General features: G+C 31.3%; 106 protein-coding genes, 1 tRNA gene and 2 riboswitches (1 of these 109 running past the window's edge). Of the genes, 88 read left to right on the forward strand and 19 right to left on the reverse strand.

Features of this window, described 5'->3' with window-relative positions; all coding sequences use genetic code 11:
- Nucleotides 1-128: 128 nt before the first annotated feature.
- Nucleotides 129-1,259, reverse strand: a complete 1,131-nt coding sequence (locus M2651_RS01340; protein ID WP_252130529.1) for a glycosyltransferase family 4 protein — start codon at nucleotides 1,257-1,259, stop codon at nucleotides 129-131.
- Nucleotides 1,260-1,460: 201 nt separating this feature from the next.
- Between M2651_RS01340 and M2651_RS01345 the strand changes: the two genes are divergently transcribed.
- Genes M2651_RS01345 through M2651_RS01355 form a run of 3 tightly spaced genes read left to right on the forward strand, consistent with a single transcriptional unit; the run spans nucleotide 1,461 to nucleotide 4,317 of the window.
- Complete coding sequence (locus tag M2651_RS01345; RefSeq protein WP_252130530.1) at nucleotides 1,461-2,471, forward strand: CotS family spore coat protein; 1,011 nt, start codon at nucleotides 1,461-1,463, stop codon at nucleotides 2,469-2,471.
- 43 nt (nucleotides 2,472-2,514) lie between these two features.
- Complete coding sequence (locus tag M2651_RS01350) at nucleotides 2,515-3,279, forward strand: spore coat protein (protein ID WP_252130531.1); 765 nt, start codon at nucleotides 2,515-2,517, stop codon at nucleotides 3,277-3,279.
- A gap of 12 nt (nucleotides 3,280-3,291) precedes the next feature.
- Nucleotides 3,292-4,317: a CotS family spore coat protein gene (locus M2651_RS01355; protein WP_252130532.1), complete on the forward strand. Its 1,026-nt coding sequence runs from the start codon at nucleotides 3,292-3,294 to the stop codon at nucleotides 4,315-4,317.
- A 68-nt stretch (nucleotides 4,318-4,385) separates the two neighbouring features.
- Here the strand turns inward: M2651_RS01355 and M2651_RS01360 are convergent, their stop codons facing one another.
- Nucleotides 4,386-5,066, reverse strand: a complete 681-nt coding sequence (locus M2651_RS01360) for a Crp/Fnr family transcriptional regulator (RefSeq protein ID WP_252130533.1) — start codon at nucleotides 5,064-5,066, stop codon at nucleotides 4,386-4,388.
- 198 nt (nucleotides 5,067-5,264) lie between these two features.
- Between M2651_RS01360 and M2651_RS01365 the strand changes: the two genes are divergently transcribed.
- The 3 genes from M2651_RS01365 (at nucleotide 5,265) to M2651_RS01375 (ending at nucleotide 8,972) form a co-directional block, all read left to right on the forward strand.
- The gene (locus M2651_RS01365; protein ID WP_252130534.1) at nucleotides 5,265-6,029 is read left to right on the forward strand and encodes an ATP-binding protein; all 765 of its coding nucleotides are present in this window, start codon (nucleotides 5,265-5,267) and stop codon (nucleotides 6,027-6,029) included.
- Between the two features lie 265 nt (nucleotides 6,030-6,294).
- On the forward strand, nucleotides 6,295-8,403 hold the full coding sequence (locus M2651_RS01370; protein WP_252130535.1) for a sensor histidine kinase: 2,109 nt from the start codon (nucleotides 6,295-6,297) through the stop codon (nucleotides 8,401-8,403).
- 101 nt (nucleotides 8,404-8,504) lie between these two features.
- A complete protein-coding gene (locus tag M2651_RS01375) occupies nucleotides 8,505-8,972 on the forward strand; it encodes a low molecular weight protein-tyrosine-phosphatase (RefSeq protein ID WP_252130536.1) in 468 nt (155 codons plus the stop codon).
- Nucleotides 8,973-9,039: 67 nt separating this feature from the next.
- Here M2651_RS01375 and M2651_RS01380 read toward each other — a convergent pair whose 3' ends face one another.
- Nucleotides 9,040-10,164 (reverse strand): glycosyltransferase family 4 protein, encoded by a 1,125-nt coding sequence (locus M2651_RS01380; RefSeq protein ID WP_252130537.1) that lies wholly within the window; start codon nucleotides 10,162-10,164, stop codon nucleotides 9,040-9,042.
- Nucleotides 10,165-10,310: 146 nt separating this feature from the next.
- On the opposite strand from M2651_RS01380, the gene M2651_RS01385 reads away from it, so the two are divergent.
- The 8 genes from M2651_RS01385 (at nucleotide 10,311) to pepT (ending at nucleotide 24,232) form a co-directional block, all read left to right on the forward strand.
- Nucleotides 10,311-11,315, forward strand: coding sequence for a CotS family spore coat protein (locus M2651_RS01385; RefSeq protein WP_252130538.1), 1,005 nt, complete (start codon nucleotides 10,311-10,313; stop codon nucleotides 11,313-11,315).
- 111 nt (nucleotides 11,316-11,426) lie between these two features.
- Complete coding sequence (yabG, locus tag M2651_RS01390) at nucleotides 11,427-12,287, forward strand: sporulation peptidase YabG (protein WP_252130539.1); 861 nt, start codon at nucleotides 11,427-11,429, stop codon at nucleotides 12,285-12,287.
- Between the two features lie 229 nt (nucleotides 12,288-12,516).
- Nucleotides 12,517-12,753 carry a Veg family protein gene (locus tag M2651_RS01395; protein ID WP_252130540.1) on the forward strand — a complete coding sequence of 79 codons (237 nt, stop codon included), beginning with the start codon at nucleotides 12,517-12,519 and terminating at the stop codon, nucleotides 12,751-12,753.
- Nucleotides 12,754-13,118: 365 nt separating this feature from the next.
- On the forward strand, nucleotides 13,119-14,684 hold the full coding sequence (locus tag M2651_RS01400) for a DUF3794 and LysM peptidoglycan-binding domain-containing protein (protein WP_252130541.1): 1,566 nt from the start codon (nucleotides 13,119-13,121) through the stop codon (nucleotides 14,682-14,684).
- A 104-nt stretch (nucleotides 14,685-14,788) separates the two neighbouring features.
- Complete coding sequence (gene addB / locus M2651_RS01405; protein WP_252130542.1) at nucleotides 14,789-18,253, forward strand: helicase-exonuclease AddAB subunit AddB; 3,465 nt, start codon at nucleotides 14,789-14,791, stop codon at nucleotides 18,251-18,253.
- On the forward strand, nucleotides 18,253-22,047 hold the full coding sequence (addA, locus tag M2651_RS01410) for a helicase-exonuclease AddAB subunit AddA (protein WP_252130543.1): 3,795 nt from the start codon (nucleotides 18,253-18,255) through the stop codon (nucleotides 22,045-22,047). Before addB ends, addA begins: the two co-directional genes overlap by 1 nt.
- Before the next feature lie 17 nt (nucleotides 22,048-22,064).
- Nucleotides 22,065-23,027: a 3'-5' exoribonuclease YhaM family protein gene (locus M2651_RS01415; RefSeq protein ID WP_252130544.1), complete on the forward strand. Its 963-nt coding sequence runs from the start codon at nucleotides 22,065-22,067 to the stop codon at nucleotides 23,025-23,027.
- On the forward strand, nucleotides 23,015-24,232 hold the full coding sequence (gene pepT / locus M2651_RS01420; protein ID WP_252130545.1) for a peptidase T: 1,218 nt from the start codon (nucleotides 23,015-23,017) through the stop codon (nucleotides 24,230-24,232). The genes M2651_RS01415 and pepT overlap by 13 nt, the downstream gene beginning before the upstream one ends.
- A gap of 36 nt (nucleotides 24,233-24,268) precedes the next feature.
- Here pepT and rbr read toward each other — a convergent pair whose 3' ends face one another.
- Nucleotides 24,269-24,862, reverse strand: coding sequence for a rubrerythrin (gene rbr / locus M2651_RS01425; protein ID WP_252130546.1), 594 nt, complete (start codon nucleotides 24,860-24,862; stop codon nucleotides 24,269-24,271).
- A 143-nt stretch (nucleotides 24,863-25,005) separates the two neighbouring features.
- On the opposite strand from rbr, the gene M2651_RS01430 reads away from it, so the two are divergent.
- The 9 genes from M2651_RS01430 (at nucleotide 25,006) to M2651_RS01470 (ending at nucleotide 35,225) form a co-directional block, all read left to right on the forward strand.
- Complete coding sequence (locus tag M2651_RS01430; RefSeq protein WP_252130547.1) at nucleotides 25,006-25,734, forward strand: polysaccharide deacetylase family protein; 729 nt, start codon at nucleotides 25,006-25,008, stop codon at nucleotides 25,732-25,734.
- A 355-nt stretch (nucleotides 25,735-26,089) separates the two neighbouring features.
- Nucleotides 26,090-27,019 (forward strand): ArsR/SmtB family transcription factor, encoded by a 930-nt coding sequence (locus tag M2651_RS01435; protein ID WP_252130548.1) that lies wholly within the window; start codon nucleotides 26,090-26,092, stop codon nucleotides 27,017-27,019.
- A gap of 175 nt (nucleotides 27,020-27,194) precedes the next feature.
- Nucleotides 27,195-28,220, forward strand: a complete 1,026-nt coding sequence (locus tag M2651_RS01440) for a hypothetical protein (protein WP_252130549.1) — start codon at nucleotides 27,195-27,197, stop codon at nucleotides 28,218-28,220.
- An 86-nt stretch (nucleotides 28,221-28,306) separates the two neighbouring features.
- On the forward strand, nucleotides 28,307-29,584 hold the full coding sequence (locus M2651_RS01445) for an extracellular solute-binding protein (protein ID WP_252130550.1): 1,278 nt from the start codon (nucleotides 28,307-28,309) through the stop codon (nucleotides 29,582-29,584).
- Between the two features lie 92 nt (nucleotides 29,585-29,676).
- A complete protein-coding gene (locus tag M2651_RS01450) occupies nucleotides 29,677-30,546 on the forward strand; it encodes a carbohydrate ABC transporter permease (RefSeq protein WP_252130551.1) in 870 nt (289 codons plus the stop codon).
- Between the two features lie 19 nt (nucleotides 30,547-30,565).
- Nucleotides 30,566-31,408 carry a carbohydrate ABC transporter permease gene (locus M2651_RS01455; RefSeq protein WP_252130552.1) on the forward strand — a complete coding sequence of 281 codons (843 nt, stop codon included), beginning with the start codon at nucleotides 30,566-30,568 and terminating at the stop codon, nucleotides 31,406-31,408.
- A gap of 46 nt (nucleotides 31,409-31,454) precedes the next feature.
- A complete protein-coding gene (locus M2651_RS01460) occupies nucleotides 31,455-33,224 on the forward strand; it encodes a glycoside hydrolase family 2 protein (protein ID WP_252130553.1) in 1,770 nt (589 codons plus the stop codon).
- A gap of 23 nt (nucleotides 33,225-33,247) precedes the next feature.
- Nucleotides 33,248-33,652: a hypothetical protein gene (locus tag M2651_RS01465; protein ID WP_252130554.1), complete on the forward strand. Its 405-nt coding sequence runs from the start codon at nucleotides 33,248-33,250 to the stop codon at nucleotides 33,650-33,652.
- A gap of 70 nt (nucleotides 33,653-33,722) precedes the next feature.
- Complete coding sequence (locus M2651_RS01470) at nucleotides 33,723-35,225, forward strand: glycoside hydrolase family 43 protein (protein WP_252130555.1); 1,503 nt, start codon at nucleotides 33,723-33,725, stop codon at nucleotides 35,223-35,225.
- A 95-nt stretch (nucleotides 35,226-35,320) separates the two neighbouring features.
- Here M2651_RS01470 and araA read toward each other — a convergent pair whose 3' ends face one another.
- The 3 genes from araA to M2651_RS01485 are packed head-to-tail and all read right to left on the reverse strand — an operon-like array spanning nucleotide 35,321 to nucleotide 38,648.
- Nucleotides 35,321-36,808, reverse strand: coding sequence for an L-arabinose isomerase (gene araA / locus M2651_RS01475; RefSeq protein WP_252130556.1), 1,488 nt, complete (start codon nucleotides 36,806-36,808; stop codon nucleotides 35,321-35,323).
- 52 nt (nucleotides 36,809-36,860) lie between these two features.
- Nucleotides 36,861-37,550, reverse strand: coding sequence for an L-ribulose-5-phosphate 4-epimerase (gene araD, locus M2651_RS01480; protein WP_252130557.1), 690 nt, complete (start codon nucleotides 37,548-37,550; stop codon nucleotides 36,861-36,863).
- A 6-nt stretch (nucleotides 37,551-37,556) separates the two neighbouring features.
- On the reverse strand, nucleotides 37,557-38,648 hold the full coding sequence (locus M2651_RS01485) for a GntR family transcriptional regulator (protein WP_252130558.1): 1,092 nt from the start codon (nucleotides 38,646-38,648) through the stop codon (nucleotides 37,557-37,559).
- A gap of 494 nt (nucleotides 38,649-39,142) precedes the next feature.
- Here M2651_RS01485 and fsa point away from each other — a divergent pair, with 494 nt between their 5' ends.
- The 4 genes from fsa to M2651_RS01505 all read left to right on the forward strand — a co-directional run bounded on the left by fsa (nucleotide 39,143) and on the right by M2651_RS01505 (nucleotide 43,618).
- The gene (gene fsa, locus M2651_RS01490; protein ID WP_252130559.1) at nucleotides 39,143-39,790 is read left to right on the forward strand and encodes a fructose-6-phosphate aldolase; all 648 of its coding nucleotides are present in this window, start codon (nucleotides 39,143-39,145) and stop codon (nucleotides 39,788-39,790) included.
- 14 nt (nucleotides 39,791-39,804) lie between these two features.
- The gene (gene tkt, locus M2651_RS01495) at nucleotides 39,805-41,781 is read left to right on the forward strand and encodes a transketolase (protein ID WP_252130560.1); all 1,977 of its coding nucleotides are present in this window, start codon (nucleotides 39,805-39,807) and stop codon (nucleotides 41,779-41,781) included.
- Between the two features lie 73 nt (nucleotides 41,782-41,854).
- The gene (locus M2651_RS01500) at nucleotides 41,855-42,916 is read left to right on the forward strand and encodes an aldose epimerase family protein (protein WP_252130561.1); all 1,062 of its coding nucleotides are present in this window, start codon (nucleotides 41,855-41,857) and stop codon (nucleotides 42,914-42,916) included.
- Between the two features lie 72 nt (nucleotides 42,917-42,988).
- On the forward strand, nucleotides 42,989-43,618 hold the full coding sequence (locus M2651_RS01505; protein ID WP_252130562.1) for a hypothetical protein: 630 nt from the start codon (nucleotides 42,989-42,991) through the stop codon (nucleotides 43,616-43,618).
- Between the two features lie 119 nt (nucleotides 43,619-43,737).
- Here the strand turns inward: M2651_RS01505 and M2651_RS01510 are convergent, their stop codons facing one another.
- Entirely contained in the window at nucleotides 43,738-44,142 is a 405-nt protein-coding gene (locus tag M2651_RS01510; RefSeq protein WP_252130563.1) for a hypothetical protein, read from the reverse strand.
- 103 nt (nucleotides 44,143-44,245) lie between these two features.
- Nucleotides 44,246-45,112: a radical SAM/SPASM domain-containing protein gene (locus tag M2651_RS01515; protein WP_252130564.1), complete on the reverse strand. Its 867-nt coding sequence runs from the start codon at nucleotides 45,110-45,112 to the stop codon at nucleotides 44,246-44,248.
- A 190-nt stretch (nucleotides 45,113-45,302) separates the two neighbouring features.
- On the opposite strand from M2651_RS01515, the gene M2651_RS01520 reads away from it, so the two are divergent.
- From M2651_RS01520 to M2651_RS01530, 3 genes are all read left to right on the forward strand, one after another.
- Nucleotides 45,303-45,509: a heavy-metal-associated domain-containing protein gene (locus M2651_RS01520; protein ID WP_252130565.1), complete on the forward strand. Its 207-nt coding sequence runs from the start codon at nucleotides 45,303-45,305 to the stop codon at nucleotides 45,507-45,509.
- A gap of 170 nt (nucleotides 45,510-45,679) precedes the next feature.
- Complete coding sequence (locus M2651_RS01525) at nucleotides 45,680-46,894, forward strand: exonuclease SbcCD subunit D (RefSeq protein WP_252130566.1); 1,215 nt, start codon at nucleotides 45,680-45,682, stop codon at nucleotides 46,892-46,894.
- On the forward strand, nucleotides 46,884-50,408 hold the full coding sequence (locus M2651_RS01530) for an AAA family ATPase (RefSeq protein WP_252130567.1): 3,525 nt from the start codon (nucleotides 46,884-46,886) through the stop codon (nucleotides 50,406-50,408). The genes M2651_RS01525 and M2651_RS01530 overlap by 11 nt, the downstream gene beginning before the upstream one ends.
- A gap of 42 nt (nucleotides 50,409-50,450) precedes the next feature.
- Here M2651_RS01530 and rocF read toward each other — a convergent pair whose 3' ends face one another.
- Nucleotides 50,451-51,377 (reverse strand): arginase, encoded by a 927-nt coding sequence (gene rocF, locus M2651_RS01535; RefSeq protein ID WP_252130568.1) that lies wholly within the window; start codon nucleotides 51,375-51,377, stop codon nucleotides 50,451-50,453.
- Between the two features lie 503 nt (nucleotides 51,378-51,880).
- On the opposite strand from rocF, the gene M2651_RS01540 reads away from it, so the two are divergent.
- The 13 genes from M2651_RS01540 to pyrG all read left to right on the forward strand — a co-directional run bounded on the left by M2651_RS01540 (nucleotide 51,881) and on the right by pyrG (nucleotide 66,542).
- Nucleotides 51,881-52,699: a cyanophycinase gene (locus M2651_RS01540; protein ID WP_252130569.1), complete on the forward strand. Its 819-nt coding sequence runs from the start codon at nucleotides 51,881-51,883 to the stop codon at nucleotides 52,697-52,699.
- A 1-nt stretch (nucleotide 52,700) separates the two neighbouring features.
- Nucleotides 52,701-55,325, forward strand: coding sequence for a cyanophycin synthetase (gene cphA / locus M2651_RS01545; RefSeq protein WP_252130570.1), 2,625 nt, complete (start codon nucleotides 52,701-52,703; stop codon nucleotides 55,323-55,325).
- Between the two features lie 135 nt (nucleotides 55,326-55,460).
- Complete coding sequence (gene ispE, locus M2651_RS01550) at nucleotides 55,461-56,303, forward strand: 4-(cytidine 5'-diphospho)-2-C-methyl-D-erythritol kinase (RefSeq protein ID WP_252130571.1); 843 nt, start codon at nucleotides 55,461-55,463, stop codon at nucleotides 56,301-56,303.
- Nucleotides 56,304-56,438: 135 nt separating this feature from the next.
- Nucleotides 56,439-56,630 carry a CLC_0170 family protein gene (locus M2651_RS01555; protein ID WP_252130572.1) on the forward strand — a complete coding sequence of 64 codons (192 nt, stop codon included), beginning with the start codon at nucleotides 56,439-56,441 and terminating at the stop codon, nucleotides 56,628-56,630.
- A 34-nt stretch (nucleotides 56,631-56,664) separates the two neighbouring features.
- A complete protein-coding gene (locus tag M2651_RS01560; RefSeq protein WP_252130573.1) occupies nucleotides 56,665-58,125 on the forward strand; it encodes a spore germination protein in 1,461 nt (486 codons plus the stop codon).
- A gap of 46 nt (nucleotides 58,126-58,171) precedes the next feature.
- Nucleotides 58,172-59,269: a GerAB/ArcD/ProY family transporter gene (locus M2651_RS01565; RefSeq protein WP_252130574.1), complete on the forward strand. Its 1,098-nt coding sequence runs from the start codon at nucleotides 58,172-58,174 to the stop codon at nucleotides 59,267-59,269.
- Nucleotides 59,266-60,444: a Ger(x)C family spore germination protein gene (locus tag M2651_RS01570; RefSeq protein WP_252130575.1), complete on the forward strand. Its 1,179-nt coding sequence runs from the start codon at nucleotides 59,266-59,268 to the stop codon at nucleotides 60,442-60,444. Before M2651_RS01565 ends, M2651_RS01570 begins: the two co-directional genes overlap by 4 nt.
- Nucleotides 60,445-60,526: 82 nt before the next feature.
- On the forward strand, nucleotides 60,527-61,204 hold the full coding sequence (gene spoIIR, locus M2651_RS01575; RefSeq protein WP_252130576.1) for a stage II sporulation protein R: 678 nt from the start codon (nucleotides 60,527-60,529) through the stop codon (nucleotides 61,202-61,204).
- Between the two features lie 126 nt (nucleotides 61,205-61,330).
- Complete coding sequence (gene ypeB, locus M2651_RS01580; protein ID WP_252130577.1) at nucleotides 61,331-62,701, forward strand: germination protein YpeB; 1,371 nt, start codon at nucleotides 61,331-61,333, stop codon at nucleotides 62,699-62,701.
- 120 nt (nucleotides 62,702-62,821) lie between these two features.
- Nucleotides 62,822-63,853 carry a D-alanine--D-alanine ligase family protein gene (locus M2651_RS01585; RefSeq protein WP_252130578.1) on the forward strand — a complete coding sequence of 344 codons (1,032 nt, stop codon included), beginning with the start codon at nucleotides 62,822-62,824 and terminating at the stop codon, nucleotides 63,851-63,853.
- Nucleotides 63,854-63,880: 27 nt separating this feature from the next.
- Nucleotides 63,881-64,294, forward strand: coding sequence for a YwiB family protein (locus M2651_RS01590; protein WP_252130579.1), 414 nt, complete (start codon nucleotides 63,881-63,883; stop codon nucleotides 64,292-64,294).
- Between the two features lie 127 nt (nucleotides 64,295-64,421).
- On the forward strand, nucleotides 64,422-64,727 hold the full coding sequence (locus M2651_RS01595; protein WP_252130580.1) for a ribose-5-phosphate isomerase: 306 nt from the start codon (nucleotides 64,422-64,424) through the stop codon (nucleotides 64,725-64,727).
- 204 nt (nucleotides 64,728-64,931) lie between these two features.
- The gene (gene pyrG, locus M2651_RS01600; protein ID WP_252130581.1) at nucleotides 64,932-66,542 is read left to right on the forward strand and encodes a CTP synthase; all 1,611 of its coding nucleotides are present in this window, start codon (nucleotides 64,932-64,934) and stop codon (nucleotides 66,540-66,542) included.
- Nucleotides 66,543-66,594: 52 nt separating this feature from the next.
- On the opposite strand, the gene M2651_RS01605 is transcribed toward pyrG, so the two are convergent.
- Nucleotides 66,595-67,311: a YetF domain-containing protein gene (locus tag M2651_RS01605; RefSeq protein WP_252130582.1), complete on the reverse strand. Its 717-nt coding sequence runs from the start codon at nucleotides 67,309-67,311 to the stop codon at nucleotides 66,595-66,597.
- Nucleotides 67,312-67,619: 308 nt separating this feature from the next.
- Between M2651_RS01605 and M2651_RS01610 the strand changes: the two genes are divergently transcribed.
- The 11 genes from M2651_RS01610 to rho all read left to right on the forward strand — a co-directional run bounded on the left by M2651_RS01610 (nucleotide 67,620) and on the right by rho (nucleotide 76,052).
- Nucleotides 67,620-67,826, forward strand: coding sequence for a DUF1657 domain-containing protein (locus M2651_RS01610; RefSeq protein WP_252130583.1), 207 nt, complete (start codon nucleotides 67,620-67,622; stop codon nucleotides 67,824-67,826).
- Nucleotides 67,827-67,841: 15 nt separating this feature from the next.
- Entirely contained in the window at nucleotides 67,842-68,702 is an 861-nt protein-coding gene (locus M2651_RS01615) for a DUF421 domain-containing protein (protein ID WP_252130584.1), read from the forward strand.
- A 14-nt stretch (nucleotides 68,703-68,716) separates the two neighbouring features.
- Nucleotides 68,717-69,196 (forward strand): stage V sporulation protein AC, encoded by a 480-nt coding sequence (gene spoVAC, locus M2651_RS01620; protein WP_252130585.1) that lies wholly within the window; start codon nucleotides 68,717-68,719, stop codon nucleotides 69,194-69,196.
- Nucleotides 69,197-70,198: a stage V sporulation protein AD gene (spoVAD, locus tag M2651_RS01625; RefSeq protein WP_252130586.1), complete on the forward strand. Its 1,002-nt coding sequence runs from the start codon at nucleotides 69,197-69,199 to the stop codon at nucleotides 70,196-70,198. It begins immediately after the preceding gene.
- Between the two features lie 17 nt (nucleotides 70,199-70,215).
- On the forward strand, nucleotides 70,216-70,569 hold the full coding sequence (gene spoVAE / locus M2651_RS01630; RefSeq protein ID WP_252130587.1) for a stage V sporulation protein AE: 354 nt from the start codon (nucleotides 70,216-70,218) through the stop codon (nucleotides 70,567-70,569).
- Nucleotides 70,570-70,601: 32 nt separating this feature from the next.
- Entirely contained in the window at nucleotides 70,602-70,808 is a 207-nt protein-coding gene (locus tag M2651_RS01635; protein ID WP_252130588.1) for a DUF1657 domain-containing protein, read from the forward strand.
- A 184-nt stretch (nucleotides 70,809-70,992) separates the two neighbouring features.
- The gene (locus M2651_RS01640) at nucleotides 70,993-71,913 is read left to right on the forward strand and encodes an acyl-CoA dehydratase activase-related protein (protein ID WP_252130589.1); all 921 of its coding nucleotides are present in this window, start codon (nucleotides 70,993-70,995) and stop codon (nucleotides 71,911-71,913) included.
- Entirely contained in the window at nucleotides 71,885-72,982 is a 1,098-nt protein-coding gene (locus M2651_RS01645; protein WP_252130590.1) for a 2-hydroxyglutaryl-CoA dehydratase, read from the forward strand. Before M2651_RS01640 ends, M2651_RS01645 begins: the two co-directional genes overlap by 29 nt.
- Nucleotides 72,963-73,919, forward strand: a complete 957-nt coding sequence (locus tag M2651_RS01650; RefSeq protein WP_252130591.1) for an acyl-CoA dehydratase activase — start codon at nucleotides 72,963-72,965, stop codon at nucleotides 73,917-73,919. Before M2651_RS01645 ends, M2651_RS01650 begins: the two co-directional genes overlap by 20 nt.
- 124 nt (nucleotides 73,920-74,043) lie before the next feature.
- The gene (locus M2651_RS01655; RefSeq protein ID WP_252130592.1) at nucleotides 74,044-74,388 is read left to right on the forward strand and encodes a hypothetical protein; all 345 of its coding nucleotides are present in this window, start codon (nucleotides 74,044-74,046) and stop codon (nucleotides 74,386-74,388) included.
- Between the two features lie 179 nt (nucleotides 74,389-74,567).
- Nucleotides 74,568-76,052: a transcription termination factor Rho gene (gene rho / locus M2651_RS01660; protein WP_252130593.1), complete on the forward strand. Its 1,485-nt coding sequence runs from the start codon at nucleotides 74,568-74,570 to the stop codon at nucleotides 76,050-76,052.
- 20 nt (nucleotides 76,053-76,072) lie between these two features.
- On the opposite strand, the gene rpmE is transcribed toward rho, so the two are convergent.
- Nucleotides 76,073-76,282, reverse strand: a complete 210-nt coding sequence (rpmE, locus tag M2651_RS01665; protein WP_252130594.1) for a 50S ribosomal protein L31 — start codon at nucleotides 76,280-76,282, stop codon at nucleotides 76,073-76,075.
- Between the two features lie 185 nt (nucleotides 76,283-76,467).
- Between rpmE and M2651_RS01670 the strand changes: the two genes are divergently transcribed.
- From M2651_RS01670 to M2651_RS01750, 17 genes are all read left to right on the forward strand, one after another.
- The gene (locus M2651_RS01670; protein WP_252130595.1) at nucleotides 76,468-77,073 is read left to right on the forward strand and encodes a thymidine kinase; all 606 of its coding nucleotides are present in this window, start codon (nucleotides 76,468-76,470) and stop codon (nucleotides 77,071-77,073) included.
- 27 nt (nucleotides 77,074-77,100) lie between these two features.
- Nucleotides 77,101-78,057, forward strand: coding sequence for a DUF1385 domain-containing protein (locus tag M2651_RS01675; protein ID WP_252130596.1), 957 nt, complete (start codon nucleotides 77,101-77,103; stop codon nucleotides 78,055-78,057).
- Entirely contained in the window at nucleotides 78,032-78,883 is an 852-nt protein-coding gene (prmC, locus tag M2651_RS01680; protein ID WP_252130597.1) for a peptide chain release factor N(5)-glutamine methyltransferase, read from the forward strand. Before M2651_RS01675 ends, prmC begins: the two co-directional genes overlap by 26 nt.
- 70 nt (nucleotides 78,884-78,953) lie before the next feature.
- A complete protein-coding gene (gene prfA, locus M2651_RS01685; RefSeq protein ID WP_252130728.1) occupies nucleotides 78,954-80,033 on the forward strand; it encodes a peptide chain release factor 1 in 1,080 nt (359 codons plus the stop codon).
- Between the two features lie 27 nt (nucleotides 80,034-80,060).
- Nucleotides 80,061-80,636 carry a hypothetical protein gene (locus M2651_RS01690; RefSeq protein WP_252130598.1) on the forward strand — a complete coding sequence of 192 codons (576 nt, stop codon included), beginning with the start codon at nucleotides 80,061-80,063 and terminating at the stop codon, nucleotides 80,634-80,636.
- A gap of 186 nt (nucleotides 80,637-80,822) precedes the next feature.
- The gene (locus M2651_RS01695) at nucleotides 80,823-81,506 is read left to right on the forward strand and encodes a ZIP family metal transporter (RefSeq protein WP_252130729.1); all 684 of its coding nucleotides are present in this window, start codon (nucleotides 80,823-80,825) and stop codon (nucleotides 81,504-81,506) included.
- 31 nt (nucleotides 81,507-81,537) lie between these two features.
- Nucleotides 81,538-82,587, forward strand: coding sequence for an L-threonylcarbamoyladenylate synthase (locus M2651_RS01700; protein WP_252130599.1), 1,050 nt, complete (start codon nucleotides 81,538-81,540; stop codon nucleotides 82,585-82,587).
- An 18-nt stretch (nucleotides 82,588-82,605) separates the two neighbouring features.
- Nucleotides 82,606-83,061 (forward strand): low molecular weight protein arginine phosphatase, encoded by a 456-nt coding sequence (locus M2651_RS01705; RefSeq protein WP_252130600.1) that lies wholly within the window; start codon nucleotides 82,606-82,608, stop codon nucleotides 83,059-83,061.
- A gap of 93 nt (nucleotides 83,062-83,154) precedes the next feature.
- Nucleotides 83,155-83,604: a ribose 5-phosphate isomerase B gene (gene rpiB / locus M2651_RS01710; protein WP_252130601.1), complete on the forward strand. Its 450-nt coding sequence runs from the start codon at nucleotides 83,155-83,157 to the stop codon at nucleotides 83,602-83,604.
- A 12-nt stretch (nucleotides 83,605-83,616) separates the two neighbouring features.
- A complete protein-coding gene (gene upp, locus M2651_RS01715; protein ID WP_252130602.1) occupies nucleotides 83,617-84,246 on the forward strand; it encodes a uracil phosphoribosyltransferase in 630 nt (209 codons plus the stop codon).
- A gap of 117 nt (nucleotides 84,247-84,363) precedes the next feature.
- The gene (wecB, locus tag M2651_RS01720; RefSeq protein ID WP_252130603.1) at nucleotides 84,364-85,524 is read left to right on the forward strand and encodes a non-hydrolyzing UDP-N-acetylglucosamine 2-epimerase; all 1,161 of its coding nucleotides are present in this window, start codon (nucleotides 84,364-84,366) and stop codon (nucleotides 85,522-85,524) included.
- Nucleotides 85,525-85,789: 265 nt separating this feature from the next.
- The gene (locus M2651_RS01725) at nucleotides 85,790-86,479 is read left to right on the forward strand and encodes a YwmB family TATA-box binding protein (RefSeq protein ID WP_252130604.1); all 690 of its coding nucleotides are present in this window, start codon (nucleotides 85,790-85,792) and stop codon (nucleotides 86,477-86,479) included.
- A 23-nt stretch (nucleotides 86,480-86,502) separates the two neighbouring features.
- Nucleotides 86,503-87,762 (forward strand): UDP-N-acetylglucosamine 1-carboxyvinyltransferase, encoded by a 1,260-nt coding sequence (gene murA / locus M2651_RS01730; RefSeq protein WP_252130605.1) that lies wholly within the window; start codon nucleotides 86,503-86,505, stop codon nucleotides 87,760-87,762.
- Between the two features lie 131 nt (nucleotides 87,763-87,893).
- Nucleotides 87,894-88,940 (forward strand): stage II sporulation protein D, encoded by a 1,047-nt coding sequence (gene spoIID / locus M2651_RS01735; RefSeq protein ID WP_252130606.1) that lies wholly within the window; start codon nucleotides 87,894-87,896, stop codon nucleotides 88,938-88,940.
- Nucleotides 88,941-89,093: 153 nt separating this feature from the next.
- Nucleotides 89,094-89,843, forward strand: coding sequence for a M23 family metallopeptidase (locus M2651_RS01740; RefSeq protein ID WP_252130607.1), 750 nt, complete (start codon nucleotides 89,094-89,096; stop codon nucleotides 89,841-89,843).
- A 178-nt stretch (nucleotides 89,844-90,021) separates the two neighbouring features.
- The gene (spoIIID, locus tag M2651_RS01745) at nucleotides 90,022-90,276 is read left to right on the forward strand and encodes a sporulation transcriptional regulator SpoIIID (RefSeq protein ID WP_252130608.1); all 255 of its coding nucleotides are present in this window, start codon (nucleotides 90,022-90,024) and stop codon (nucleotides 90,274-90,276) included.
- Between the two features lie 107 nt (nucleotides 90,277-90,383).
- Nucleotides 90,384-91,418 carry a rod shape-determining protein gene (locus M2651_RS01750; protein ID WP_252130730.1) on the forward strand — a complete coding sequence of 345 codons (1,035 nt, stop codon included), beginning with the start codon at nucleotides 90,384-90,386 and terminating at the stop codon, nucleotides 91,416-91,418.
- Between the two features lie 48 nt (nucleotides 91,419-91,466).
- On the opposite strand, the gene yyaC is transcribed toward M2651_RS01750, so the two are convergent.
- Entirely contained in the window at nucleotides 91,467-92,006 is a 540-nt protein-coding gene (gene yyaC / locus M2651_RS01755; protein WP_252130609.1) for a spore protease YyaC, read from the reverse strand.
- 160 nt (nucleotides 92,007-92,166) lie between these two features.
- Here yyaC and M2651_RS01760 point away from each other — a divergent pair, with 160 nt between their 5' ends.
- The 10 genes from M2651_RS01760 to M2651_RS14285 all read left to right on the forward strand — a co-directional run bounded on the left by M2651_RS01760 (nucleotide 92,167) and on the right by M2651_RS14285 (nucleotide 103,972).
- Nucleotides 92,167-92,655 carry a hypothetical protein gene (locus tag M2651_RS01760; RefSeq protein ID WP_252130610.1) on the forward strand — a complete coding sequence of 163 codons (489 nt, stop codon included), beginning with the start codon at nucleotides 92,167-92,169 and terminating at the stop codon, nucleotides 92,653-92,655.
- 70 nt (nucleotides 92,656-92,725) lie between these two features.
- A riboswitch (SAM riboswitch) is annotated at nucleotides 92,726-92,824 on the forward strand.
- A 99-nt stretch (nucleotides 92,825-92,923) separates the two neighbouring features.
- A complete protein-coding gene (metK, locus tag M2651_RS01765; protein ID WP_252130611.1) occupies nucleotides 92,924-94,099 on the forward strand; it encodes a methionine adenosyltransferase in 1,176 nt (391 codons plus the stop codon).
- Nucleotides 94,100-94,254: 155 nt separating this feature from the next.
- Complete coding sequence (locus M2651_RS01770; protein ID WP_252130612.1) at nucleotides 94,255-94,524, forward strand: hypothetical protein; 270 nt, start codon at nucleotides 94,255-94,257, stop codon at nucleotides 94,522-94,524.
- A gap of 220 nt (nucleotides 94,525-94,744) precedes the next feature.
- On the forward strand, nucleotides 94,745-96,994 hold the full coding sequence (gene recD2 / locus M2651_RS01775; protein ID WP_252130613.1) for an SF1B family DNA helicase RecD2: 2,250 nt from the start codon (nucleotides 94,745-94,747) through the stop codon (nucleotides 96,992-96,994).
- A gap of 6 nt (nucleotides 96,995-97,000) precedes the next feature.
- On the forward strand, nucleotides 97,001-98,026 hold the full coding sequence (locus tag M2651_RS01780) for a hypothetical protein (RefSeq protein ID WP_252130614.1): 1,026 nt from the start codon (nucleotides 97,001-97,003) through the stop codon (nucleotides 98,024-98,026).
- A complete protein-coding gene (locus M2651_RS01785) occupies nucleotides 97,999-98,670 on the forward strand; it encodes a ComF family protein (RefSeq protein WP_252130615.1) in 672 nt (223 codons plus the stop codon). The genes M2651_RS01780 and M2651_RS01785 overlap by 28 nt, the downstream gene beginning before the upstream one ends.
- A gap of 562 nt (nucleotides 98,671-99,232) precedes the next feature.
- Nucleotides 99,233-99,769, forward strand: coding sequence for a ribosome hibernation-promoting factor, HPF/YfiA family (hpf, locus tag M2651_RS01790; protein ID WP_252130616.1), 537 nt, complete (start codon nucleotides 99,233-99,235; stop codon nucleotides 99,767-99,769).
- Between the two features lie 181 nt (nucleotides 99,770-99,950).
- Nucleotides 99,951-102,455, forward strand: a complete 2,505-nt coding sequence (gene secA, locus M2651_RS01795) for a preprotein translocase subunit SecA (protein WP_252130617.1) — start codon at nucleotides 99,951-99,953, stop codon at nucleotides 102,453-102,455.
- Between the two features lie 68 nt (nucleotides 102,456-102,523).
- Nucleotides 102,524-103,646, forward strand: a protein-coding gene (prfB, locus tag M2651_RS01800) for a peptide chain release factor 2 (RefSeq protein ID WP_252130618.1) whose coding sequence is annotated in 2 segments (ribosomal slippage) — nucleotides 102,524-102,601 and nucleotides 102,603-103,646 — 1,122 coding nt in all. Because the reading frame shifts where the segments join, the coding sequence is not laid out codon by codon here.
- 200 nt (nucleotides 103,647-103,846) lie between these two features.
- The gene (locus tag M2651_RS14285; RefSeq protein ID WP_286207905.1) at nucleotides 103,847-103,972 is read left to right on the forward strand and encodes a hypothetical protein; all 126 of its coding nucleotides are present in this window, start codon (nucleotides 103,847-103,849) and stop codon (nucleotides 103,970-103,972) included.
- 56 nt (nucleotides 103,973-104,028) lie between these two features.
- Here the strand turns inward: M2651_RS14285 and M2651_RS01805 are convergent, their stop codons facing one another.
- Nucleotides 104,029-105,378 (reverse strand): M28 family metallopeptidase, encoded by a 1,350-nt coding sequence (locus M2651_RS01805; protein ID WP_252130619.1) that lies wholly within the window; start codon nucleotides 105,376-105,378, stop codon nucleotides 104,029-104,031.
- 189 nt (nucleotides 105,379-105,567) lie between these two features.
- On the opposite strand from M2651_RS01805, the gene M2651_RS01810 reads away from it, so the two are divergent.
- Both M2651_RS01810 and M2651_RS01815 read left to right on the forward strand, forming a co-directional pair.
- Nucleotides 105,568-107,739 carry a Tex family protein gene (locus M2651_RS01810; RefSeq protein WP_252130620.1) on the forward strand — a complete coding sequence of 724 codons (2,172 nt, stop codon included), beginning with the start codon at nucleotides 105,568-105,570 and terminating at the stop codon, nucleotides 107,737-107,739.
- A gap of 69 nt (nucleotides 107,740-107,808) precedes the next feature.
- Nucleotides 107,809-107,938, forward strand: a riboswitch (FMN riboswitch).
- Between the two features lie 82 nt (nucleotides 107,939-108,020).
- A complete protein-coding gene (locus M2651_RS01815; protein WP_252130621.1) occupies nucleotides 108,021-108,650 on the forward strand; it encodes an ECF transporter S component in 630 nt (209 codons plus the stop codon).
- Nucleotides 108,651-108,680: 30 nt separating this feature from the next.
- Here M2651_RS01815 and rimI read toward each other — a convergent pair whose 3' ends face one another.
- Genes rimI through tsaE form a run of 3 tightly spaced genes read right to left on the reverse strand, consistent with a single transcriptional unit; the run spans nucleotide 108,681 to nucleotide 110,291 of the window.
- Nucleotides 108,681-109,133, reverse strand: coding sequence for a ribosomal protein S18-alanine N-acetyltransferase (rimI, locus tag M2651_RS01820; protein ID WP_252130622.1), 453 nt, complete (start codon nucleotides 109,131-109,133; stop codon nucleotides 108,681-108,683).
- On the reverse strand, nucleotides 109,126-109,836 hold the full coding sequence (gene tsaB, locus M2651_RS01825) for a tRNA (adenosine(37)-N6)-threonylcarbamoyltransferase complex dimerization subunit type 1 TsaB (RefSeq protein ID WP_252130623.1): 711 nt from the start codon (nucleotides 109,834-109,836) through the stop codon (nucleotides 109,126-109,128). Before tsaB ends, rimI begins: the two co-directional genes overlap by 8 nt.
- Nucleotides 109,833-110,291, reverse strand: a complete 459-nt coding sequence (gene tsaE, locus M2651_RS01830; RefSeq protein WP_252130624.1) for a tRNA (adenosine(37)-N6)-threonylcarbamoyltransferase complex ATPase subunit type 1 TsaE — start codon at nucleotides 110,289-110,291, stop codon at nucleotides 109,833-109,835. The genes tsaB and tsaE overlap by 4 nt, the downstream gene beginning before the upstream one ends.
- A 179-nt stretch (nucleotides 110,292-110,470) precedes the next feature.
- On the opposite strand from tsaE, the gene M2651_RS01835 reads away from it, so the two are divergent.
- Entirely contained in the window at nucleotides 110,471-111,400 is a 930-nt protein-coding gene (locus M2651_RS01835; protein ID WP_252130625.1) for a metal ABC transporter substrate-binding protein, read from the forward strand.
- A gap of 257 nt (nucleotides 111,401-111,657) precedes the next feature.
- Nucleotides 111,658-112,410, forward strand: coding sequence for a peptidoglycan recognition protein family protein (locus tag M2651_RS01840; protein ID WP_252130626.1), 753 nt, complete (start codon nucleotides 111,658-111,660; stop codon nucleotides 112,408-112,410).
- 104 nt (nucleotides 112,411-112,514) lie between these two features.
- Here M2651_RS01840 and M2651_RS01845 read toward each other — a convergent pair.
- Nucleotides 112,515-112,590 (reverse strand) — tRNA-Trp (locus M2651_RS01845).
- Between the two features lie 150 nt (nucleotides 112,591-112,740).
- Between M2651_RS01845 and M2651_RS01850 the strand changes: the two genes are divergently transcribed.
- The 3 genes from M2651_RS01850 (at nucleotide 112,741) to M2651_RS01860 (ending at nucleotide 114,862) form a co-directional block, all read left to right on the forward strand.
- Nucleotides 112,741-113,067, forward strand: a complete 327-nt coding sequence (locus M2651_RS01850; RefSeq protein ID WP_252130627.1) for a hypothetical protein — start codon at nucleotides 112,741-112,743, stop codon at nucleotides 113,065-113,067.
- A 73-nt stretch (nucleotides 113,068-113,140) separates the two neighbouring features.
- Nucleotides 113,141-113,467, forward strand: coding sequence for a DUF4870 domain-containing protein (locus tag M2651_RS01855; protein ID WP_252130628.1), 327 nt, complete (start codon nucleotides 113,141-113,143; stop codon nucleotides 113,465-113,467).
- A 132-nt stretch (nucleotides 113,468-113,599) separates the two neighbouring features.
- Nucleotides 113,600-114,862, forward strand: coding sequence for an NAD(P)/FAD-dependent oxidoreductase (locus tag M2651_RS01860; RefSeq protein ID WP_252130629.1), 1,263 nt, complete (start codon nucleotides 113,600-113,602; stop codon nucleotides 114,860-114,862).
- 20 nt (nucleotides 114,863-114,882) lie between these two features.
- Here the strand turns inward: M2651_RS01860 and M2651_RS01865 are convergent, their stop codons facing one another.
- Nucleotides 114,883-115,343, reverse strand: partial view of a RusA family crossover junction endodeoxyribonuclease gene (locus tag M2651_RS01865; protein ID WP_252130630.1) — the 3' portion only. Its footprint extends 160 nt past the window's final position; the window shows 461 of its 621 coding nt (coding positions 161-621); its start codon lies beyond the right edge, outside the window; the stop codon is at nucleotides 114,883-114,885.

Raw genomic sequence — 115,343 nt, forward strand, 5'->3', positions numbered from 1 at the left:
TTGTCTTAAGCTAACGGTTGGTACTATCAACCCCCGTATCGGACTTTCACCGACAAGATTACGCCCATGCCGGGCGCACATTAAAAGGGACATTACCATTAGGTATGTCCTTTTTAACTTAATAGAGATTATATAACTGGATTTAAATTATAAATTTTTTTATACACTTCCAAAGTTTTCTCAGCAGTTTTGTTCCAAGAAAAATCCTGTGCTCGTATAAGTCCTTTTTCCCTATATTCATTTTGAAGCTTTTCGTTATTTAAAAGTTTTTTCAAAGCTTCCATAAGCTCATACTCATTATATGGATTTATAAGTATTCCAGCATCACCAACTACTTCAGGTATAGAGGTTAAGTTAGAGGTTATTACCGGTGTACCGCAGTTCATTGCTTCAAGCGGTGGAAGTCCAAAGCCTTCATACAGTGATGGATATACAAAAGCATCACAGGCATTATAAAGTATTGGAAGATGATTTTCTGGGGCAAAGCCAGTAAAAATAATTTTTGAAGAAAACTCTAAATTGCTTGAAAACTCGCTTAAATATTGTCCTTGATCTCTTGTTGCTCCAACGATTACTAGGTTATAATCTTTGCCTAAGTCTTTGTAAACCTTGGCAAAGGCTGTTATAAGAGATTTCACATTTTTTCTTGGACTAAAACCACCTATATATAATATAAAAGATTTATTAATATTATATTGTTTTGACAGGAAATACTTACATTTTTCTTTGTCCAAGGGTTTATATATATCGTCAGCAGCTAAAGGAGTAACAAAGATTTTATTCTTATCAATAGGAAAGTATTTTAAAATATCCTGTTTAGACCATTCTGAAACAGTAATAAGCGCATCTGATAATTCTATTACTTTTGGTACATCTTTTAAAAATTTAAGAAGGTATCCTCTGCCAACAGTTTCTGGCATTATATAAGGAATTAAATCGTGCATAGTAGCTATTTTTTTACACTCTATATTTTCACACATACCTATTCCGTTTTGGGGTATATGATAAATATCTATATTGTTATCTTTTAAATCAGCAGGAAAGTAGTTTTGTTCAAAAAATCTATGGTGTTTTTTGGAGGCCATAATTATATTAGTATTACTAAACTGAAACTCTTCATAATTTTCACCAGACCAGTAAATATGATAATAGTTTTTACTATCCATCCTTAATAAATATCTCAAAACTTTATCTGTATAAGTACCAATTCCAGTACCTCTATACCAATTGACACCACGTGCATCAATTGCAATTTTCATCCAATCCTCTCCTCTAAATTGCTAGAAAATACCTGATAAATCCGACGAAATTAAGCCTATATATTAATAATATTAACCTGCGTCAAAAAGTGTTCCAGTCGTATATAAACAACTTCTGGCATAGTAAATAATTTATAAATCACACACTTATACGGTTTTTCATATAATACAATTAGAGCAATATTTTTGGAGGGAACTCTTTTGAATATAGATGAACTTAAGAATGTTGTTGAGGAAGGGTATGGGTTAAGTATTCAAAGTCTTGAAAAAGTAAAGAATGTTTATAGGATTAAAACCTTTGATGACGATTACTGCCTAAAGATTATTAAATATAATTTTCCTCACTTCTATTTTATATTAAGTGCTATTAAGCACCTCCAAAACAATGGATTCGATAGAGTACCTGACATAATTAAAAAACTGGATGGAGCTGATTATATAAGTCTTGATAATAGTAATGCTTATTTGACTAAATGGGTAAATGCAAGGGAATGCAATTATGATAATCCACTAGATGTTTCACTGGCTGCTTATGAATTGGGGCAGCTTCATAATAAAAGTGAAGGTTTTAAGGTTACTAAAAAAATGCAGCCCAGAGTTTATTGGTATAAATGGATAGAACATTTTAGAACGAGAAAAGATGAGATTTTAGATTTTAAAAAAAGAATAGATAAAAAAGAAAAAAAGAGTGAATTTGACTGCTTATATCTTAGTTTTTTAGAGGAAGAGTTAAAAAGAGCAGATAAGGCGGTAGAAAATCTAATTAAGAGTGATTATATAAATAAGGTAAAAAATGAAATTATAAAGAGTGGTTTTTGTCATCATGACTATGCTCATCATAATGTTCTTGTAGAAAGTAGTGGGAGAATAAGTATTATTGATTTTGATTACTGCATCTTAGATATTAGTATACATGATTTAGCAAGCCTAATCATAAGAAAAATGAAAAACGGAAAATGGGATATTGATGATGCCTTATTCATAATGGAAAGCTATAGTAAAAGCAGAAGGGTAGAAGAAAGAGATATACCTATTATGGCTGCTTTTATGGAGTTTCCACAGGATTATTGGCAGGTTGGTATTCAATATTACTGGGAAGAACAGCCTTGGGGTGAGGAATTCTTTATTAAAAAACTAAAAAAAATTTATGAGGATTTTGAAGAAAAGCAGGAGTTTATAGAAGAATTTAGACATTTAAAATACAGCAGTTAATTATCTTAAATATTAATAATAAACAGTTATAGAGGTGTATTAAATGATTAAAGATGAGCTATTTGATTCATTTTTAGAATATCTTTCATTAAAGGATATAGTTTTAGTTGAGGATTTTAAGGATAAACAAACTAAATCAGATAATATCGATGAAGAAGCAGTTTTAAAGCAGCTTCTTGTTATAAGTGAATTTGATAAAAGGGTTATGGGCTATAAGGGATATATGGGAAAAAGGCTAGACAATAAAACTGGTAGTGTGGTAGAACAATACAAAGTAAACATAAAAAGATTGAAAAGATATTTAAAAAATATAAGAATGAACTCGGCTGCAAGCAATTTTGAACGAGTTATCCTTAAAAAAGGAAATGACTATCTTAAGAGAGCAGAAAGCTGCATATCTGAAATTTATAATGCAGGATATATGGATATAATACAGAGAAGTATGAAAAACACGGAGATTTGTCTTGGGAATGTGGATTTTTCAAATCTAAGAAAAACAGAAAAGATAGAAATTATAAGTATAGATAAATGCTGTTATAACAATATAGAGATGGATTGCTTTAATCTTTTAAGCAAACATAAAAGAAAAGGTGCAGAATTAGATTGGAAGCTATTAACTGAAAAGTTTTGTGAATATGCAGATCTTTCAGAGAGCAGCAGCAGATTTATATTAGCTCTATTGTCCTATCCTTATGAATTTATGAAATGCTGCAACAGATATAGAGAAAAATCAAAGGATTGGAGTGAGAAAGAATACGAAGAGAGGCTTGAAAGAGCACTTTTAAAAGATGGAGAAATTCTGTTATAAAGGGGTGATGGCATGCTTGATGGAAGGTACAGAGATAAAAAATACTTATCTAAATATGATTTATCCGTAGGACTTTTTGATAATTTTAATTTGAAAGTAAATGATATTATACCTTTAAGACATGTATATATAATAATTACAGATAAAGGGGATAAAATATTAAAGAGGATTGATTACTCTTTAGATAACCTGGAATTTATTAATAGTGCTATTAAGTATATAAGAAGAAGTTTTGGAAGAGTTTTGGATTTTGTAAGTACTAAAGATAATAAAGTTTATACAAAATGGAAGAATGAAATATACTGTGTTATGGATTTAGTTCAAGGCAGGGAATGTGATTTTAGCAATCCGATAGATTTAAGTATAGCTTCTAAAGGGTTAGGGGAACTCCATAAAGCATCAAAAGGCTTCAAAAGTAGTTTAAGTAGTAAATTAATGGCTGGGAAAACTATAGATTTATTTGAAAAAAGAATAGAAGAAATGAAGATATTTAAAAGTATTGCAGATTTACATGAATTTAAAACTGAGTTTGACAAAGTTTTTCTTGAAAATATAGAATATTATCTAAATGAAATAAAAGAGAGTATAAAAATTCTTGAAAATTCACACTATAATGAACTATGCCTAGAAGAAGACAAAATAGTTGTGTGCCATCATGATTTAGCTTATCATAATATTATAGTTAAAAATGAAGAGGCTTATTTTATTGATTTTGACTATTGTATAGTTGATTTAAAGGTTCATGATTTATGCAACTTCATAAGTAAGGTTATTAAAAATTTTGCTTTTGATATAGAAAAGGCAGATTCCGTTTTACATGACTATTATACGGTTAATTCTCTAGATAATAGGGAATTAGAGGTACTTTATGGAATGCTGTATTTTCCGGAAGATTTTTACAGTATAGCTCGAGATTACTACACTAAACGAAAGGACTGGGAAGAAGAAGTTTTTCTGGATAGGCTTATGAAAAAAGTATCTTTTAAAGAAGATAGAAGTGAGTTTTTAAAGGAATTTAAGGAGAAAATTATTAATTGAAAAATAAGAAGTTCTAACTTCTAAAGTAGGGTAGTTAGAGCTTCTTTTTTGTTAGTAATTGCAAATATCTATAAAAATTCTTCTAAAGCTTCAAGATTTTTTATAATAATAATGTCTTTATTATAGTCAATAATTTCATCTTCTTTCATTTTAATAAGTTCTCTAGAAAGTGAAGGTCTTTGAACACCAATTTTATCTGCCCAATCTTTTTTTGTCATATTTAGTTTTATTTTAAGAGAGTTTTGCTGATTATACTGAGCTAAAATATATTCGCTGATTTTTTGCCTTATAGTTTTAAGAGTAACTTCTTTAAGTTTTAAGTTAAGTATCATGGCCTTGTTTGAAATAATTCTTAAATATTCAAGCAAAAATCCTGAATTATTTTGACAAAGGCTTATAACAGAAGCTTTATTAATATGTAACACTGTGCATTTTGTCTTTGCTATGACATTTATAGGAGCTGTGTTCTTATCGGCAAAAATTAACATTTCGCCAAAAATCTCTCCTGAGCCAAATTCAGCTATGGATAATACTTTGCCGGTAGAATCATTTTTTTGTACTTCAAGAGAACCCTCAAGTATTAAGTTTAAAGTATTACAAGAATCATCTTCAGCTAAAATTATATCTCCTTTATTGTATTTTTCTACTTTATATGGTATTTTGCTAAACAGTGATATTAAATCTTCTTCAGTAAAAGTTTTGAAAAGGCTTGAACTTTTTATAGCTTTAAAATAATTTACAATGCTCATATTAAATTCTCCTTATGTTCATTCCTTGTAAATATATACGCTGTTTCAGCAGTTTGCTGTAATTGTGAATTCAATAGTATTATATAAAATAATAATGAAATATTTCAACTAACTTGTAACTCAAGTTACCGACTTTTTAAGTAAGTATATATATAATTTAATTATGATTTTAAACAGAGTAAAACAGGAGGGATTAACATGGCTGTTAGAAAAATCGTGTCTATAGATGAAAGTAAATGTGATGGATGTGGATTATGTATACCTAATTGCGCAGAAGGTGCACTTGCAATAATTGATGGAAAAGCAAAGCTTATAAAAGATTTATACTGTGATGGATTAGGAGCATGCCTTGGACATTGCCCTAAAGATGCTATAACAATAATAGAAAGAGAAGCAGAAGAATTTGATGAAAAGGCTGTTGAGGAGTTTTTAAAAACTCAAGGCAGAAAAATGCAGCATGTTCAAGAAACTAAGACTAAGGAAAATACAGAAGTACATGTACATGAAGGGGGATGCCCAGGGAGCAGAATGAGAATGCTGCAAAGAAAAGAAGCTGAAAATGATGATAGTAATGTTAAGGTAACATCAAAACTTAGACAATGGCCTGTTCAGCTTCAGTTAGTGCCAGCTGCAGCACCATATTTTAAAAGAGCAGATTTACTGATAACTGCAGATTGTGTTCCATTTGCCTATGCAAATTATCATAATGATTTTCTTAAAGGAAAAGCTGTTGCAGTTGGATGTCCAAAGCTGGATGATGCTATGTCCTATGCAAAGAAACTTGAGGATATAATCAGAATAAATGACTTAGAAAGTATAACAGTACTTAGAATGGAAGTTCCATGTTGTGGGGGAATAGCACAAGCCGTAAAAATGGGAAGAGATAACTCAGGTGTAAATATACCTATTAAAGTTGTTACAATAAGCCTTGAAGGCGAAATATTAAAAAGAGAATATATTTAATATTCGAAAAAACCTCTGATATATTCAGAGGTTTTTTATGCAACTTTACTAAAAATGTTTATATAAAGAAGGATTTTTTGTAACTATGTAGAATATACCATTGTGAGAAATATTCACATCATATAAACAGTTTACGCACAAGTTATATACAGAAAAATATGAAATATTCACTATTTATTCACAGTTTGCTGTGGATAATGTGTTTGTCTTATAATGATTAACATTACTAACAATATTAACTTGTTTTTCAAGGAGGAAAATGGTAATGAGAGAATTGAGAGGTTTTGTTGGGGAAAAAGAATATTATTATAAAAGGGAAATAGGAATAGTAAGACAGCTGATATTTTTATGTTTTGTAATTTTAATATCAGTTTATACAAGTAATAAGAATTATATATTTTTTCATAGTATTGCAGAGATGTTTTCTGTACTAATAGCCTTTGGAATGTTTATTGTATCTATTAATTCTTTAAATACGTATCAAAATCAGTATTTTATATTTTTAGGAATTGCTTTTGGGTTTGTAGGAGTTTTTGACCTTCTTCATTTATTAACTTTTGATGGTTTAGGGGTATTTAAAACAGAGGGGCTGAATTTAACTAATCAGTTATGGATAGCAGGGAGATATATTCAAAGTATATCTCTTTTACTGGCCTTTTTATTATTTTATAAAACTATTAAGCCTGTATACACCTTTGTTGTATATGCTTTTGTTTCTACTACGTTAATAGTATTAGTTATAAATAAAGGGTTTTTCCCTGAATGTTTTATTGATGGCATTGGTTTGACGACCTTTAAAAAGGTAAGTGAATACGTTATATCTTTTATACTTTTACTTTCTCTAATCATTATTCAAAAAAATAAAAATAAGATAGAAAGGATTTTACTTTATGAATTAAGCTTATCAATTGTTATAAATATTTTTTCAGAAATATGTTTTACTTTATTTAGTTCGCCTTATGACAAATTTAATATTATAGGTCATATTCTAAAAGTTATATATCAATATTATTTTTATAAAGCTACAATTGAAACAATGCTTAGAAATCCATATAAACAGATGATAAGCAAGTTATCTTTTACAGAAGCTGAGCTTAATATACTAAATAGTAAATTTAATGTAGAAAGAACTGAAAGAAGAAAAATAGAGGAAAGTTTACTTCAGAATGAAGAGTGCTATAACATTTTAATAGAAAATTCTAATGATGCTATTCTTATTCACAGAGAAGGAAAAATAGTATTTGCCAATAATAGTGCTGCAAAGCTTTTTGGATTTGAAGTAAAAGACGAATTAATAACCAAACAAGTTATGAATTATATTCATGAAGATTATAAACAAAAGGTAAAAAATGTTATTGAAAACATATATAATGGAATTATAAAATCAAATAAACATAGCATTAAAATTAAAGCTGAAGACGAAGTAGTAAGAGAAGTAATTGTAAGTTCAGCTCATATACTTTATCAAGGAAAAAATTCAATACTTAGTTTGCTTCATGATATAACTGCAGAAAAAAATGCAGAAATTTTACAAAAAAATTATGATGAAAATAAAAAACTTCTTGATGAATCCTTAGAGCACAATAAAGCTATTGGAGAATTTACTGCTAATATAGCTCATGAATTAAGAACTCCTTTAAATGTTATACTTGGTGCATTGCAAGTGTTAGGAATATATATAAAAAACATTGATAATAAAGAGATATATGAATTTATAACAAAATATCTTCACATAATCAGACTAAATTCTTACAGACTTCTTAGATTAGTTAACAATATCGTAGATGTTTCAAAGATTGATGCAGGTTTTTTTGAACTTCAGTTAGAAAATAAGAATATTGTAAGTGTTGTTGAAGATATTACTATGTCTGTTGTTCCGTACATAGAAAACAAAGGTGTCAGCCTTATATTCGATACAGATATAGAGGAAGAAATTATAGCCTGCGATCCAGAAAAAATTGAAAGAATTATATTAAACTTACTTTCTAATGCAGCTAAGTTTACTGAAGCTGGAGACGAAATAAAAGTTATTGTAAAGGAAAATAAAAATAGTATTATAATAAAAGTAAAGGATACGGGCATAGGAATTCCTAAAGATAAACTGCCTCTTATTTTTAAAAGATATACTCAAATCGATAAATCCCTATCTAGAAACCGTTATGGCTGCGGAATAGGTCTATCACTTGTAAAATCTTTAGTTCAGCTGCATAAAGGAGTAATAACAGTACAGAGTGAAGTAGGTAAAGGTACTGAATTTATAATAGAGCTTCCAATTACCAGATTAAAAGAAGATAAAGTTGTTGATTTAGTTACTAGTGATCAAAATTTAGAAAAAGTAACCATAGAGTTTTCAGAATTTTTTATGGTTTCTTAAATAATAGCTGTAATATGGCTTATCCATAATACAGCCGTTTTTATTTCTAAAGAAGGCATGTTATTTATAGATTATAGGAATATGAAGGAGTTGTAAAAAGTATGATAAAAATAATGTTTGTATGTCATGGAAATATTTGCAGAAGTCCTATGGCTGAATTTGTATTTCGTCATATGGTAAAAGAAAAGCATCTTTTGGACAAGTTTTATATAGCTTCATCTGCTACCAGCAGAGAAGAAATAGGGAATTCAGTGCATTATGGTACAAAAAGGAAGCTAAAGGAAGTTGGAATTTCCTGTGATGGAAAAACAGCAGTTCAGCTTACTAAAAAAGATTACGAAATATTTGATTATATAATTTGTATGGAAAGCTACAACCTTAAAAATGCTTTGCGTATTGTGGGGGAGGATAAAGAAAAAAAGATTTTCAGATTGCTTGATTTTTCTACTCGTCCTAGAGATATTGCTGATCCTTGGTATACAGGAAATTTTGATGAAACTTATAACGACATATTAGAAGGATGCGAAGCATTACTGAATTATATTTTGAAAAAGCAGATGATTGAATAAAAATGATTTTAAAGAAATGATTGCTTAAAAAGTAAAAGCGGGAGGTTTTATATCCCGCTTTTACTTTTTAGCTATTTATTATCTTATTATAAGCTATTAAAGTATCTTTTGCGGTTTTTCTCCAGCTTAATTCTGAACTTCTTATGATTCCTTTTATTACAAGTTTTTCTCTTAACTTATCATCATTAAAAACAGTATAGATTGCTTCACTAAGCTCATCTACATCATAAGGATTTATAAATATTGCAGAGTCTCCTACAACCTCTGGTATAGAGGTTACATTTGATGTTATTACAGGCACTCCGCAGGCCATAGCTTCTACAGGAGGAAGCCCAAAACCTTCATAGAAGGAAGGGTATACAAGAACTTTACAAGCATTATAAACATAGGGCATATGCTCTATTGGGATAAAACCAGGGAATATTACACTATTCTCAACACCTAAATCTATAGAGCGCTTTTTATAGATTTCGTAGGATTTACCTTGTTTTCCTGCTATTACAAGTTTCACATCATGTTTATATTTGTTTTTAAACTTGCTAAAGGCTTCTATTAGCCCTATAATATTTTTTCTTGGGCTGAATCCTCCTACATATAATATATATTCTCCATATATGCCGTATTGAGTTTGTACTAAATTATAACATTCATCACTGTCTAAAGGACGATAAATATTTTCTGCTGCAAGATGGGTTACAAATACTTTTTCTTTTGGAAAATTATAATATTTACAAATATCTTCCTTGGAGAACTGGGAAACTGTAATAATACCATCGCAGCGAGAAACTATATCAGGCATTTCATGATTAAATATTCTAAGATAAGTTTCACCTACAGTTTCAGGCATTTTTATAGGGATTATGTCGTGTAGAGTTATAACAAAAGGACATTTTTTTTCCTTAGGAAGACCTACCCCATTCTGAGGTACGTGATACAACTCTATATCCTTATCCATTAAAATATTAGGAATATTTACTTCATCCCAAAAGTTACCTGAGCCGCCTTCTGTTATATTTCTAATATTAAAATTCCTGTTGAAAGGAATATCTGTGATTGAAGTTTGAGGCATAAAGAGCAAATACTCATTAATTTTATCCAAGTCATTTAATGATGAAATAAGCTGATAAGTATAGGTACCAATACCAGTACCTCTATACCATTTAGCACCTCTTCCGTCTATTCCTACTTTCATATGCTTTTCCTTTCAAAGTGATTATAGTTTATTATATTAAGATTAAAGAAAAAATGTTAATAAATAAAGGATGTAACACATATAAATTATATAGAGATTATAAATTCTATATTGCTACAAAGATGAAAAGGAGGGCGGTGAGTAAAATGATGAGAGAATTTGAACTTGAAAGGCAGTTCAACATTGAAATTGAAAGCATAAAACCAAATAAGGGTGTTTATCTTTTAAAAACAAGCAAAGGAATGAAATGTCTTAAAAAGATAAACTATGGTACTCAAAAGCTGCTTTTTGTATATGGGGCCAAAGAACATCTTATTAAAAATGGTTTTCCAAGAGTGGATAGATACTGTTTAAATATAGACGGAAATCCTTATGCATTAGTTAATGAAGACATTTACACTCTTTCTGAATGGATACAAGGAAGAGAATGTGATTTTTACAATAAAGAGGATCTAGTGATAGCTTCTAAAAACTTGGCATTGCTTCATTTAGCCTCTAAAGGATATGACCCACCTGAAAATAGTAAACTAAAAAGCGACTTGGGAAGATGGCCGCATTTAATGGACAAGAGAATAAAGTCTTTTGAGAAAATGAGGGACATGGCTAGAAAGAAAAATAATAAAACAAGTTTTGATTTAAATTATATTAAATCTATTGAGTTTTATAAAAATCTCGGGAAAAGAGCTGTTAAGGTGCTGGAAGATTCAAATTATCTTGAGGTTTGCAAAATAACAGATGAAGAAAAGAGTTTTTGTCATCATGATTACACATATCATAATATAATTGTTGATGATAAAAATGATGTACATGTAATAGATTTTGACTATTGCAAGAAAGAAGTAAGAGTTTATGATTTATCATTATTTATGATAAAGGTTTTAAAGAGAATGGAATGGAATGTTGAATATGCAAAGCTCATAATTGATGCCTATAATGAAGTAAGTCCTTTAAGAGAAGATGAGTATAGAGTGCTATTTGCTTTTATTCTTTTCCCGCAAAGATTTTGGAGACTTGCAAACAGGTATTATTATAATGAAGTAAATTGGGCTCAAACTACTTTCAATAATAAAATTGAAGAATTGATTAATGAACAGGATATTTTTATTAATTTTATTGAAGAGTTCAAAAAAACCTATGAACAAAAAGAATAATGATATGTAGAAAGGCCGTGTAAATAATTATTTACATGGCTTTTATTTCTGCACATCTACAGCAGCCAATACATAGTATATAGTATCAATTTATGAGTTGGAGATGATTGCATGAATATAGGCGATACTGTTGTTAGAAAGTCTTATGGCAAGGATATCACCTTTAAAATAATCGATATAAAAGAAACAGATAATGGACCTTTATTTACCCTAAAAGGAATTAATCTTAGAGTAATAGCAGATGCACCTTTGGAGGATTTAGAGGAAGTAGTTGAAAACTCCTTAGGAGAGAAAGAGAAGAATTTAAATAGAAAGGTAAATGCTTCTATAAGAAACATATTAATAGGCCGAATTGATGTAAGTAAAAGCTACAGAAGTCCCAAAATAAACGTAAATAAGGAATTAACCTTTGGAAGACCAGGAAAAATACTTCATATAGATGGTGATGCTGAATATCTTGAAGTTTGTCTTAAGGTATATAAAAAGCTTGAGCTTGATGTAGTGGGAAAAGTTATAGCAGAAAAAGATCAGCCAGTAGAAGTGCCTAATCTGGTTAAGCAGATGAAGCCTGATATAGTAGTTATAACTGGTCATGATGCTATAACAAAAGGAACTAGAGATTATACAGATATAAATAATTACAGAAATTCTAAATATTTTGTGCAAACTGTAAACGAGCTGAGAAATTATGAACCAAATTATGATGATTTAGTTATTTTTGCTGGAGCCTGTCAAAGTCACTATGAGGCGATATTAGATGCAGGTGCTAATTTTGCCAGTTCTCCAAGCAGAGTATTAATTCATTGTCTTGATCCTGTATTTGTTTGTGAAAAAATAGCTTATACAAATATTGAGAGGGTTGTTTCTATTCAAGAAGCACTTGAAAATACTATAACAGGAACAAAAGGAATAGGAGGACTTCAGACAAGAGGTAAGTATAGAGAAGGTTTTCCTAAATCACCTTATGCATAAAACAAATAAAAACAATGCATATTTCTGAAAATTAGGGGAACAATATTATTGTACTTATGGGATATAATTGTAATTTATACTTCAGGTCATAAGTATGGCTTGAAGTATTTATTCTGTTTACAAAAAATTAATATTGACAAAACAGTTTGTTAACTGATAAAATATTAAGTTTATTTGACATTGATGCAGTGGTGGAGTATAATAAAAAAGTGGAAAGAGGGTGTTTACTGTGGAAAAAAGAAATGTACTTGCTTCTATAAGGACGGACATTGAAAATCATGTTGGAGAAAGAGTAACCTTGAAGGCTAATGGCGGAAGAAGAAAGGTTCTCGTAAATAAAGGGACTATTGAGAAAACCTACCCTAATATTTTCGTTATTAGATTAGAACATGACACCCAAAGGACAGTGACATACAGCTATTCAGATGTTTTAACTAAAACAGTTCAGATAGTCTTCGCAGGATAAGCGGTACTAGTTTTTTAGTATCGCTTTACTTTTTAGCGAAGAATTCAATTTATAGTTTAAATATAAAAAAGAAAGATGGTGGGTTCCATCTTTCAACTATGGTATAAAAGGGTATTGAGAATTTATGAGAGGTTATATGGTCAATAACCATCTTCTATATTAAGACAAAATAGTTTATTTGTCAACATAAATAAAGTTGAAATATAAGGAAAATACATAGCTATGTCGAAAAACAATTCAATTATATAAATCAAAGCTAAAGCGGTGGAGTTTGCATTAAATATTATTTTTTTATTTAATTGTCATATTTCTTTCATAGTACTTATATAAATTAATAGTAGGTATTTTATGGGAGGGATAATCTAATGGCTATAGATCTGGTTAAAGAAAATATAGAATGTGAGCAGCTTTTAGGAGAGAGTACTGCTGATACAGTCATTAAAGGTGAATATGTAATACCAGATACTCATCCAGATGTATATCAAATATTAACGCTTGATGCAAAACCAAGCATACTTACAAAAGAAGTAATGCAGGACAAGATTTATTTAGAAGGTCAGATTGCTTTAAATGTACTTTATTTAGCTAAAGAAGATGATAATAAAAGCGCGGTTTATAATGTAGGTTACACTGCTAAATTCTCAAATAGTATTGAACTTAGTGGTGCAAACCGAAATATGCCATGTGAGGCAGAATGCTACATAGAGCATATAGAACCTGTAGTAATAAATGAAAGAAAGATAGCTGTTGAAGGAATTGTGAAGCTGAAATCAATCGTTTATAAGGTATATAACTTTGAAATAGTCAAAGATTTAAGAGGAGTTGCTGATGTTCAGCTTTTAAAGGATAGAGCATCAGTTGATAAAATCGTAGGCAGTTGTGATGGAGAGATGATTGCTAAATCTCATATGGAAATTCCTTTGGATAAGCCGGAAATAGGGAATGTATTAAAATGTGATGTGAATGTTCATAAAAAAGAAGCTAAAGTGCTGGACGGAAAAATACAGTTATCCGCTCTTGCTCATGTCTATCTGCTTTATAGAGGCAAGAATACAGCAGATATTTGTTATGCAGAAGATAATGTATCAGTTAATAAGGAGGTGGAGCTTGAAGGAGTTAACTCCTACATGGAGAGTTACACAGATTTTAGAGTAGATGATATGATATATGATGTTAAAGAAAATGATCTTGGAGAAAACAGAATTGTGGATGTGGAAGCATTAATAAGAAGCAATACCAAGGTTATGAGTAAGGAACAGTTAGATACTATTGAGGATGCATATTCACCTTCAATGATGATGGATATGGAAAAAAAGAATTATGAGCTTAATGTTATGCATGGTCAGGCTAGTAATGAGGCTATAGTTAAGAACAATATTGAGCTTATGGATGATATGCCAAGGCCTGCTTCAATAGTTATGTCTACAGGAAAAGTATGTGTAACAGATAAGAAACTTGTTGAGGATAAGGTTTTAATTGAAGGATTATTGCATGTAGAAGTTTTATATAGAACTAACGATGATGATAAGAGTGCCTTTGTAGTTAGGGATGAAATACCGTTTACTACATCTGTTGAAATTCCAGGGACAAAAATAAACATGCAGTGCATGGCTAAGGTAGATTTAGAAAATATTGAAGCTAATATAGAAGCTAATACTATAGGCGTTAAGGCCATAGTAAGTGTATATTGCAGAGTGAATTATCTTACTAATAAGGAATTTTTAGTAAATGTTTATTCTAAAGAAGGAGAAAAACCGGCAAAGAAGGCAAGTATAACTATTTATGTTGTACAGAGCGGTGATACTTTATGGAAAATAGCAAAAAGGTACCATACAACAGTGGATGCATTATTAAAAATTAATGAGATTGATAATTTGGATGATGTGAAAGCAGGAGAAAAACTTATAATACCTGGTAGAGCAATAGTTTAGGCAGTTGAAAGAAAATAAGTTTTATTAATATACCCCTTATTTGATATAATATAGTTATTATATTAAATAAGGGGTTTTTTTATTTCACGTAGGATGGTGAATTTATGAGTTTAAGATTTATTTTCGGGAGAGCAGGCAGCGGAAAGAGCAAGTATTGCTTAGAGAACATAAAAGAAAGAGTTTTAAGCGATTGTTACGAAGATAAAAAGCTTATCTATCTTGTACCTGAGCAGTTTACATTTCAAGCAGATAAAAATCTTGTGTATACCTTAGGAGAAAGAGGTATTCATAATGTACAGGTATTAAGTTTTACAAGAATGGCTCATGTAGTACTAAGTGAGGTTGGCGGTATTACAAGGCTTCATATGAATTCTTCAGGTAAGAATATGCTTATTTATAAAATACTTGAGGAAGTTAAAGAAGAATTAAAGATATTTGCAAGAGCAGGAAAAAAGCAAGGATTTGTAAATGTTATGTCTGAAGTTATAAGTGAATTTAAAAGGTACAATGTTATTCCTGAAGAAGTTAAACTTATTGCAGATAAGATAGATGGAAATGAGGTTTTAAAAGGAAAGCTTGAAGAGATAGGCAAAATTTATGAAAGGTTTGAAAGTTATCTGCATGAAAAATACATAGATAGTGAGGATCAGCTTATGATGCTCATTGAAAAATTAGATAAATGTGACATATTTGATGGAGCGGAGATTTGGATAGATGAGTTTTCTACCTTTACCCCACTTCAATATAACATAATAGAAAAGCTTCTTAAAAAAGCTTACAGAGTAAATATAACTCTTACAACGGATTGCCTTACAAATGGAGGCGAGGCAGATAATACTGATGTATTTATGCCTATAAAAAATACAGAAAATAAAATACTAAAAATTATTGAGAAAAATGGCATTTCTTATGATAAACCAATTTGTTTAGATGAGAAGATGCCTTATAGATTCAGAGAAAGTAAAGAGATAAGACATTTAGAAAAATATTTTTTTCATTTTCCTTATAATGTTTATAATGATACAACAAAAGATTTAAGTGTTTTTAAAGCTCTTAACATGTACAGTGAAATAAGAAATGTAGCTTCAGAGATTATAAGGCTTTGCAGGGATAAAAATTTAAGGTTTAGAGATATTGCTGTTATAACCAGGGATTTAGGAAATTATGAAAAGCTTGTAGAAGCTATTTTTTCTGAATATGGCATTCCATATTTTATAGACAGAAGAAGAGATATAAACAGTAATCCTCTTGTTATTCTGTTAAATTCTGTAATGGAGATTTTTATTAGAAACTGGTCCTATGAGTCAGTATTTAGATATTTAAAAACAGGACTTGTTGGTATTGAAAGAGACGAAATTGATTTAATTGAAAATTATGTGCTTGCTAACGGTATAAGAGGAAAAAAGTGGCTGGAAGAATGGGGGTATGATTTAAGTTATGATTTTAGTGAAAGTGATAAGGAAGAAGAAAGCTTAAACAGGATTAATGATATAAAAAACAGAATAACTGCTCCGCTTTTAAAGCTTCAGGTACAGGTCAAAGGAAGAAAGAGCATTAGAGAAATATGCACAGGGCTTTATGAGTTTTTAGTTTCTATTGAAGCAGGAGAGAAAGTTGAAAAATGGGTTGAACAGTTTAGGAAAGCTGATGAACTTGATATGGCAAATGAATACAGTCAGGTTTGGAATGTGATAATAGAGCTTTTTGACCAGTTAGTTGAGGTTTTGGGAGACGAAGAAGTTAAGCTAGAGGAGTTTTTAAAGATACTTACAACAGGGATAAACGAATATGACGTGGGAGTAATTCCAGCTTCAATTGATGAGGTTTTAGTGGGAAGCGTTGAACGTGTAAAAAGTCATGAAGTTTCTGCTCTTTTTATTATAGGAGCAAACGATGGAGTATTTCCAAGGACTTCAGATGAAGAAGGGATTTTAAGCGATAGAGATAGAGAAGCATTAAAAGCTTTAGGTATGGAGATAGCAGCAGATACCAGATCCCAAGCTTTTGAAGAGCAGTTTTTAATATATAGGGCTTTAACTATCGGAGGGAAATATCTTAGAATCAGCTATCCTATAGCTGATTTTGAAGGAAAGAGCATGAGGCCTTCAATCATAATATTAAGGCTTAAAAAAATTTTTCCAAAGCTTAGAGAAGAAAGCGATATTATAACGGAAGGTAATGATGAGGAAATATTGCAGCAAATTGTAGGAGAGGAGTCCAGCTTTAATGAGCTTATAGCTGCTATAAGAGCAGAGAAGGAAGGTGATGAGATAAATTCTATCTGGTGGGATGCTTACAGATGGTACATAAATAAGGATAAGTGGAAGGAAAGATGCAGGAGAGCTTTTGCAGGACTTAATTATAATAATCAGGTTAAAATTGCAGATGCTGTGAAGGTTAAAAAGCTTTATGGAGTACCTCTTCAGCTTAGCGTATCAAGGATTGAAAGATATGCACAGTGCCCTTTTTCTTATTATGTACAGTATGGGCTCAGGGCAGAGGATAGAAAAATATTTGAAATTTCAACACCAGAGATTGGAAGTTTTGTTCACGAGGTTTTAGATAGTTTTTCAGAAATCCTAGATAAAGAAGCAATTACCTTTAGAGATGTAGATGAAAACTTTGCTGAAAGAGCTATTTCTCAAATCGTGGATGATAAGGTTAAGGAGAAAACGGGTTTGATACTAAATAGTTCCCCAAGATACAAATATATGGCTAACAGGCTTAAGAGAATACTCATTAAATCTGTAAATGTAATAAGCGAGCAGGTAAAAAGAAGCAGCTTTAACCCAGTAGGACATGAAGTTTCTTTTTGTAAAAATGGAGATTATCCTCCTATAAAAATAGAACTGTCTTCAGGGGATAAAATTGAACTTATTGGAAGAATAGACAGAGTAGATGAACTTCAGACAGAGGATGAAGTTTATATAAGAGTAATAGATTATAAATCAGGAAACAAGGCTTTTAAGCTGTCTGATGTATACTATGGTCTAGAGCTTCAGCTTTTAGTTTATCTTGATGCTATACTTTCTAATAAGGAAAAATATATTGAAAAAGGTATGATTCCTGGGGCGATACTTTATTTTAAAATTGATGATCCAATTGTGAAGATTGAAGAAGAAGAGGATGAAGAAAAAATTCAAAAAGCTCTTTTAAAGGAGCTTAAAATGAAGGGTTTGCTTTTAAATGATGCTCAAATAATTAAGGCTATGGATAACACTATAACAGATTCAAAAAACAAAGGGTATTCTCTTATTATACCTGCACAAATTGTTGGAGGAGACAGAGTTTCAGATAAAACTTCAGGCGCTAGCTTAGAACAGTTTGAGCTTTTAAGAAAGTATGCAAGAGAAATGGTTATAAAGCTTTGTGAAGATATGTTAAGTGGAAACATAAGCATAAATCCTTATAAGCAAAATAAAAATACTCCTTGTGCGTATTGTAATTATAAAAGCATATGTCAATTTGATCCAAGTATTAAAGAAAACAAGTATAAATTTTTAAATGAGAAGAGCAAGGAAGAGGTTTGGGAGCTTATGAGAAAAGAAGTGGAAAGGAGGAAAATTTGATGGGCGAAGCTAAATGGACTAAAGAGCAGGAGCTTGCTATAATGACAAGGCATTGCAACTTGCTTGTAGCTGCAGCAGCTGGTTCAGGAAAGACTGCTGTATTAGTTGAAAGAATTATCAGGATTATAACAAATGAAGAAAATCCTGTAGATATTGACAGGCTATTAGTTGTTACCTTTACAAATGCAGCAGCGGCAGAGATGAGAGAAAGAATTGGAGAAGCTATATCTAAGGCTCTTGATAAAAATCCAGAATCAAAGGTTTTGCAAAGGCAGCTTACTCTTTTGAATAAGTCAAAAATAACAACAATGCATTCTTTTTGTTTAGATGTTATAAGAAACAATTTTCACCGTATAGATTTAGATCCTAATTTTAGAATAGCAGATGGGACTGAAGAGGTGCTTTTAAGATCTGAAACTATAGATGAGCTTTTTGAAGAAAAATATAAAGAAGCTGAAGAAAATGCTGAGCATCCATTTTTAAGCTTAGTTGAAAGCTACAGCGGCGGAAGAAATGACGATAAACTAAAGGATATAGTGCTTAATCTGTATAGATTTGTAATGAGCGGACCTTGGCCTAAAAAGTGGCTTAATGATGCTGCGGAAGCTTTTAATGTAGGTGAAGATTTTGAATTTGGGAACACAAAATGGGCTCAAATCCTTAAAGAAACTGCAAAAATAGAGCTTCAAGGGGTAAAAAGCATAATATTTAAGGCTATTTCATTAATAGAGAAATCTGAAGGATTAACTCCTTATATTGATACTTTTAAAGAAGACTTAAATCTTATAGATAGTCTGATTACAAGCTTGGATTATCCTTGGGAAAGTATTTGTAAAGAATTTTTAAGCTATAAGTTTCAGACTATAAAAAGACTTGGAAAAAATGCAGTATACGATGAGGAACTTCAGAAAAAGGTAAAAGATAAGATGAGGGAACAAGTTAAAAAAAAGGTTAAGTCCATAAGAGATGATATTTTTGGAATAGATAAAGACCTTGTTATAAGAAACCTGAAAGAACTTTACCCAATGATGAAGGAGCTTGGTAATCTAGTCTTAGATTTTCATAAGTTATACGGAGAAAAGAAAAGGGAAAGAGGCCTTTTAGATTTTAATGATTTGGAGCATTTATGTTTAAGTATATTAACAGTAGAGGATGAAAATGGAGATGTTAAGCCTTCAGAAACAGCATTAGAGCTTAGGCAGCACTTTGATGAGGTTTTAGTAGATGAATATCAAGATAGCAATCTTGTTCAGGAAGTTATCATAAACATGGTATCAAGAAAGTTTACAGATTCACCTAATGTGTTTATGGTTGGAGACATAAAGCAGAGCATCTATAGGTTCAGGCAGGCAGTACCAGGATTGTTTTTAGATAAATATGAAAACTATTCAAGGGAAGAGGGAGCTAAAGACAGAGTTATAACTCTTTATAAAAACTTCAGAAGCCGCAGGGAGATTATAGATGGAGTAAACTATATATTTAAGGTGCTAATGTCCAAAGCTGTTGGAGAACTTGAATATACGGAAGACGAGGCTTTAAATTTAGGTGCAGATTATAAGGCTTTAGAGGGGGAAGGAATAACAGGAGGAGATTTAGAGCTTCATATTATTGAAAAAGAAAAAGTTTTATTAGAGCAAAGTGAAGAAATTTCTCAAGAGGAAGAAACGGAAGAAAGTGAAGAGGAAGAAGAAAGCCTAGACAATATACAAATTGAAGCTAGGGTTGTTGCTAAGAGAATAAAAGAGCTTATTTCTCCTAAAGAAGGAAAGAGTTTTAAAGTGTTTGACAAAAGCATTGATAAATATAGAGATGTTCAGTATAGAGATATAGTTATACTTCTTCGTGCTACTAAAGATTATGCTCCAATATTTGTTGAGGAGCTTGGTAAGGAAGGAATACCTGTGTATGCTGATACAGGAAACGGATATTTTGAAACAATAGAGATAAGAACAATGATGTCTTTACTTCAGATTATAGATAACCCTCTTCAGGATATTCCTCTTATTGCTGTACTTCGTTCTCCTATATTTTCTTTTACTCCAGAAGAGCTTATAGACATCAGACTTGCAGATAATAAAGCTCCCTTTTATATTGCTCTTAAAAAGTTTAAAGAACTAGATTTGAAAAAAGCGGAGCTTTATAGTAAGGTTGACAGGTTTTTAAATGAGCTTGAAATCTATAGAAACAAAGCATTACATATGCCTATAGATGAACTTATATGGTATTTATTTACAAGTACAGGCTACTATGGTTATGCAGGGGCTATGCCTGGCGGAATTCAAAGACAGGCTAACTTAAGAATACTGTTTGAAAGAGCAAGACAGTTTGAAAATACAAGTTATAGAGGTTTATTTAACTTTGTAAACTTTATAAATAAGCTTAAAACAAACAATGGAGATATGGGTAGTGCTAAGATACTTGGAGAAAATGAAAATGTAGTCAGAATTATGAGTATTCATAAGAGTAAGGGATTAGAGTTTCCTGTAGTTGTACTTAGTGCAAGTGGTAAAAATTTTAATTTTATGGATTTAAACAATAAAATTTTGTATCATCAAAATTTAGGCTTAGGGCCAGAGTATGTAGATCCTGAGAAAAGAATACAACATTCTACTATTGTAAAGACGGCACTTAGGAATAAGATGAAGCTTGAAACTCTTTCAGAGGAAATGAGAATTCTTTATGTTGCCTTTACAAGAGCTAGAGAAAAGCTTATTATTACTGGTATGATTAATAATATTGAAAAGACTTGTTCTAAATGGTGGGATAGCTTAGATAAAGAAAGCGAAAAAATACCTGAGCATGCTGCCTTAAATTCTAAAAGTTATTTAGATTGGATAGTATTATCAATGCTTAAGCATAAGGATGGAGAAGTATTAAGAAACTTTGCAGAAGTAGAAGAATTCGATACAGGTAAGCTTTCTCATGATTGTTCGAAGTGGAAAATAAAGTTATGGTATAAAAATGATGTTATAGGGGATAAACAAGATGATAATATGGAGGAGGCTTCAGAAAAAGAAGTTACTTGTGAATATTTAGAAAAAATAAAAGATGAAAAGCCTGTTAGCAAATATAAAGAGGAGATAGAAAGAAGACTAAGCTGGCAGTATAAATATAAAGAATCTTCAAAAATACCAGCAAAATTGTCAGTTACAGAGCTTAAAAGATTAGCAAATAACCCAGAGATAGACTCCTATACAACTAGCATGTTTATTCAAAAGCTTCATAAAAAGCCGGTATTTCTTGAGGAAGCTAAAGGTTTATCAGCGTCTGAGAGAGGTACAGTAGTACATTTTGTAATGCAGCATCTTAATTTAAGAAAAACAGGCAGCTTTAATGAAATAAAAGAGCAGGTAAAAGAAATGGTGGCTAAAGAGCTTTTAACAGAAGAACAAGCAATGTCTGTAAATATAAACAGTATATTAAGATTTTTCCGTTCACCGCTTGGGAAAAGAATGTTGAATGTTAAGGATTTGGATAGGGATATAAAACGTGAAGTTGCTTTTCATATGAAGCTAAAGTCAACTGAAGTTAACAAAGCGTTATCTGAAGAAATCTATGGAGAAGAGGAAACTCTTCTTATGGGAGTTATAGATTGTTTCATTATTGAAGAGGATGGAATAGTACTTATTGACTATAAAACCGATTATGCAACAGAAGAGAATATGGAGGAGATTAAGGTTAGATACGAAAAACAAATATATTACTACACTGAAGCACTTAAAAGAATAACAGGAAAAGCTGTAAAAGAAAGATATATTTATTTGTTTAGTAACGGCGAGATAATTGAGTATTAATTTGAAAGGAGATTTTCATGGAGTTTAAAAAGATAAAAGAACTTCAAGTTAATGAGAGGATAGATGGATTTTTTATTATAAAGTCTTTGGAACTTAAAACATCTGCAAATGGAAAAAAGTATTTGGATTTAACACTCGGAGATAAAACAGGAGATATAAACGCAAAGATATGGGAATATGCTGAAGGAGACGAGGAAAAATACATTGAAAATATGCTCGTTAAGGTGCGAGGGATTGTAAGCAGCTGGCAAAATAGTCTTCAACTTAAGATAGAAAAGATTAGAGAAACTATTCCTTCTGATGGTGTAAATATAAAAGATTTTGTTCCAGTTGCACCTTTTGATTCTGAATTTATGTATCAAGAGATTCAAAGTTATGTTGAAGGCATGAAAAATAAGGATATAAAAAATATAGTTAGTACGATTTTAGAAGAAAATCATAATAAATTAATGCACTATCCAGCAGCTAAAAAGAATCATCATGCTATGAAAGGTGGGCTTTTGTATCATGTGTTTACTATGCTCAAAGCTGGAGAAAAGTTAAGTGAGATTTATACTTTCATAAATACAGATTTACTTTATGCAGGTGTTATTCTTCATGATATGGCAAAGCTTGAGGAAATGGATGCCAGTGAGCTTGGTATAGTAAGTGAGTATACTGTTGAAGGACAGCTTTTAGGCCATATAATTCAGGGGATTAAAAAATTAGAAATAACAGCTCAGAAGGTAGGAGCAAATAAGGAAGTAACTATGATGCTTCAGCATATGATTTTATCTCATCACTATGAGCCAGAGTATGGAAGCCCTGTAAAGCCCATGTTTCCAGAGGCTGAGCTTCTTCATTATCTTGATATAATAGATGCTAGGATGTATGATATGAATAGAATACTTGGAGACACTAAAAGTGGAGGTTTTTCAGAGAAAATCTATTCTCTTGAAGGCAGAAGGATATATAAAGGAGAGATAGCATGTCAAGAGTAGTTGAAAGATTTATAAAATACGTAAAGTTTGATACTAAAGCTGATGAGGAGTCTAACACTGTGCCAACCACAGAAGGACAACTTGTTTTTGCAAAGGAATTAGGTAAGGAATTAGAGGAGCTTGGGCTTAAAGATGTTTCAGTAGATGAAAATGGATATGTAATGGCTACGCTTCCGGCTAATGTGGATAAAAAGGTTCCAGTAGTAGGTTTTATTGCGCATATGGATACAAGTCCTGATATGTCAGCAACAAATGTAAAGCCCAAATTTGTTGAAAACTATGATGGAGGAGATATAAAGCTAAATGAAGAAGTAATATTATCACCAAAGGATTTTCCAGAGCTTAAAAATTACATAGGAGATACTCTCATAACTACAGATGGAACAACACTTCTTGGAGCTGATGATAAGGCTGGAATTGCAGAAATAATAACTGCAGTAGAGTATTTAGTGCAGCATCCAGAAATACCTCATGGAACAATTAAAATAGGGTTTACACCTGATGAAGAAGTTGGCAGAGGAGCTGACTATTTTGATACTTATAAATTTGGAGCTGATTTAGCTTATACTATAGACGGAGGAGCTATAGGAGAGCTTGAATATGAAAACTTTAATGCTGCAGGTGCTAAAGTAACTTTTCAAGGAAGAAATGTTCATCCAGGTTATGCTAAAGATAAAATGATAAACTCTATGCTTATTGCAAATGAATTTATTTCAGCTCTTCCAGAGAGTGAAACCCCACAAGCTACAGAAGGTTATGAGGGTTTTTATCATCTTAACAGTATAAATGGTGATGTTGAAAAAACTGTACTAAATTATATAATTAGAGACTTTGATAAAGACAGCTTTGAAAAAAGAAAACAAACTATTAAGGAGATTTCTGAGAATTTAAATAAAAAATATCCTGGCAGAGTAAGCATAGAGATAAAAGACCAATACCGAAATATGAGAGAAAAGATAGAATCTGTTATGTATGTTGTAGATAATGCTAAAAAAGCAATGGAGCTTGCAGGAGTTAAGCCTATAGTTAAGCCTATAAGAGGGGGAACAGATGGAGCCAGACTTTCTTTTATGGGGCTTCCAACTCCTAATATTTTTACTGGAGGTCTGAATTTTCATGGAAAATACGAGTATGTACCAGTTTGTTCCATGGAAAAAGCGGTAGAAGTAATATTAAAATTAGTGGATTTATACGTAAATATGTAAAATAAAACAGGATGCCCTTTGAGGCATCCTGTTTTACTAAGCTTGAGGGTTAAAATTATAAGCAATCTGGAACCAGCCTTGAGGATATTTACAAGCTGGACATACCTTTGGTGCTTCAAGTCCTTCAAATATATATCCACAGTTCATGCATTTCCAATATTGGTTCGTATTCTTTTTATAAAGACTGCCATTTTTAAGTGCATTCATAAGATCTAAATATCTTCTTTCATGAGCTGTTTCTATTTCAAGAATTTTTTTAAAGGCAAATTCTACTTCTGGGAAACCTTCTTGTTTAGCAACATCCGCAAAACCAGGATAAAGTGTTCCCCATTCTTCCTTTTCACCTTCTGCAGCATACTGAAGATTCTGTTCTGTATTACCAAAGCCTATCGGATACTCTGCATCTACTTTGATATGAGTTTTTCCAAGCCCTTGTATTAAAAAGTCAAAGAATACTTTTGCATGAGCTCTTTCCTCATCTGCAGTTTCTTTAAATACTTCTGATATGTACATATGACCTTCTTGCTCAGCAACTTTTGAGTAGAAAGTATATCTGTTTCTAGCCTGAGATTCTCCAGCAAAAGCTTTTGCTAAATTATCGGCTGTTTTGGTACCTTGTAAGCTCTTCATAACTACATTCCTCCAATATATCTAACCTAATATTATACAGCTTTATTTTTCCATTATTTTAGTGAAATATGTACTGAAGATATGTGGAATACTAAGTAATAATTTTTTAAATAACTTTAAATGCACATATTGGAGGGAACAGGATGAAGAAAGGGTTTAAACATTATTTATATTTGATAGTAGGAATATTTATTTTATCAGCGGTAGGTATTACAATATTAAAAAAGGTCTCAGCAGAGGAAACTGAGGATGGAGAACAAAAAAATATTTATCTTACCTTTGATGATGGACCAAGTTATATAGTAACGAGTAAAATTTTAGATATTTTAAAAGAAAAAGAGGTTAAAGCAACCTTTTTTGTGGTTGGGAACAAGATAGAAGGCAGGGAAGATATATTAAAAAGAATGTATGAGGAAGGACATTCCATAGGTCTTCATACTTTTACACACAAATATAGGCAAATATATTCTAGCCACGAAAAATTTATTAAGGAAATGGACGATACAGGTAAAGAAGTTAATAGAGTATTAGGCTTTACGCCTAAAATTATAAGATTTCCTGGTGGAAGCAAACCGCATCTTAATTCAGAATTACTAAGTAAGCTTCATGAGAAAAATTATAGAATATATGATTGGAATGCTAGTTTGTCCGATGGGCTAGATTACAATACTCCGTCTGACAAATTAGTTAGAGAAGCACATAAGGTTGTAGGTAAAGCTTACTCTAATATCTTTTTACTTCTTCACTGCGACCAGACTAATAAAACTACAGCAAAAGCACTTCCAGAAATAATAGATTATTATAGAAATTTAGGATATGAGTTTAAGACTATAACTGAAAACACTACTGAATATTACTTTAGATTTAAGTAAAAAACTAGGGTGGATTTTGTAAATGAAATTGCGAAATTTATAAATGTTAAGCAGAGTGAACTATACTTGAATCGGTTACAAATAGGAAGGTTGGTAAATTGGGAGCATAAAGAAAGGAAGTATCAAAATTGAGATACTGTTTAAAATTTACAATTTGATTAAAAATATTAAAATATCTAAATATTGAAAGTTATCAAGGTTGAATGACATTTATTTATATATTGTAAAAAATTTTTAAAAATACTGTTGATTTGTTTGAAAATTAGAATTATAATAATATTATAATAAAACAAAAAAATTAAAATAAATGATTTGGTCAGTTGCTTGTTTTGTTGCTAATGGAGGAATAGGCATAATGGGTAAAAATGTGAACTTAGATTTGGAAAGAACTGAAGAACTTTATAATGTAGCAAAAGCACTAGCTTCAGAAGTAAGATTAGAAATACTTAAGTTATTGAATTATAATAGCTTTAATGTAAACGAAATAGCTGAAAAGCTAAATATCCCTGCTTCTTCTGCTGCTTTGAATGTAAAAATTTTGGAAGACGCGGGTCTTATTCATACGGAACTACAGCCGGGCGTGAGGGGATCAATGAAGGTTTGTAGCAGAAAAAGCGATAATATAAACATTCAATTAGATACTTTAAAATTACATTCTGAGGACAATTCTTTCTATATAAACATGCCTATAGGTAATTTTGTAGATTGCGATGTGTATCCAACATGTGGTATGGTCAATGAAAACGGCTTTATTGATTCTGAAGATAATCCAAGAAAATTCTATAACCCTAAAAGAAGTACTGCTCAGCTTTTGTGGTTTCATAAAGGGTATGTAGAGTATAGATTTCCAAATAGTGTACTGCAAATTGGAAGGGAAAAAATGATTGAGATATCATTGGAGCTTTGCTCAGAGGCGCCTAATTATAGAAATAATTGGCCCTCAGATATTACTATGTGGATAAATGGTATTGAAATTGGTACATGGACAAGTCCTGGTGACTTTGGAGGACGAAGAGGCAAATTAAATCCAAGCTGGTGGCTTGATGATTGCACTCAGTATGGGCTTTTAAAAACTTGGAGAGTAAATAAGGACGGAACTTTTATTGATGAAAATAAAGTTTCAGATATTAAGATAGGTTCATTAAATCTCTCACAAGGAAATTTTATTTCAGTAAGAATCGGAGTAAAAGAAGATACAAAACATGTAGGCGGGATAAACATTTTTGGTGAGAAATTTGGAGATTATGAGCAGAATATAGTTATGAGAATAGATTACAGTATATAATTTTATTTTGGCAGAAACAATTATATTACAAATATCATATAAAGATTTCTGCCAAATATTTTTTAGCATACGGACAAAAAATATGTTTTATTACAATAAATTTGGTATAATCATAATAAAAATAACATAATTTATGTATTATATCAAAAATTTTATTCAAAAAAGAGGCATATAGATGGATAGAGAATACAGCATTGATATTTTTAAAGGATTCCTTGTAATGGGGATGGTTTTAGTACATGTTATGCAGTTTTTTTCAGACGGCATGATATATCCGATAATAGATTATTTTATTAATTATGGAAACATAATAACTTTCTCAGGTTTTGTATTTTGTTTTGGTTATGCAGTGCAGATTTCTTATATGAACAAAGATTTTAAGTTTATATGGAAAAAGTTGTTGATAAATATTTTAAAAACATTAATAGCTTTTTATATATCTGGCATAACTTTTAAATTATTTATAGATAAAAGTCCATTTGTTTATAAAACTTTTATAAATGTTTTTATTTTAAAGGATATTCCTGGCTGGTCAGAATTCTTAGCATCTTTTGCATGCTTAAATCTTGTAACTTTAATTTTGTTTTTACCATATAAAAAGTTAATGGAGAATAAAAAAATATATTGGGCAGTTTTTGTGCTTTTATTGCTTACAACTTTCATTCCTTATGAAAACGTTAAAATTAATCAGCTTGGTATATTAATCGGTACAAAAAACTTTGCATGCTTCCCAGTAATTCAGTATATGCCCTTTTACATACTTGGAATGTATTTTAAGAAGTATAATGTAAGTTTTTATATTAATTATTTAATAGGGGCAGGAGCTTTATCAGCAGTACCGATTTTTAAATTTATAACACAAAGAAAGCTTCCAAACAGATTTCCACCTGAACTTGAGTGGATACTAATGCCAATGCTTATATTATATTTATATTACTTAGTATCAAAGTTTTTGGAAAAATACTATTTAATATTAAAGCCGATTATAGTATTAGGACAAAATGCTTTATTTTCAATAGTTTTGAGTAATATGATAATTTTCACTATAAATTCAAAGTTTGAAAGATTACTCTTAACTAGTACTCAGTGTATATATATGAACTTAGTAATTTTAGCAATTTTATATTACTTTATCAAAATTAAGGTTAATAATGGAAAATTGCCTGTGAATATGAATAAAAGCAAATATTTAAGAGTTTAACAGTAAACTTTCTAATATTAAAGTTAATAGGCGTAAATAACATTTACGCTTAAAATAAAAAATATAAAAAATAGGGGGAGTTCTTTATGAACAAGAAACTAAAAAGTATAATAACTCTTACTTTATCAACTGTTATGACTGCTTCTTTACTTGTAGGCTGTGGTTCAAAGACAACTTCATCTGGTGCAGGAGAGAAAAAGTCAGCATCATCTTCTAATAAAGATATTGTATTCTGGAATGTGTTTACTGGGCCTGATGGAGAAAACATGGCTAGAATGGTAGACGCATACAATAAAACTAATCCTAAGATTAAAGTTAAAAATAGTCCTATAGAAGCAGGTGATATGTATCTTAAGCTTCCAACAGTAGTAAGTTCAGGAGATCAAGTTCCAGATGTAACTATAGTTCACGCAGAAAGAATACCTCAGTTTGCAGATAATAATATGCTAATGTCAATTGATAAATATATAACTGCTAATGGAAATATAAAAGCTGAAAATTATGCAAAAGAAGGCTGGAGAGTTGGAGAATACAAGGGAACAAGATATGGAATCCCGTTAGACGTTCACTCCTTTGTAACATATTATAATAAAGACTTAATGGATAAATATGGTGCAGGTGTTTTAGATGATGGAATTATTACAATAGATGAAGCAAAAAAAATTGGTGAAGCAAGCAAGAAAGACGGAATAACTGGTATGGGTATTACTTGGATGAGAGTAAAGTTCCTTTCCTGGTATGCACAATTAGGTGGAAACCTAAGCGAAGATGGAGAAAAGCCATCCTTTAATAATTCTATATCTGAGAAAGTTTTAGGAACAATAAAAGATATGGTTGCAAGTAAGGAAGCTACTCAAGATGGTGAAGATCCAGGACAATTATTTAGATCTGGAAAGCTTGTTATTTGGCCAGAAGGTATTTGGATGCAAAACTCCTTAAAAGAAATAAAGAACTTAAATTGGGGAATGACTCATATGGTCACCTTTGATGCTTCAAAAAAAGTTAACTGGTCTTCGTCACATCAATTTGTAATGTTCAAGAACCCTAAGATGGATGATGAAAGAGCTGCTGCTATTATGGACTTTATAAAGTGGATTGGAGAAAACTCATTAGAGTGGGCTAAGGCAGGACAAGTGCCCGCTTCTTTAAAAATAATGGATAATGAAGAGTTTAATAAGATGCCTCAATCTTTCTTATTAAAGGAAAGCGATAGCCAAAAGATATTTAACTATAAATATTATGGATATGCTGTTGAAGCACTTGATAAAATAGTTTGGGAAACAGTATTTAATAAAATGGAAATAAAAGCTGGTTTAGTCCTAGCTCAAAAAGAAACTGAAGACAGAATTAAAGCTGGCAAATAATCTTACTATATTAAGGATTAAGTTTTAAGGTTTACCTAACACTTAATCCTTTCAATTAAACCTATATTTAAATGATTCGAGGTGAAGAATCCGTGAATAATAAAAAAGTTATACCGTATTTATTTATTATGCCACATTTAATATTGTTTATTATTTTTTTTGTCATCCCATCAGTATTTGGTATATATATATCTTTTACTAAATGGAATATAATGGGGACACCTGTTTTCGTAGGCTTGGATAATTTTAGAGAAATATTAGTTAATAAAGATTCTACCTTTTACACTCAGTTTCATAATGGCTTAGGAAATACTATACAGTTTGTTATTTACAGCGTTCCGTTTTGTATTATAGTACCTCTTTTGATAGCCGTAGCCTTAAATGTAAAACCAAGAGGACATAAGTTTTTTCAAGCACTATTTTATCTGCCTTCATTATTATCAATATCATCAGTAATATTAACCTGGGTATTTTTATTTAACAGAAATTTAGGCCCTATAAATAATATTTTAGGATTAAAGGTTAATTGGGCAGGAATGCAACCTTATGCATGGATTGCATTAGTTTTAATAACTGTTTGGTGGACTATTGGTGGCAACATGGTAATTTATCTTTCTGCACTAGCTGATGTTCCGGTAGATTTTTATGAAGCAGCTTCACTTGATGGAGCAAATGCAATAAAAAAGTTTTTTTATATTACATTGCCAAGTATAAAAAATCAAATTGCATATACATTAGTTATGACAACAATAGCTCAATTTAATATTTATGGGCAACCTTTAATGTTTACTAAAGGTGGTCCTAAGGCTTCAACTTATGTACTTCTTATGTATATAAGAGAAACTGCTTTTGGAACTGGGGAGTCAATAGCGGGTATTGCTTCTGCTATGGCTGTAATGTTAGGACTATGTATCATGGCTGTAGCCTTATTGCAGTTTAGGCTTATGAGACAGAAGAATTAAATTAGGAGGTGATGGTAAAATGAAGTTAATTAAAAAGCATTTAGATAAAACATCAGCTTTTATATTCTTAACATTTATTGGGGTGCTCTGGATAATCCCCATTACTTGGACACTATTATCTTCCTTTAAGGCAGAATCAGAAATACAGACTGTGGGATATAAAATTCTTCCTATAGAATGGGTTATTCAGAACTACATAGATGTTTTAAGTGACACTTCTTCAGCACCAATTGTAAAGTGGTTTATAAATTCATTATTTATTTCTACAACACATACAATTTTAGTTTTAATAATTGCATCTATGTCAGCCTATGCATATTCCAGATTAAATTTTAAGGGTAGAGATGCATTGTTTACACTTCTTTTATCGACAATGATGTTTCCTAGTGTTGTAAATCTCATACCTCTTTATAAAATATCAGATATATTAGGTTGGATAGATAATCCTCTTTCAGTTATTGTCCCTGGATTAGGGGGAGTATTTAATATATTTCTTATAAGGCAGTTCATGCTCGGTATTCCAAAAGAATATGATGAATGTGCAAGAGTTGAGGGTGCTAATGACTTTCAGATATATACTAAAGTAATATTACCATTAATTAGACCTGTTTTAACTGTTGTTGCATTATTTAGCTTTACTGGATCATGGAATGATTTCTTATGGCCTTCTATAGTAATGAATGATATTGATAAGTTGCCGTTAACACCTGGATTAAAGCTTTTGCAAGGTGTTTACGATATCGAAATAGCACACTTAATGGCATCAGCAGTAATTTCAATTATACCTACTTTTATAATATTCTTGTTTGCTCAAAGATACTTCCTAAAAGGATTATCACTATCTTCCGGAGTAAAAGGATAATTATATTAATAAGTTGTAAAATAATAAAACGTAAGGAGAAAAAGTTATGATACATAATTTACCAAGACAAGAATATCCACGCCCGCAGTTTGAAAGAAACTGTTGGCTTAATCTAAACGGAGAATGGAATTTTGATTTTGATGATAATAATATCGGAATAAAAAATGCGTGGTTTGTAAAGCCTGAGTTTAAACAGATTATAATAGTACCATATATCTATCAAAGCAAACTATCAGGTATAAATAACCAGGATTTTCACGATATAGTTTGGTATTCAAAAACATTTGATTTAACTGAAGAATTAAAGGGTAAGAGAATAATTTTAAATTTTGGAGCAGTAGACTATAAGTCTGACATATGGGTAAATGGTACTCATATGATGTCACACGAGGGTGGGCATGTGCCATTTTCAATAGAAATAACAAATATTGTAAAAGAAAAAGATAATTTAATAGTTGTTAGAGTTGAGGATTATACAACTGATTTAGAATTACCTAGAGGAAAACAATACTGGAAGAGAACATCAGAAGGTATTTTTTATACAAGAACAACTGGTATTTGGCAGACAGTTTGGGTTGAAGGAGTGGCAGAAACCTATTTAAATAAAGTATGGATGACTCCAGATGTAGATCGCAAAAAGATTTTTATTGAGTACGAGTTAGATGGAACTTGTCAAAATACTCAGTTAGGAATTACTATATCTCTAGGAGATAAAGTTTTAGTTGATGATAAAATAAAGGTTATAAATGGAAGAGGGAAACGCGAATTTTGGCTGGATCAAGAAATAACAATTGACTGGAATCACCAGGAGTCATGGGTTTGGACACCAGAAAATCCAGTGTTATTTGATATATTATTTACTGTTTATAATAATGATGTTAAGCTTGATGAAGTAAAATCCTACTTTGGACTTCGTAAGGTTTCTATAGTTGATGGAAAATTTATGCTTAATAATAGACCATATTATCAAAAAATGCTTTTAGATCAAGGGTATTGGGAAGATTCTTTGTTAACAGCTCCAACTGATGAAGATTTTGTTAAGGATATAACTCTTTCTAAGAAAATGGGCTTTAATGGGGTTAGAAAGCATCAAAAAATAGAAGATCCGAGATATTTATATTGGGCTGATAAGTTAGGCTTCTTAGTATGGGGGGAAATAGCAAGTGCATATGTATATTCAAGAAAGTATGTAAAAAGAATTACTAATGAGTGGATGACAATGATAGAACGTGATTATAATCATCCATGTATTGTGGCTTGGACACCACTAAATGAATCTTGGGGTGTAGACTGTATTATGAATAATAAGAATGAACAGGCTCATTCAGCTGCTATGTATTATATTACAAAATCTTTAGATAGTACCAGACCAGTAATTTCAAACGATGGATGGGATCATACCAAGTCTGATTTATTTACAATACATGATTATGAGTGGAGAAAAGAAACATTAAAAGAGAGATATTCTTCAATAGAAAATATATTAAAAACTAAGCATTCAGGAAGAGGCATGTTTGCTCAAGGTTGGAGTTATGAAGGTCAGCCGATTATAATATCAGAGTTTGGCGGAATATCTTATCAAAAAGGAAACTGGCAGGGTTGGGGTTATTCCTCAGCAACCTCTGATGAAGACTTTGTAAAGAGATATTATGACGTAGTATCTGCAATCCTTGAATCACCGCTTATTCAAGGATTTGTATATACACAAATTACTGATGTTGAGCAGGAGATAAATGGACTTCTTACCTATGATAGAAAGCCTAAAATAGATGTAGAAATTATAAAGGCTATAAATGAAGGTAAATGGAAGCCATAAGCTGTGAAAGGAGTAAAATAAACATGAATAGAAAATTTGAAAAGAGATTGGCATATTTAGGAGCTTTATGGCAGGTAGCCTCTGGTTTGTATACCATGTTTATCTACTCCATAAAAGTAAGAGGACTAGAAGAAAGTTTGGCTCTTAGTTCCTATAAAGTAGAAACTTCTGCAAAAGTAATGTCAGACAATTTATATATGTTTTCAGTTACCTTTGGAATGTTGTTTATAATAATAGGAGCAGTAAATATTTATCTTATAAGAAAACTTAGTGATAAAAGGCCAGAAACAAAAATTCCAGTATGGTTTTTTGTTTGTGGAATTTTATCATATCTAGTAACTGATTTTATAAGTGCAGCAGCTTTTATAGTGTCAGGGGTTATAACACTTGCTAGAAACAAAGCCATAATAGTATATTATAAAACTTAAAAAGCAGTGTGGGTATTCACACTGCTTTAATAATAAAGAGGCATATTTTAATAAGCTGAGGAGGGATTAAATGCAAAAGGTCTTTAATAAGAATACTATTATTTTGAGTGTTTTACTAATTATATTAGTTGCTATGGCAGCAGGAGGTTGTATTATGTTTCAAAATAAGAAGGTTATGACTGTTAATGTAGATAATTTCGATGATACCTTTAAAAATCCGTTGAATATAAGTAATATTGGAGATCCGTTTGTTTTAAAAGCTTCTGATGGAAAGTATTATTTATATGCGACTTCAGCACAGTATGGATTTTACGTGTGGTCTTCCATCAATATGTTAGATTGGACTAAGATAGGCTATGCTTTTCAAGTAAACGGTGATAACTGGGCTAATAAAGATTTTTGGGCTCCGGAGGTTGTAGAATACAAAGGTAAGTATTACATGTACTATAGTGCAAGGTGTAAGGATAATGGAAGCTTAAGAATAGGGGTAGCTGTAAGTGATAGTCCAACTGGTCCCTTTGTAAACCCTGAAAACAAGCCGATGTTTGATTTTGGTTATGCTGCAATTGATGCAGATGTAATTGTTGATGAAGATGGCAGAAAATATATGTATTATTCAAGAGACTGTTCGGAAAATATTGTTTCAGGAAGGCATGAAAGCCATATTTATGGAATAGAACTAAATGATGATATGCTTTCTGTTAAAGGTGAACCAGTACTTTTAATAAAGCCAGATCAGGCTTGGGAGCTGCAGTCAGGAGAAGGCTGGAGATGGAATGAAGGCCCATTGGTGTTTAAGAAAAATGGAATATACTACATGATGTACTCAGCAAATTTTTATGCTGATAAAAAGTATGGAATAGGTTATGCAGTTTCAAAGACTCCATTAGGACCTTTTATAAAATATGAAAAAAATCCAATTGTAAGTTATGTTGAAACTGAAGATGAAATTCTTGTTTCTGGGCCTGGACATAATTCATTAACTTTATCGCCAGATAATAAAGAATATTACATAGTATATCACTCTCATACAGACGCAGTTGTTGGTGGTGGGAATAGACAAGTATGTATAGATAAGTTAGGTTTTAGAGAAGATGGAACACTATATGTAAATGGGCCTACTATAACACCACAGTTTTTACCTTCAGGACTGTCAAAATATAAAAATATAGCTATTGAAGCTAAAGTTACTGTAAGTTCAATTAAAGAAGGTTTTAGCGCTGATGGTATAAATGACGGAGAAATAGGAGTTAATATACAAAGTGAAAAATATGATTGGGTGACAAATAATAAATTTGGGGAATTCATAAAGCTTCAGTTTGATAAGGCTAAAAAGGTTAATAAGTTATTTATTTACAATAGTACAAATAGTGAAAAAATGGTTTTATCAGGAAGACTAGAGTTCGATAATGGTTATAAAACTGAAAATATTCAGCTTTCCACTAAGCCAGGAGAAGCTACAATAGTAAGTTTTGAAGAAATGGACGTAAAATGGATTAAATTTGTTTTGGAGAAAGGTCAAGATAATTCACAGGAAGCAGGCTTATCTGAAATTATGATTGTTGGGCAATAAAAATTAAGTGCCTTATTTTGAGCAAAATAAGTACTTAAGAAGAAAAAAGGATTAGGGCATTAACAACTCTAATCCTTAAATATTTCAAAAAATTATTATTTCAACTTCCAAGCTATATCGTTTAATCTTAATTCATTTCTAAGGCTAGCTAATTTAGTATCTTTATTGATATGAACAAATTCAATTCCGGTTATTTCAGCCCAGTCAGCTAATTGTTCAGCAGTTACTACATAAGAGAAACTTGTGTGATGGGCTCCACCAGCATATATCCAAGCCTCAGCTGCTTCTTTTAGTGATGGTTCCGGCTTCCAAAGAACACGAGCTACAGGAAGCTTTGGCATGTCCTTTTCAAGTTTAACTGCATTTACATCGTTAACAATGAGACGCATACGTCCGCCTATATCAATTAATGATGCACATACTGCAGCACCTTCTCCGCCGTTAAATACTATACGAGCAGGATCTTCTTTTCCGCCTATTCCTAGTGGGTGAACTTCAATTCTTGGCTTTGTTGCTGCAAGAGTTGGACATACTTCAAGCATATGAGCTCCAAGAATCATTTCATTGCCTGGCTCAAAGTGATAAGTGTAGTCTTCCATTATGGAAGTTCCTTTTCCATCAGCCATTATTTTCATTAATCTAACTAAAGCAGCTGTCTTCCAGTCGCCTTCTGGACCAAAGCCGTAGCCTTCAGCCATTAAGTGCTGTACTGCAAGTCCTGGTAGCTGTTTTAAACCAGTAAGAGTTTGAAAGTTTGTTGTAAAAGCAGAGAAGTTTCCTTCTTCTAAGAACTTTCTTAAACCAACTTCGATTTTAGCCTGGTAACGAACTGCTTCAAGTTTTTCTCCACTCTTTACATCTTCTGCAAAATCATATAATTTTGCGTACTCTGCCATAAGAGCATCTATTTCTTCTTCTGTAACTTTATCAACATATTCTACAAGGTCTCCAATTCCATAACCATTTACAGACCAGCCAAATTTAATTTCAGCTTCTACTTTATCTCCTTCGGTAACGGCAACATCTCTCATGTTATCTCCAAAACGAGCAACTTTTATGCTGCTGCTTTCTGTAAAGGCTGCAGCAGTACGCATCCAAACACCAATACGGTTTACAACTTCAGTGTCCTGCCAGTGTCCTACTACAACTTTTCTAGGCATTCTAAGTCTGGCACCGATGAATCCATATTCACGGTCTCCGTGAGCAGATTGGTTAAGGTTCATAAAATCCATATCTATATTGCTCCAAGGAATATCACGGTTATATTGTGTATGAAGATGTAAAAGCGGTTTTCTAAGTTCAGTAAGTCCAGAAATCCACATTTTTGCAGGTGAGAAAGTGTGCATCCAAGTTATGATACCAGCACAGTTCTCATTTGAATTTGCTTCGATGCAAAGTTTTCTTATATCTGAAGAGTTAGTTAAAACAGGCTTGAAAACAACTTTAAAAGGTATATTTACATCCTCGTCTAAAGCTGCTGCTATTTCAGTGGAATGTTTAGCAACCTGTTCTAATGTTTCAGGTCCATAAAGATGCTGGCTTCCTGTCACAAACCAAAATTCATAAGGTCTTAATTTTATCATAGTAAATTCCTCCTAAATTGATTTAATAATTTATGTATTAAATTTAAAGTTTTTATTTTTGTCCATAATATGCATTTGCACCATGTTTCCTTAAAAAGTGCTTATCTAAAAGTACCTGATTTACTGGGCTTATACCAGGTGTTAAAGCACAGGTATGATAAGCCATCATAGCAACTTCATCAAGAACTACTGCATTGTGAACTGCTTCATGAGCATCTTTACCCCAAGTAAAAGGTCCATGATTGTTTACAAGTACTCCTGGAATGTATATAGGATTTTTACCTATAAAAGTTTCAACTATGACATCTCCTGTATTCTTTTCATATTCACCTTTAATTTCTTCATCAGTCATTTTTCTTGTACATGGAATTTCTCCATAATAGTAATCTGCATGAGTAGTTCCAAGAGCAGGTATACCTTTTCCAGCTTGAGCCCAAATTGTAGCCCATCTTGAGTGAGTATGTACTATACCGCCAACTTCTTTAAAGTTTTTATAAAGAACAAGGTGAGTTGGAGTATCGGAAGAAGGGTTTAATTTTCCCTCGATTTTATTTCCGTCTAAATCTACTACTACTAAGTGTTCAAGCTTAAGTTCCTCATAAGGAACTCCACTGGGTTTTATAACAACTAAGTTATTTTTCCTGTCTATTGCACTTACATTACCCCAAGTATAAGTAACTAAGTTTCTTTTAGGAAGCTCAAGATTAGCTTCTAATACTGCTCTTTTTAATTGTTCTAACATTTAATGTCAACTCCTTACATATATTTTTGTACTTTCTCGTACAATTAGTTCAGGTTTCATTTTTAAGTCGTAGTAGTCTTTTGTTCTATTAATAATGTTGATGATTGCTTTAGCAGCCTCTTCGCCAAGTTTTTCCTTAGGGTGAGCTACAGTAGTGAGTTTAGTCTGGGAAACTAAGGCTAGTTGAGAATCATCAAAACTTACAAGAGATAAATTTTCAGGAATATTTAATTTCTTTTCCCTTATCATATCCATAACTTTAATGGAAACCTCATCGTTATAACAAACTATAGCAGAGCAATCTGTAAGCAGGTTGTTAAATTGAACTGACTGAGGTTTAAAGTTAGCCTCCATATCAGAGGTTTCAAACCAGAGTATTCTTGAATCCGAGCTTCTAAGATTAGCATCTAAATGAGCTTTTTGAAAGCCTGCAAATCTATAGTGTCCTTGTATATCATCAATTTTGAAAATTCCAGCTATATTTACATGACCTAAGTCTATAAGATGCTTTGTCGCTAAGTAACCTGCCTCTACATCATCTTCAACAATAAATGAATAATTAAGCTCTTTATAACAGCCATGAATAAAAAGTATTGGTATGCCTAAATTGCTGAACTTTTCATATAAATCAATGTTAGGGTTAGGTAAAGCACTTTTTGTAGGTTCAACGATTAGTGCTGCAATATTCTGATTAGCAAAATTTTCTAGGCACAGTCTTTCTTTTTCATGTTGATTATATGTGCAGCTTAGTGATATATTGTAACCATTTACTGACAACACGCTATCTATCCCACGTATAATAGAAGGAAAGATATAATCATTTAAATAGGTAGTTATGACTCCGATGGTTTTCGAAGTGTTAACGGTTTCTTCAGGTGACCTATTTACAAAGGTACCTTTTCCTTGAACTTTATAGAGCCAACCTTCGTTTACAAGTTCACCTAAGGCTTGTCTAACTGTATGTCTGCTAATTTCAAATTTTTCAGCTAGTACGTTTTCTGAGTAGATCTTTTCTCCTACTTTTATTTTGTGTGATTGTATAGCTTCCACTATATATTCTTTAAGTTTTTGGTATTTTGGTTTTTCTGTTTCTATCATTAAAATCTACACCTGCTTATCTTATTGTGTTTATACTATAATTATCAGTATTTGTATAATACAATTATATCACCTGTTGCTTGTACGTACAAGTGAAAATATATTATATTTTTTATTTTTTTAGAAGTATTATTGATAATTATTTGATTATACATGAAGAATATCAATAAAATCACTGCATGACAATGATTTTAATATTAATAATTTTAGCTGTAAAAGTTTTAAAATAATATTGAAATCTAAAGAGAAAAAGCTTACAATTATGCTGTGCAATTTATACATGTACGTACAACTATTAAAATAAAGTTTAAAAATGAATTGTTAAATAAATAAATTGGAATGATATAAAATAATATAAAAGGTATGTACTCACGTGGAATAAAGTGTTAAAATAATTAAGGGATATAGAAACGTTTGAGGAAGCCAACAATTTTTTATAGAGCTGCTGCAAACGTATATTATAAATATATTTTATTAAAGGGAGGACTATAAAGATGAAACTATTTATTGACACTGCTAATGTAGACGAGATTAGAGAAGCCAATGATATGGGGATTATTTGTGGAGTAACTACGAACCCATCTTTAATAGCTAAGGAAGGAAGAGACTTTAATGAAGTTATAAAAGAAATAACTTCAATTGTTGATGGACCAATTAGTGGAGAAGTTATAAGTCTTGAAGCCGAGGGAATGATAAAAGAGGGAAGAGAAATAGCTAAAATTCATAAAAACATGGTTGTTAAAATACCAATGACTGCTGAAGGCCTTAAAGCTGTAAAGGTATTATCAAGCGAAGGTATAAAAACTAATGTAACACTTATATTTACTCCGTCACAAGCTTTACTAGCAGCAAGAGCAGGGGCAACTTATGTAAGTCCTTTCCTTGGAAGATTAGATGATATAGCAACTCCTTCTATGGAGCTTATAGAAAAAATCGTTCAAATATTTAAAATACATAATATCCCAACTGAAATTATTACAGCAAGTACAAGAAACCCAATTCATGTTCAAGAAGCAGCAGCAGCAGGTTCACATATTGCTACTGTTCCATTTGCAGTAATTAAGCAAATGCTAAAGCACCCATTAACAGACAGCGGTATTGAAAAATTTATGAAAGATTGGAATGCAGCATTTAACAAATAATAGGAGGAATACATATGAGCAACATTGACAATTTAGCAGTAAATTCCATAAGAATACTTTCAGCAGAAGGAGTAGAAAAAGCAAAGTCTGGTCACCCAGGACTTCCAATGGGAGCAGCACCAATGGCGTATGCTTTATGGTCAAAAAATATGAAGCATAATCCAGCTAATGCTAAATGGGCAGATAGAGATAGATTTATACTATCAGCAGGACATGGCTCCATGCTTTTATATTCTCTATTACATTTATTTGGTTATGGACTTACAATTGACGACTTAAAAAACTTTAGACAAAAGGGAAGTAAAACTCCAGGACATCCGGAATACGGTCACACTGTAGGTGTAGAAATAACAACAGGACCTCTAGGTCAAGGTCAGGCTAATGGAGTTGGTATGGCTTTAGCTGAAAGCTATCTTGCGGCTAAATTCAACAGACCAGGTTTTGAAATAGTAAATCACTATACATATGCACTTTCCGGAGATGGAGATATGATGGAAGGTATAACTGGTGAAGCAGCTTCACTTGCTGGTACTCTAGGTCTTGGAAAGCTTATTGTATTATATGACTGCAATAACATATCTATAGAAGGACATACTGATATAGCATTTAGAGAAAATGTAGGAGCTAGGTACGCTTCTTATGGCTGGCAGATTCTAAATGTAGAAGATGGCAATGATGTAGATGCTATTAGTGCTGCTATTGAAGAAGCTAAAAAAGATACTACAAAGCCTAGCTTAATTATTATAAAAACTGAAATAGGCTATGGTTCTCCAAAGAGTGGTACTGCATCAGTTCACGGCGAACCATTGGGAGCTGAAAATCTTAAGAAAACTAAAGAATTTTTAAAATGGACTTATGAAGAAGAATTCCATGTGCCTCAAGAAGTAAGAGATTATATGGAAACTTTAAAAGAAGCGGGAAGAAAAGCTGAAGAAGATTGGAATAAACTATTTGAAGCTTATAAGAAAGAATACCCAGAGCTTGCAAAAGAGTGGGAAGTATGGCACAGCAGTGAGCTTCCAGTAGATATTTTAAATAATGAAGATTTCTTTAAGTTCAGTGGAAAGATGGCTACAAGAGCTTCTTCAGGAGAAGTTATAAATAGATTGGCTAAGCTTATTCCAAACTTAATTGGAGGTTCCGCAGACCTTGCACCTTCAAACAAGACTTATATGAATGGTAAAGGGGATTTTTCACTTGAGGATAGAACAGGAGCTAATCTTCACTTTGGAGTAAGAGAGCATGCTATGGCAGCTATTGCTAATGGAATCGCTGCACATGGAGGACTAAGAATATTTGTATCTACATTCTTTGTATTCTCTGACTATATGAAGGCATCTATGAGACTTTCAGCATTAATGAAGCTTCCTGTTGTGTATGTTTTAACTCACGATAGTATAGGAGTAGGTGAAGATGGACCAACTCATGAGCCTATAGAGCAGCTTATTTCACTTAGAAGCATACCAAATATGCATGTTTATAGACCAGCTGATTCTAAGGAAACTGCATATGCTTGGTATTCTGCAATAAATAGAAAAGATGGTCCTACATCTTTAATACTTTCAAGACAAAACTTACCGTTATATGAGGAAACATCAAAGGAAGCGTTAAAGGGAGCTTATATACTTAAAGACAGTGAAAAAGAAACTCCAGATGTAATACTTATGGCTACAGGTTCTGAGGTAGAACTAATATATGAAGCTTCTAAAGTATTGAAAGAAAAGGGAGTAGATGCAAGAGTAGTAAGTATGCCTTCTTGGGAAGTATTTGAAGCTCAAAGTGCAGAGTACAAAGAAAGCGTTCTTCCTAAAGCTGTAACAAAGAGATTGGCTGTAGAGGCTGGTTCTTCTTTTGGATGGCATAAATATACCGGTTCCTTTGGAGATATAATTTCAATAGATACTTTTGGTGCTTCTGCTCCAGGAGAAATACTGTTTAAAGAATTCGGATTTACTGTAGAAAATGTGGTAGAAAAGGCTTTAAAATTATAATTTATAAATTTATATTTATATAGATATCCAATTTAATATTGGATATCTATAATTTTTAATGGGAGGGTATTAAATGAGCATTACTAAAAGATTTTATGACAATTCAGCTGCAGGGACTTTAGTACATATATTTACTCTTAAGAATTCAAAAGGAACTACAGTTAAGATAACAAACTTTGGAGGAATAGTAACTTCCCTTATGGTTCCAGATAAAAATGGTAACTTTGAAGATATTGTACTTGGCTATGACAAGCTTTCAGATTATGAAAAGAAGGGACCATATTTTGGTGCAGTTATAGGCCGCTATGCAAATAGAATAGGAAACGCTTGCTTTGAACTTAACGGAGCAGAGTATAGGTTGGATAAAAATGAAGGAGAAAATCATCTTCATGGAGGATTTATAGGTTTTGATAAGGTTGTATGGAATGCTGAAATTGTGACTAGGAACGGAGCTGAAGCTTTGGAACTTGTCTATAGAAGCAAGGATGGTGAAGGAGGATTCCCAGGTAACCTTGATGTTAAAGTTACATATTCCTTAACAGAGGATAATGCTCTTGTAATCGATTATTATGCTGTTTCTGATAAAGATACTGTAGTTAACCTGACAAATCATTCTTATTTTAATTTAGCAGGACATGCATCTGGTAATATCTTAAGCCAAAAGCTTATGATAAATGCTGATAAATTCACCCCTGTAGATAAGGCTTCTATTCCAACAGGAGAACTTGTAGATGTAAAAGGAACTCCGATGGATTTTACAAAAATGAAGACTATAGGACAGGATATAAATGCTGATTTTGAGCAAATAATTTTCACTAAAGGCTATGATCACAATTGGGTGCTTAATACTAATGGTAACCTTAAAGAAAAAGCGGCTGAAGTAATTGATGAGAAAAGTGGCAGAGTCATGGAGGTTTATACAACTAAACCAGGGGTACAGCTATATACCGCTAATTTCTTAGATGGTTCAGAGATAGGTAAAGGGGGAGTGCCTTACTATAAAAATGCAGCTCTATGTCTTGAAACACAGTATTTTCCTGATTCTGTAAATAAAAAGAACTTTCCATCTGCAGTACTTAAAGCAGGAGAGAAATATAATCATACTACCATATATAAGTTTGCTGTATTAAAATAATTAAATATATGATATATTTAATTAAGTAAAAGTTCAAAAAATATAAAAGACAAGCTAAACGGAGTGGGGTTTATGGTTAATTTTAAGAGTATGAGCAGAAAAGAAAAAATAGAATATATATGGGACTACTATAAGCTTCATATTTTTGGAGGGTTAATTTTAATATTTTTTATAGGTTCCTTTATACATGCTCAAGTTACAAGTGTTGAGTATGTTGCTAATTTAACAATAGTTGCAGGGATTACAGATGAAAATAAAAGGGAGAATGCTGAGAAGTCCATTACCAATCTTACAGTTAAAAGCGGAGAAAAAAGAAAACAAGCTTTTATAGATGTTATTCCTATAGTAGATCCTCAAAATCCACAACCAGAGCTTTTGCAAAAGCTTACTGTTAAAATAGCAACTAAAGAAATAGATGTAATAGTTTTGGATAAGAGTATATTCCAATCTTTAATAAAACAAGAGGCTTTTCTAAGATTAGACAGTAATTATGGATTAGAACTGACTTCTATAAAAAATGAAAAAATTGAAGCTGTAAATAATCAAAATAATAAAGCTATCTATGCTGTAAGTGCTGAAGGGATAAAAATTCTTGAAGATATGGGAGTTGACACTAAAAATAAAGTGTTGGCAATTATGAGCAATTCACAACATAGAGAAAATGCGATAATAATATTTAAATGGCTTTTAGGTATTAAATAATAAACCAGTCTAGTTTTCAATATTGAGAACCAGACTGGTTTTCAAATTTTAAATTTTAAACTTTAGAACTAGATGGTGCAAAGCTTAAAATAACTTGCTTGTGTATAAAAAATCTAAGTCTATTTATTTAAAATATTATTAAGCTGTTCTTCTCTATTTTTTTGTTTTTCTTTTGTGTATTCTAAAGTTGTGCTATCCATTCGGTCAGCGTTTGCTTCAATATAACTATTAGTAAATTCATAGTTTCTTTGAAGATTTGAAACTTCATCTACATTAGAATGTTTACCGTTTATAATAATATGTTTTAGATTATCTATGGCTTGTTCTCTTTCCATTTGTATTTCCTCTGAATGTGCTATAGCTTCTGGTCTGGCAATATCAGAATGCTGCTCTAAATGTCTTTCAGTTCTGGTATGTTTTTCTACTAGATTTTCAAGCTGTTCTAATCTCTTAGCATTTTGATCTTTGATATCTGCACTTTTATTAAAATTATTTACTCCGTGATCTTTTTCCTTATGGCTCATGAAAATCCCTCCCAGTATATAAGTTTTCCTTATTAGTTTGAGTTTATAAAGGAGGTTAAATACTATAATTACACTGCTATAGTTGTATTTTTTATCCAATTTTTCAATTAAATCTTTTTCTATAAGTACATTTTTTACAAAGTTCTTCTATAATGTGCCTATTGGAAAAGCCTTCATAAATAGCTTTTGCTCTGGGGCTTTCAATAATTTCAGAAAAATTGTTTTCATTTATATTGCCTAAGTTTATTACACCTTCGCCATCAAGACAGCAAGGAACTACTGTGCCGTCTACAAGTATTGCAGCTTGGTTTCTAAGTCCATAGCAAAATCCATTAGTATCACTTTGTTTTAAATTCTTGTCGGGCCATTCAAATATTGAAGCTACGTTTAAATAAATATTTTTAGTTATTTTTATTCCTCTGTTATCTAAAAGAACATCTTCGATTTTATAATCAAGCTTAAAGGAATTTTCTAATAAATTTAAAATATGTCTATTTTTTTCAATGCTTTTAGTATCTTCTTCTAAATTCCAAAGCCTATAGGAAACAATTATATTGTTTTTTTTAATTGCATCAAAAGTGAAATTTATAATATTATTTAAATACTGTTCTATAGAAAAGTTCAAATCATTGGCATCAAAACTGTGCAATGAGAAGTTTATCTGACGCAGAGCTTTTTTATTTAAAAGCTTATCTTTAACTTCTTCAATAAGCGTTCCATTAGTAGTAATGTTAACTTTAAAACCATAATTATCAGCTAAATCTAAAAATTTATCCAGATTTGGATGTAAAAGAGGCTCACCCTTTACATGAAGATATATATAATCAGTAAAGTGGGTTATTTGAGATAATATTAAGTTAAAGGTATTTATATCCATAAACTTAGGGCTTCGTTTAGTTACAGGACAAAACTCACATTTTAGATTACAGATATTTGTTATTTCAATATAAATCTTTTTGAATTTTTTCATAATAACCTCGTATTTATTTATATTTAACATGACAATTATACATTTATATTTGTTTACTGACAAATATATTTTGTATTAAATAATAGGGTTTTAGAGTTAAATATTTAAGAAAGTATTTAAATACAGGATAAAAAATTCCTAAACTTAAAATACTAATAGTGATATATTGAGTAGAAGGGAGTATTTATATATGAAAACTGTACACTATAGCGTTTCAGGAATTGCAAATAGAAAGAGTAAAGCACAGGTGCTTAATGCTTTAGATAAAATAAAAGGAGTTCAAAAGGTGGCTGTTGATGTAGCTAGAGGAACTATAGAAGTTCAGTACAATGAACCTGCAAATCCAGATAGTATTAAAAACTGTATAGAGCATACAGGATATATTATTCAAGATTGATATTTAAAAGCTGGCTGCTGTGATGTAAAAATCATAGCAGTTTTTGTTTTATAAAAAAATTTAGAGCCTTGGAAAATATATAGTTCTTCCATAAATTCAAAGAAGGATTTATTATAAATATATAGAACGTAGTATAAATAGTATTTTAATAACTAAAGGGAGTGAAAAATTTGAGAATACTGCATACTTCTGATTGGCATTTAGGAAAGAGTCTTGAAGGATTTAGCAGACTAGAGGAGCAGGAGTTATTTATAGAAGAATTAATAGAAAAGGTAGAAGAAAATAATATTGATTTAGTTATAATTGCGGGAGATATATATGATAATGGAAATCCTCCTGCTAAAGCAGAAAATTTGTTTTACAGTGCATTGAAAAGAATTTCCAAGGGAGGAAAAAGAGCTATAATAGTCATTGCTGGAAATCATGATAACCCAGAAAGATTAGTTGCTGCTAGTCCTTTAGCTTATGAGCATGGAGTAATTCTTCTAGGAACGCCAAAGAGCTGTGCTTTAAAAGGCAAATATGGAAGTTTTGAAATAGTAGATTCAGAGGAAGGATTTATAGAGCTTGAAATTAATGGTGAAAAAGCTGTAGTAATAACCATTCCATATCCAAGTGAAAAGAGATTAAATGAAATATTATCAGAAGAATTAGAAGAAGAGGAAAGAAGAAAAAGTTATTCTGAAAAAGTAGGGGAACTTTTTAATAAATTATCTGATAGATATAGGAAAGATACTATAAATATAGCTGTATCACATATTTTTGTTTCAGGAAGTGAATGCAGTGATTCTGAACGACCAATACAATTAGGAGGAAGTTTAGCGGTAGATGCAGACAAGCTTCCTGAAAAGGCACAATATATTGCATTAGGTCATTTACATAGGCCGCAAAGGGTAAAGGGTACAAAAACTAAGGCTTACTATGCTGGTTCACCTCTTCAATACAGTAAAAGTGAAATAAACTATTCTAAGTGCTGTTATATTGTTGACGTAAAGCCAGGAGAAGAAGCTTTGGTTGAGGAGGTCTTCTTTAAAAATTATAAACCTATTGAAGTCTGGCAATGCAGTAGTGTTGAAGATGCCATTGAAAGATGCAGAGAAAACAGTAAAAGAAATTTGTGGGTATATATCGAAATTAAGACAGATAAATTTATTACCCAGGAAAATATTAAACTTATGAAGGAGTTAAAAAAAGATATTATTGAAATAGTTCCAAAAATAGAAAATGAGGAAGAAATAGTTTTTGATTTTGAAAGCTTAACAGAAAAGAGCATGGCTGAATTGTTTCAAGATTTTTATTTAAAAGAGAGAAAGGTTAAACCAAGCAGCGAAATTATGGATTTATTTTTAAAAATAGCTGAGGAAGGTGAAATAGATGAAACCTAGAAAATTAAGAATTAAAGGATTAAATAGCTTTATAGATTCTCAGGAGATAGATTTTGAAAAACTTACTGATAAAGGTTTATTTGGTATATTTGGTCCAACTGGAAGTGGAAAATCTACTATATTAGATGCTATAACAATAGCATTATACGGGAAGATAGCAAGAGAATCAGATGAATTTATAAATACTGAATGCAGCGAATTATCTCTAACGTATGAATTTGAAATCGGAAATGGTACAGAAAGAAAATGCTACATAGTAGATAGAAATGTTAAAAGAGATAAACATGGAAGATATAAGACTTCTTTAGCAAGACTTAGAGATAAAAATAATGATATGCTTTTAGCAGAAGCTGCAAGAGAGGTTCAAAATGAAATAGAGAAAATAATTGGACTTACCTGCGAGGATTTTACTCGTTCTGTAGTTCTTCCACAGGGGAAGTTCAGTGAATTTTTAAAGCTTTCAGGAAGAGATAGAAGGGACATGCTTGAAAGAATATTTGGCCTTGAAAAATATGGCAAATGCCTTTGGGAAAAAATTAAGAAAGTTAGAAGCGAAAAGTTAAAGAGTAATGACATTTTAACTGGAGAGTTAAAGCAATTTGAAAATGTATCTGAGGAAGTTTATGAAAATACAAAGAGTGAGTTAAGAAAGCTAAATGAAGAGGAAAAAATTTTAAGGCATAAAAAGAATAGCTTGGATAATCAGTACGAAAAGTATAAAACTATATGGGAGCTTCAGCAAGAGTTAGAGCAATATAAAAAAATTAAAATAGAATTAGATATACAAGAGGAAGATATAAATAATAAAAGAATAAAACTTAAAAAAGCACAAGGTGCTTTTAAGGTTAAGCCATATATTGATAATTTAAGAAGTACTGAAGAGAAGCTTCGCAATAATCAGACAGAACTTATAAGCTTAACTAATTTATTAGAGACAATAAATAATAATTTAATTATCATTGAAAGTAAATACAAAGATATACTTCAGAGAAAAGATAAAGAAATACCAGAGCTTATTACAAAGGAAGCAAATCTTTTGCAGGCTTTAGATATATTAGTCAGAATTGATAAATTAAAAAATGAAAGAACTGGTTTATTAGAAGAGTATCATAAATTGAAGAATAAATCAGAAAAGCACAAGACAGAATTAGACAATTTAAATTTAAATAAACTAGCCGCACAAAAGAATTTAGAAGATACTATAGAAAAGATAAATATTAACAGAGTTGAACCAGAATACAGGGAAAAAATACAAGCAGCAGTTTATAAAGAGGATGAATATAATGCTGTATGTTCTAAAATTCAAGAGTTGAAAAATAGGCTTGAAGTTAAAGAAAAAGCTATTATAACTCTTAAAAATGAATATGATGAGGTACTTATTTTACAAAATAGTATTAATTGTGAGATTCAAGAAATTGAAGGAAAAAGAAAGGAATTAGAAGAGAGTTTCCCTGGTGATAATAGTATATTACTTCAAAAACAAAATATATTAATAGATTTAAGTAAAAAATTAAATGAAGCTATAATAGACAGTGAAAAGAAAAAGGAATTAGAGATTAAGATAAGTGCTTTAAAATATAGAGAGGGAGAACTGACGAAAGAGTTAAAATCCTTAAATGAAAAAATTAATAAGAAAGAAATTGAAATAGAAGAGCTTGAAAAGGAAATATTAGGTGTAGAAAAAGCAAATCTTGCAGGGATTTTAGCAGCTGATTTAAAAGAAGAAGAAAAATGTCCCGTTTGCGGTTCTAAACATCACCCGCAAAAAGCAATACAACAAGAGCTTGAAGGATTGGAAGAAAAAAAGCAGCTGCTTAAAAGTTATAAAACTGAGACTGATAAACTTCAGCTTGAAGCAAGAAAGATAGAAGTAGATTTAGGAGGGGTAGTAAAGCAAATTGAGTTTCTTGAACAAGAGCTGAAATTAATCAGTAAAAAACTAGAAGATATTGATATAGTTAAGCTTCAGAATATAAAAGAGTTATCAGAGAAAGAGTTTAATAAGCTTAAAGAAGAGATAGAAATATGGAATAGTAAAAAAAGTAAAGTTGAAGAGAGTTTTTTAAACTGTAAGGATAAGAAAAGTGATATAGAAAAAAGAGAAGCAAAGCTTAATGAAGGGTTAAAAGGTGAAAAGTCTGCTCTAAAGGATATAGAGGAGGAGTATAATAAAACCTTTGAAAAATTTAATATTATTGAGCAGCAATATTTGTGCTTAAAGAATGAGCTTAAAAATATAAATTTTAAGGAAAAGCTCAATGAACTTAAAAAACAAGACAGTGAAGTCCAAAAGCTTCAAAAGCTTGAAAAGATTCTAAGGGAAGAATTGGAACAATATGAAGAAAGAAGAGAAACTTTAAGCAAAGAAATCAGCGTGCTAGAAATTGAAATAACCAAAGTTGTGGAAATTGGGAAGGAAAAGAAGACTGCAATTGAAGATTATAACCAGCAGTTAGGGAGGTTATCTGAAGGTAAAGATCCAGAGTTTTATTTAGAACAGATAAGAAAAAATATAAAAGAAATAAAAGAGCTTGAAGAAAGCCTTAGATTGCAGTTTGAAAAAGAAAAAAATGAAAAGCAGCACATAGAAAATAAAATAGTTAGCGGACAGCAAAATAAAATAACTTTAAATAAGATTTTAATGGAGCAGTCCTATGAGCTTGAAAATGCTTTAGCAGAATGTGAATTAACAGACAGGGAAGAGGCAATAAATTCAATGCTTTCAAAAGAGGATATCTTAGATTTGGAAAAATTGATTAAAAGTTATGAAGATAGGCATAAAAATGTTATAGATAATATTATTAGAATACAAGATAAATTAAGAGGTAATTATATTCAGAAAGATGAGTGGAATAATCTTTTAAATGAAAGAGCTGAAATTTCTAATAATTTGGATGATAAACTTAAAGAAATTGCTAAATGCCAGCAGACAATAGACATAATGGAAAAAAATCTAAAAGAATTAAAGGAATTATTAGAGAAGAAAAAAGAGCTTGAGCATATGTTAAGCCTTTTAGATGATTTGGACAAACTAATACAAGGTAATAAATTTGTTGAGTTTGTAGCAATGAATCAATTAAAATATATTTCATTTGAAGCCTCAAAAAGACTTAAGGATATAACAAGAGGAAGATATGCTCTAGAGCTTGATTCTTCAGGTAATTTCACTATGAGAGATGATTTCAATGGTGGAGTTATTAGAGCTACTAATACTTTATCAGGAGGAGAAACCTTTTTAACTTCATTAGCTTTAGCATTATCATTATCATCGCAGATACAGTTAAAAGGAAGTGCACCTCTTGAGTTTTTCTTCCTTGACGAAGGGTTTGGAACTTTGGATAGCGAACTTTTGGAAATTGTTATTAGTTCACTTGAAAGGCTTCATAATGATAGGTTGAGTGTTGGTATTATAAGTCATGTTGAGGAGCTTAAAAACAGAGTACCAGTTAAGCTTATTGTAGAACCTGCCCAGCCAGGCAAAGGAGGCAGCAAGGTTAAGATTGAATACAGCTAAGATAAGTAAGAGAGGTAATGACCTCTCTTATTTTGTTAATAATTACCCAAGCTTTAGCTGATCATTTACAGGAACAACTAAATTTTCGAAAATACGAGTTAATAGTTCTGATGATATATTAGCTGTCACATCATTGTAATCAAGCAATGGATTTAGTTCAACAAAATCCAAAGATACCATAAGTCCAGAAGAAGCGAACATTTCAAGTGTTTTTTTTGCTTCCTCTATAGTCAGTCCATCTTTAACAGGAGTTCCTGTGCCGGGAACGTAAGCTAAATCTATAGAGTCTATGTCAAAGCTTACATGTATGGCATCTACTTTACTTCTTAGATAATTTATAGCATTATTAACTACTTTTTCTATTCCATATTTTCTTATTTCATCCATATTGAAAGCTTTAATTTTTGAATTTTTAATGAGCTCTATTTCACCTGGGTCAAGGTCTCTGCCAGCAATATGAACAACATTTTCATCTTTCACTTTGACTCTGTGCTCAAATAAATTTACTAATTTATCAGGTCCTTTTCCTATAGAAGCAGCTAAAGGCATACCGTGTATATTTCCAGTTATAGTAGTATCATGGGTATTTAAATCTCCATGAGCATCAATCCATACTATACCTAGGTTTTTTACAGCCTTGCTGACTCCTGCAATGCTTCCAATGCCAAGGCTGTGGTCTCCGCCAAGCACAACAGGAAAATTCCCTGTTGAAATAGATTCGTATACTTTAAAAGCAAGTTTTGTATTTGCGTCAATAATAACATCGTAATATTTTAAACATGGATGATGCTTGTATTTATCTTCTACTGACACATCAGCTACTTCAATGTTTCCAAGATCACGTGTGTCATATCCAAGACTTTTTATAGCTGATAGTACATCCAGCTCTCTAAATTTATCAGGGCCAAGATTACTTCCAAATTTATCACAACCGTGGTATATAGGCATTCCTATTATGTGTACTGCCATTTTTATTCCCCCTTATAATAAGATTTTAAGTCTATAAAATTATGAAATATATTAAATTGCTGTTAGCCCTCATTTGATTGGGGGTTTCACAAATAAACGAATATATTGTACAGCATATAAGAATAGTTGTCTATATGAAATTTTTAAAGGAATTAGGCTTTAAATCGAGGTTTTATATAAATATTCTAGAAATAAGCATGAATATGCATGTTGACATTATAAAGAAAAAGTGATATAAAGCTTCCCTATTTAATCAATAGCTTGTTTTAAGCTCATTATATAGACTGAGTAAAACTGAAAATAAATAAAGAGAGTTGAAAGTGAAAAAAATAAAAGTATAAATATTCATCTTTTAAAGTTGCAAAAAGCTTTAGGGGATTTTTGAATAAATTCAAGTTAAATAAAGCAAAATAAAAAATGTGCTGTTAAAGTATAAAAATTGTATAAGCCAGAAAACATGTGGAAAGAATAATAGATACATGTGGTTAAGGAAGTGATATTGCTTGGAAGAACTGCTGAAAGGTAACCTCATTATAATTGGAGGAGCAGAGGATAAAAAAGGTGAAAAAAATATATTAAAGGAAGTATGTAGCAAGATTGATAAGGAAAAGGATGAACTTGTAATAGCAACTATTGCAACAGACCTGCCAAAGGAAGTTGGAGCTGAATACAGAAGCATATTTGAAAAGCTAGGTGTAAAAAACATTAATATATTGGATGTACAAGACAGGAAGGATGCTCATGAAATACATAATATTAACATGGTGCAGAGGGCTTCACTAGTGTTTTTCACTGGAGGGGATCAATTGAAAATAACTAGTTTATTAGGGGGAACTCCTTTATACAATGTTATTCATGAAAGCTATGAAAATGGATGTGTATATGTTGGTACTTCAGCTGGAGCATCAGTAGTCAGTGATACAATGATAATTACAGGAGATGATGAAGAGTCTCCTAAAAAATGCACATTAAAGATGGCTCCAGGACTTGGCCTTATGAAAAATGTAGTTATTGACCAGCATTTTGCTCAAAGAGGGAGAATTGGAAGGTTATTAGTAGCAATAGCAGAAAATCCTGAAAGCCTAGGCATTGGTATTGATGAAGACACTGCAATTGTAGTTAATACTAAAGGTGAATTCAGGGTTCAAGGTTCGGGTGCAGTTTATGTAATAGATGGAAGCACAATAAGCTTTACTAATGTTTCAGAACAAAACCCTGATGAAATACTTTCTATGTTTGATATTAAAATGCATGTACTTAAAAATGGAGATAAATTTATTTTAAATACAAGGCAGCCAATTAAGGAGGAAAAACAAAAATAAAATGAAGATAGTAGATATTAACATTTTTGAAGGGAGAAATATATATTCCCATAAAAAATGTATAAGAATGGATTTGGATTTAGAAGGTTATTGTGAAACTCCAAGCAATAAAATAGAAGGTTTTAATGAAAGATTGGTAAAACTACTGCCTGAGTTAAAAAAGCATAGATGTGGTATAGATGAAGAAAGGGGTTTCTTAAATAGGCTTAAGGAAGGAACATATCTGGCACATATATGTGAACACACAATTATTGCTCTTCAAAATATGATAGGTATAGAGGTTTCCTATGGAAAAGCTAGAGAAATTAAAGGAGACAGGTACTATATAATATATCAGTACGAATATAAAAATACTGCTTTGGAAGCAGGCAGATTAGCTGTAGATATAATAAATACTTTTGTTAGAGGAAATAATTTTGAGTTTAAGTCTAGATATGAAAATTTGAAAGAAATATATGCCAATGAACAGTTAGGACCAAGTACTCTCGCCATATGCAGCGAAGCTAAAAAAAGAGGTATTCCAGTGCTGAGGGTAGGAGAAAAAAGTGTATTTCAGTTAGGTTACGGCAAGTATGGAAAGATGATAGAAGCAACTATATGCAGTGATACTAGTGCTCTATCAGTGGATGTTTCCTGTGATAAACTTTTGACAAAGGAAATTCTCATAAATCAATGTATTCCAGTAGCAGCTGGTGGAAAAGTAATAAATTCTTTAGATCTTTTTCTTAAAGCTAAAAATATAGGATATCCTGTAGTAATAAAACCGCGCTACGGAAATCAAGGTAAAGGCGTATTTGTGAATATTAAAGATGAAAAACAGGCCTTGGAAGCTTATAATATATTAAGTAAAAATTTTGAAGATATAATAATAGAAAAATATATAATAGGCAGGGATTATAGGGTTTGCGTAGTAGATGGAGAAGTAATAGCTGTTGCTGAAAGAATACCGCCCTATGTAGTTGGTGACGGAATAAGTACTGTAAGAAGTCTTATAAATAAGCTTAATAAAGATGATAGACGAGGAAAAGGACACGAAAAACCTTTGACTAAGGTGAAATTAGATGAAGCTTTAAGTGCTTATATAGCAAAAAATGGTTATAATTTAAATTCTGTTCTACCGAAAGGTGTAAAACTTATACTTAGGGAAAATGCAAATCTTTCAACTGGCGGCATAGCTATAGATTGTACAGATGAAATTTGTGTTGAAAATATAGATATATGTAAAAGAGCAGCCAAAGCTATTGGACTTAATGTATGTGGAATTGACATATGTTGCAGTGATATAAGTGTTCCATTAACTAAAGATGGAGCTATTATTGAAGTTAATGCAGCTCCAGGTATAAGAATGCATCATTATCCTTTTAAGGGTGAAAGCCGAAATGTTGCAGCAGCCATTGTTGATATGATGTTTAAAAATGGAAAAAACAGCATACCACTAGTAGCTGTAACAGGTACTAATGGAAAAACTACTACAACAAGGCTTATTGCACATACACTTTCACTTGCAGGGCATAATGTGGGCATGACTACTACAGGAGGAATATATATAAACAATAAGTGTATAGATAAAGGCGATACTACAGGGTACAGCAGTGCAATGACACTTTTGATGAACAAAGAAATAGATGCTGCAGTTCTGGAAACTGCAAGAGGCGGTATAATAAGGAAAGGTCTTGCTTATGATTTGGCTGATGTAGGAGTTATTACAAATATCACTAACGATCATTTAGGTTTAGATGGAATAGATACACTTGAAGATTTAGCTTATGTTAAGTCTCTTGTTGCAGAAGCAGTTAAAGATGATGGTTATGCTGTAATAAATGCAGATGATGAAATGAGCATTACTATAGTTGATAGAATAAAGAGCAAAATAATATTCTTTTCAAAATATAAAAATAATAAGCTTTTGCAGAAACATCTTAATAGTGGAGGCTATGGTGTGTATTGTGATGATAAATTTATATTTATAGAAAAGGAGGGAATTGCTACTCCTTTAATAAAAATAGATAATATAGGAATTACTATAAAGGGTAAGCTTAAATTTAATGTTGAAAATTCTATGGCAGCTTGTGCAGCCTTAGTTGGATTAGGAGTAGATTATTCGATAATCAGAAAAGGTTTAAAGACATTTACAAGCAGTGAAGAACAAAATCCAGGAAGATTCAACATGTATAATATAAATGGAGCAACAGTTATACTTGATTATGGACATAATATAGAAGGTTATAAAGCTGTACTTGAAGGAGCTAAAACTATAAAGCATAAGAGGTTTATAGGAATAATAGGGGTTCCAGGAGACAGGCTTGACAGCAATATACTTCAAGTTGGGAAAATTGCTGGTGCACATTTTGATTATATATATATAAAAGAAGATGAGGATAAAAGAGGAAGAAAGCCTATGGAAGTGGCAAAAATTTTAGAAAAGGGAGTGCTATCTTCTAAATTTAATCCGAAAAATATTGAAATAATATTAAATGAAGCTGAAGCATTAAATAAAGCAATAGAAAGCTCAAGACCAGGAGATCTTATAATAATTTTCTTTGAAAAGTATGAACCTCTGGTAGACTTAGTAAGGGAAAAGATAAGATGTGAAACCGAAGAACTTAAAATTTTATCCATGGTATAGATTTCGTAAAGTAAAGCTGGAAAAAATATTCTGGCTTTATTTTTTTTGTTGTAATATACTATATAGGTATGTATATTTTGTGCTGTTGAGTATAGGCATAAATATATTTAAACTATTATGGAAGGAAGTACTAATATGCTGCTAAAAGCTTATGCTAAAATAAATATATCTCTTGATGCAGTTGGAAAAAGAGAAGACGGATATCATTTGCTCAAAATGATTATGCAGACCATTGAATTATATGATTTGATAACTATAAATAAAACAAAAGAAGGCATAAAATTAGTTTCTAATAAGCCTTATATTCCTACAGATGAAAGAAACCTGGGATATAAAGCTGCTAAGCTTTTTATGGATACTTATAATATTCAAGGCGGAGTAGATATAAATATAAAGAAAAATATACCCGTTGCCGCAGGGCTTGCAGGAGGAAGTGCAGATGCTGCTGCAGTTTTAAAAGGAATGAGAAGTTTATATGAAGTTAACGCAAGTGATGAAGAATTAATAAATTTAGGACTGAAAATCGGGGCTGATGTACCTTTTTGTCTAGTAGGAGGAACAGCATTATGTGAGGGTATTGGTGAAAAAGTTACTCCTCTTCCAAGTTTTAAAAATCATATTTTGATTGTTGTAAAGCCTTCTTTTGGTGTGTCTACTAAAGAAGTTTATCAAAACTTAGATTTAAGCAGAGTATATAAGCATCCAGATACAGAAGCAATTATACAGGCTGTAGAAAACAATGATTTAAGACAGGTATGCAGCCTTATGAAAAATGTATTGGAAAATGTAACACTTAGAAAACATAATATATTAAGAGAAATAAAAAACGATATGATAAAAATGGGAGCTGTAGGTTCAATGATGAGTGGAAGCGGACCAACGGTGTTTGGCTTCTTTGAAGATATGTTTAGAGCTATGCAGTGTTATGAAAAATTTAAAACTAAATATAATGAAGTTTTTATAACAAGAACGATTTGATATTAAGTTTTGTTATTTAATATATTTGGCATGCAGTACTAAGATTTTGATTTTAGTAACAGCATGCCTTTGTTTTTATAGGTGCATATTTTAGCTGTTTACAGCGAAAAATATTTTATACTGGGAGGGATTTTAATGCTCATTATAGGTTTATTTACTAAATACTTTTTACTTCTTATGCTAATTCAAGGATTCATAGTGGGTTTTGTAGATGCAGCAGGCTTTAAAAGAAATGGTATGATGGATACTTATAAAAAAGCAAGATTTTTAGGAATAGGGTCTATAGTTTTAGGTTTTATTTTATATTTTTTAAGAATGAGAATGTAGACTGGCAATATATTATGTGGAGGAAGTGATAGCTTTGAAGGAAATAATTAGAGATTTAATAACTCCAAGGGTGGATGAGAATATTGCTTATTTAAAAGAGCTTTTTAAGGATAATGCTGATATAGTGTATAGAGAGTTTAATATAGCTGAATGGAAAGCTGCAATTGTATACATAGACGGTATGGCAGATAAGATACTTATTAATAATTTTGTGCTTGAGTCATTAATGCTTAAAAGTGAAAGAGTAGAAAATGTTATGCAGGTTAAAGATAATCTTTTAACCGTTTCTGACATGAAAGAAGAGCTTAAACTCAGTGATGCAGTAAATGGTATGCTCTCTGGAGAAACTTTGATGTTTGTTGATGGAATTCCAGCGGTGTATGTTATAGCTACTCGTTTCTGGCCTGCAAGAGGGGTCTCTGAACCGTCTGGTGAGACAGTAATAAGAGGCGGCAGAGATGGTTTTACTGAAACTATTAGATTTAATACTGCTCTTATCAGGAGAAGAATAAGAGATACAAGACTTAAAATTACACCTAAGTCTGTAGGGGTAAGGTCAAAAACTGATGTATCAATTATATATATTGATGATATAGTTAATAAAGATGTTTTAAAACGGGTTGAGGAGAGAATAGAGTCTATAAATATAGATGCAATATTAGATAGCGGATACGTAGAGCAAATGATAGAAGATAATAAATGGTCCCCTTTTCCACAGATGCAAAGTACAGAAAGACCTGACGTAGTAGCAGCAGCACTTTATGAAGGAAGAGTTGCTATACTTGTAGATAATTCTCCTTTTGTAATAATAGTACCTGCTACACTTCCAAGTCTTTTTCAAACACCAGATGATTATTATCAAAGATGGATTAACTCGTCTATGCTTAGGATAATAAGATTTTTTGCTATTTTTACAGGAATGATTTTACCGTCATTATATGTAGCTGTTACTTCTTTTCATACTTCAATAATACCTACAAAGTTTGCATATTCTATAGCAGCTTCAAGAGAGGGAGTTCCATTTCCAGCTTTTGTAGAAACTATTATAATGGAGATAGCTATGGCGTTCCTTATAGAAGCTGTAGTAAGACTTCCAAAGGCTATCGGTTCTACAATAGGTATAGTAGGCGGTCTTATTATAGGTCAGGCAGCTGTAAGTGCAGGCATTGTAAGTCCTATAATGATAATTATAATTTCTGTAACTGCAATATCAAGCTTTATAACTCCTAACTATGAGGTAAGTTCTGCTTTTAGATTAGCTAGATTTTTGCTTATTATTGCAGCTTCTATTATAGGTTTATATGGAATTGCTCTTGGATTAATAATAATTCTAATTCATCTAGTTAAACTTAAAAGTTTTGGAATACCTTATTTATCTCCATTAGTACATCCACATAAAAAAGACTTTAAAGATATGTTCATAAGAGCCCCTTTCAGAACTTTTAAAAATAGACCAGAATATATTGAACCAGAGGATAAGATAAGACAGAGCTAAGTTTTTTTAAGCTGCAGAGCTCATCTAGAATGGAGGAATCCAGAGTATGAATAATAAAGGATTTGTAAGTAAATACGGACTTTTTGCTACTATTGTTGTTTCTGTAGTTGGAGTGGGGATTTTTTCATATCCAAGCAGTATGGCAAAAGTGATAGGAACTGACGGATGGTTTGTAACAATAATTGCAGGAGCAATAGTTTTTTTTCTTTTAAGTCTAATATATAGAGTTGTTTTAAAGAATAATTATAATACCTTCTATAATATGTTGGAAAATAATTTAGGGAAAATTGCAAGTAAAGTTTTTGCTTTTATACTTTGTGTTTATTTAATAACACTTGTAGCTTTTGGAATGAGAATTTTTTCGGAAGTAACAAAAATGTATCTGCTTGAACAGACACCTACTGAGTTTATACTTTTAGTTATGATTTTAACAGGCATTTATCTTGTGAGAAGTGAGGTTTCTGCACTAGTAAAGTTTAATGAAATAGCATTAGCAGCCATGTTTATACCTGTAATAATAATACTTGCATTTGCAACAAGAGGAGGAAAGCTTACTAATGTACTTCCGCTTTTACAATCTAAGCCAGATGAATATATAAGAGGCTTAGTATCTGCTACTTATGCTTTTGCAGGCTTTGAAATAGCTTATTTAATTCTTCCTTTTATGAAGGATAAAGATGGAATAAGAAAAACTCTTTTTAAAAGTACGTTATTTATAACTTTTTTTTACGTTGTAGTTACAATACTTTCTCTAATGTTTTTTACTAAAGAATACACACAGAATTTAATATGGCCTACAATAAATCTTATTAGATCTGTTATGATACCAGGGGCATTTATTGAAAGATGGGAAGGAATAGTTATGTTCTTGTGGGTGCTTTATTATTTTACTACTTTTGTAAATTTATATTATTTTTCTGGAGATATAATAAAAGAAGCTTTCAACCTTCATGATATAAAGCTTTCTTCTTTAATACTTGCACCTGTAATATATATAGTTGCATTATATCCTCAGAACATAGCAGAGCTTTATTATACTTCAGATAAAATAACTCCCATAATGTCCATATTCAGCTATATAGTATTACCCCTGATTTTGTTAATATCAAGAGGTTCAAAAGAAAGGGGGAAGAAAAAAAAGTGAAGATCAAGAGAATATTTTTAATAATTTTATGCTGTTTGTTTTTAAGTGGGTGCTGGGATAAAATTGAAATAGATAGAAAAATATTTGTATCAGTAATTGGAATTGATCTTGGTAAAGATGCAGGCAAGAATGAAGAAGCTAAAAAAATTAAGCCTGATGAACCTTTTCATGAGAGAATACAGCAACATAAGCTTAATATAACTTATGGATTTCCAGATATAAGTGAGTTAGGTCCAGGTAAAAGCGGTACTGCTAAGGCTCAATTTATAAATATAGATGCTTTTTCTATGGAAGATGGAATATTGCAGGCTACAGCAAAGAGCAGCAGAAATATTCATATAGGACAAACAAAACTTTTAATGATAAGCAGTGAACTTTTGGAAAATCCAGATATTTTTAAAGAGATAATTGATTATTTCGAAAGACATCCAAATATAAATATGATGATGAATGTTGTAGTTGCGGAAGGTAAGACTGAAGATTATTTTAAATATAAAATACCAATGGAGAAAAATATAGAATATTACTTAAGCGGGCTTATGGAAAGCAGCAAAAGAAATGCCAGTATACTTCCTGTAACTCTTAGTGAAATGTTAGTGCTTCTTAATAAAAATGGTAATGCTATTGTTCCTAAGATTAGTATTAATAAGGAAAAAAATGATGTAAGTCTTTCAGGTATGGCAGTGATTAAAAACTTTGCTTTAAAAGGGTATTTAACTCCTATTGAGGTTGCCGATTTGGAGATAATGAGAGGTAAAGTCAAGGGGGGTAAGAGGGTTATTTACAGAGATGGACACCCTATAGATGTAAGTATTGAGGATATTGACAGGGAGATTAAAGTAGATGGTGATAAAAACAAGCTTCAATTTAATATAGATATCAGACTCGAAAGTCAGCTTAGAGGATATTATAAGGGTGTGGAGGTGTTTTCTAAGGAGCAGTTAGACTCACTAGAAAGTGATTTCAGTAAATCCATTAGTGAAGAATGTAATGTAATAGCTAAAATGCTTCAAAAAGAATTTTCTGTAGACCCTATAGGTCTTAAAGAGTATGTTGAACAGCATAAACCGGTTTTATGGAGAGAGATTAAGGATAACTGGGATAAAGTTTATAATGATGCAGATATAAAAGTAAGTGTAAATATGAAGATTAGAAGAATAGGAGTAAGCAGATAAATTTGTAAAATTATATGTATAAATGGTAAAAATATGGTAATAATACTAGACAAGTTAAAATATGGGAAAACGGGGGAGAAAAATGAAAAAAATATTTTTAACAATAGTTTGTCTAGGTATTATATTTATAACATTTATTAATGTTTCTACTGTAAAAGGAAACAGCATTAATGATACTTCTGTTTCGGAATCAATTGAAAAAAAGCTTATAAGGTTTCATGTTATAGCTAATAGTGATACTGTGGAAGATCAGGCTTTAAAGCTTAAAGTAAGAGATAAGGTTTTACAATATATATCACCAAAGCTAAAGAATTCTAAGAGTATCGATGAATCAAGAAAAATAATAAAAGACAATAGTGAAACTATAAAAAAGCTTGCAGAAAAAGTAATTAAGGAAAATGGATATAAGTATAGTGTTGAAACGAAATTATCTAAGGAAAAGTTTCCTGTTAAAACTTATGGAAACATAACACTGCCACAAGGTGAATATGAAGCTTTTAAAATAATAATAGGAAACGGCAGTGGACAAAATTGGTGGTGTGTTATGTTTCCGCCCCTTTGCTTTATTGATATAACAAAGGGAGAGGTATCCTATAAAGAAACAGAAGAAGCTATGAAAAAAGTACTTTCTGAAAAAGAATATGAAGCAGTTGATAATACTTTAGAAGGTAAAGAAGAAAAAAAAGCAGAAACGAATGAAAATAAAATAATCATAAAGTTTAAGATTGTTGAAATAATTAAAGATTTGTTTAAGAAATAATGAGACTCAGCAGAATTTGCTGGGTTTTTATTGTATTTGTTAGTTTTTTATAAATTTAATTGAATAATATAAAGGTAACTACAAATACTATGTAAAGAAAATTATGGCCGGCGTGGAGGGATACTCATGAAAATGACAAAAAAAAGAATTATATATACAATAGCTGTAACATTAATAGTGGTGTTTTCTACTACATTCGCTGTTTTAATGACTTTAGAAAGAAATGATTATCGAAACTACCTGCAAGGAGAGTACAGTAAGAATATGTATGAACTTATAACAGCTGTAGATAATATAAGAGTAAATTTAGGAAAAGCAGCAGTAACAGGTTCAAGAGAGCAGAAAATTGTAACTTTTCAGGAGATATTCAGGCATAGTGCTATAGCAAACGATAAACTTCACTCTCTCCCTATACCACAACAAAATATTGACAATACAAGCAAGTTTATTTCTCAAGTAGGTGATTTTTGTTACAGCTTGGTAAGAGCTTCTACAGAAGGAAGAGATTTGACTGAAGAGGAATATAATAATATTGACCGATTGAAAAATGATTCTTTTAATCTACAGAATGATTTAACTAATGCATTAATGGATATAAACGAAGGCAGAGTAAAATGGGGAGAAATAAGACAAAAGGCCAGTGGAGTTTTTGCAAAGAGTCAAGAGGAGAATTTAGCTGCACAATTTCAAGGTATTCAAAAGCAAGTTGCTCAATATCCAGCCTTAATTTATGATGGACCATTTTCTGATAATGTTTTAGAAATAAAACCTAAAGTATTATCACAAAAAGAAATTTCTGTTAATGAAGCTACTGAAGTTGTATATAAAGCTATAGGGAGAGATAAAATTGAGAAGATAGAGAATTTGTCTAATGATGGTAAAACAAGAATTCCATCCTATCGCTTTAATGTAACTATGAAGGGCAGAGAGGTTAATGAAAATATAATAAATATTGAGATTAGCAAAAATGGAGGTAAAATAGTATATCTTTTAGATAATAGATTAGTAAATAATCCAACAATAGATATGCAGAAGGCTATTGATATAGGAAGCAAGTATCTGGAGAATTTAGGTTATAAAAATATGATTTCAACTTACAGTTTAAGATACGATAATACAGCAGTAATAAATTATATATATAAACAAAATGATGTAGTTATATATCCTGATCAAATTAAGCTTAAAATTGCTATGGATGATGGAAGTATTTTAGGGGTTGAGTGTGAAAAGTATTTAGTGGCACATGATGAAAACAGGAATATAGAAACTCCTAAGATAAGTAAGGAGGAAGCCAGAACTAAGGTTAGCAAGAGGTTGAATATTACAACAGCTAGGCTTGCTATAATACCAACTGAAAGCAATAAAGAGGTTCTATGTTATGAATTTGTTGGAAATTATAAAGAAGATAAATATATAATATATATAAATGCTAAGACTGGTTTTGAGCAGAGAATAATACAAATTATAAATACTCCAAATGGAGAGTTGACTATGTAAAAGAGTTGAAAAGCAGAAGTAGAAGTGATATGCTCTATTTCTGCTTTTAATTTTTTGAGTTATAATAATATATATATTTTATATAATAGATTATAGAAGTAATGTAAGGAGCGAGGAAATATGAAAAAAAAAATAGCAGTACTTTTTGGTGGTCAGTCAACAGAGCATGAGGTTTCCAGAGTATCAGCCGCATCAGTTTTAAAAAATATAAATCAGAGTAAATACGATATTTATCCTATAGGGATTACTAAGGACGGAAAATGGTTTGAGTATACTGGGAGTATAGATAAAATTGAAAACGGAGAATGGGAGCAGGATGAATATTACAAAACACCAGATGGACATAAGTTTTTATTCAATAAAGAAGTAGATGTTGTATTTCCTGTACTTCATGGTCTTTATGGTGAAGATGGAACTATTCAGGGAATGTGCAAGCTTTTAAATCTTCCTTGTGTAGGGCCTGGAGTTATGTCTTCAGCAGTATGTATGGATAAAATATATACTAAATATCTTTTGGAAAAATTCGGGATAAAACAAGCTGAATATATTATTGTTAATGCTTATGAATATAAACAAGATAAAGAAGAAATTATTAATAAAGTTGAAAATGCTCTTCCTTATCCAATGTTTATAAAGCCATCAAACAGCGGTTCTTCAGTAGGTATAACAAAAGCACATAATAAAGAAGAATTAAAGATTGGTCTTAGCGAGGCGTTAAAATACGATAGAAAAGTTCTTATTGAAAGAGGAATAAATGCAAGAGAAGTAGAAGTAGCTGTATTAGGAAATGATTATCCTAAAGCAGCAGTCCCTGGAGAAATAGTACCTGCAAAGGAATTTTATGATTACGAAGCTAAATACCAAAATGAAGCTTCAAAATTACTAATACCAGCAGCATTAAGTAATGAAAAATTAGAACAAATAAAAGAAACAGCCATAAAAGTTTATAAAATATTAGATTGTGCAGGAATGGCTAGAGTAGATTTTCTTGTTGATAAAGACAGTGAAGAAGTTTATCTAAATGAAGTAAATACAATACCAGGCTTTACAAAAATAAGCATGTATCCAAAGATGTGGCAGGCTTCAGGTAAAGCTTATTCTGATTTAATAGATGAACTTATAGAACTTGCGGAAGAGAGGAACAATAAATAGTATATACTAACAATTGGAGTGAAAAACATGAGAAAAAAGGCTATTATTACAATAACCAGCAAGCAGAAAGATTTAGATGATAATACAATAGAAGTAGTTACTCCTGGTGAATTTTATAAAGAGGATGGGTTTTATTACGCTGTATACAATGAAACAGAATTGTCGGGGATGGAAGGAACTACTACAACATTAAAAATATCACCAAAGGATTTTTTACTTTCAAGAGTGGGAACTACTACTGGCGATATGAAATTTTCTGAAGGAAATAAAGATAAAACTATATACAGTACTCCTTATGGAGTATTAGAGCTCAAAATAGAAACTACGGAGCTTAACGTATCTATTGATGATAATGGAGGGGAAGTATTTATAAACTATAACATGGTAATAGCTGGACAAAAACCTCAGGGAACTATGTTAAAGGTTAATATTAAAGCATAATAATTTTTTAAAACAGGGAAGTTTATTCTCTGTTTTTATTTTTTATTTATAAAAATTGTTTATGATTGAATTTATTTGACAATAATGAAAATAATTCATTTTGCTTAAAAACAAGGGAGTGATAATCATGGATGTGTTAAATAAAGAAGATAAATATATTAAAATATTAGAGGTTATATGCCAAATTAAAGGAATAAATAAAGAAGAACAAGTAAAAATATTAAAGGACAGAGAGTGTAAATATTTATTGTTTTTACTTTTGAAGAAGTATAAATGCACGGATATAGTAAGCTTTCAGAAAGATTTTTCAATAGAAAGCAAAAAGTATATAAATTATAATATTAAAAAAGCTGAAGAAAAGTTTTTTATTAACAAGGAATTTAGAGACATGTATTTTGAGGCAGAGAATATAATTAATAAGACTATTATTTAGAGAATAATTTTGACAAAAAACAAAAAAATATATAGCATAATGTAAAAAGTTGTGCTATTATATTTAAGTATTTTAAAACAAAGAATTCCCATTTTATTTTATAGGGTAATATTTATTATAATCGTTTAATTGTAAATTGTCAATATCATTTAAAAAAGTTAGGGGGTGAAATCTGCTCTAAATAGATTTTATGAGCAGATATGTATGAAAAATAATACAAAATATATATTCGTAACAGGCGGAGTTGTTTCTTCTTTAGGAAAAGGTATTACTGCAGCATCTTTAGGACGACTTTTAAAAAATAGAGGTCTTAATGTTTCTATTCAAAAGTTTGACCCATATTTAAATGTAGATCCAGGCACAATGAGTCCTTATCAGCATGGGGAGGTTTTTGTAACTGATGATGGTGCTGAAACAGATTTAGACTTAGGACATTATGAAAGATTTATTGATGAAAATTTAAGTAAAAACAGCAATGTTACTACAGGTAAAATTTATTGGTCTGTAATTTCTAAGGAGAGAAAAGGAGATTACTTAGGTGGAACTGTGCAGGTTATTCCTCACATTACTAATGAAATTAAAGACAGGGTATATAGAGTAGCAAAAGAAAGAGAAGTAGATGTTGTTATAACTGAAATTGGCGGTACTGTTGGAGATATAGAATCTCTCCCGTTTTTAGAAGCTATAAGACAGATAAAATATGAGGTTGGAAGAGAAAATGTATGTTTTATTCATGTTACATTAGTACCTTTTTTAGGAAAAGCTGGAGAGCTTAAGACTAAACCAACGCAGCACTCTGTAAAAGAATTAAGAAGCATTGGTATTCAACCAGATATTATAGTATGTCGTTCTGAAAAGCCATTATCAGAAGATTTAAAAAGTAAGATTGGGCTGTTTTGTAATATTGATGGTAAATCTGTTATTCAGAATTTAGATGCCGAAAACTTATATGAAGTTCCTCTTATGCTTCATGAGGAAGGTTTAGATGTTTTAGTTTGTGATAAGCTAAATTTAGATTGTGCAGAGATTGATAATAGTGAATGGATTTCCATGGTTAATAAAATAAAGAATTTATCAAAGACTGTTAATATTGCATTAGTAGGTAAATATGTTGAACTTCACGATGCTTATATTTCTGTTGTTGAAGCTTTAAGTCATGGTGGATTTTATAATGATGCAAATGTAAATATTAAGTGGATTAATTCAATGGATTTGAGTAAAGATAATGTGGATGAAATTTTATCAGAAATTGATGGTATTTTAGTGCCGGGAGGTTTTGGAGACAGAGGAGTAGAAGGCAAAATTGAGGCTATTAGATATGCACGTGAAAAGAAAATACCATTCCTTGGAATATGTCTTGGAATGCAGTGTGCAGTGATAGAGTTTGCTAGAAATGTATTGAATTATAAAGATGCTAATACTTCAGAGATAAATCCAGAATCTAATTACCCAGTAATAGATTTAATGCCAGAACAAAAAGATATAGATGAAAAAGGCGGTACAATGAGGCTTGGTATTTATCCTTGCAAACTTACAAAAGACAGCAATGCATTTAAAGCTTATGGTGAAGAACTTATATATGAAAGGCATAGGCATAGATATGAGTTTAACAATGAGTTTAGAAAAAACTTAACTGAAGCAGGATTAGTACTTAGTGGAACAAGTCCAGATAATAGACTAGTAGAAATAATAGAAGTTAAAGATCATCCTTGGTTTGTTGGTGTACAATTCCATCCAGAGTTAAAATCAAGACCAAATAGACCTCATGCCTTGTTTAGAGATTTTATAAAAGCTTCACTTAATAATAAAAAATAGTTTTCTAAGGCGTACATTTTGTACGCCTTAATTTATAAATGACTAATAACAATCATGGTTCAGTAATATCAACAGGATTATTTAAATTATCATTAAAATAATCTATATATATTTTTTTATCTTTGTCTAAAGTTGCATAATAAATGTCTTTAATATCTTTTACACCCATCATTTTTAATTGGCTAGTTAGCCATTTTACAGAAATATTTCTTTTCTTTAAATTTTCATAAATAATATTTCCAGTAACAATAATTTCCGTATTAAGCTCTTCCTGGGTTGTCTTTAAATTTATATCTTCTACCTTTACATTTTCCTTTTGAGCTATTTTCATTATACTAAGTTCTCCAGTTGTTTCTAAAATGCCGTATTTAACATCCTGAATATTAAATACATCCTTTTGTCTTAACAAATGAGTTAAATCATCGACGGTATAGTTAAATCTTGTTAAATTTTTTTCAAGAATATGACCATCTTGAATAACAAGTATAGGTTCTCCCTGAATTATTTTAGACAAATTTCTGCTTTTTTTTGATAGGTATGTCATCAAAAAAGTTAAAGCTCCAAATAAAAACAGCCCTATTATATGTCCCCAGGTAGACTGACCTAAGTCAGTAGCTACAGTAGCAGCAATAGAACCAAAGGTAATACCGTTTATGTATTCGTGTACAGTAAGCTGGGCTACCTGCTGACGTCCAAGTATCCTTGTAATAAACAGTATTGCAAAGAAAGCTATTAATGTTTGTAAAAATATATCAATCAAGTCATTCATTTCAAATACCCCTTTGTATAAAAATTTTTTCCTATGTAACAATAATAGCATTGGGCAGATTTTTCGAAATTATTCAAGTTAAGTCAAAAATGAATTTTAATAGTCAGTTTGTAAGTGGGAACAAATAAGGAGGATATTATCATGAAACTAGAAATTAAGGCAATATTAACTCTAGTATTTATAATTTTTGTATTTATTAGTTTATATTTTCTTCATAAGAAAAAAAAGATATAGGGAATATATTCCAGTTATATTTTTGGATAAGTGCGAAAAAATAAAACCAGCTGTTATTTAGGGAGTTGATATAAATGACAATAGCTTCAAATGTAAAACAGACATTAGCTAGTTTAAAAGGAATTGAAAGTACATTAAAAATTTATTCGGTTCAAAGTCGAAATAAAGAAGAAAAAAAAGTTTATAAAGAAGAATTACAAACAGTAGAGGCAGTTATTAGTGATATAGAAAACAGATTAAAAACTTTAGAGTTTGAGGAACCTCAATATAAAGGGAATTAGGAGGTGGCCTACAAAATGCAGAATTTCGTTGTGGTGCTTTTAAGGACTATAATTTTGTTTTTTTTAACATTATTTATAGTAAGAATTATCGGCAAAAATAGTTTATCAAAAATGACACCTTTTAAATTCATAAGTTATATTGTTATTGCTGTTATTGCATCGGTAATATCATTAGGACTGATACCGAATATTGCATTTGGATTTATTGCGTTAGCGGTTTGGTTTTTCTTTTCTATAGCTTTAGATTACATAGCTATGAAAAGCAAGTGGGTTCATGATTTTATAAATGGAAAAGAAACTGTATTAATAAAAGATGGAAAAGTTATGGAGGAAAGTCTAAAGCAAGTTAAGTTTACAGGTGAAGAACTGTTAAGAGAATTAAGAACAAAAAATGCTTTTAATCTAGCAGATGTTGAATTTGCAGTTATGGAAGCTACAGGAGAGGTAAATGTTTTATTAAAGTCAGATAAAAAACCTATTACTGCTCACGACATGAAAATAAAAGTTGCACCAGCAACTGAGCCGCAAACTGTAATATTAGATGGAAATATTTTAGATGAACCATTATCAACAATAGGGTTAAATAGAGAATGGTTAAAAATTCAATTATCAAATGCAGGAGTATCGCTTGATAATGTATTTATTGGTCAGGTAGATTCATCGGGAGATTTGTTTCTTGATTTATTTGATGATTCAATACAAGTTGTACAGCCTCAGGTTAAGGAGCTTTTATATGCAACAATTTCAAAGGTACAGGCTGATTTGCTCAGCTTTTCATTAGAAACTAATGATTTACAAGTTAAACAAATGTATTCAGAAAATGCTGGTAAGATAAAAAAAGTCATGGATAGACTAGAACCATATTTATTGCGATAGAAGGTGATGAAACCATGTCTGATAAGAAAAAGAAAAAACTAACTCCTATTCAGCAGGAATATCAGGACTTTGCAAAGGATAGAGAGCCAAAGCGACCAGTTTTTAAAAATTGCATAAGAGCTTTTTTAGTTGGAGGTCTTATATGTTTAATAGGCCAAGTTTTGCAGTGGTTTTTTATAAAATATTTTGGTTTTGATGAAAAAACTGCTGGTAGTCCTACCTCTGCTGTTTTAATAATAATTTCTGTTCTGCTTACTGGATTTGGGGTGTACGATCACATTGCACAATGGGCTGGTGCAGGTACTGCTGTTCCTGTTACTGGATTTGCAAATACTATAGCTTCTGCATCAATAGAACATAAAACAGAAGGATATGTTCTTGGTGTTGGAGGAAATATGTTTAAACTTTCAGGTTCAGTAATTGCATTTGGAGTATTTTCTGCTTTTATTGTTGCAATAGTTAAATTAACTATTAAATGGTTAGGTGGGATGTAAATGCTTAAAGGTCATCAAACATGGGTTTTTCAATCAAAGCCCGTAATAATAGCATCGGCAGCTGTAGGAGGTCCTTTTGAGGCTAATGGAGCATTAGCAGAGGATTTTGATTATCTACATTCAGATGTATGGCTTGGTCAAGATAGTTTTGAAAAGGCAGAAAAAAAGCTGCTGGAACAAGCTTGTGAGACAGCAATTAATAAAGCAAAAATGAAAAAAGAAGATGTACAATTTTTTATAAGCGGAGATTTAATGAATCAGATTATATCTAGTAGTTTTGCAGCACGCACACTAGGTATGCCTTTTTTGGGTATATTTGGAGCATGCTCCAGTTCTATGGAAGGACTTGCATTAGCATCTTTACTAGTTGACAGTAAGTCGGCAAGATACGTAGTAGCAGGAGCTTCCAGCCATAATGTAGCAGCTGAAAAACAATTTAGGTATCCTACAGAATATGGAGCGCAAAAGCCGCCTACTGCTCAATGGACAGTAACAGGAGCCGGTGCTGCTCTAGTAGCTCATAACGGGAAAGGTCCAAAGGTAACTTCTGCCACAATTGGAAGAGTTGTTGATATGGGTCTTTCAGATCCATATAATATGGGGGCTGCCATGGCACCTGCAGCAGTAGATACTATAGAAGCACATTTTAGAGATTTAAAAATAGATCCATCTTACTATGATTTAATTGCAACAGGGGATTTGGGAAGAGTTGGTCACACAATTGCAGGCGACTTATTGGATAAAGAAGGATTGAAAATTCCTAAAGAAATATTTACTGATTGCGGACTTTTAATATACAAGAAAGACCAGCCAGTAATGGCTGGAGGCAGCGGATGCGGCTGTTCTGCCACTGTTACATATGGACATTTACTTAAACGTATGAATAAAGGCGAACTTAAAAGAATATTGGTTGTTGCAACAGGAGCATTGTTATCTCCATTATCTTATCAGCAAAAGGAAAGCATTCCATGTATTGCACATGCAGTATCCATTGAGATTTAAGAAAGGAGAGTTAAAAATTGGCGATTTTTATTTGGGCATTTGTAATTGGTGGAATTATCTGTGTTATTGGGCAGATAATGATGGATGTCTTTAAACTTACGCCTGCTCATACAATGAGTACATTGGTTGTAGTTGGTGCTATATTAGGGGGGGTAGGTTTATATGACCCATTAGTTAAATTTGCAGGTGCAGGTGCATCTGTACCTATAAGCAGTTTTGGTAATTCATTAGTAAAAGGAGCCTTAATGGAAGCTGAACAAACAGGTGTTGTAGGAGTGCTTACAGGTATATTCGAAATAACAAGTGCAGGTATTTCCGCAGCAATAATTTTTGGATTTTTAGCATCAATAGTGTTCAGACCCAAAGGCTAGTACATAAAAATACGTGAAAGGAGGTGATAACTATGACAGTAGGAACACAGATGCAGCAGGCAATAGCTGGAGTTCAATCAGCATCAGCTACAATGAAAAGCTTTGCGTTACAAACACAAGATAAGGCAGCTAAAAAAGATTTTCAACAATTAGCAAAAACATTTGATGATGCATTACAAATTTTAGAAGGAAGACTGAAATACATTGAACAGCAAGAACCACAATACAAAGAGCAATAGTTATAAAAACAACGAAATTATATAATAAAATTTAAGGTAAGAATTTATATAACATTTATTCTTATCATAATAAAAGAGGAGAAAATTCAATCTCCTCTTTTATTGTTCAATTTTATCAGAATAATTTAATAAATTATTGGTAAAAATACTCAAGTGTAGTGTTATTTAATATTTGGAGGTAATTATGAAGGTAGGAATTCCTAAGGGACTTTTATATTATAAATACTATCCCTTTTTTCATATTTTTTTTACTGAGCTTGGAGCTGAAGTTGTTACATCTTCAGATACAACTAAAGAAATATTAGATGAAGGTGTTAAATGTTGTGTTGATGAAGCTTGTTTGCCTATTAAAATATTCCATGGACATGTTTCTTTATTGAAAGATAAATGTGACATTATGGTAATACCTAGAATAATGCAGATTAGAAAAAGAGAATATATTTGTCCGAAATTTTGTGGACTTCCAGAAATGATATTAAATAGTATATCTGATATGCCAAAGGTAATAACAGCACCTATTTATGCAACTTCACATAATAAATTAAACAGTTGGGCTAAGGAAGCAGGTAAGGAAATTACAAAAGATAAGTGGGTAATACAGAAGGCTTTTGATACTGCACTTAGAGAACAGCTCAGATTTGTAACTGGAATAAAAAATGAGAACTATAATATAAATGTTGCATTAGCAGGTCATCCATATAATATTTATGATAGTTTTATCAATATGAATATAGTTAAGAAGCTTAATAAGCTAGGGGTTGGAGTTATAACTGAGGAATATGTTGATGATGAATCAATAGAAGATGAAGTTAAAACACTTTATAAAAAACCATTTTGGACCTTTGCTAGAAATGCTTATGGTTTTGCTACACATTCAGTTAATAAAAAAATGATTAATGGTATTATTTATATTTCATCTTTTGCCTGTGGTATTGATTCTGTAATAGTTGAATTAATAAAGGATAAAATAGGGGATTTTCCATTTATGATACTTAAAGTTGATGAACATACAGGTGAAGCAGGTCTTGATACAAGAGTAGAAGCATTTGTAGATATGCTTGAAAGGAGGGTTTATATTGAAAATAACATTTCCACACATGGGTAATGTATATTTAGCAGCAAAGGCTCTATTTGATGGACTAGGAATAGATTATGTTATACCTCCATCAAATAGTAAATTATCACTTGAGATTGGTTCATTATACTCACCGGAAGAAATATGTCTGCCTTTTAAAATAATGATAGGTAATTATATTCAAGCAATTGAGCAGGGGGCAGACACAATAATACTTACAGGGAGCTGTGGTCCTTGCAGATTTGGTGAATACTGTGAAATGCAAATGAATTTATTGAAAAAACTAGGGCATAAATTAGATTTTATTGTAATTGATGCACCTTTAGATATAGGAATTAAAGAATTATTTAAAAGAATAAACAAAATATCTTTAAACAGCTCTAAGTCTAAATATGAGCAAATAAAAGTTTTGTTCGATTCTATAAAAATTATGAATCTGATAGATGAAATAGAAGCAGCAGCACATTATCTTGCCGGCTATGAAAAGTCAAAAGGTCAGTTTAAAAAAATTTTAAGCTGCTTAAGGAGAGATGTTTTAAATTCCAGTAGTCCTAAAGAGATGATTAGACTGCTGTTAGATTATAAAAATAAAATAAAAAATATAACAATAGATTCAAATAGAAATCCAATTAAAATCGCAATAATAGGTGAAATATATACTATAATTGAACCATTTTCTAATTTATATATAGAAGATAAGCTCATGGATTATGGAGTTTCAACTAAAAGAAGACTTACACCTAGCTGGTGGGTGAAAAATACTGCATTAATTCCAACAAAACTAAATTCACTTGACATTAAAAGAGGGTCTAAAGAATATCTTTCATTTGGCATCGGCGGTCATGCAAGAGAATGTGTAGGAGAGGCAGTGTTGGCATATAATGAAGGTTTTGATGGAGCTATTCAAATATTTCCTATGGGTTGTATGCCTGAAATTGTTTCAAAAGCAATTCTGCCAAAAATATCAAAGGACAAGGATTTTCCAATAATGTCTCTTGTTGTAGATGAAATGACTGGAGAAGCAGGTTATGTTACTAGAATAGAAGCATTTATAGACTTACTTGAAAGGAGAAGAAATAATGTATTATCTAGGTGTTGATGTAGGTTCAGTTAGTACTGATCTTGTTCTATTAGACAGCAAAATGAATGTAGTTGAAAAATTATATTTAAGAACAAAAGGTAGACCTATAAAAGCAATACAAGAAGGTTTTAAAATTTTAAAAAGCAAATATGATGGAGTAAAAATAGGTGCTGCTGGTACTACAGGAAGCGGCAGACATATAGCATCAACTCTGATTGGCGGTGATGCAGTGAAAAATGAGATAACGGCTCATGCAGTTGCTGCTCTTGAAATTGACAAAGATGTTAGAACTATTATTGAAATTGGAGGGCAGGATTCTAAAATTATAGTTCTAAATAATGGAGTTGTTACGGATTTTGCAATGAATACAGTATGTGCAGCTGGTACAGGATCTTTTCTTGACAGGCAGGCAGAAAGGCTTGATATTCCAATTGAACAATTTGGTGATTATGCTTTAAAGTCTAATACTCCTGTTAGAATTGCTGGACGATGTGCAGTTTTTGCTGAATCTGATATGATACATAAGCAGCAGCTTGGATATAATGAAGCAGACATCATTAGAGGACTTTGTGATGCTCTAGTTAGAAATTATCTTAATAATATTGGTAAGGGCAAGGAGATTGTGCCTAAGGTCTTCTTCCAAGGTGGAGTTGCTGCAAATAAGGGTATGAAGGCAGCTTTTGAAAATGCTTTGGGGTTTGAAGTTGTAGTCCCGGAGCATTACAATATGATGGGAGCTATAGGTGCTGCAATTATTGCAAGAACTGCAGCAGAAAGGGCAGGAAAAACAAATTTCAAAGGATTGAGCCTTGCTGATAGTAATTTTGTTTCTAAAAGTTTTGAATGTGAAGATTGTCCAAACAAGTGTGAGGTTGTAAAGATTCATGAAAATGAAAATGCAATTGGATGCTTTGGTGATAGATGCGGTAAATGGAGCAGTAAAATTGCTATTTAATGAGGTTTATTTTGTCGAATTAAATTATTGAAAAAGGACAAAAAATGTCATATTTTTTGAAGGATTTTATAAAAAGTTATAGAATTATTAAATATAAGTAATGAAAACTGAGGAGGTGAGAAGGGTGCTGCTTAATACAGAAGTAAGCATTGCCTTAAAAAATCTCTATGGACAATATGAAATAAAGGAATTTTCATTGTTTGAATTAGATAAAGTAAGTAGTAGCTTTCCTGAACTTGATATAAAATTTAATAGAAACAAAGAAGTAAATTTTAAATTAAAATGTCCACTGTGTGGAGAATACCATTATTATAGTTATAATATAAATGAGTTTATAAAAAGAGATATGTTTATAGGCGGTTGCGAAGTATTAGGAATGCCTTTATTTTTTATTGGTAATGGGCATAAGGTTCATCAAAGGATAAATAAATTTAATCAGTTTAACAAAAGAGTTTATGCTATGATATAGGAGTGGAGATGATTTTCACTCTTTTTTCATGTTTTTTAATTATAAATAGTATTTTTCTAGAAATTATATGGATTAAAAATATAAAATAGTATATAATTTATAAATATAACCTTTCAGTTAATCTCCCTATAAAATTCCCTAAGATTTTATATACAAATGAATATTTGGAGGTGCATTGTTTGCCAAACAAGGATTTTGAAAATATGACTCTGGTTGAGCTTAGAGAAGTAGCAAAGGAACTAGGAGTAAAAAATATATCTAAGTTTAAAAAAGCTGAATTAATTGAAGAAATAAGAAAGATATCTCCAGCTTCTATAGAGAAAGATGGTATTGTTTTAAGAGAAAAGATTACTCCCAAAAAAGAAGTTGAAGTAGTTAATGAGGAGTCTGTTTCTAATATACAAAAGGAAGAAGTAAAGCCTATAAGTTCTTTTATAGAAACAAAGATTGAAGTTCAGGAAGAAAGACCATCTATCGAGGAAAAAAGAGAACGGCTTAAAGAAATGATTAGCGAATCTGATACAGCTAAAGGTGTATTGGAAGTTATAGAAAACAATTTTGGTTTTTTAAGAGGAGAAAATTACTTATCAGGTCCAAGTGATATTTATGTTTCGCCATCTCAAATAAGAAGGTTCAATTTAAGAACTGGGGACATGGTTGAAGGAAAGGTTAGAATACCTAAAGAAGGCGAGAAGTTTAAAGCATTATTATATGTGCAGTCTATAAATGGTGAAAATCCAGAAAGAGCAGTTGGAAGAAAGCGTTTTGAGACACTAACACCAATTTATCCAGATGAAAGATTAAAACTTGAAACAAGTTCTTTAGATTTATCTTCTAGGCTTATGGACATAATCTCACCTATAGGAAAAGGTCAAAGAGGAATCATAGTGGCACCGCCTAAGGCAGGTAAAACAACCCTTCTTAAAAAAGTTGCAAATAGCATAGCAAAAAATCATCCAGAGGTTAAGCTAATAGTGCTGTTAATAGATGAAAGGCCTGAAGAAGTTACTGATATGCAGCGTTCTATCCAAGGAGAAGTTATATATTCCACTTTTGACGAGGAACCAGAGCATCATGCAAAAGTTTCGGAAATGGTGCTTGAAAGAGCTAAAAGGATGGTTGAACAGGGGCAGGATGTAGTTATACTTTTAGACAGCCTGACAAGACTTTCAAGAGCTTATAATTTAACAATAACCCCTACAGGAAGAACACTTTCTGGAGGACTTGATCCAGGAGCACTAATAAACCCTAAAAAATTCTTTGGAGCTGCAAGAAACATAGAAGAAGGTGGAAGTCTTACTATTCTTGCTACTGCACTTATAGAAACAGGAAGCAGAATGGACGACATGGTTTTTGAAGAATTCAAGGGAACAGGAAATATGGAAGTGCATTTAGATAGAAAGCTTCAGGAAAGAAGAATATTCCCAGCTATTGATATTTACAAATCAGGTACCAGAAGAGAAGATTTACTTTTAACTCAAAAAGAGCAGGAGGTTGCCTTTAATATCAGAAAGATTATGTATAGGGAAAATAACGCTGATGCAGTGACAGAAAAGCTTATTGCACTTATGTCAAAGACTAAAAGCAACGAAGAATTTCTTGAAATGTTTACAAAGCTTGATGTTTTAAATAAGGATAATGTAAAAGAAAAATGGGAAAGATAATATCTTTCCCATTGACTTTTTTATTCTTCTGTCATGTTGAACTTCTTTCTGAACTTTTCAACTCTTCCGCCAACATCAACTATCTTTTGACGGCCAGTGAAGAATGGGTGGCATTTAGAGCATATTTCTACTTTTAGTTCTTTTTTAACAGAACCAGTTGTAAAAGTATTTCCACATGCACACTTAACCACTGCATCGTGGTTGTAATTTGGATGTATGCCTTCTCTCATTTTTTTCACCTCTTTCGATTCTGAATATGTATCCATATTCTCAACTAGATAATTATAACATAAGCTTTTGTTTTAAGTCAATATATAAGAAAATTGGAGTTTTATAGGATAAATATTTTTCTTTAATATATTCTTTATGTTTGATAAAATATATTTATGCATTTTATTTAAAAGGAGCAGAATAAATGAGTAAATTATATTTTAGATATGGTGCTATGAATTGTGGAAAATCAACAAACCTTCTTCAAGTTGCACATAATTACGAAGAAAGAGGCATGAAGGTAATTATAATTAAACCAAGGACGGATACAAAGGGTGGGAATAAAGTTGTATCGAGACTTGGAGTAACTAGGAAAGCAGATCTTATAATAAATGATGATGAGAATATATACAAGGAAGTAGAAAAATGGATTGATATAAATGGGAAAATAGATTGTATTCTTGTTGATGAAGTGCAATTTTTTAAGAGCAAACATATAGATGAACTTTTTGAAATTGCTGTTTTGATGGATATTCCTGTAATATGCTACGGACTTCGGACAGACTTTCAGATGAAGGGTTTTGAGGGGAGTTCCAGATTACTTCTTTTAGCTCACAGCATTGAAGAACTTAAAAATATATGTAAATGTGGCAAAAAGGCTCTTTTAAATGGAAGAATGGTTAATGGCAAGTTTGTATTTGAAGGAAAACAAATAGCTATTGATAAGGAAGATAATATAGAGTATCAAGCTCTTTGTCCTAAATGTTATTTAAAGTTTAAAAAAGAATATGAAAAAAATATTATGTCATAGTAAAATAATTAATTGAGAGGTAAGTATATGAATAAGAAAGTTAATGTTGGGGGACAGGCCGTAATTGAAGGGGTAATGATGAGAGGAAATTGCGGTATTGCTACTGCTATTAGAACTTCAAATGGAGAAATAGTTATAGATAAAAAAGAATTTATTCCCTATACAAAAAAATATAAAATTTTAGGTTTGCCTGTTATTAGAGGTTTTGTTTCTCTTATGGAATCTTTGGTAGTGGGAATAAAAACGCTGAATTATTCTGCTGAATTTTTTGATGATGGTGAGGAAAGTTCAAAGTTTGACAAGTGGTTTGAAGAAAAGTTTAAAGATAAAAGCAATGATGTAATAGCAGGAATATCGCTTTTAGTGTCGCTAGCTTTTACGATACTGCTGTTTTTTTTACTACCTACTTTCGCAGCTAATTTTTTCAAGAAAGCTTTACAGGTAAACGCTGTATTGCTTAATATAATTGAGGGTATAATAAGAGTCAGCATATTTTTGCTTTACATTTATTTCGTAAGCAAAATGGAAGATATAAAAAGAGTTTTTCAGTATCATGGAGCGGAGCATAAGACTATATTTTGTTACGAAAATGATGTTGAACTTACTGCTGAAAATGCAAAGAAGTTTGGAAGACTTCACCCTAGATGTGGAACGAATTTTATATTTTTGGTTATGATTATAAGTATTATTCTTTTTTCTCTTACAGGTTGGAATTCATTGCTGGAGAGAATTTTATACAGGATTATACTGCTTCCCGTAGTTTCAGGTATTACTTACGAAATGATAAAATGGATGGGAAAAAGTAATAGTAAATTATCTAAGTTTCTATCTTATCCAGGGCTTATGCTTCAAAAGCTTACTACAAAGGAACCAGATTTAAGTCAATTAGAGGTGGCAATTGCTGCATTAAAAGCTGCGGAAGGAATAGAGGATAAAGAAGAAAAAATGGAGGAAGAAGTTGAAGGTACAGGAGCTGTTATCTAAAGGTTATGAAATTTTAAAAATAAATAATATAGAAAGCTACATGCTTGATTGCCAGCTGATTTTAGGGCATGTTTTAAACTTAGATAGAATGTCTATAATTATTAATAAAGATATGGAGATTCATGAAGATAAGGTTAAAGAATATTTTGGGTTAATTGAGAAAAGAAAAAATAAAATGCCTTTAAAATATATACTGAAAAAGTGTGAGTTTATGGGAATAGACTTTTTTGTAAAAGAAGGTGTTTTAATACCTAGGCCTGATACAGAAATTTTAGTAGAAGAGGCTTTGAAGGAAATAAGGTCTAAAAAATTTTCTAGAATTTGCGATGTGTGCTGTGGTAGTGGTGCAATAGGACTTTCAATTGCTAAAATCTTAAATTATGTAAATGTGGATTGTGTAGATATTTCTGACGAAGCCTTAAGTGTTACTTTACAAAATATTAAATTTCTATCCTTAGAAGATAGAGTGCGTTTTATAAAGAGTGATTTGCTAGCGTATGCTTTGGAAGAAAATTTAAGTTATGATATTATAGTATCAAATCCTCCATATATAAAAACAGAGGTAATACCTACTTTGATGGAGGATGTAAAAGATTATGAGCCTTATATCGCACTATGGGGCGGAGAGGATGGTCTGGATTTTTACAGAAAAATTACAGAGCAGAGCATAAAGGTTTTGAAAGCTGGAGGTGTGCTGGCTTATGAAATAGGATATGACCAAGGAGAAGAGGTTAAGGCTATACTTTTGGAGTATGGGTATACTGATATAAGAGTTGTAAAAGATTTAGCAGGATTGGATAGAACAGTTTTAGGTTATAAAAAATAAAAAAATCTTCGCAATTATTATTTCCTATGTTATAATAGTTAATTGTGAAAATAAAATATGGAGTGATTATATAATGTTAGATCGTCTTAATTTTATAGAAAATAAATATGAAGAGCTTTCAAGAAAAATAAGTGACCCTTCAGTAATGGCAGACCAAAAGGAATGGCAAAGACTCTGCAAGGAACATGCAGATTTAGAGATAATTGTAAACAAATATAGAGAATACAGAAAAACAGTTGAAGATATTGAAGCCAATAAGGAAATGTTAAATGAAGATATTGAAAAAGAATTAAAGGAAATGGCTCAGGAAGAAATAAAAGAACTTACTGAGAAGGCTGAAGAATTAAAAAAAGAACTTAGAATACTTCTTCTTCCAAAGGATCCAAATGATGATAAGAACGTATTTATAGAAATAAGGGGAGGAGCTGGCGGAGAGGAAGCAGCTTTATTTGCAGCTAATCTATTTAGAATGTATACAAGATATGCAGAACGCCACAGATGGAGAGTAGAGCTTATGAGTTTAAATGAAACTGACATCGGAGGCGTAAAAGAAGTTGTTTTTATGGTTCGTGGGCAAGGGGCTTACAGTAAGCTGAAATATGAAAGTGGAGTGCATAGAGTTCAAAGAGTACCTGACACTGAATCAAGCGGAAGAATTCATACTTCAACGGCTACAGTAGCTGTGCTTCCGGAAGTTGATGAAGTTGAAGTAAACATAAATCCAAATGATTTACGAATAGACGTTTTCCGTTCATCAGGACATGGTGGACAGAGCGTTAATACTACAGATTCTGCTGTAAGAATAACGCATATTCCAACAGGTATAGTAGTTTCCTGTCAGGACGAAAAATCACAGCTTAAAAATAAAGAAAAAGCTATGAAAGTATTAGCTTCAAGGCTTTATGAAATTGCTGAAGCTGAAAGGAATGCTGGTATAGCTGAGGAAAGAAAAAGTCAGGTGGGTACAGGAGATAGAAGCGAAAGAATCAGAACCTATAACTATCCTCAAGGAAGAGTTTCTGACCATAGAATAGGACTTACACTATACAAGCTGGATGCCTTTATGGATGGAGATATTGATGAAATGATAGATGCTCTCATTACTGAAGATCAAGCTAAAAAGATGGAGGCAATGGGAAATAACCAGTAATTCATAAATATTTCGAGGTGCGATTATATGAATATTGATAAAGCTATAAGAAAGCAAGATAAGTCTCATAAAAGGTTTCTGCTTTTCTTGAGCTTTATTTTTTTTGTACTCCCCTTAGCTTTAGTTATTTCAGGAAGGTTCGATATTTTCTTTTTAGTATATTTATTCTTAATTGAGTCTTTAGTATTAATTGCTGTGTTAGTTACTATAAACAGTAATTACTTAAGTTATAATATGGAAAAGTATAAATTAAAGATTAAATTAAGAAGGTTTGGAGATGAGATTAGCATAGCCTGTGATAAAGTTATTTTTGTTCATGTAGAGGGAGAAGGATCTGATATAAATATAATTTTAATAACTAGTTCAAAGTTTAGAAGCAAGAATATAAGAGTAATAGATGAAAGTTTAATGAAGAAGTATCCATATTTAGCTCATCAATATTATAGAATAAAAAAACATTATCCAGAGAATAATTATTTTTATATTACAATTAACAAAGGAGGTTTTCATAAATATAGGCTTTTGGATTTAATATATAGAAACTGTCTTCTTGCACAATATAGTGAGGAAGCAATTAATAAAATAAAGGAATATAGGAATTGATAAATTATTCGTTATTAGTTCTTCACTCTTAATTTTGAAAATAAAATGTATAGTGATAGGTAGTTTTAAAAATATCTAGTAAAAATTATAGATATTTTATTAGTGAACTTATAAAATAGGAGTGATGAATTAGTGGACAAGGCCAACTTAATTTTAATTGTACTTTTAGGAAGTACTGTATCTTTAATGGGAACTATGATAGGAGCTTCTTTAGGAGTAGTTATTAAGAAACCTTCAGACAGATTGCTCGGAGCAATAATAGGTTTTGCAGGGGGGCTTATGCTTTCCATAGTAGTTTTTGATTTAATTCCTAGTGCCATGGAAAACTGGAATTTTATAGGAACTTTATTGTTTTGTCTCATTGGAATAATAACAATAATAATAATTGATACTAAAATTAATATAAGTCACAGTAGCTTTAGTGAAAACAAACACATAAAGGTTGCTTTTATGGCAGCACTAGGTCTTATGCTTCATAATCTTCCAGAAGGTGTTATTATGGGGTGTGGTTTTCTTGCAGGAGAAAGTCTTGGGCTAAAGATGAGTTTAATTATAGCTATACATGATATCCCAGAAGGCATAGCAGTTTCTGCACCTCTTATGGTTTCTAATGTTAAGATATCCAAAATATTGCTTTATGCTTTCCTGACTGCATTTCCTACGGCTGTAGGTACATGGATAGGAGCTTATATAGGCAGTATTTCCCAAAATGTGCTTGGAGCTTGTCTTGCTTTTGCTTCAGGGATAATGATGTATGTGGTTTGTGGTGAGATGCTTCCAGAATCCAATAAGCTTTGGGATGGTATAACAAGCAGTATTGGTATATTGACTGGAATTATGCTTGGACTTATAATGACAAAGGTACTTTAATTAATTTATAAATACCAAAGGGGTATGTAAGATGAATACAAAAGTTGTTATGGTAGATATTAACAATATAGATAAGGATAGGATAGAAGAAGCAGGAAAAATTTTAAGAGAAGGAGGACTTGTAGCTTTTCCAACAGAAACAGTTTATGGTCTTGGAGCTAATGCTTTAGATGCAGAAGCTGTAAAAAAAATATTTGTTGCAAAAGGAAGACCTCAGGACAATCCTCTTATAGTTCATGTAGCAGATTTCGATATAAAGCCTTTAGTTAAAGATGTACCAGAAATAGCTCATAAACTTATGGAAAAGTTTTGGCCAGGACCATTAACGATAATACTTAATAAATCTGCTATAGTTCCAGAGATAACAAGTGCAAACCTTCCAAGTGTAGGTATTAGAATGCCTTCCAATATAATAGCAAGGGAGCTTATAAAGGCTGCAGGCGTACCTGTGGCGGCGCCTTCAGCAAATATATCTGGAAGACCAAGCCCTACAGAAGCTCAAAGGTGTATTGAAGATTTAGAAGGCAGAGTAGACTTAATACTTGGTGGAGGAAGTTGTCAGGTAGGGCTCGAATCTACTATAGTTGATTGTACTGTTTATCCCCCTTGTGTATTAAGACCAGGTGGAATTACTTTAGAAATGCTTAGAGAAATAGAGCCTTCTATATACGTAGACCCTGCTATCATGCTAAAGCCAGAGGAGAATTTAAAGCCTAAAGCTCCTGGTATGAAATACAGGCACTATGCTCCAAAAGCTCCGCTTAAAATTATTGAGGGAGATTTGAAAAAAACTATTGCAAAAATCAATGAAATAGTGCAAAATAATATAGATGAAAATAAGAAAGTTGGAATACTAGCTACAGATGAAAGTGTAGATAAGTATTCTAATGCTTTAGTCATATCTCTTGGAAGTAGACATAATATGAGAGAGATAGGGAAAAATCTTTTTGAAGCCTTAAGAAGTTTTGATGATGCTAAAGTAGATATAATATTATCAGAGTCCTTTGAAGAAAATGAGTTTGGTGCCGCTGTCATGAACAGACTAAGAAAATCCGCTGGATTTGACATTATTAAGGTATAATGATTGGAGGTTAAGTGTATGAAGATATTGTTTGTTTGTACAGGAAATACGTGCAGAAGCTGTATGGCTGAAGCTATATTCAATAAACTTTGTACACTTGATAATGTAGCAGCTATTTCCGCAGGGCTTGCAGTTGTAAAAAATAGTAAAACCTCTGTAAATTCAGCTGTTTTAGTTAAGGAAAATTTGGATACTGATATATCTGCAAGGGAAGCTGTACAGCTTACAGAGGATATGTTAAATAATTCTGATTTGGTATTAACAATGACTTCATATATGAAAGATATGCTTTTAAGTCAATTTTCACACATGAAAAATAAAATATACTCTTTAAATGAATATGTCGGCATAAAAGGGGACGTTTTAGACCCTTATGGCGGCGATAAAGCTGTTTATACTAAAACCTTTAATTCATTAAAAAACAGTATAGTATTATTAATTGATAAATTAAAAGAAGGTAAAGGTACTCATTAGTACTATTATCTTCTTTTTTTGTAATAAAAAATTTCAAATTATCAAACAATATTTAGGTTATCCTATAAATATTGAAGGCAAGGAGGAATTAAATTGAAAATTGCAGTAGGAAGCGATCATGCTGGATTCTACTTAAAAAATGAAATTATTAAGCACTTAGAGGATAAAGGATATGAGTTGAAGGATTTTGGTGCATTCACTGAAGCTTCCTGTGACTATCCTGATTATGCTGTAAAAGTTGCAGAAGAGGTTGCAGCTAAGAATTATGATTATGGTATTTTAATATGTGGTACAGGAATTGGAATCAGCATTGCAGCAAATAAAGTTCCAGGAATCAGAGCAGCTTTATGTAATGATACATTCAGTGCTCACGCTTCAAGAGAGCATAATGATGCAAATATATTAGCAATGGGAGCCAGAGTAATAGGCGGAGGTCTTGCACTTGATATAGTTGATACCTTTTTAAGTGCTAGTTTCATGGGAGATAAGCACTTGAGAAGAATAAATAAAATTAGTGATATTGAAAGTAAATATAAGAAATAGGGGGAAATAGATATGAGTAAAGTGACACAAATAGCACATCCATTAATTTTACACAAATTAGCTTTTATAAGAGATAAAAATACTGGTTCTAAGGATTTTAGAGAACTTGTTGAAGAAGTAGCTATGTTAATGGCTTATGAAGTTACTAGAGATTTAGAATTAGAAGAGGTAGAAATAGAAACTCCTATTTGTAAAACAAAATGTAAAATGCTTGCTGGCAAAAAGATGGCTATTGTTCCAATATTGAGAGCTGGGCTTGGTATGGTAGATGGAATGTTAAGACTTATACCTGCAGCTAAGGTTGGACATATAGGTTTATACAGAGATGAAGTAACTTTAAAACCAGTTGAATACTTTTGTAAGCTTCCTCAGGATATTGGAGAAAGAGATGTAATAGTAACAGACCCAATGCTTGCAACAGGTGGATCAGCTGTAGATGCTATTACACTTCTTAAGAACAAAGGTGCTAAATATATAAGGCTTATGTGTTTAATAGCTGCTCCGGAAGGCATTAAAGCAGTTATGGATGCACATCCAGATGTTGATATATATATTGCTTCTGTAGATGAAAAATTAAATGAACATGGATACATAGTACCAGGCTTAGGTGATGCAGGAGACAGACTTTTTGGAACTAAATAACTTATGAAAGGATATAAGCACTGAGTCTTATATCCTTTTTATATATTTCATAAATTAAATATTAATAGTATAATATATATTTGATTACAGGATTATAGTAATATCAGGAGGATTAAAATGCAGAAGATTAAAGTTATAACTATATTTGGTACAAGACCTGAGGCTATAAAGATGGCTCCCCTTATAAAAGAATTAGAAAAAAGGGAAGAAATAGATTCTTTAGTCTGTGTTACAGCTCAGCACAGACAAATGCTTGATCAGGTTTTAGATTTATTTAATATAACTCCTAACTTTGATTTGAATATAATGCAAGCAAAGCAAAGCTTAACAGCTATTACTACAAGAGTATTAGAAGGACTGGAAGAAATATTTGAAGCAGAGAAACCTGATTTGATACTTGTGCACGGTGATACTACTACAACCTTTGCAGGTGCTTTAGCAGCTTTTTATAAGCAGATTAAAGTAGGGCATGTGGAAGCAGGACTTAGAACTTTTGATAAGTATTTTCCATTTCCGGAAGAGATGAATAGAAAATTGACTGGTGCTATTACAGATTTTCATTTTGCACCTACTGTTGGTTCTAAAAATAATCTTTTAAAAGAAGGTCTAGATAAAAATAATATATTTGTAACAGGAAATACTGTAATTGATGCAATGGATTATACAGTTGAAGAAAATTATAAATTTATAACTGAAGTTTTAAATACAATAGATTATAAAAATAAAAAGGTAATTATGGTTACTGCTCATAGGCGAGAAAATTGGGGAGATGGTATAGAAAACATATGTAAGGCTTTAAAGTATCTAGTAGAGACAAATAAAGACGTTGAACTAGTTTATCTTGTGCATTTGAATCCTGTTGTAAAAGATACAGTTTATAAATATTTAGATGGATTGGATAGAGTACATCTGCTTCCACCTCTAGATACTAAAGAGACTCATAATCTTATGAATAGATGTTTTATGGTTATGACAGATTCAGGAGGACTTCAGGAAGAAGCTCCACATTTGGGAAAACCAGTACTAGTTTTGAGAGATGTAACAGAAAGACCAGAAGCAGTTGAAGCTGGAACTGTAAAGCTTATTGGAACTAATAAGGAAAATATTATTAAAACTGCTGAAGTATTAATAAGAAATATAGATGAATACGAAAAGATGACAAAAGCAATAAATCCTTATGGTGATGGCAAGGCTTCTAAAAGGATAGTTGATGCTATACTTTATAGTTTTGGATATAAAAAACAGAGAGCTGAAGAATTTATTGGAAGCAATGAATAATACTAGTATAGATTTACACTTAAGTTTTTAATTTTTAATAATTAAAGACTTAGGTGTTTTTTATTTTATTGCATTTTTTTCACACTTTTCAGGAAATTTTATATATTAATAATATATTTAAAGAATAAAACAAATTGCAATTGTCAATAATCAAAAGAGAAACATAGGGGGCATAACAATTGATAATTGTTATGTGCTTATAAGGAATACGGAGGGCATAACAATTAATAATTGTTATGTGCTTATAAGGAATACGGAGGGGAAAATGATAAAAAAAATATTTATACTGTCAATAATTTTAATAATGGGGCTTGGATACTTTAACACCACTTTTTCATTTGCAAAAAAAAATGTAGATTTATTTGATGAAATTATAAAAATTACAGAAGCTACACCGATTGAATATGGTGTAAGGACTTGTATTGAGACTAAGAAAGATAGTGAAACATATTCTTTAGAGATTTTAAGAAAGTTAAATATAGAATTATCTAGTACAAATATTATAAAAGATAACAATATTTATTGTGTAGAATTTAATAATAGCGAACTTAATGGCTATGTAGAAAGTATAAGTTATAAAAATTATAATGTTGTAACAATTAATATAGTAAAAAAAGATAGTAAAAATGGACTTTCTCAGCTTAAAGCTTTATTTGAAAAAGCACTAGAGGAAGAGGATAAAGAAATTAAATATTTTCAATATTTAAAAGCAGCAATTCCAAGTAATAACATATCCAGAACTAATGAAGAAATTGCAGAACTTCTCAAAAGAGAAAATGCTTTAAATATTGATACTATTGAACTTGAAAATGGTTATAGTACAGTTGCTTACACAAAAAGATATCCTATTATGAAAAACAATGGGAAATATATGGATTTTAACTATGCGGTATGCAGTTATAGTTCTGGTAATTATATTATAATCGGAACACCAATAATTATCACAACATATTAGTGAGAATGAAATGGGGGATATTAATGGAAAAAATAGTGGTAAAAGGCGGGAATAAATTAAGTGGTTCCGTAAATATCAGTGCAGCAAAAAATTCTGTACTTCCAATAATTGCAGCAAGTATATTAAGTGGAGGTAAATGCGTAATAAAAAATGCTCCTATGCTTGAAGACGTATTTGTTATAAATGAAGTTTTAAAAACTGTGTCTGCTGATATAAATATAGATAAGGAAAATAACAGGATAATTATTGATACTTCTAAATTAAGCTATGGAGAACCTTCAGGAGAGCTGGTTAGAAAAATGAGAGCTTCTTTTTTAGTTATGGGGCCAATGATAGCGAGATTTGGGAGATTTAAAATATCACTTCCTGGAGGTTGTAACATAGGAACACGTCCAATAGACTTACACCTTAAAGGATTTACAGCTCTTGGTGCTGATGTCAGCATAGGTCATGGATATGTAGAGGCTTCTACCAGAAAATTAATAGGAAATAAAATATATTTAGATTTTCCATCAGTTGGAGCTACAGAAAATATCATGATGGCAGCGGTATTGGCGGAGGGAGAAACAATTATAGAAAATGCTGCAGCTGAGCCTGAAATAGAGGATTTGGCAAGATTTTTAAATGCTATGGGAGCTGAAATAACAGGGGCAGGTACGGATACTATAAAGATTACAGGAGTAAAAAACTTAAAAGGAACTACGCATAAACCAATTTATGATAGAATAGAGGCGGGAACTTTTATGGTTGCTGCAGCTATTACAAAAAGTAAAATAAGAATTTGTGGAGTTAATGAGGAACATTTAAAACCTATTATTGCAAAACTTACAGAAATGGGAGTCTCCTTAGAAATTGAGGGAGATTCTATCATTGTTGATGGTAGCAGAGAATTGAGGCCTGTAGATATAAAAACTATGCCATATCCAGGTTTTCCCACTGATATGCAGGCACAGATGATGAGTTTATTATGTACGGTAAAGGGTACAGGAGTAATAACAGAGACAATATTTGAAAACAGGTTTATGCATGCTCAAGAGCTGAAAAGAATGGGAGCCAATATAAAGATTGATGGCAGAACTGCAGTTATTGAGGGAGTAGAAAGATTATCAGGCTCCGAAGTTAAAGCTACGGATTTAAGAGCTGGAGCAGCATTAATACTAGCAGGACTTTCTGCCGAAGGTATTACAGAAATTGGGGATTTATACCACATTGACAGAGGATATGTAAATATAGAAAATAAATTTAAAGGTTTAGGTGCAGATATCGAGAGAATAAACTATTAGTATTATTTTGAGAGCTGGTATAAATCAGCTCTTTTTTATTTAGAAAGTGTAATAATTAATATATTCCCCTAATAGACTTATAGTAAGTAAATTTTGCTAATGAAAAACTTAACTAAAGAGGGGGGAGTGTTATGCAGAGAATTTTTGTTATAGTACCGTTAAAAAGAATATTTTTATTTATATTTATAGCTATAACATTTATTATAGCTCTTTCTATTTTTATGGTAGGTATAGGTAATAAGACGGGAGAAATAAAACAGTATAACTTGAATAATAATGATATATTAGTGAAAGATATTAAAAAAATACCAAAAGTAAAGGTATATATGGAAAAGGAAGATAAAATAGTAGAAATGGATTTAGAAGAATATGTAAGAGGTGTTGTAAGTGCTGAAATGCCAGCAGAATTCAATATTGAAGCCTTAAAAGCTCAGGCGGTAGCAGCAAGAACTTATGTATTATCTCGAATGAAGGAGTTAGGAGGGAGCGGATGTTCTATAGGAAAAGGAGCAGATGTTTGTGATACCGTACATTGTCAAGCTTATTTAAGCAAAGAGGAAAGATTTAATTCTTGGGCTCAGAAGTCTGCAGCTGAATATTGGGGTAAGATAACAGAGGCAGTAAATGAAACAGCTGGACAAGTCTTAACCTATGACGGAAAACTTGTTACAAGTCCTTTATATTTTGCTATAAGTAGTGGAAAGACGGAAAATGCAGCCGAAGTGTTTTCAGGAAACACTCCATACTTAAGAAGTGTAGATAGTTCTTGGGATAAAACTGTGAAAAATTATCAAGCTATAACTTCTTTTACATATACTAATCTTGCAAATTTAATAAATGATAAATACCCTGAATCTAAAGTTTCTTCAAAGAAACTGAAAAGTCAAATTAGTATAGTTGAAAGAACCTCAGGCGGAGGGAGTGTTAAAAAGATTAAAATTGGTAACATTACAATAACTGGTATGGAATTCAGGCAAATGCTTAATTTAAGATCATCAAATTTTCAAATAGAATTCGGATTAAATGCAGTTAAAATTACATGCTTAGGATATGGTCATGGTGTAGGTATGAGTCAATGGGGAGCTGCAGCTATGGCTAAGAATGGAAGTAAATATGATGAGATTTTAACTCATTATTATCAGGGTGTAAAGATTGAAAAAATAGATAATATAAAATAAAAAAATAAGACATATCTAAGGATATGTCTTATTTTTTTTTTACAAAATTAGTCAAAGTTATGTCAAAATATGAGGAAAAATGTAGTAAATATTTTTAATAAAATATGTATTATTTGCTAAGCTCTGGACAAACTACAAAAAGGAGGTGTTTGTATGGATAAAAAATTTTTCAGCAAAACGTCAAACTTTTTTAGAAAGGAAGGCTTCTACGTAATACTCTTTGTTTGCTTATGTGTAGTGGCTACAGTAGCAGCAGTGACCTCAAGGTCAGCTAAATCACCTGTTAAGCCGCCAGAAGTTCAAGAGGAAGCAAAAGTAGATACAAAAGGATCAGCAGTAGCAGTACAGCAGCCTACAGAAGAAATTAATAATGCTCTTCAAGTAAAGGATAGTACTAAATCAACAACCAATACTGCAAGTAAAACAACTACTAGTTCTACTTCAAATAGTAAAACTGCTGCTGTATCTAAATCTGTAGATACTAATTTTGCTAAACCTGTTGAAGGAACGTTAGCGAGAGCTTACTCTGAAGATCCAGTATGGTCTGATAGTACTGAAACTTATAGACCTAACTTTGGTATCGACATAAAAGCTGATTTAGGCAAAGAAGTAGTAGCAGTTTTAGATGGCAAGGTAGTAGAAGTTGGCGAAAATGAAGATGGCTATGGCAAGCAAGTAGTTATAGATCATCAAAATGGTTTGAAGACTGTATATGCTAACTTAGACTCAAATATTCCAGTTACTGTAGGTAAGACTGTTAAAAAAGGAACAGTAATAGGTAAAATTGGAAATACAAGTTTAAGAACTTCACACGAAACGTATGGCAGTCACTTACACTTTGAAGTATTCAAAGGTAATGAACAAGTTGATCCAGCAAAATATGTAAAATACAGTACAAAATAGCTGGAGATAAACTACTCAATTTTAAATGCAGAAAAGTTTATTTTCTGCAAATAATATAAATTCCTAATGCTTTTACTTAGCCATTTTCCGAAATATTTATCGGAAAATGGCTAATGAAAGTAATTTAAAAAATTATAAATGCATATTTATAATATAGAAGGGTTAAGGAGGTAGCACTTTGAAAGACTACATTGAAGAAAGAGTTCTTGAAGTTGCAAACTACATTATTAATTCAAAAGCTACAATTAGAAAAACAGCTAAAGTATTTGGAGTAAGTAAAAGCACAATACACAAAGATATGACAGAGAGATTACCTAAAATTAATCCTCAAGTTGCAGATGAGGCTAAAAATATTCTAGATATTAATAAAGCCGAAAGACATATTAGAGGTGGAAAAGCTACTAAAATGAAATATAAAGCTATTGAAGGTTAAAAGCATTCCTATTATAATATAAATTATAGTATTTTTGTCAATTTAGATTTCAAGTAACGTATAGCTTGTTTCTTAATAAATACAAATGAGATGGAGTGGAGATGGGAATGTTTTTTAGCATAGGAACTGATATGGGGATAGATTTAGGTACAGCTACAGTGCTAGTGTACCTAAAGGGAAAGGGTGTTATTCTCAAGGAACCTTCTGTGGTTGCTATTGATAAAAGCAGCAATAGAGTAAAAGCTGTTGGCGAAGAAGCAAGGCAGATGATAGGAAGAACTCCTGGTAATATAGTGGCAATTAGACCACTTCGAGATGGAGTAATATCAGATTATGATATTACAGAAACAATGTTAAAGCATTTTATAAGAAAAGCCTGTGGCCGCAGAAAGATATCTGCTCCAAGAGTTGTGGTATGTATTCCATGTCAAGCCACAGAAGTGGAAAAAAGAGCTGTCAGAGATGCGGCAATTAACGCAGGCGCAAAAAAAGTTTATTTGATTGAAGAACCTTTAGCTGCAGCTATAGGTGCAAATCTTGATATAACCGAAGCAAGTGGAAGTATGGTTATAGATATCGGTGGAGGTACTACTGATATAGCAGTAATTTCTTTAGGTGGGATAGTTGTAAGATCTTCTATAAAGATAGCAGGAGACAAATTCGACGAGGCAATTATAAGATATATTAGAAAAAAACATAAGCTAATGATTGGTGAAAGAACTGCAGAAGATTTAAAAATAAATATTGGAACAGCATATAAGAGGGATAAAGAAGTTGCTATGGAAATAAGAGGAAGAGATTTAGTATCAGGTCTTCCCAAAAATATAACTGTATCCTCAGAAGAAATGAGAGAAGCATTAAAAGAAACTGTATATGCTATTGCAGAATGTACTCATTCAGTGCTTGAGAAGACCCCCCCTGAGCTAGCAGCTGATATTGCTGAAAAAGGCATACTTATGACAGGTGGTGGATCTTTGTTAAATGGATTAGATAAGCTTATAGGTGAGGCAACTAAGGTGCCTGTATATATAGCTGATAATTCCATTTCCTGTGTTGCGGAAGGTACAGGTAAGGTTTTAGAATACATCGATAAAATAGATGTAAGTTATAATGGATATGATGTTTGTTTAATTGACAGATAATTATTATTTGTTTTTATAATAAGTAGGCTCTACAATCATTGAGCCTACTTATTTTGTTTTTTCAATTTTTGAGTAAAGGTGATATGCATGTATGATAGCATGAGTTATTACTTTAGATAACTGCATGATTAAATCTAATCTTATGTTTCTATTAGTAAATAGTTCACTACTGTCGCTTGAATCTACAATACCTATAATTGATATCTTTCCTACATCGGGAAGAGATTTTCCAACACCTTTTCCAGGATGGATAGGGGAGTCTCTTGCTTGAATTTCTCCAATGGAATCGTTATCTCCTAAACAGGCATCTATACCTATAATATTACCCCTAGGATATAAAGTTTTGATTTCATTAAGCCTTTTATCTATATTTAAGGCATGAATTGGTTCTGAAATTGTTCCAAATACAGGAAAAGGGAAAAAACTTTCCTTAAGAAAAGTACCTACTAATGGTCCTAAACAATCGCCTATACATCTATCTGTACCAATACATACTATAACAGTATTTTCGTCCATATAGTCTTTCAAAAAATTTGCAATTTCATAGTAGGCTAATGGATTCTTATAGTGTGTTTTTATTTTACTCAAGAAACAACCCCCTTGTCGTACTTAATCTGCATTTTATATTTAACAATAACTTTGAATAGACTCTTTAATAATATATATGTGGGAAAACAGCATATTATTAGAAAAAAGTGAATAAAGAACAAAAATAATGGAATAATCTTTAGATAAGGGAGGAATAATATTGAACAAAAAGTTTTTATCTGCAATTATTATAATAGCTACAATGATATATGTAGCAGTTGCACTATATTTTAGTAAGCCATTTGGAAATATTGATATCAAGTTTAAATTTCCAAATTTAGTTCAAATAATAAAGAATATAGATGTAAAAACTGTATTCATACAAAAAAATAGTTCTAAGATAGTTCATGATAATGTTGAGCAAGTTTCAGATATTATGGTAGATATAAAATCTAAAACTGATGGAGCGGTACAAAATATAAATAATGAAAATACCTATAAATTATCATATTCAGATAGAGAAAAGCTGCTAGGATATGCAAAAATATTGTCTCCAATAGATCAGGCTAAAATTATTGAATATCTGAAAGATTTAGATAAAGCTGATGTTAAAAGTGTATTTAAATTATTTAAAACTAGGCTTACGGATAAAGACTATGAAAAATTCAAAGCAATAGAAGCAGAACTAAGTAAAAAGGTTAAAAGTTAAAAAGAAAAATTTATTGACAGTTATTTTTTACTATGATATTATAGTTTAGAATTAAAATCGAAAAAAGCTGCTCTTATCAAGAGAGGTGGAGGGATATGGCCCTATGAAGCCCGGCAACCGGTATATACTATGGTGCCAATTCCAGCAGAGATTTACTGCAAGATAAGAGGATACGTTAATCGTGCCTCTTCGTAAAGAAGAGGTTTTATTTTTACGTAAATTATAAAAATATATTTTAATTTTTTACATACAGAAAGGAGATATCCAAATGAGAAGATTATTTACATCTGAATCAGTTACAGAAGGACATCCAGATAAAATTTGCGATCAAATTTCCGATTCAGTATTAGACGCAATTCTTGCACAGGATCCAAATGCTAGAGTAGCTTGTGAAACTGCAGTTACTACTGGTATGGTTTTAGTTATGGGAGAAATATCAACTAATTGTTATGTGGATATACCTAAAATAGTTAGAAAAACTATTGAAGATATTGGCTATACTAGAGCTAAATATGGTTTTGACTGTGATACTTGTTCTGTTCTTACTTCAATAGATGAACAGTCAACAGATATAGCAATGGGAGTAGATGAAGCTTTAGAGTCTAAGAAGGGACAAATGGATAAAATTGAAGCTATTGGAGCTGGAGATCAAGGAATGATGTTTGGTTTTGCTACAAATGAGACTCCAGAATATATGCCTCTTGCTATTTCTATGGCTCATAAATTGTCAAGAAGACTTTCTGAGGTTAGAAAAAATGGAACACTTTCATATTTAAGACCAGACGGAAAGACACAGGTTACTGTAGAATATGAGGATGATAAGCCTATAAGAATTGATACAATTGTAATTTCTACTCAACATAATCCTGAAGTAACACGTGAAGAAATTGAAAGAGATTTAATAGAACATGTAGTAAATAAAGTTGTTCCATCAAATCTTTTAGATGAAAACACTAAGTACTTTATTAATCCAACAGGTAGATTTGTTATAGGAGGACCACAAGGAGATTCAGGACTTACTGGTAGAAAGATAATCGTAGATACCTATGGTGGATACGGAAGACATGGTGGTGGAGCTTTTTCTGGAAAAGATCCAACAAAGGTAGACAGATCTGCAGCTTATGCAGCAAGATGGGTTGCTAAAAATTTAGTTGCTGCTGGTGTGGCTGATAAGCTTGAAATAGAATTAGCTTATGCAATAGGAGTTGCTAAACCTGTTTCTATAGAAGTTGATACTTTTGGAACTGGTAAGATTTCAGATGATAAGATAATTGATATTATAGATAAGGTATTTGATTTAAGACCAGCCGCTATAATAAGAGATTTAGACCTTAGAAAGCCAATATACAGACAAACAGCTGCATATGGACACTTTGGAAGAACCGATGTAGACCTTCCTTGGGAAAGATTAAATAAGGTTGATGAAATAAAAAAGAATTTGTAATTATTTATTATAAACTGTTGACTATGTCAGCAGTTTATTTTTTTTATAAATTTACTGTTATTTTAATAGATTAGAGAAAATATAACATTATGAAATAAAAAACTTAATAATGGGAATAATTTTAATAAAAGTAAAAACAGAAAAGGGGTATTTTAATGAAATATGAACGGGGTAAAAAAATGGTAAAATTACTGCACATTATTAGAGTTTGTTTTAAAAGATTTTTTATTACAATAGGAGTAATTATATTTGGTGCTGCTTTACTGCAAATATATTCACTTATAAATTTTATAAACAAGATGGCAGTATTTTACAAGAGTAACCCTAGTGGTATTATAGTTATATTATTAGTTATAATTGCAATTCCAACATTGTCTTATGGTTTGGAGAAAAGTTTAGATATTTATTTGGAGCATAAAGGATAATCCATAAAAAACTCCGGAAAGTTTATCTGGAGTTTTTTTATGGATTAAATATTTTATCAAGTATTTCTAAATTTATAAATTATTAAAAAACGTTATAGAAGTTAAGTTTATAATTATATATGCTTTGAGAATACTATTAATACAATAGGAGTTGAGAATTTATTTATAATAGAGTATTCTATAGATATATAAAGTTTGTTTTAAGTATAGGAGAGATTATATGCCACAGATACAGGGCGTAGTAGAAGATATAATATTTCAAAATGAAGATAATGGTTACGTGGTTGCACATATAAAAGGTAGTGAGGAAAAAATAACAATTGTAGGTTTTATTCCTTATATAACAGAAGGACAAAACTTGGAGCTTGAAGGACAATGGGTTATACATCCTCAGTTTGGTCAGCAGTTTAAGGTTGAAGCCTATGAAGAAGTTTTACCAAGTACTATTGTTGGTATAGAAAGATATCTTGCTTCAGGCGTAATTTCAGGTATTGGTCCTGTAACAGCTAAAAAGATTGTGGAGAGGTTTGGAGAAAAAACTTTAGAGGTTTTAGATAATGAAATTGAAAGACTTACTGAAATTGAAGGAATAGGGGAAAAAAAGATAGAGTTAATTCAAGAATCATACTTAAGGCAAAGGGAAGTTAAAAATATAATGGTGTTTTTGCAAACCTATGGAGTTACTCCAAATCAATGTGTAAAAATATATAAAAGATTTGGAGCTAATTCAATAACAGCAGTAAAGCAAAACCCATATATATTAACTGAAGAGATATCTGGCATAGGTTTTAAAACAGCTGATAAAATTGCTAGAAGTCTCGGTGTAGAAGCAAATTCTGCTTTTAGAATAGGAAGTGGCATTAAGTATATAATAAATGAATTTTGTGCTTTAGGTAATACATATATGCCTTTTGAACTCCTTCTTAAACAAGGCAGAAGCATACTTGGAGTGACTGATGAAGAGATAGAGAAGGTTCTTTATGACAGTACCTTGGAAGGAAAAATAAAAGTTGAGATAATAGAAAATGAAAGATGTGTATTTACTCTTCCGTTTTATTATTGTGAGCTTGGAGTAACACGAAAAATACTTACGCTATCTTTTAGTGATTATCAGCCTTTGAATATAGATGTTGAATTTGAGATTAAGGAGTTTGAAAGAATTAATAATATAAGCTTTGCAGATTCACAGGTGGAAGCGATTATTGGTGCAGTACAAAATGGTATTGAGGTTATAACTGGAGGACCAGGTACGGGAAAAACTACTATAATTAACTGTATAACTGGTATTTTTGAAAAAGCAGGAATGAAGGTGTTTATGGCAGCACCAACTGGAAGAGCTGCAAAAAGGATGACAGAAGCTACTCAAAGGGAAGCAAAAACTATACATAGGTTATTAGAGCTTGGTTTTAATGAGGATGAGTCTATGGATTTTATAAGGGATGAATCTTCACCATTGGAATGTGATGTTGTTATTATTGATGAGGCATCAATGATAGATATTATGCTTATGAACAGTCTTTTAAAGGCTGTTGCTATTGGAACAAGAGTTATAATAGTTGGAGATGTAGACCAACTTCCATCTGTAGGACCTGGCAATGTACTTAGAGATATTATTGAAAGTAAATGTGTTAAAGTAGTAAGGCTTAAACATATATTCAGGCAGGCAAAAGAAAGCATGATTATAGTCAATGCACATAAAATTAACAATGGGGAAATGCCTCTTTTAAATGAAAAAAATAAAGATTTTTATTTTATTAGAAGTGAAGACCCAAATCAAATCTTAAACACTGTAATAGAGCTTATAAACAAAAGATTGCCTAATTTTAATAAAGACTGGAATAAGATGCAGCATATTCAAATTCTTTCACCTATGAGAAAAGGCAATTTAGGCGTTGTAAATTTAAATAAAGAACTTCAGGATATACTAAATCCAAAGACTTATTATAAAAAGGAAAAAACATTCAGAGATTTAATATTTAGAACTGGCGATAAAGTCATGCAGATTAAAAACAATTATACTATTAAGTGGACTAGAATTAAAGGAGAGGGAGAAGCAGAAGGTATAGGTGTTTTTAATGGTGATGTAGGCTATATAGAAGATATAGATGAAGAAAATGACAGTATAGTAGTTGTGTTTGATGAAGAAAGAAAAGTTGTTTATGAAAGCTCTTTTTTAGATGAACTTGACTTAGCCTATGCTATAACTATACATAAAAGTCAAGGAAGCGAGTTTCCTGTGGTTATTATTCCTGCATTTATGGGACCACCTCTTCTTATGAATAAGAATCTTTTATATACAGGTATAACTAGAGCAAAACAAATGGTGGTAATAGTAGGCTCTATTAAAGCACTTCAGTTTATGATAAATAACAATAGAAGTTTTGAAAGATTTTCAGCATTAAAATGGAGAATAACAGATATACTTGAAAGTGACATATTTAATGATAATTTAGAAGGTAAAGAGGAGTAATAAGTTATGATAACATATAAAACCTCTAGCTTTGTAAACTATAATCAAAAAATCAGCGAAAGCATATTTAATTGGTGTTTAGGAAAGGGGAGGGCTTTAAATATAATTTCACCTCCGTATAATTCGCCAAGCATATTTTTAAAGACAATAATGCATTTTATGGAAAAAAATAAAAAGGTTTTATATATAACAGGAGAAAATGAAGAAAACATTAAAATTTTAAGTTTAATAAAAAAATATACAGACTTTAGAAGCTATACTTATGTAAGAAACAGTTTTGTTCCAGTCAATTCTTCTTTGATTGTCTGCAATTATAAAAATGCGATACGACTTAAAAATAAGTATGATTTAGTAATATATGATGACATAAATAGTTTTCCACAGTATCACAGTTATGAAATATTAGATTTGATTATAAAATGCATGAATGAAAATGGAAGAGCTATTTGTTTTTCTGTAGAAAGTATATTTAAAAATGTAAAGGACATAATTATACCTACAAGAAGCAATAAAAAGCCAATAGCAGAGCCAAGATATATAATAACAAGAGTTGACTTAAATAAAGATATGCCTTATATGATATATGATTACTTAAATTTTTCCATAGAAAATGATAGAAAAGTTATCATATATCTTTCTGATAGTGAAAAGGTTCATAATATCTTTTCATATTTATGCAATTTTAAAAGCAATTTAAGCAGAAATATTATGTACTATATACATGGAGAAAGTGACGAAAAGCTTCTTAATAACTTTAGCACAATGAAAAGGGCAATATTGGTAACTAATGATTTCAAAGAAAGACTTATAAGTCTTAAAGATACAGATATAGTAGTATATTTTGCAGATGATACAATATTTGACTATAAAAAGTTGGTATACTTTTGTGGAAAGGTAGGAAGAAGTGAAACTTTAAGGCCGCCTGAAGTTATATTTTTAGCAAACAGTGAAAGTGAACATATGGATAAGGCTAAGAAAATAATAAGATACTTCAATAAAGAAGCATGGGAACAAGGATTATTAAATATTTAATTGACAGCGTTTTAGGTGTCATTTATAGCAGCAATGATAATTGTCTTATATGCAGTAACTATTGCAGTGAGGAAGATTTAATCTGTAATAATTGTATTAAAAAAATAGAGTTTTATAATGACTGCTTTAAAATAATAAGAGAAGGCATTGAATTAGAGTGTTATAGTGCTGCTTATTATAAAGGAACTGTAATGGAATTAATAAGAAGGTTAAAATACAAAAGTGATTTTAATTGTGGGGAAGTTTTATCACAAATGCTTTTTAAGCTTTTAAATATAAAAAAATTGGATTACGATATTATTACTTTTGTACCTGCAAGCAGAAAAACTCTTAAAATCAGAGGGTTTAATCAAAGTGAATTTTTAGCAAAATCAATAGGTTATTTATTAGAAAAACCTGTATTAAATCTTCTTAAAAAGATAAGAGAGACTAAGGATCAAATAGGTTTAAATGCTGAAGGACGATGGGAAAATTTAAGCAGCTGCTTTCAAGTAGTTAATAAAAAAGTATTATACAATAAAAAAATTTTATTGATAGATGACGTTATAACTACTGGTGCTACAGCTTTCTACTGTAGCAGAGAGCTTTTAAAGCATGAGGCTTTAAAAGTTACTATATTGACTGTATCAAAAAGTAGGTTATAATATTGTATATAAGTTAGGTTTGTGGTTGAAAGTCGATGCCAGTCGCAGGCGAAACGACCCACGTAAGTTAACCAAGGTGTTAATGAGCATGGTGCGGCTTAGAAATAAGTCCTGCCGCAGTGATGCGAGAGAGTTAGTAGTGAGAGGATAAAGCCGGGTAGCAAAAGCTCCAGCAGGCGAGTGTGGGGTCAAAGACCAGGTCAACTAGCTTATAAAAAATTCTTAATTTTAGTTTTATGCTAAAATTAAGAATTTTATTTTTTTGGAATTTTTAACGAAAAGTCCACAGGATATAAAAATAAAAAGTACATATAATTATAAGGAATAAAAGCTTTTAAATTATTTACAATCATATACAATTAACAAAAAATATTAAATAATAATTAGCTGAATTTATTTAATATTTTGTTAATTGTTCTTTTGGGGGCTTGTCAACTATTGAAAAAAATTATAAAATAATATTAACAAATTAAACCAATGAAAGCATAAGTTTAAAACTTTGCTAATAAACTATAAAACCAGTATATTAATACCTAATATAGGTAGAGAGGGGCTGTGTTATATGAAGTGTAATATATTAGGAAGAAATATCGAGGTTACAGATGGATTAAGAAATGCAATTGAGAAAAAGCTTTCTAGACTCGATAAGTTTTTTGAACATGAACAAGAAGCTTTTGTTACATTGAGTGTAGAAAAAGCTAGACAAATTATTGAAGTAACTATAAGATTTCATAGTGTCTTACTTAGAAGTGAAGAAGCAAATGAAGATATGTATGCAGCTATAGATATAGTAAGCGATAAACTTGAAAGGCAAATGGTAAAGCATAAATCAAGGCTTGAAAGAAATTATCATGTAAACGTTCCGTTAAAATATAAAAGTATTCCTGCTTATGAATATGCTGTTGATGAAGTAAAGGAACCTAAAATAGTTAGAACAAAGAGGTTTGCAGTAAAACCGATGTCAACGGAGGAAGCAGTACTTCAAATGGATCTATTAGGTCATGACTTTTTCGTATACTCTAACGATAAGAGTGGAGATGTCAATGTAGTTTATAAGAGAAAAGATGGAAATTATGGTTTAATAGAACCTGAATTTTAATATATGAGGGCATAGGCTGAAGGGCCTGTGCCTTTAATTATGCTTAAATTATAAACATATTTTTAATTATTTAGAATTAAATTTATAAAAGTTGAATGCAATTTCATTAGATGGTATAATCTATTAAGTATAAGTAGTTTTATTATTACGAATTTTATTTAAGATAGTGAGGATGAAAAACATGGGAATATTGGATAAGATATTTGGAAGTTACAGTGAAAGACAAGTAAAAAAGATACTTCCAATTGTTGATAAAATAGAAGCTTTAGATGAAAGCATGCAAAGACTTAGCGATGAAGAGCTTAAAGGCAAAACAGAAGAATTTAAAAATAGACTTTCAAAAGGAGAAACTCTAGATGACATTCTTCCTGAAGCTTTTGCTGTATGCAGAGAAGCTGCTTTTAGAGTTTTAAACATGAAACACTATAGAGTTCAGCTTATAGGCGGTATTGTACTTCATCAAGGAAGAATAGCAGAAATGAGAACTGGTGAAGGTAAAACTTTAGTTGCTACACTGCCTGCATATCTTAATGCTCTTTCTGGTAAAGGAGTTCATATCGTTACTGTTAACGACTACCTTGCAAACAGAGATAGAGAGTGGATGGGAAAGATATATGAGTTTCTAGGATTAAGTGTTGGTGTAATTCTTCATAATTTAAATAATGATCAGAGAAGAGAAGCTTATGGATGCGATATTACCTATGGTACAAATAATGAGTTTGGCTTTGACTATTTAAGAGATAATATGGTAATTTTTAAAGAAGAGAAGGTTCAAAGAGAGCTTAATTTTGCTGTAGTTGACGAAGTTGACTCTATACTTATAGACGAAGCAAGAACACCGCTTATAATTTCTGGTGAGGGTGAAAAATCTACAGAGCTTTATAGAATTGCAGATATGTTTGTTAAGACGCTTTTAAAGGAAAAAGATTATACTGTGGATGAAAAAGCTGGAGCTGTTATGCTTACAGATGATGGTGTTCACAAGGCTGAAAAGTTTTTTGGTCTTGAAAACTATACTGATACAGCTCATATGGAAATACAGCACCACGTAGTTCAAGCACTTAAGGCTAATTATCACATGAAAATAGATAAAGATTATATTGTAAAAGATGGAGAAATTGTAATTGTAGATGAGTTTACAGGAAGACTTATGGAAGGAAGAAGATACAGTGATGGTCTTCATCAAGCTATTGAAGCTAAAGAAGGAGTAAGAGTTCAAAAGGAATCTAAAACATTAGCAACAATAACATTCCAAAATTACTTCAGAATGTACAACAAGCTGTCAGGTATGACAGGTACAGCTCTTACTGAAGAGACAGAATTTAGAGAAATATACGGCTTAGATGTTGTTGTTATACCAACAAATAAGCCAATGATAAGAATAGATCATCCAGACTTGGTATATAAAAGTGAAAAGGGAAAATTTAATGCTATAGTTGAAGAGATAGTAGAAACTCATAGAAAAGGTCAACCAGTACTTGTTGGTACAGTAAGCATAGAAAAATCTGAATTAGTTTCTGCTCTTCTTAAAAAGAGAGGAATACCTCATCAGGTATTAAATGCTAAATATCATGATCTGGAAGCCGAAATAGTATCACATGCTGGTGAAAAGGGTATGGTAACTATTGCTACAAACATGGCTGGTCGTGGTACCGATATTAAACTAGGTGATGGAGTTACAGAGCTTGGAGGACTTAAGATTATAGGAACGGAAAGACATGAATCAAGACGTATAGACAATCAGTTAAGAGGTCGTTCAGGTCGTCAGGGAGATCCTGGAGAATCAAGATTCTATGTATCTTTAGAAGATGATTTAATGAGAATATTTGGTTCTGAAAGACTTCAAGGCATGGTTGAAAGGCTTGGACTTGGAGATGATGAAGCTATAGAAAGCAAGATGGTTACAAGCGCCATAGAAAACGCTCAGAAAAAGGTAGAAGGAAACAATTTTGATATAAGAAAAACTCTTTTAGGGTATGATGATGTAATGAATACTCAAAGAGAAATTATATACAAACAGCGTGCACAGGTGCTTGAAGGTGAAAACCTGCAGCAGCAAATTCTAGATATGATAAAAGAGGTTATATCTACAGCTGTAGATTCACATATATCAGGTGTTGAGGAAGAAATAGAAAAAGATTTAGAAAAGCTTATTGCATACCTAGATGAAATATATCTCCCAAGAGGAGCAGTTTCTATAGATGAGTTAAAGGATTTGTCAAATGAACAAATTAAAGATAAGCTTTTAACAATTGCTATGGACATATACAAGGCAAAAGAAGAAGATTTTACTTCCGAACAGATGAGAGAAATTGAAAGAGTAATTCTTTTAAGAGTAGTAGATACTAAATGGATGGATCATATTGATAATATGGATCACTTAAAGCAGGGAATTGGACTTAGAGCTTACAAACAGCAAGACCCAGTTCAAGCTTATCAGTTTGAAGGAAGTGAAATGTTTGATGAGATGATTTTCAATATAAAAGTGGATACTGTTAAGTATTTATTCCATGTTCAGATTGAAAGAGCACCTGAAAGAGAACAAGTAGCTGTAGAAACTACAACTAATGTAGATGAGTCTCTTCCAAAGAAGCCTGTGAAAAATGATAAGAAGGTTGGAAGAAATGACCCATGTCCATGTGGTTCAGGAAAGAAATATAAAAACTGCTGTGGCAGATTAGCTTAATATTTTTAAGGCAGGTAAGGTATTACCTGCCTTAAGTAATACAAAAGGATATATAGGAGGTAATTATTATGTATATGCAGTATGAAGAATCAATAAACAGTTTAGGAAATTTAAAGATTATACTAGATGAAATTAGGGGGTCTCTTTGACATCGAAGATATAAAAAAGAAAATCGAAGAGCTTGAGAATAAAATGCAGGAGCCAAATTTCTGGAATGATTTAAAACGGGCACAAAGCATTACTCAAGAATGCAAGTCTCTTAAAGATAAATTTGAAATATATAAAAGCTTGGAAGGCAGGATTGAAGATATTGAGGTGCTTATAGAGCTATCTTTAGATGAAGAGGATGAAAACACAAAACAGGAAATAATAAAAGAAATTCAAGAGGTAAGCAAAGATATAGACAAGTTCAGAATTGAGATAATGCTTTCTGGAGAATATGACAGAGATAACGCTATTTTAACTCTTCATGCAGGTGCAGGAGGTACAGATGCACAAGATTGGACTGAAATGCTTCTTAGAATGTATACAAGATGGTGTGCAAATAAAGGCTATAAAATTGAAACTATAGATATGGAAATGGGAGACGAGGCGGGTATTAAAGGAGTTACTATTCGCGTAATTGGTGAGTTTGCTTATGGATATTTAAAAGCAGAAAAAGGAATACACAGACTTGTAAGGATTTCTCCTTTTAATGCAAATGGAAAAAGGCAGACTTCATTTGCTTCAGTAGAAGTTCTTCCAGAGCTTACTGAGGATCAGGATATTGAAATAAGACCTGAAGACTTAAAAATAGATACGTATCGTTCTGGCGGGGCTGGAGGACAGTATGTAAATAAAACAGAGTCAGCTATTAGAATTACTCATCTTCCTACAGGGATAATAGTGCAGTGCCAAAATGAACGAAGCCAGCACAGCAATCGTGAAGCAGCGTTAAAAATGCTTAAGGCAAAGCTTATAGAGCTAAAAGAAAGAGCTCATAAGGAAAAAATAGAAGATTTAACAGGAGAGCTTAGAGATATAGGTTGGGGAAGTCAGATACGTTCTTATGTATTTCAGCCTTACACTATGGTTAAAGATCATAGAACAAATGCTGAGGCTGGAAACATTCAAGCAGTAATGGATGGAGAAATAGATATATTTATAAATGAATATTTAAAACAGAGTAGAAATGGAAAATTAGATTTATAACTATGAAACAAGGCTAATACTTTAGTGTATTGGTCTTGTTTTTTGCAAATAAATGTTTTTCACTTTTATAGAGAGATAGCTCCTTTTGAAAAAAATATGGTTAGTTCCGATAAGTGATTGTAATAAAAAGTAATCAATTGGTAATACTATTAAGGATAAGCATGGGGTTAAAAATACATTTTCAAGCGAGGTGAAACTTTATGCCAGACAAGTCAAATAAGCATGAAAGAAATAAAAAAATGAAGACTGAAAAAAACGCTGTAGAAACTGTTGTAGAAATTCAAAAGAGAAATAAAGATGTACATAAGATAGCTAATCCAAAATAATCAAAATAAGAAAAAGCAGCAGCTTAGAAAAATTTATGCTGCTGTTAATTTTTATATTAATTTTTTTTAATCTGTATACTTAATAAAAAAGAAAATAAGACTGTACCAAGTGCTGAAAAAATCATTATATTTTTATAATATATAAGCATAGGGTTTCCGTTGAAACTTTGTTTTATAATTTCTTTGGATATAACATTAAAAGCTCTGTCTATTGCCTCTACACTTATATGATCAATAGTGTCCTCTGGAGTATGAATTCTAGACATATCGCTATCACAAAATGTAACAGCATCTATGTTATTTCTTCTGAAGGGTTCATGATCACTGGCATCTTCAAAAATAAGTTTATAGTTAACTGCTTTAGTGTTTATAGTAGAAGTTATGGAGCGCATAAAGGAGGTTTCTTTTGTATCACCCTTTCCGCCCATTATGCTGAGAGGAACTGCACTGCTGCCTATCATATCAAAGTTATACACCTTAGCTCCTTTTAGCATAGAAGAGTATTTTTTTACAAAATGTTCTGAGCCTAATAGGCCAAATTCCTCTGCATTAAAGCCTACAAAAATAATGTTTCTATCAGGTGTACCTAAAGAGGTTATGTATTTACTAAGTTCAAGTATAAAGGATATGCCAGATGCATTATCAAGAGCACCTCTATAAATATTACCTTTTAAATCTGTTCCTAAGTGGTCAAAATGTGCGGATATAACTACTGGTGGTGTTTTAGTATCTTTTCCCTTTATAAATCCTACTACATTATTTAAAGTAGTGTTTTTGACCTCAAAGGGTATAAAACAGGATATTTTATAATCCTTAGATAAATATTCCTTTATCTCTTTCAAGGTGGCTTCTGTAAGCATTACGTACATGCTTTGATAGCTTGTTTGAGATGCTAAAAAAGAACTTCTAAAGGTTAGAGAATTACTCTCAGGAACAAAAAATAGAAAACTGTCGCTGCCTTTTGTAATTTGAATGCCGTTATCTCCTGTTTTTATTGAGTCCTTGTTTGAAAATACTACATGGTTTTTCTTGAAACTAAGCATTTCTTCTTTGTAATCTGAACCATATTCATATTCTTTAATAATGGAAGTACTATTCTTGTCCAAAATCCTAAGATAAGGATTTTCATCCAGCTTGTGAGGGTAATTTGAATCAAAGGGGTCATAGTAATCACCATTAAATGGTTCAAGACCATTTTGCTGAAACTGATTTTTGACAAATGCTTCAGTTTGAATATTTTCTAAAGTGCCTGCAAGCCTTCCTTTGTAGTCATCTGAGGTTAGGTAATCTATATTGTTTTTAACTGATGTGTGGTTAAATTTATAAATGTTTTTATAGATATTTATACTGTTTGTAAATAATAATAGTGAAATTGTTAGAAAAAATGCACTGATGGTCTTTTTCAATTTCATGCTCCTGTAATATTATTATCTTTAAATAATATGATTTTTAAAACTTGTATATAACTTTAAAATGTTATAAAATATTTTTTTGTCTTTTCATTTTCTACATAATTTTGTAAAATTATATAGTATTAAGTATAATGGTTTATGTGATAATGCAATACTCTAAAGAAGAAAGGTTGGATTGAGTTTATGAATAATATAGGAAATAGGCTGGCACAGGAATTTAATTTAAAAATAAATCAGGTTGAAAATTTTATTGAACTTCTAGACGGAGGAAATACTGTCCCTTTTATAGCAAGATACAGAAAGGAAGCAACAGGAGGGCTTGATGATATTACACTTAGAAAACTTTCAGAAAGACTTGCTTACCTTAGAAATCTTGATGAGAGAAAAGCAGATGTTATAAGACTAATAGAAGAACAGGGAAAGCTTACTGAAAAGTTAAAGCTTAATATAGAAGCTTGTGAGACATTAACAGAAGTTGAAGATATTTATAGACCATTTAAGCCTAAAAAGAGAACAAGGGCAATTATTGCACAAGAAAAGGGACTTAAGCCTTTAGCTGAGACAATTTTAAGCGGACAGTTTTCTGGAGATATTAAAGAATATGCAAAATCCTTTATTAGTGAAGAAAAGGGAGTAAACTCAGAAGAGGAAGCTCTTCAAGGAGCTATGGATATTATAAGTGAAATTGTATCTGATGTAGCTGACTATAGAAAATGGATTAGAAGCCTTGTATACAGGGAAGGTTTCGTGGAGACCAGTGGAAGTTCTGATGAACCTACTCCTTATGAAATGTATTATAACTACAGCGAGGCAGTTAAGACTATTCCGTCTCATAGAATACTTGCAATAAATAGGGGGGAAAAGGAAAAAATATTATCTGTAAAAATAACTGTAGATAATGAAAAGATTATACAATATTTAAATATAAAATGTTTAAAAGAGAATAAACAAACTGATTATTACATAGCAGAGGCTATAAAAGATGCTGTTAAGAGACTGATTTATCCTTCAATAGAAAGAGAGATTAGAGCAGATTTAACTGAAAAAGGAGAACAGGGGGCTATAGAAATATTTAAAGCTAATTTAAAAGCACTTCTAATGCAGCCGCCTATAAAAGGAAAAGTTGTACTTGGATATGACCCTGGATTTAGAACAGGCTGTAAAATAGCAGTTCTTGATGACACAGGTAAATTTTTAGATCAAGCTACAGTATATGCTACTGCTCCGCAAAATGATATAGAAGGCTCAATTAAAATTTTAAAGGAATTAGTTTATAAATATGATGTAGACGTAATTTCACTTGGAAATGGAACTGCCAGCAGAGAGTCAGAAGAGGTATTGGCAAGATTAATAAAAGAGGTTAAAGAAGAGAGGGGTAAGGAGCTTTACTACGTGGTAGTTAGTGAGGCAGGGGCTTCAGTATATTCTGCTTCAGAGCTTGCTTCAAAAGAATATCCAGATGTAAATGTATCTATCAGGGGAGCGATATCTATAGCGAGAAGACTGCAGGATCCGCTAGCGGAGCTTATAAAAATTGATCCAAAGTCCATAGGTGTCGGACAATATCAGCATGATGTTACTTCTAAAAAACTGGATGAATCCCTAAAAGGTGTTGTAGAAGATTGCGTTAACTCTGTTGGTGTTGATTTAAACATAGCTACTCCATCGCTTTTATCCTACATATCTGGAATTAATTCTACTATAGCTCAAAATATTGTAGCCTATAGAGAGGAAAATGGAAAGTTTAGAAACAGAAAAGAGCTTTTAAAAGTTAAAAGACTTGGAGATAAAGCCTTTGAGCAGTGTGCAGGTTTTTTAAGAGTTATGGAAAGCGATGAGCCTCTGGATAATACTTCTGTGCATCCAGAGTCTTATAAAGCTGCAAAAGAACTTTTAAGTATTTTAGGATATACAATGGAAGATTTAAGAAATGGAAAGCTTAATGATATAGATGAAAGAGTTAACGTAGATGGAATTAAAAGTTTAGCTGAAAGGCTTTATATAGGGGAGCCTACATTGAGAGATATAATTAAGGAAATTAAAAAACCAGGAAGAGATCCAAGAGAAGAGCTTCCTAAGCCGATTTTTAAAACAGGAGTTATAGATATAACTCAACTTAAACCAGGCATGGTGCTTATGGGAACAGTTAGAAATGTAGCTGATTTTGGTGCTTTTGTAGATATTGGAGTTCATCAGGATGGACTTGTACATAAAAGTCAAATGGCTGACAGATATGTAAAACATCCTCTTGATGTAGTTAAAGTTGGAGATATAGTTGAAGTTAGGGTTTTAGAAGTAGACGAAAAAAGAAAAAGAATATCTCTCAGTATGAAAAAAGAGGAAATAATTCAATAAAATATGAATGAAATAGCTTGTCAAGTGTATAAAATTACTATATAATAATATTGTAAAAAACTTAACAATAATAATCTTCAGGGCAGGGTGACTAAGAAATTAGAATTCCCGACCGGCGGTATAGCCCGCAAGCCATTATTATGGCAGATTCGGTGTAACTCCGAAGCCGACAGTAAAGTCTGGATGGAAGAAGATGACGAATTCGGTCTTTTTGCCCTGACATTTTGTCGGGGCTTTTTAGCGTTTCATGTATTATTTTAATATTTAGGGAGGATATGTGTATGAAGAATCAAAATTTAAACACACTAGTAAAAATATCAGTTTTAGGTGCAATGGCCTTAGTGCTTATGATGTTTGAAATACCTCTGCCATTGTTTCCAAATTTCTTAAAGATTGATTTTAGCGATATTCCAGCACTTTTGGGAGCCTTTGCATTAGGACCAGTAGCAGGTGTAGTTATTGAGTTTTTAAAAAATGTATTGAATGGAGCTATAACAGGTTCTACTTCTATGTGGGTAGGTGAATTGGCTAACTTTTTAGTAGGTTCAGCTTATGTATTTACAGCAGGATATATTTATAAGAAAAATAAATCAAAGAAAACAGCAGTACAGGGTATGATACTTGGAATTATTGCAATGATAATTATTGCTTCAATATTTAATTATTATGTATTAATTCCTTTCTATGCTAAACTATTTGGAATGCAAATTAAAGATATTGTTGCCATGGCAGCTGCTGCAAATCCGAAGATTACGGATTTAACTGCATATATAGTTTGGGCTGTAGTTCCATTCAATGCACTTAAAGGAATTGTAATTGCCGTAGTTACAGCACCATTATATAAGAAAGTATCTCCTTTATTTCATAGAGATGCAGTAGCTAATCCTAAGGAAGAATTAAATCAAATGTAAAAATAACAGGCTGTGGTTTCTCGCAGCCTGTTATTTTGATAAATCAAATTTCCACATTATGATGCCGTCTTCTTTTGTATCTGTATAATAACCTTTTCTTATACCTTTTTCAATGAAGCCATGCTTTTTATACAGTGCTTGTGCAGCAATATTTGATTTTCTTACCTCTAAGGTCATAGAATTAATACCTTCAAGTCTGCATATTTCAATAAGAGCCTCCACAATCATATCTCCTGCACCTATGCCGCGATATTCAGGATGCACAGCTATGTTAGTTATGTGTCCTTCATCAAGTATGAGCCAAACACCACCAAAGCCAATAACAACATCTCCTAATTTTGCAACTACATAGCGGGCAAATTTGTTTTGGAGCTCCTCTTCAGTAGATTTACGAGTCCAGGGAGTAATAAAGCTCATAGTACTTATTTTGAATATATCATCTATATATTTTTCGTTAAAAGGAACAATTACTATATTATTCATTTTTTATTCCCATCTTTTTTTCATATTCTCTTTCTGCTTGAGGTTTTCTTAAATAAATCGGAGCAGAAGTATAAAGATCATCATAATTTCCAGAAGAAAGCAGATTTATTCCTAATTCTCCAAGAGAAGAGGCTTTAACTATGTTTAAGTGTGAGGGGGCAAAGTATACTTTATTAAGGCTTTCATTAAGCTTTTCTTTGAATTTTCCTACAGCATCACCAACAAATATGGACGTCTTATTATGCTCTTTAACTATATTTATTAATTCATCTATATGAAGAGCCATATAGTCAGTTAGCCTATTTATTTTACCATCTTCAAAACAATATAATGCAGTATAAACATTATCTCTAAGGGCATCAATAATAGGACAGATTAAACCATGACTATAAGCCATATTGAAAGCAAGAGCATCTAGTGAAGATACAGATACAAAAGGCTTATTAGTTCCCTGGCTTAAGCCTTTTACCATGGACATTCCAATTCTAAGCCCTGTAAAAGAACCTGGACCTTTTGAAACTACAAAACCATCAATATCTTTTATTGTGAGTTTTAAACTTTTTAAAAGATTATCCACCATAGGCATCAATACTACAGAGTGCTGTTTTTTATCATTAAGATTTATCTCGCCCAGAAGTTTTTCATCGCTTAAAACAGCACAGCTAGCAGACTCAGTTGCAGAATCAATACTTAAAACTATCATAAACTTATCTCCTTTATATAATCGTATCTGCTTCCTTCTGCTTCAATGTTTATCCTTCTATAGTTCTCACCGAGTTCAGGAAGCTTGGTTATAGTAATTTTTATATGTTCTTTAGGTATAAGTTCTTCGATGTAATTTGCCCACTCAATTATACTTACTCCATTAGAGAAAATATACTCATCGAAACCAATAGCGTATATTTCATCTGGGTCATTAATTCTATATACATCAAAATGATAAACTTTTAATCTGCCATCATATTCATTTACAATAGTAAAGGTAGGACTTGTTATATAATCGTCAATCTCTAATCCTTGAGCTATTCCTTTAGTAATATGAGTTTTTCCTGAACCTAAATCTCCAATTAAACATAATATATCTCCAGGCTTTACTAGTTTACCTAGCTGTTTTCCAATATACATTGTTTTTTCAACACTATCTACAATAAACTCCATACTTTCACTCCTAATAATACAGCTGAACATATATTTTATATTAATACACAAAAGTAAAAAAGGCAATTATAATAATATTATTAACATAGTTGTAACTTTTAATTTGCATATAACGTATCTATTATGTAAAATAATAGTTAATACGACTTATAATGGATGTAAAGCAAGAGGTGAAAAGCTTGAAAAGGAAAAGTACAATAATAATTCTCCTTATTTTTTTATTTGTGTTTACAGGCTGCAGTAAAGTTTCTGAAGTTAAAAGTCAACCAAAAGCAGAGGAAGTTGAGCCTAAGGAAATAATTTTAAATATAGTAACTACTAATAAGCTGCTTTATTATATGGTTAAAGATATAATAAAAGACAAGCATAATCTTGAATATATGTTTACAGACAAAAATAAACTATGGAATTTCAGCTATACAGATGACAGTATAAATAATATAAGTAAAAAGGACATATTTTTTTATTTAGGAACCGGAATTGAGCCTTGGGCGGAGGATTTTGTTAATAATCTTAGCAAAAGCAAGGTTGCACCTTTAAATGTATCCAGAGGTATCAAGCTAGTTTCTTATGAAAAAGAAGTAAAGTATAAGGAAAGTGTAATAAAAGATAATCCTTATTTTTGGATGAACATAGATGATTACAAAATAGCAATGTTAAATATTAAAAATGCAATACAAGATAAAGATTCAAAGGATAGAGATTTTTATGAGAATAATTTTTCAGAAAGTATAAAAAAAATTGATGATTATCAGGAAAAATTAAAAAAAGTTCTGGAAAAACTAAAAGAATATACTTTTATAGTTGACGGAGATGAACTAGATTATTTTACTAAAAATTATGGACTTAAGACTTTAAAGATATATAACTATGGTATAACACTTACTCCAGAATATATTCAAAAAAATTCTGAAGTGGAATCAAAGTTAATTGATGCTAAAAATATTATATTTTTATACGATGAGGATGAAAAAATAAATGCAAATAAAGTTCTAATTGAAAAATATAATATTAAAACTGCAAATATTAGTGTTTATAAAGATGATATGACATATATTGATATGTTAGATAATAATCTTAAAAACTTAGAAAAGTTAATTATACAATAGTAAAAGAAGTCAATAAATATTTTTCAGGAAAATTTTGATTGAAAGAATAATTTAGCATTTATGTAAGAAAACAGTTAATAAATTGGTTAATGCCAATTTATTAACTGTTTTTTAATTAATCTTTATAATGATTAATTAATGCTGAAAATTGAATATTTATATAAGAGAGCATATATTTAACAAACAGAAAGAGGTGCATAAAACTTGGTACAAAAGTAATCAACAAGCATATACTAAAATAAAAAAGGGGTGTAAATATGTTTAAAATTATAACTATCGATGAGCTTTTAAAAAGACTAGATAAATATAATCACAAAGAGCTGCATGTGCATCATACATGGAGACCAAGTCATAAGGATTTTAACGGATCAAATGGTATTCAGCTTCAGCAAAGTATGAGAGATTATCATGTAAATACTCTTAAATGGGAAGATATTGGACAGCATGTTACATTACTTCCAGATGGTACTTTTGTAACCGGCAGAGATTTTGCAAAAACTCCTGCCAGTATATCAGGCTATAATACAGGTGCTTTTGCTTGTGAAATGCTGGGGAATTTTGATTCTGGAAATGATGTTTTAAAAGGGGCTCAAAAAGAAAGCATAATAAAACTTGCAAGATATTTTTATGATAAAGGCAGATATATAAGATTTCACAGGGAAAATTCTTCTAAGACCTGCCCAGGTACTTCAATAGATAAAAATGCTTTTATGAATGAAGTAAAAAATTTAAATGTAAATCAAATTAATATTAAGGAGGAAGTAAAAGTGAAAAATCTAGTTGTATATGGAAATAATGTTGATAAAAGGGCAGCAGAATATCTGGCTGATTTTTTAGGGTGTGCAACTTTAGACGGCAACATCCCTTATGATTATAGCAATGTAGAGAATGTATATTGTGTAGGTGGTGCTCCAAGTTTGCCATGGACAAGTTACGCAAAGAAAATTATTGCTGGTAAAGATAGATATGATACTGTAATTCAAGTATTAAAATTTATAGGAAAGTTATAAAAGGATATATTAGTACTCTTTTATTAGAAAAATAATTAATTTTAAAAAATAAAAATGGTTCAAGCATTTAGCCTGAACCATTTTTATTTTTCTTAATATATAAATGGCAGGGGCAACAGGAATCGAACCCGTAACCAACGGTTTTGGAGACCGCTACTCTACCAATTGAGCTATACCCCTAAGACAAGAATTATTATATAACATGAAATTTAAAAAATCAACACTTTTTTATAAATAAATTTTAAAAAATATTTCTTCTACAAATTATATTAAGTTTAAAAATAAATTATGATACAATATACCTATAGTAGCTTTGAGGAAGTGATAGTTTTGAATAGTAATTATGAAGATAATAAATTTAAAGAACAATTAAATAAAATAGACAAGTGTCAGAAAAATTCTGAAAAATCAGGATATTTTGTTGATGCAGAAAAGGTCTCACCTTTCATGAAAGTTCTTGTGAAGTATCCATTTATAAATCTGCTTCTTGGGTCAGTAATTTTTGTGTTTACTGGTTTATCAATAATGAGTAGTTATAAAACTGCTAAAGGTATAAAGGAGCTTTTTCTTCCAATTGTTTATAATTTTATTCCTTTTGTTATTTCTTTTATATTAATTAAAATTGGTATGAAGGGTTTAAAATATAGAAAAAATTAAATAAAAAGATATCAAAAATTTATAATACGTGAATATGCTAATATAAAGAAATAATATTTATTGGAGGTATATTATGTTAACTACGGAACAAAAATTATTGGCAGTTCTCTGTCATGGAGGAGTTTTTCTTGCTGCTCCTATACTTATTCCTTTAGTAGTTATGCTAATAACTACAGATGAGTTTGTAAAAACTCAGGCAAAAGAAGCATTAATGTTTCAGATACTGTTAATTATAGCAGGTGCAGCTTCTGGAATACTTACAATCTTAATAATTGGTATACTGGGACTTATAGTTGTAGCTCTTGCAGCGGTAATTTTTCCTATAATTGCTATAGTAAAAGTACTGAATGGAAATGATTATACTTATCCTATATCAGGGAAATGGGCAAGAGGTATCTAAGTTGTAATTTTGAGCCAAAATATGTTGGCTCTTTTTATTTTTAGATTTTAAAAATATGTGATTAATAAGAAAGGTTATGATAAAATAAAAATAGAATTTAAGCTTTGCTATATTATTCTAGGAGGCTTTACAATGATTGAGTATGATATAGTAATAATAGGTGGGGGGCCAGCTGGCCTTGCAGCTGCAATAGCAGCAAAGGAAGAAGGAGCAGATAGGGTATTAGTTATTGAGAGAGAAGAGCAGCTTGGTGGAATGTTAAATCAATGTATACATACTGGTTTTGGCGGCAACACTCTAAAAGAACCTTTAACAGGACCAGAATATGCACAAAAATTTGTAGATAAAATAAAAGAATTAGAAATTAATTATAAATTAAATACAATGGTTATAGATTTAAATAAAGATAAGATAATAACGGTGGTTAGTGAGGAAGGTATAACGCAAATTAAAGCTAAGTCCATTATATTGGCTATGGGTTGCAGGGAAAAACCTAGAGGAGCAATAAATATTCCTGGAAGCAAGGCTGCAGGAATATTTACAGCAGGTGCAGCTCAGAAGTTTGTGAATGTAGAGGGGCATATGCCAGGAAAGCAGATTGTAATTTTAGGCTCAGGTCAAATTGCTCTTGTAATGGCTAGAAGAATGACTATTGAGGGCGCAAGTATTAAGGCCGTAGTGGAACTTCTTCCATATGCTATGAGTTCTGAAAAAAATATAGAGGACTGTCTGTTAGATTTTAATATACCTCTTAAATTGAGCTATACGGTTATTGATATAAAAGGGAAAGACAGAATTGAAGGTGTAATTATTGCCAAAGTTGACGAAAAAAATATTCCAATAAGGGGGACAGAGGAATATATAAGCTGCGATACTTTGCTGCTTTCTGTGGGTCTTCTTCCTGAAAATGAGCTTTCAAGAAAAGTAGATATTAAGATATGTGATAAAACCTGTGGTCCTGAAGTTGATGAAGCTATGCACACAAGTGTAGATGGTATATTTGCTTGTGGTAATGTCTTATATGTTCACGACTTTGTAGACGATGTTATTGAAGAAAGCTATATGGCTGGAAGAAATGCTGCACTATATATAATGGGAAAGAGATTTAAAGGAAGAAAACTTTCTGTAAATGCAGGTGAAGGTTTAAGCTATATTATTCCTCAATATATTAGTACAAATAATTGTGACAGCAATATTGATATAAAATTTAGAGTTAATAAAGTATATTTAAACTGCTTTATATCTGTATATTTTGATGAAGAGAAGGTGTTAAGCATCAGCAGGGAAAAGCTTATACCAGGAGAAATCGCAAGTTTAGAATTAGTAAGAAGTATATTTGAAAAGCACAGCATTTACAATAAAATTACTATTAAAATAGAAGAAACAGAGGTTTAAAATTCCTCTGTTTTCTATATTTAAAAAAGTTTTTTAAAGCAATCTTTACAAATTAAAGTTTTGCCATTATTAGCAGATATGCAGGAGTTTTTATTTATGGTTTTACTGCATATACCACATAATAATGTACTTATTTCATTAGAAATATTTTTGTCTTTTTTTATTAGATTTACTTTTTTATTGCTTGGAGGACTATATTCCAAAGGAGTATTAGGTTTTTCTCTTTTTGTTATACTGTACTCAATGCAGTAGGAGCTTTCTCCAAACAGCTCTAACTCAAAGCGCGGATTTTCAGAGTCATAAAATTCTTCTATAATTAGTTTCCTAACTTGAGCATCATTAACAATAAGACCACTTTTTTCAATACCATCAAATATGCTTTTTGTTATATTATTAGTATCAGGATGTCTTTTCCTGCTTTTATAATATACTTTAAGAACTGCAATTACAGATTCACTGATTACAACATGGGGATTTTGCG

Source organism: Clostridium caldaquaticum, from assembly GCF_023806125.1.
GTDB classification, from domain to species: Bacteria; Bacillota; Clostridia; order Clostridiales; family Clostridiaceae; genus Clostridium_AT; species Clostridium_AT caldaquaticum.

Coding starts and splice junctions, on each gene's coding strand:
- M2651_RS01340 (WP_252130529.1), bottom strand. CDS start 1,259: ATGAAAATTGCAATTGATGCACGTGGTGTCAATTGGTATAGAGGTACT.
- M2651_RS01350 (WP_252130531.1), top strand. CDS start 2,515: ATGATTAAAGATGAGCTATTTGATTCATTTTTAGAATATCTTTCATTA.
- M2651_RS01355 (WP_252130532.1), top strand. CDS start 3,292: ATGCTTGATGGAAGGTACAGAGATAAAAAATACTTATCTAAATATGAT.
- M2651_RS01360 (WP_252130533.1), bottom strand. CDS start 5,066: ATGAGCATTGTAAATTATTTTAAAGCTATAAAAAGTTCAAGCCTTTTC.
- M2651_RS01365 (WP_252130534.1), top strand. CDS start 5,265: ATGGCTGTTAGAAAAATCGTGTCTATAGATGAAAGTAAATGTGATGGA.
- M2651_RS01370 (WP_252130535.1), top strand. CDS start 6,295: ATGAGAGAATTGAGAGGTTTTGTTGGGGAAAAAGAATATTATTATAAA.
- M2651_RS01375 (WP_252130536.1), top strand. CDS start 8,505: ATGATAAAAATAATGTTTGTATGTCATGGAAATATTTGCAGAAGTCCT.
- M2651_RS01380 (WP_252130537.1), bottom strand. CDS start 10,164: ATGAAAGTAGGAATAGACGGAAGAGGTGCTAAATGGTATAGAGGTACT.
- M2651_RS01385 (WP_252130538.1), top strand. CDS start 10,311: ATGATGAGAGAATTTGAACTTGAAAGGCAGTTCAACATTGAAATTGAA.
- yabG (WP_252130539.1), top strand. CDS start 11,427: ATGAATATAGGCGATACTGTTGTTAGAAAGTCTTATGGCAAGGATATC.
- M2651_RS01400 (WP_252130541.1), top strand. CDS start 13,119: ATGGCTATAGATCTGGTTAAAGAAAATATAGAATGTGAGCAGCTTTTA.
- addB (WP_252130542.1), top strand. CDS start 14,789: ATGAGTTTAAGATTTATTTTCGGGAGAGCAGGCAGCGGAAAGAGCAAG.
- addA (WP_252130543.1), top strand. CDS start 18,253: ATGGGCGAAGCTAAATGGACTAAAGAGCAGGAGCTTGCTATAATGACA.
- M2651_RS01415 (WP_252130544.1), top strand. CDS start 22,065: ATGGAGTTTAAAAAGATAAAAGAACTTCAAGTTAATGAGAGGATAGAT.
- pepT (WP_252130545.1), top strand. CDS start 23,015: ATGTCAAGAGTAGTTGAAAGATTTATAAAATACGTAAAGTTTGATACT.
- rbr (WP_252130546.1), bottom strand. CDS start 24,862: ATGAAGAGCTTACAAGGTACCAAAACAGCCGATAATTTAGCAAAAGCT.
- M2651_RS01430 (WP_252130547.1), top strand. CDS start 25,006: ATGAAGAAAGGGTTTAAACATTATTTATATTTGATAGTAGGAATATTT.
- M2651_RS01435 (WP_252130548.1), top strand. CDS start 26,090: ATGGGTAAAAATGTGAACTTAGATTTGGAAAGAACTGAAGAACTTTAT.
- M2651_RS01440 (WP_252130549.1), top strand. CDS start 27,195: ATGGATAGAGAATACAGCATTGATATTTTTAAAGGATTCCTTGTAATG.
- M2651_RS01445 (WP_252130550.1), top strand. CDS start 28,307: ATGAACAAGAAACTAAAAAGTATAATAACTCTTACTTTATCAACTGTT.
- M2651_RS01455 (WP_252130552.1), top strand. CDS start 30,566: ATGAAGTTAATTAAAAAGCATTTAGATAAAACATCAGCTTTTATATTC.
- M2651_RS01460 (WP_252130553.1), top strand. CDS start 31,455: ATGATACATAATTTACCAAGACAAGAATATCCACGCCCGCAGTTTGAA.
- M2651_RS01465 (WP_252130554.1), top strand. CDS start 33,248: ATGAATAGAAAATTTGAAAAGAGATTGGCATATTTAGGAGCTTTATGG.
- M2651_RS01470 (WP_252130555.1), top strand. CDS start 33,723: ATGCAAAAGGTCTTTAATAAGAATACTATTATTTTGAGTGTTTTACTA.
- araA (WP_252130556.1), bottom strand. CDS start 36,808: ATGATAAAATTAAGACCTTATGAATTTTGGTTTGTGACAGGAAGCCAG.
- araD (WP_252130557.1), bottom strand. CDS start 37,550: ATGTTAGAACAATTAAAAAGAGCAGTATTAGAAGCTAATCTTGAGCTT.
- M2651_RS01485 (WP_252130558.1), bottom strand. CDS start 38,648: ATGATAGAAACAGAAAAACCAAAATACCAAAAACTTAAAGAATATATA.
- fsa (WP_252130559.1), top strand. CDS start 39,143: ATGAAACTATTTATTGACACTGCTAATGTAGACGAGATTAGAGAAGCC.
- tkt (WP_252130560.1), top strand. CDS start 39,805: ATGAGCAACATTGACAATTTAGCAGTAAATTCCATAAGAATACTTTCA.
- M2651_RS01500 (WP_252130561.1), top strand. CDS start 41,855: ATGAGCATTACTAAAAGATTTTATGACAATTCAGCTGCAGGGACTTTA.
- M2651_RS01505 (WP_252130562.1), top strand. CDS start 42,989: ATGGTTAATTTTAAGAGTATGAGCAGAAAAGAAAAAATAGAATATATA.
- M2651_RS01510 (WP_252130563.1), bottom strand. CDS start 44,142: ATGAGCCATAAGGAAAAAGATCACGGAGTAAATAATTTTAATAAAAGT.
- M2651_RS01515 (WP_252130564.1), bottom strand. CDS start 45,112: ATGAAAAAATTCAAAAAGATTTATATTGAAATAACAAATATCTGTAAT.
- M2651_RS01520 (WP_252130565.1), top strand. CDS start 45,303: ATGAAAACTGTACACTATAGCGTTTCAGGAATTGCAAATAGAAAGAGT.
- M2651_RS01530 (WP_252130567.1), top strand. CDS start 46,884: ATGAAACCTAGAAAATTAAGAATTAAAGGATTAAATAGCTTTATAGAT.
- rocF (WP_252130568.1), bottom strand. CDS start 51,377: ATGGCAGTACACATAATAGGAATGCCTATATACCACGGTTGTGATAAA.
- cphA (WP_252130570.1), top strand. CDS start 52,701: ATGAAGATAGTAGATATTAACATTTTTGAAGGGAGAAATATATATTCC.
- ispE (WP_252130571.1), top strand. CDS start 55,461: ATGCTGCTAAAAGCTTATGCTAAAATAAATATATCTCTTGATGCAGTT.
- M2651_RS01555 (WP_252130572.1), top strand. CDS start 56,439: ATGCTCATTATAGGTTTATTTACTAAATACTTTTTACTTCTTATGCTA.
- M2651_RS01565 (WP_252130574.1), top strand. CDS start 58,172: ATGAATAATAAAGGATTTGTAAGTAAATACGGACTTTTTGCTACTATT.
- spoIIR (WP_252130576.1), top strand. CDS start 60,527: ATGAAAAAAATATTTTTAACAATAGTTTGTCTAGGTATTATATTTATA.
- ypeB (WP_252130577.1), top strand. CDS start 61,331: ATGAAAATGACAAAAAAAAGAATTATATATACAATAGCTGTAACATTA.
- M2651_RS01585 (WP_252130578.1), top strand. CDS start 62,822: ATGAAAAAAAAAATAGCAGTACTTTTTGGTGGTCAGTCAACAGAGCAT.
- M2651_RS01590 (WP_252130579.1), top strand. CDS start 63,881: ATGAGAAAAAAGGCTATTATTACAATAACCAGCAAGCAGAAAGATTTA.
- M2651_RS01595 (WP_252130580.1), top strand. CDS start 64,422: ATGGATGTGTTAAATAAAGAAGATAAATATATTAAAATATTAGAGGTT.
- pyrG (WP_252130581.1), top strand. CDS start 64,932: ATGAAAAATAATACAAAATATATATTCGTAACAGGCGGAGTTGTTTCT.
- M2651_RS01605 (WP_252130582.1), bottom strand. CDS start 67,311: ATGAATGACTTGATTGATATATTTTTACAAACATTAATAGCTTTCTTT.
- M2651_RS01610 (WP_252130583.1), top strand. CDS start 67,620: ATGACAATAGCTTCAAATGTAAAACAGACATTAGCTAGTTTAAAAGGA.
- M2651_RS01615 (WP_252130584.1), top strand. CDS start 67,842: ATGCAGAATTTCGTTGTGGTGCTTTTAAGGACTATAATTTTGTTTTTT.
- spoVAC (WP_252130585.1), top strand. CDS start 68,717: ATGTCTGATAAGAAAAAGAAAAAACTAACTCCTATTCAGCAGGAATAT.
- spoVAD (WP_252130586.1), top strand. CDS start 69,197: ATGCTTAAAGGTCATCAAACATGGGTTTTTCAATCAAAGCCCGTAATA.
- M2651_RS01635 (WP_252130588.1), top strand. CDS start 70,602: ATGACAGTAGGAACACAGATGCAGCAGGCAATAGCTGGAGTTCAATCA.
- M2651_RS01640 (WP_252130589.1), top strand. CDS start 70,993: ATGAAGGTAGGAATTCCTAAGGGACTTTTATATTATAAATACTATCCC.
- M2651_RS01650 (WP_252130591.1), top strand. CDS start 72,963: ATGTATTATCTAGGTGTTGATGTAGGTTCAGTTAGTACTGATCTTGTT.
- rpmE (WP_252130594.1), bottom strand. CDS start 76,282: ATGAGAGAAGGCATACATCCAAATTACAACCACGATGCAGTGGTTAAG.
- M2651_RS01670 (WP_252130595.1), top strand. CDS start 76,468: ATGAGTAAATTATATTTTAGATATGGTGCTATGAATTGTGGAAAATCA.
- M2651_RS01675 (WP_252130596.1), top strand. CDS start 77,101: ATGAATAAGAAAGTTAATGTTGGGGGACAGGCCGTAATTGAAGGGGTA.
- M2651_RS01690 (WP_252130598.1), top strand. CDS start 80,061: ATGAATATTGATAAAGCTATAAGAAAGCAAGATAAGTCTCATAAAAGG.
- M2651_RS01695 (WP_252130729.1), top strand. CDS start 80,823: ATGGGAACTATGATAGGAGCTTCTTTAGGAGTAGTTATTAAGAAACCT.
- M2651_RS01700 (WP_252130599.1), top strand. CDS start 81,538: ATGAATACAAAAGTTGTTATGGTAGATATTAACAATATAGATAAGGAT.
- M2651_RS01705 (WP_252130600.1), top strand. CDS start 82,606: ATGAAGATATTGTTTGTTTGTACAGGAAATACGTGCAGAAGCTGTATG.
- upp (WP_252130602.1), top strand. CDS start 83,617: ATGAGTAAAGTGACACAAATAGCACATCCATTAATTTTACACAAATTA.
- wecB (WP_252130603.1), top strand. CDS start 84,364: ATGCAGAAGATTAAAGTTATAACTATATTTGGTACAAGACCTGAGGCT.
- M2651_RS01725 (WP_252130604.1), top strand. CDS start 85,790: ATGATAAAAAAAATATTTATACTGTCAATAATTTTAATAATGGGGCTT.
- murA (WP_252130605.1), top strand. CDS start 86,503: ATGGAAAAAATAGTGGTAAAAGGCGGGAATAAATTAAGTGGTTCCGTA.
- spoIID (WP_252130606.1), top strand. CDS start 87,894: ATGCAGAGAATTTTTGTTATAGTACCGTTAAAAAGAATATTTTTATTT.
- M2651_RS01740 (WP_252130607.1), top strand. CDS start 89,094: ATGGATAAAAAATTTTTCAGCAAAACGTCAAACTTTTTTAGAAAGGAA.
- M2651_RS01750 (WP_252130730.1), top strand. CDS start 90,384: ATGTTTTTTAGCATAGGAACTGATATGGGGATAGATTTAGGTACAGCT.
- metK (WP_252130611.1), top strand. CDS start 92,924: ATGAGAAGATTATTTACATCTGAATCAGTTACAGAAGGACATCCAGAT.
- M2651_RS01770 (WP_252130612.1), top strand. CDS start 94,255: ATGAAATATGAACGGGGTAAAAAAATGGTAAAATTACTGCACATTATT.
- recD2 (WP_252130613.1), top strand. CDS start 94,745: ATGCCACAGATACAGGGCGTAGTAGAAGATATAATATTTCAAAATGAA.
- M2651_RS01780 (WP_252130614.1), top strand. CDS start 97,001: ATGATAACATATAAAACCTCTAGCTTTGTAAACTATAATCAAAAAATC.
- M2651_RS01785 (WP_252130615.1), top strand. CDS start 97,999: ATGGGAACAAGGATTATTAAATATTTAATTGACAGCGTTTTAGGTGTC.
- hpf (WP_252130616.1), top strand. CDS start 99,233: ATGAAGTGTAATATATTAGGAAGAAATATCGAGGTTACAGATGGATTA.
- secA (WP_252130617.1), top strand. CDS start 99,951: ATGGGAATATTGGATAAGATATTTGGAAGTTACAGTGAAAGACAAGTA.
- M2651_RS14285 (WP_286207905.1), top strand. CDS start 103,847: ATGCCAGACAAGTCAAATAAGCATGAAAGAAATAAAAAAATGAAGACT.
- M2651_RS01810 (WP_252130620.1), top strand. CDS start 105,568: ATGAATAATATAGGAAATAGGCTGGCACAGGAATTTAATTTAAAAATA.
- M2651_RS01815 (WP_252130621.1), top strand. CDS start 108,021: ATGAAGAATCAAAATTTAAACACACTAGTAAAAATATCAGTTTTAGGT.
- rimI (WP_252130622.1), bottom strand. CDS start 109,133: ATGAATAATATAGTAATTGTTCCTTTTAACGAAAAATATATAGATGAT.
- tsaB (WP_252130623.1), bottom strand. CDS start 109,836: ATGATAGTTTTAAGTATTGATTCTGCAACTGAGTCTGCTAGCTGTGCT.
- tsaE (WP_252130624.1), bottom strand. CDS start 110,291: ATGGAGTTTATTGTAGATAGTGTTGAAAAAACAATGTATATTGGAAAA.
- M2651_RS01840 (WP_252130626.1), top strand. CDS start 111,658: ATGTTTAAAATTATAACTATCGATGAGCTTTTAAAAAGACTAGATAAA.
- M2651_RS01855 (WP_252130628.1), top strand. CDS start 113,141: ATGTTAACTACGGAACAAAAATTATTGGCAGTTCTCTGTCATGGAGGA.
- M2651_RS01860 (WP_252130629.1), top strand. CDS start 113,600: ATGATTGAGTATGATATAGTAATAATAGGTGGGGGGCCAGCTGGCCTT.